At 34.1% G+C, this 115343-nt stretch carries 91 protein-coding genes and 1 other RNA gene (2 of these 92 running past the window's edge); 48 read left to right on the top strand and 44 right to left on the bottom strand.

Features of this window, described 5'->3' with window-relative positions; translation table 11 throughout:
- Both EKL96_RS07060 and EKL96_RS07055 read right to left on the bottom strand, forming a co-directional pair.
- Positions 1-11, bottom strand: the beginning of a protein-coding gene (locus tag EKL96_RS07060) for an MFS transporter (RefSeq protein WP_126460066.1). Its footprint begins 1264 nt before the window's first position; 11 of the gene's 1275 nt are visible here — the first part of the coding sequence; it begins with the start codon at positions 9-11; its stop codon lies beyond the left edge, outside the window.
- Positions 12-37: 26 nt separating this feature from the next.
- Complete coding sequence (locus EKL96_RS07055; RefSeq protein WP_126460063.1) at positions 38-1567, bottom strand: glycoside hydrolase family 10 protein; 1530 nt, start codon at positions 1565-1567, stop codon at positions 38-40.
- Positions 1568-1803: 236 nt separating this feature from the next.
- On the opposite strand from EKL96_RS07055, the gene EKL96_RS07050 reads away from it, so the two are divergent.
- From EKL96_RS07050 to EKL96_RS07040, 3 genes are all read left to right on the top strand, one after another.
- Entirely contained in the window at positions 1804-4719 is a 2916-nt protein-coding gene (locus EKL96_RS07050) for an FAD-binding and (Fe-S)-binding domain-containing protein (RefSeq protein WP_126460060.1), read from the top strand.
- A gap of 236 nt (positions 4720-4955) precedes the next feature.
- Complete coding sequence (locus EKL96_RS07045; RefSeq protein ID WP_126460057.1) at positions 4956-6875, top strand: amino acid permease; 1920 nt, start codon at positions 4956-4958, stop codon at positions 6873-6875.
- Between the two features lie 256 nt (positions 6876-7131).
- The gene (locus tag EKL96_RS07040; RefSeq protein WP_126460054.1) at positions 7132-7791 is read left to right on the top strand and encodes a M15 family metallopeptidase; all 660 of its coding nucleotides are present in this window, start codon (positions 7132-7134) and stop codon (positions 7789-7791) included.
- Positions 7792-7795: 4 nt separating this feature from the next.
- Here EKL96_RS07040 and EKL96_RS07035 read toward each other — a convergent pair whose 3' ends face one another.
- The 8 genes from EKL96_RS07035 to tsaD form a co-directional block, all read right to left on the bottom strand.
- Positions 7796-8362, bottom strand: coding sequence for a hypothetical protein (locus EKL96_RS07035; RefSeq protein WP_126460051.1), 567 nt, complete (start codon positions 8360-8362; stop codon positions 7796-7798).
- Between the two features lie 2 nt (positions 8363-8364).
- Positions 8365-9546, bottom strand: a complete 1182-nt coding sequence (locus EKL96_RS07030; protein ID WP_126460048.1) for a THUMP-like domain-containing protein — start codon at positions 9544-9546, stop codon at positions 8365-8367.
- A gap of 2 nt (positions 9547-9548) precedes the next feature.
- Positions 9549-10640: an AI-2E family transporter gene (locus tag EKL96_RS07025; RefSeq protein ID WP_126460045.1), complete on the bottom strand. Its 1092-nt coding sequence runs from the start codon at positions 10638-10640 to the stop codon at positions 9549-9551.
- Positions 10641-10715: 75 nt separating this feature from the next.
- Positions 10716-11660 (bottom strand): zinc metalloprotease, encoded by a 945-nt coding sequence (locus EKL96_RS07020; protein ID WP_126453317.1) that lies wholly within the window; start codon positions 11658-11660, stop codon positions 10716-10718.
- A gap of 260 nt (positions 11661-11920) precedes the next feature.
- Positions 11921-12868, bottom strand: coding sequence for a zinc metalloprotease (locus tag EKL96_RS07015; protein ID WP_126460042.1), 948 nt, complete (start codon positions 12866-12868; stop codon positions 11921-11923).
- A 509-nt stretch (positions 12869-13377) separates the two neighbouring features.
- The gene (locus EKL96_RS07010) at positions 13378-14016 is read right to left on the bottom strand and encodes a DUF4159 domain-containing protein (RefSeq protein ID WP_126460039.1); all 639 of its coding nucleotides are present in this window, start codon (positions 14014-14016) and stop codon (positions 13378-13380) included.
- Positions 14017-14092: 76 nt separating this feature from the next.
- Positions 14093-14797 (bottom strand): 16S rRNA (uracil(1498)-N(3))-methyltransferase, encoded by a 705-nt coding sequence (locus EKL96_RS07005; protein WP_126460036.1) that lies wholly within the window; start codon positions 14795-14797, stop codon positions 14093-14095.
- A 3-nt stretch (positions 14798-14800) separates the two neighbouring features.
- The gene (gene tsaD / locus EKL96_RS07000) at positions 14801-15823 is read right to left on the bottom strand and encodes a tRNA (adenosine(37)-N6)-threonylcarbamoyltransferase complex transferase subunit TsaD (RefSeq protein WP_126460033.1); all 1023 of its coding nucleotides are present in this window, start codon (positions 15821-15823) and stop codon (positions 14801-14803) included.
- Between the two features lie 193 nt (positions 15824-16016).
- On the opposite strand from tsaD, the gene EKL96_RS06995 reads away from it, so the two are divergent.
- The 4 genes from EKL96_RS06995 (at position 16017) to EKL96_RS06980 (ending at position 23902) form a co-directional block, all read left to right on the top strand.
- Positions 16017-20459 (top strand): translocation/assembly module TamB domain-containing protein, encoded by a 4443-nt coding sequence (locus EKL96_RS06995; RefSeq protein WP_126460030.1) that lies wholly within the window; start codon positions 16017-16019, stop codon positions 20457-20459.
- Between the two features lie 384 nt (positions 20460-20843).
- A complete protein-coding gene (gene pfkA, locus EKL96_RS06990; RefSeq protein ID WP_126460027.1) occupies positions 20844-21830 on the top strand; it encodes a 6-phosphofructokinase in 987 nt (328 codons plus the stop codon).
- Between the two features lie 75 nt (positions 21831-21905).
- A complete protein-coding gene (gene gap, locus EKL96_RS06985) occupies positions 21906-22910 on the top strand; it encodes a type I glyceraldehyde-3-phosphate dehydrogenase (RefSeq protein WP_126460023.1) in 1005 nt (334 codons plus the stop codon).
- Positions 22911-23050: 140 nt separating this feature from the next.
- Positions 23051-23902, top strand: a complete 852-nt coding sequence (locus EKL96_RS06980; protein WP_126460020.1) for an N-acetylglucosamine kinase — start codon at positions 23051-23053, stop codon at positions 23900-23902.
- Between the two features lie 155 nt (positions 23903-24057).
- Here EKL96_RS06980 and EKL96_RS06975 read toward each other — a convergent pair whose 3' ends face one another.
- Positions 24058-24438 (bottom strand): RidA family protein, encoded by a 381-nt coding sequence (locus tag EKL96_RS06975; RefSeq protein ID WP_126460017.1) that lies wholly within the window; start codon positions 24436-24438, stop codon positions 24058-24060.
- A 49-nt stretch (positions 24439-24487) separates the two neighbouring features.
- Positions 24488-27238 (bottom strand): putative LPS assembly protein LptD, encoded by a 2751-nt coding sequence (locus tag EKL96_RS06970; RefSeq protein ID WP_126460013.1) that lies wholly within the window; start codon positions 27236-27238, stop codon positions 24488-24490.
- An 83-nt stretch (positions 27239-27321) separates the two neighbouring features.
- Here EKL96_RS06970 and EKL96_RS06965 point away from each other — a divergent pair, with 83 nt between their 5' ends.
- The 11 genes from EKL96_RS06965 to EKL96_RS06915 all read left to right on the top strand — a co-directional run bounded on the left by EKL96_RS06965 (position 27322) and on the right by EKL96_RS06915 (position 41525).
- Positions 27322-28479, top strand: coding sequence for an N-acetylmuramoyl-L-alanine amidase (locus EKL96_RS06965; protein ID WP_126460009.1), 1158 nt, complete (start codon positions 27322-27324; stop codon positions 28477-28479).
- 561 nt (positions 28480-29040) lie between these two features.
- Positions 29041-30006: an MlaD family protein gene (locus EKL96_RS06960; RefSeq protein WP_126460005.1), complete on the top strand. Its 966-nt coding sequence runs from the start codon at positions 29041-29043 to the stop codon at positions 30004-30006.
- A gap of 5 nt (positions 30007-30011) precedes the next feature.
- Positions 30012-31343 (top strand): (Fe-S)-binding protein, encoded by a 1332-nt coding sequence (locus tag EKL96_RS06955; protein ID WP_126460002.1) that lies wholly within the window; start codon positions 30012-30014, stop codon positions 31341-31343.
- A gap of 111 nt (positions 31344-31454) precedes the next feature.
- Positions 31455-32246: a (Fe-S)-binding protein gene (locus EKL96_RS06950; RefSeq protein WP_126453357.1), complete on the top strand. Its 792-nt coding sequence runs from the start codon at positions 31455-31457 to the stop codon at positions 32244-32246.
- Between the two features lie 90 nt (positions 32247-32336).
- A complete protein-coding gene (locus EKL96_RS06945; RefSeq protein ID WP_126459999.1) occupies positions 32337-32819 on the top strand; it encodes an ABC transporter ATPase in 483 nt (160 codons plus the stop codon).
- A gap of 13 nt (positions 32820-32832) precedes the next feature.
- Complete coding sequence (locus tag EKL96_RS06940; RefSeq protein ID WP_126459996.1) at positions 32833-35829, top strand: glycoside hydrolase family 3 N-terminal domain-containing protein; 2997 nt, start codon at positions 32833-32835, stop codon at positions 35827-35829.
- A 144-nt stretch (positions 35830-35973) separates the two neighbouring features.
- On the top strand, positions 35974-36594 hold the full coding sequence (locus EKL96_RS06935; protein WP_126459993.1) for a phosphatase PAP2 family protein: 621 nt from the start codon (positions 35974-35976) through the stop codon (positions 36592-36594).
- 46 nt (positions 36595-36640) lie between these two features.
- Positions 36641-37822, top strand: a complete 1182-nt coding sequence (locus EKL96_RS06930) for an MFS transporter (protein ID WP_126459990.1) — start codon at positions 36641-36643, stop codon at positions 37820-37822.
- Position 37823: 1 nt separating this feature from the next.
- Positions 37824-39836: a heavy metal translocating P-type ATPase gene (locus EKL96_RS06925; protein ID WP_126459987.1), complete on the top strand. Its 2013-nt coding sequence runs from the start codon at positions 37824-37826 to the stop codon at positions 39834-39836.
- A 77-nt stretch (positions 39837-39913) separates the two neighbouring features.
- Positions 39914-41047: an N-acetyl-alpha-D-glucosaminyl L-malate synthase BshA gene (gene bshA / locus EKL96_RS06920; RefSeq protein ID WP_126459984.1), complete on the top strand. Its 1134-nt coding sequence runs from the start codon at positions 39914-39916 to the stop codon at positions 41045-41047.
- A gap of 46 nt (positions 41048-41093) precedes the next feature.
- Positions 41094-41525 carry a protease complex subunit PrcB family protein gene (locus EKL96_RS06915; RefSeq protein ID WP_126459981.1) on the top strand — a complete coding sequence of 144 codons (432 nt, stop codon included), beginning with the start codon at positions 41094-41096 and terminating at the stop codon, positions 41523-41525.
- A 46-nt stretch (positions 41526-41571) separates the two neighbouring features.
- On the opposite strand, the gene EKL96_RS06910 is transcribed toward EKL96_RS06915, so the two are convergent.
- A complete protein-coding gene (locus EKL96_RS06910; RefSeq protein ID WP_126459978.1) occupies positions 41572-42081 on the bottom strand; it encodes a hypothetical protein in 510 nt (169 codons plus the stop codon).
- 103 nt (positions 42082-42184) lie between these two features.
- A complete protein-coding gene (locus EKL96_RS06905) occupies positions 42185-43024 on the bottom strand; it encodes a UDP-2,3-diacylglucosamine diphosphatase (protein WP_126459977.1) in 840 nt (279 codons plus the stop codon).
- 183 nt (positions 43025-43207) lie between these two features.
- Here EKL96_RS06905 and aroC point away from each other — a divergent pair, with 183 nt between their 5' ends.
- The 3 genes from aroC (at position 43208) to EKL96_RS06890 (ending at position 47025) form a co-directional block, all read left to right on the top strand.
- Complete coding sequence (gene aroC / locus EKL96_RS06900; RefSeq protein WP_126453382.1) at positions 43208-44269, top strand: chorismate synthase; 1062 nt, start codon at positions 43208-43210, stop codon at positions 44267-44269.
- 109 nt (positions 44270-44378) lie between these two features.
- Positions 44379-45659: a dicarboxylate/amino acid:cation symporter gene (locus EKL96_RS06895; protein ID WP_197037191.1), complete on the top strand. Its 1281-nt coding sequence runs from the start codon at positions 44379-44381 to the stop codon at positions 45657-45659.
- A gap of 79 nt (positions 45660-45738) precedes the next feature.
- Positions 45739-47025 carry a dicarboxylate/amino acid:cation symporter gene (locus EKL96_RS06890; RefSeq protein ID WP_126459974.1) on the top strand — a complete coding sequence of 429 codons (1287 nt, stop codon included), beginning with the start codon at positions 45739-45741 and terminating at the stop codon, positions 47023-47025.
- A gap of 537 nt (positions 47026-47562) precedes the next feature.
- Here EKL96_RS06890 and EKL96_RS06885 read toward each other — a convergent pair.
- Both EKL96_RS06885 and EKL96_RS06880 read right to left on the bottom strand, forming a co-directional pair.
- Positions 47563-48816 carry a DEAD/DEAH box helicase gene (locus EKL96_RS06885; RefSeq protein WP_126459971.1) on the bottom strand — a complete coding sequence of 418 codons (1254 nt, stop codon included), beginning with the start codon at positions 48814-48816 and terminating at the stop codon, positions 47563-47565.
- A gap of 111 nt (positions 48817-48927) precedes the next feature.
- Positions 48928-49965: a formimidoylglutamase gene (locus EKL96_RS06880; protein ID WP_126459968.1), complete on the bottom strand. Its 1038-nt coding sequence runs from the start codon at positions 49963-49965 to the stop codon at positions 48928-48930.
- A 100-nt stretch (positions 49966-50065) separates the two neighbouring features.
- Here EKL96_RS06880 and EKL96_RS06875 point away from each other — a divergent pair, with 100 nt between their 5' ends.
- Positions 50066-50950, top strand: a complete 885-nt coding sequence (locus EKL96_RS06875) for a hypothetical protein (RefSeq protein ID WP_126453393.1) — start codon at positions 50066-50068, stop codon at positions 50948-50950.
- 48 nt (positions 50951-50998) lie between these two features.
- Here the strand turns inward: EKL96_RS06875 and hutI are convergent, their stop codons facing one another.
- Positions 50999-52237: an imidazolonepropionase gene (gene hutI / locus EKL96_RS06870; protein ID WP_126459965.1), complete on the bottom strand. Its 1239-nt coding sequence runs from the start codon at positions 52235-52237 to the stop codon at positions 50999-51001.
- Positions 52238-52248: 11 nt separating this feature from the next.
- Complete coding sequence (locus EKL96_RS06865) at positions 52249-53325, bottom strand: glutaminyl-peptide cyclotransferase (protein WP_126459962.1); 1077 nt, start codon at positions 53323-53325, stop codon at positions 52249-52251.
- A gap of 86 nt (positions 53326-53411) precedes the next feature.
- Here EKL96_RS06865 and ffs point away from each other — a divergent pair.
- The 9 genes from ffs to fsa all read left to right on the top strand — a co-directional run bounded on the left by ffs (position 53412) and on the right by fsa (position 65376).
- Positions 53412-53509, top strand: an RNA gene (gene ffs, locus EKL96_RS06860) — signal recognition particle sRNA small type.
- Positions 53510-53620: 111 nt separating this feature from the next.
- Positions 53621-54424, top strand: coding sequence for an SDR family oxidoreductase (locus tag EKL96_RS06855; protein WP_126459959.1), 804 nt, complete (start codon positions 53621-53623; stop codon positions 54422-54424).
- A gap of 332 nt (positions 54425-54756) precedes the next feature.
- The gene (locus EKL96_RS14625) at positions 54757-55074 is read left to right on the top strand and encodes a DUF6660 family protein (RefSeq protein WP_317125138.1); all 318 of its coding nucleotides are present in this window, start codon (positions 54757-54759) and stop codon (positions 55072-55074) included.
- Between the two features lie 107 nt (positions 55075-55181).
- Complete coding sequence (locus EKL96_RS06845) at positions 55182-59501, top strand: CusA/CzcA family heavy metal efflux RND transporter (protein WP_126459953.1); 4320 nt, start codon at positions 55182-55184, stop codon at positions 59499-59501.
- Between the two features lie 11 nt (positions 59502-59512).
- Positions 59513-60781: an efflux RND transporter periplasmic adaptor subunit gene (locus tag EKL96_RS06840; RefSeq protein ID WP_126459950.1), complete on the top strand. Its 1269-nt coding sequence runs from the start codon at positions 59513-59515 to the stop codon at positions 60779-60781.
- Positions 60782-60935: 154 nt separating this feature from the next.
- Positions 60936-61811: a bestrophin family protein gene (locus EKL96_RS06835; protein WP_126459946.1), complete on the top strand. Its 876-nt coding sequence runs from the start codon at positions 60936-60938 to the stop codon at positions 61809-61811.
- Between the two features lie 63 nt (positions 61812-61874).
- Entirely contained in the window at positions 61875-62132 is a 258-nt protein-coding gene (locus EKL96_RS06830) for an MgtC/SapB family protein (RefSeq protein WP_158615218.1), read from the top strand.
- 192 nt (positions 62133-62324) lie between these two features.
- On the top strand, positions 62325-64349 hold the full coding sequence (locus EKL96_RS06825; RefSeq protein WP_126459939.1) for a heavy metal translocating P-type ATPase: 2025 nt from the start codon (positions 62325-62327) through the stop codon (positions 64347-64349).
- Between the two features lie 370 nt (positions 64350-64719).
- Positions 64720-65376 carry a fructose-6-phosphate aldolase gene (fsa, locus tag EKL96_RS06820; protein WP_126459936.1) on the top strand — a complete coding sequence of 219 codons (657 nt, stop codon included), beginning with the start codon at positions 64720-64722 and terminating at the stop codon, positions 65374-65376.
- 119 nt (positions 65377-65495) lie between these two features.
- On the opposite strand, the gene EKL96_RS06815 is transcribed toward fsa, so the two are convergent.
- Positions 65496-67157, bottom strand: coding sequence for an MFS transporter (locus EKL96_RS06815; protein WP_126459933.1), 1662 nt, complete (start codon positions 67155-67157; stop codon positions 65496-65498).
- A 347-nt stretch (positions 67158-67504) separates the two neighbouring features.
- Here EKL96_RS06815 and nagB point away from each other — a divergent pair, with 347 nt between their 5' ends.
- The 3 genes from nagB (at position 67505) to EKL96_RS06800 (ending at position 73300) form a co-directional block, all read left to right on the top strand.
- Complete coding sequence (nagB, locus tag EKL96_RS06810) at positions 67505-69442, top strand: glucosamine-6-phosphate deaminase (RefSeq protein WP_126459930.1); 1938 nt, start codon at positions 67505-67507, stop codon at positions 69440-69442.
- Between the two features lie 24 nt (positions 69443-69466).
- Complete coding sequence (locus tag EKL96_RS06805) at positions 69467-71494, top strand: beta-N-acetylhexosaminidase (RefSeq protein ID WP_126459927.1); 2028 nt, start codon at positions 69467-69469, stop codon at positions 71492-71494.
- 186 nt (positions 71495-71680) lie between these two features.
- Entirely contained in the window at positions 71681-73300 is a 1620-nt protein-coding gene (locus tag EKL96_RS06800; RefSeq protein WP_126453416.1) for an ABC-F family ATP-binding cassette domain-containing protein, read from the top strand.
- A gap of 94 nt (positions 73301-73394) precedes the next feature.
- Here EKL96_RS06800 and EKL96_RS14285 read toward each other — a convergent pair whose 3' ends face one another.
- The gene (locus EKL96_RS14285) at positions 73395-73568 is read right to left on the bottom strand and encodes a hypothetical protein (protein WP_199739574.1); all 174 of its coding nucleotides are present in this window, start codon (positions 73566-73568) and stop codon (positions 73395-73397) included.
- A 210-nt stretch (positions 73569-73778) separates the two neighbouring features.
- On the opposite strand from EKL96_RS14285, the gene pyrR reads away from it, so the two are divergent.
- From pyrR to EKL96_RS06730, 14 genes are all read left to right on the top strand, one after another.
- A complete protein-coding gene (pyrR, locus tag EKL96_RS06795) occupies positions 73779-74318 on the top strand; it encodes a bifunctional pyr operon transcriptional regulator/uracil phosphoribosyltransferase PyrR (RefSeq protein WP_126459924.1) in 540 nt (179 codons plus the stop codon).
- A gap of 35 nt (positions 74319-74353) precedes the next feature.
- Complete coding sequence (locus EKL96_RS06790; RefSeq protein WP_126459921.1) at positions 74354-75280, top strand: aspartate carbamoyltransferase catalytic subunit; 927 nt, start codon at positions 74354-74356, stop codon at positions 75278-75280.
- Positions 75281-75353: 73 nt separating this feature from the next.
- Complete coding sequence (locus EKL96_RS06785) at positions 75354-75686, top strand: ribonuclease Z (protein ID WP_126459918.1); 333 nt, start codon at positions 75354-75356, stop codon at positions 75684-75686.
- 95 nt (positions 75687-75781) lie between these two features.
- The gene (locus tag EKL96_RS06780) at positions 75782-76687 is read left to right on the top strand and encodes a ribonuclease Z (RefSeq protein WP_126459916.1); all 906 of its coding nucleotides are present in this window, start codon (positions 75782-75784) and stop codon (positions 76685-76687) included.
- Positions 76688-76783: 96 nt separating this feature from the next.
- Entirely contained in the window at positions 76784-77428 is a 645-nt protein-coding gene (gene pdxH, locus EKL96_RS06775; protein WP_126459913.1) for a pyridoxamine 5'-phosphate oxidase, read from the top strand.
- A 165-nt stretch (positions 77429-77593) separates the two neighbouring features.
- The gene (locus EKL96_RS06770) at positions 77594-78097 is read left to right on the top strand and encodes a CAP domain-containing protein (RefSeq protein ID WP_126459911.1); all 504 of its coding nucleotides are present in this window, start codon (positions 77594-77596) and stop codon (positions 78095-78097) included.
- A 523-nt stretch (positions 78098-78620) separates the two neighbouring features.
- Complete coding sequence (locus EKL96_RS06765) at positions 78621-79475, top strand: S1 RNA-binding domain-containing protein (protein ID WP_126454843.1); 855 nt, start codon at positions 78621-78623, stop codon at positions 79473-79475.
- An 876-nt stretch (positions 79476-80351) separates the two neighbouring features.
- Complete coding sequence (locus EKL96_RS06760) at positions 80352-81182, top strand: 1,4-dihydroxy-2-naphthoyl-CoA synthase (protein WP_126459908.1); 831 nt, start codon at positions 80352-80354, stop codon at positions 81180-81182.
- Between the two features lie 198 nt (positions 81183-81380).
- The gene (locus EKL96_RS06755; protein ID WP_126459905.1) at positions 81381-81902 is read left to right on the top strand and encodes a PH domain-containing protein; all 522 of its coding nucleotides are present in this window, start codon (positions 81381-81383) and stop codon (positions 81900-81902) included.
- Positions 81902-83416, top strand: a complete 1515-nt coding sequence (locus EKL96_RS06750) for a PH domain-containing protein (protein ID WP_126459902.1) — start codon at positions 81902-81904, stop codon at positions 83414-83416. The genes EKL96_RS06755 and EKL96_RS06750 overlap by 1 nt, the downstream gene beginning before the upstream one ends.
- 85 nt (positions 83417-83501) lie before the next feature.
- Positions 83502-84464, top strand: a complete 963-nt coding sequence (menA, locus tag EKL96_RS06745) for a 1,4-dihydroxy-2-naphthoate octaprenyltransferase (protein WP_126459899.1) — start codon at positions 83502-83504, stop codon at positions 84462-84464.
- Between the two features lie 54 nt (positions 84465-84518).
- Positions 84519-85196 carry a metal-dependent hydrolase gene (locus EKL96_RS06740; RefSeq protein WP_126454851.1) on the top strand — a complete coding sequence of 226 codons (678 nt, stop codon included), beginning with the start codon at positions 84519-84521 and terminating at the stop codon, positions 85194-85196.
- A 185-nt stretch (positions 85197-85381) separates the two neighbouring features.
- The gene (locus tag EKL96_RS06735) at positions 85382-86590 is read left to right on the top strand and encodes a tetratricopeptide repeat protein (protein ID WP_126459896.1); all 1209 of its coding nucleotides are present in this window, start codon (positions 85382-85384) and stop codon (positions 86588-86590) included.
- Between the two features lie 137 nt (positions 86591-86727).
- A complete protein-coding gene (locus EKL96_RS06730; RefSeq protein WP_126459894.1) occupies positions 86728-87774 on the top strand; it encodes an o-succinylbenzoate synthase in 1047 nt (348 codons plus the stop codon).
- Between the two features lie 585 nt (positions 87775-88359).
- Here EKL96_RS06730 and EKL96_RS06725 read toward each other — a convergent pair.
- The 24 genes from EKL96_RS06725 to ggt form a co-directional block, all read right to left on the bottom strand.
- Positions 88360-88806, bottom strand: coding sequence for a DinB family protein (locus EKL96_RS06725; RefSeq protein ID WP_126459891.1), 447 nt, complete (start codon positions 88804-88806; stop codon positions 88360-88362).
- Entirely contained in the window at positions 88796-89275 is a 480-nt protein-coding gene (locus tag EKL96_RS06720; RefSeq protein WP_126459888.1) for a nuclear transport factor 2 family protein, read from the bottom strand. Before EKL96_RS06720 ends, EKL96_RS06725 begins: the two co-directional genes overlap by 11 nt.
- Positions 89276-89704: 429 nt before the next feature.
- Positions 89705-91738: an OmpA family protein gene (locus EKL96_RS06715; protein ID WP_126459885.1), complete on the bottom strand. Its 2034-nt coding sequence runs from the start codon at positions 91736-91738 to the stop codon at positions 89705-89707.
- A gap of 3 nt (positions 91739-91741) precedes the next feature.
- Positions 91742-93433, bottom strand: coding sequence for an Ig-like domain-containing protein (locus EKL96_RS06710; protein ID WP_126459882.1), 1692 nt, complete (start codon positions 93431-93433; stop codon positions 91742-91744).
- A 364-nt stretch (positions 93434-93797) separates the two neighbouring features.
- The gene (locus EKL96_RS06705) at positions 93798-94004 is read right to left on the bottom strand and encodes a histidine kinase dimerization/phospho-acceptor domain-containing protein (protein WP_126459879.1); all 207 of its coding nucleotides are present in this window, start codon (positions 94002-94004) and stop codon (positions 93798-93800) included.
- 150 nt (positions 94005-94154) lie between these two features.
- Complete coding sequence (locus tag EKL96_RS06700) at positions 94155-94424, bottom strand: YtxH domain-containing protein (RefSeq protein WP_126459876.1); 270 nt, start codon at positions 94422-94424, stop codon at positions 94155-94157.
- A gap of 26 nt (positions 94425-94450) precedes the next feature.
- Positions 94451-94603, bottom strand: a complete 153-nt coding sequence (locus tag EKL96_RS06695) for a lmo0937 family membrane protein (RefSeq protein WP_126459873.1) — start codon at positions 94601-94603, stop codon at positions 94451-94453.
- Positions 94604-94636: 33 nt separating this feature from the next.
- Positions 94637-95275, bottom strand: a complete 639-nt coding sequence (locus EKL96_RS06690; RefSeq protein ID WP_126459870.1) for a porin family protein — start codon at positions 95273-95275, stop codon at positions 94637-94639.
- A 343-nt stretch (positions 95276-95618) separates the two neighbouring features.
- Positions 95619-95837, bottom strand: a complete 219-nt coding sequence (locus tag EKL96_RS06685; RefSeq protein ID WP_126459867.1) for a hypothetical protein — start codon at positions 95835-95837, stop codon at positions 95619-95621.
- A gap of 275 nt (positions 95838-96112) precedes the next feature.
- Entirely contained in the window at positions 96113-96547 is a 435-nt protein-coding gene (locus EKL96_RS06680) for a hypothetical protein (protein WP_199739573.1), read from the bottom strand.
- Between the two features lie 122 nt (positions 96548-96669).
- Entirely contained in the window at positions 96670-96891 is a 222-nt protein-coding gene (locus tag EKL96_RS06675; protein WP_126459863.1) for a hypothetical protein, read from the bottom strand.
- 302 nt (positions 96892-97193) lie between these two features.
- The gene (locus tag EKL96_RS06670; RefSeq protein ID WP_126459858.1) at positions 97194-97385 is read right to left on the bottom strand and encodes a hypothetical protein; all 192 of its coding nucleotides are present in this window, start codon (positions 97383-97385) and stop codon (positions 97194-97196) included.
- A gap of 205 nt (positions 97386-97590) precedes the next feature.
- Entirely contained in the window at positions 97591-98025 is a 435-nt protein-coding gene (locus EKL96_RS06665) for a response regulator (RefSeq protein WP_126459855.1), read from the bottom strand.
- 2 nt (positions 98026-98027) lie between these two features.
- Positions 98028-100622 carry an ATP-binding protein gene (locus tag EKL96_RS06660; RefSeq protein WP_255416372.1) on the bottom strand — a complete coding sequence of 865 codons (2595 nt, stop codon included), beginning with the start codon at positions 100620-100622 and terminating at the stop codon, positions 98028-98030.
- Between the two features lie 47 nt (positions 100623-100669).
- Positions 100670-101221 carry a helix-turn-helix domain-containing protein gene (locus EKL96_RS06655; RefSeq protein WP_126460145.1) on the bottom strand — a complete coding sequence of 184 codons (552 nt, stop codon included), beginning with the start codon at positions 101219-101221 and terminating at the stop codon, positions 100670-100672.
- A 325-nt stretch (positions 101222-101546) separates the two neighbouring features.
- Positions 101547-102029 (bottom strand): hypothetical protein, encoded by a 483-nt coding sequence (locus tag EKL96_RS06650; RefSeq protein WP_126459849.1) that lies wholly within the window; start codon positions 102027-102029, stop codon positions 101547-101549.
- 3 nt (positions 102030-102032) lie between these two features.
- A complete protein-coding gene (locus EKL96_RS06645) occupies positions 102033-102710 on the bottom strand; it encodes a peptidoglycan DD-metalloendopeptidase family protein (protein ID WP_126459846.1) in 678 nt (225 codons plus the stop codon).
- A 340-nt stretch (positions 102711-103050) separates the two neighbouring features.
- Positions 103051-105459, bottom strand: a complete 2409-nt coding sequence (locus tag EKL96_RS06640; RefSeq protein WP_126459843.1) for a thiamine pyrophosphate-dependent enzyme — start codon at positions 105457-105459, stop codon at positions 103051-103053.
- A 186-nt stretch (positions 105460-105645) separates the two neighbouring features.
- The gene (locus EKL96_RS06635; protein WP_126460142.1) at positions 105646-108393 is read right to left on the bottom strand and encodes an aminopeptidase; all 2748 of its coding nucleotides are present in this window, start codon (positions 108391-108393) and stop codon (positions 105646-105648) included.
- Positions 108394-108591: 198 nt separating this feature from the next.
- On the bottom strand, positions 108592-109320 hold the full coding sequence (locus EKL96_RS06630) for a TIGR00730 family Rossman fold protein (protein ID WP_126459840.1): 729 nt from the start codon (positions 109318-109320) through the stop codon (positions 108592-108594).
- Positions 109321-109440: 120 nt separating this feature from the next.
- Entirely contained in the window at positions 109441-109800 is a 360-nt protein-coding gene (locus EKL96_RS06625) for a cupin domain-containing protein (protein WP_126459837.1), read from the bottom strand.
- Positions 109801-109836: 36 nt separating this feature from the next.
- Positions 109837-112668, bottom strand: coding sequence for an excinuclease ABC subunit UvrA (gene uvrA / locus EKL96_RS06620; RefSeq protein ID WP_126459834.1), 2832 nt, complete (start codon positions 112666-112668; stop codon positions 109837-109839).
- Between the two features lie 101 nt (positions 112669-112769).
- Positions 112770-114554 carry a chloride channel protein gene (locus EKL96_RS06615; RefSeq protein WP_126454883.1) on the bottom strand — a complete coding sequence of 595 codons (1785 nt, stop codon included), beginning with the start codon at positions 114552-114554 and terminating at the stop codon, positions 112770-112772.
- Between the two features lie 212 nt (positions 114555-114766).
- On the bottom strand, positions 114767-115343 hold the final stretch of the coding sequence (gene ggt, locus EKL96_RS06610; RefSeq protein ID WP_126459831.1) for a gamma-glutamyltransferase. 1109 nt of this gene lie beyond the right edge of the window; 577 of the gene's 1686 nt are visible here — the last part of the coding sequence; its start codon lies off the right edge, out of view; the stop codon is at positions 114767-114769.

Genomic DNA, 115343 nt, shown 5'->3' with positions numbered 1-115343 from the left:
TCTGTTTTCATTTAAGGCAAATTATATTCAATTAAAATTATAGCGTAAAATTGACAAAAGCAGCTTCACTTTCATTGCCATAAAAATCGATGAATGTAATGGCGCAGGAATTATTTTTATCTAATTTATAAGTAGGAATTACTATTTCAACTAGGTTTTTCTCATTGAAAGCAATTTTGTTGATGATTTGGCTCGGATCATTCACATCAATTTGTGTTTCAGATGTAGATCCATAAACCATCACATAACGCACTTGACTATTTTCAGGATAAGGAACATAAAAACTAGAAGAAATCGAATTTTTAACCAGTGAGTTTGCCCTTGGAACAGCGATTACTTTTTTGACAAAATTTGGAACAACGTGAGGAAGTGCAGGATATTTGTATTGGTTGTTTTCCAGTAATCGAGTCACACTTTGATTTTTGTTTAAAAATGATTTGGCACTAAAAAAAGCATTACCCTGAATATTTTTATATGATCTGGTAATGTCTATTTGGTTGGGGATTTCGTATGGATTATTCCATCTTTTGTCAGAGTCGGTATTGATTTTGTATGATCCGTTACCAATATAGATTGCCGTATTTGTTGAATTTTCAGACCACCAACGCAACAATTTCGAATAGGAAGCTTTAGGGTGATCCATACTCCAGTATAGCTGCGGAACAAGGTAATCAATCCACTTGTTTTCCATCCACGCTAACGGATCAGCAAATAAATCATCGTAATTAGTTTGCCCAGATTCCGTTTCGGAACCTCTTGGATCTACTGATTTATTTCTCCAGACACCAAATGGGCTGATGCCAAATTGCACCCACGGTTTGATTTTTTTGATCGATATTGAAACACTTTTTACAAAATCATTCACATTTTTACGTCTCCAATCCGCTAAATCCAATCCATCTCCATATTTTTTGAAAGAATCAGTGTCGTCAAATAATTCGCCTTTTATTTTATACGGATAAAAATAATCATCAAAATGAATGGCATCAATGTCATAATTTGTAACGACTTCTTCCACGACAGCTGTCAAATGATTTTGAACTTCAGGCAAAGCAGGATTGTAATAGTATTTACCACCATATTTTATCATCCATTCGGGATATTTAAAAAAATCGTGTTGAGGACTTAAAAGTGCAGTATTGTAATCCATTGTGGCTCGGTATGGATTCATCCAAGCATGAAATTCAAAACCTCTGGCATGCGTTTCAGCAATCATCCACGCTAAGGTGTCAAAATAAGGTTTTGGTGCCTGTCCTTCTTTCCCCGTCAAAAAACGAGACCAAGGCGCTAGTTCGGTTGGATAAAAAGCATCACCAACACTTCTGATTTGAACAATGACTGCATTATAATTTAATTTTTTATAAGCCTCTAAAATCTCAATATAATCTGCTTTTTGTTTGGCAACATTATCAGTACTCATTTTAGGCCAGTCAATATTCACCACTGTAGCAATCCAAACGGCTCTAAATTCATTTTTGGGATTTGTAGCGGATGTTTGTGCGTTACCAATCGAAAAAGATAGTAAAAAGAATAAAATAAGCAAAAGAGTGTGCTTGCGATTTTTCATTAGAGTATTGTTTATAAAGTATTCAAAAATAGTTTTTTTAGTGAAATTTACCCGATAAAATGGGTTTAAAATTCGACTTTTTTTATCAGCGCAATTTCTTTGCCGTTTTTTCAAAATAACATTAAAGAATACTTTACCTTAAATAATAAAAGGATTTGAATATTTCTTATTAGTTTTTAAAGTATACACCACTATATATTTATATTTGTGAAAATAACAGCAATTCACTTCACAATATGTCAATTACGCCTCCGTTACAAGAACTATCTCAATCATTAGAAGGCATTCTTTTATATGATGACCTTCATAAAACATTGTATGCCACTGACGCTTCGGCCTACAGGATCCTGCCGCTTGCTGTAGCGATTCCAAAAACAGAGGAAGATATTGTAAAAATTATTCGCTTTGCAGCAAAAAATAAAATTTCAATTACGCCTAGAACTGCCGGAACTTCATTGGCAGGTCAAACTGTAGGTAGTGGAATAATCGTGGATGTTTCGAAACATTTTACAAAGATTGTTGCTTTTGATTCTATTAAAAAAACCGTTACCGTGCAACCAGGAGTAATTCGGGATGAACTGAATTTATATTTAAAACCGCACGGATTGTTTTTTGGTCCCAATACTTCGACTTCCAATCGTTGTATGATAGGCGGAATGGTAGGCAATAATTCATCTGGAACTACATCAATTCGGTACGGAGTTACCCGAGATAAAATTGTGGAAATTAAAGCAGTTTTGAGTGATGGAAGTTCGGCAGTATTTAAAGAAATGACTTCTGCTGAATTCATTGAAAAAACAAAAGGGAAAACGCTTGAAAGTTCTATTTACAAGACTATTTATGAGGAACTTTCGAACACAGAAAACCAAAAAGAGATTACAAAAGAATTTCCGAAACCTGAAATTCACAGAAGAAACACCGGATATGCAGTTGATTTAGTATTGAAATCGGAACTTTTTGGAGGAACCGAAAGTACTATAAATCTAGGAAAACTCCTTTGTGGAAGCGAAGGAACTTTAGCATTTACCACTGAAATTACGCTGAAAGTAGATCCGCTACCGCCAACAAATAATGTGATGGTAGTGGCCCATTTTCATTCTATTCAGGAAAGTTTAGAAGCTGTGGTTACCGCAATGAAACACCATTTGTACACTTGTGAAATGATGGATGACACCATATTAGATTGTACCAAAACCAACCGGGAACAGGCTAAAAATAGATTTTTCATTCAAGGAGAACCAAAAGCGGTTATCATGCTTGAAGTAGCCTCGTATCACAGTATTGAAGATGCTGAATTACAGGCCAATGCTTTGATTTCCGATTTAGAACGAAATAATTTTGGGTATGCTTTGCCAAAAATTTACGGAGCAGATATAGATAAAGTAAATGAGCTGAGAAAAGCAGGTCTTGGACTTTTAGGCAGTATTGTTGGCGACAATAAAGCGGCAGATTCTATTGAAGATACCGCTGTTGAATTGAGTGATTTGCCTAATTATATTGCTGAATTCTCCGCAATGATGGAGCGTCATGGTCAAAGTGCTATTTATTATGCGCATGCCGGTGCAGGAGAATTGCATTTGCGTCCGGTTTTGAATTTGAAAACAAAAGAAGGGATACACCAATTTAGAAACATCGCAACCGAAGTGGCTGTTTTAGTCAAAAAATACAGAGGTTCCTTGAGCGGGGAACATGGGGACGGTATTGTTCGTGGAGAGTTTTTACCTTTTATGATTGGAGAACAGAATTATGAATTATTGAAAAGAATCAAACATGCTTTTGACCCCAACACCATTTTGAATGTGGGAAAAATTGTAAACGCTTTCAAAATGGATGAAAACCTTCGGATGGAAGCGGGGAGAGTAGAACCGGAAATACAAACTATTCAGGATTTCTCTGATAGTATGGGGATTTTGCGTGCTGCGGAAAAATGTAATGGTTCTGGTGATTGCAGAAAATTACCTTCGGCCGGAGGAACCTTGTGTCCTAGCTATCGCGCCACGCGGAATGAAAAAGATACGACGCGCGCCAGAGCCAATGCGCTGCGGGAATATTTGACGCATTCAGAAAAAGACAATAAGTTCGATCATGAAGAATTATATAAGGTATTTGAGTTGTGTGTGAGCTGCAAGGCTTGTGCCAGTGAATGTCCCAGTAATGTGGATGTGGCAGCAATGAAATCAGAGTTTCTGTACCACTATCAAAAAGCGAATGGATTTTCATGGCGCAATAAAGTATTTGCTTTTAATGCGAAATTGAATGGACTGGGGAGTATCACTCCAAAGTTTACGAATTTCATGCTGAACTTGCCTTTGGTAAAAAAAACCATGGGAATTGCCTCAAAAAGAGAAGTACCTCCTCTGGCTCAGCAAACCTTTAGAAAATGGTATGAGAAAAATTGGAATCAAGCACCAAGTGATTCTTTTGTAAACGGAAAAGTATGTTTGTTTTGTGATGAATTTACTAATTTTTATGATGTTTCAGTAGGCATTGATGCGTACGAGTTATTGACAGCATTAGGATATGAAGTAATTATGGTGGATCATGAGGAAAGCGGAAGGGCTTTTATCTCTAAAGGTTTTCTGGAAGAAGCCAAAGCAATCGCAAACATAAACGTAACTGTTTTTTCGGATTATGTTACTACTGATTTTCCGTTGATAGGAATAGAACCTTCAGCAATATTGACCTTTAGAGATGAATACATTCGATTGGCTGACGATAAGGAAGGTGCTGAAAAATTAGCACAACATGTATTTACGATTGAAGAGTTTTTTAAAAATGAGATTACAAAAGGCAAAATTAATCCCGATCAATTTTCTGATGTTGCAAAAACAATAAAAATTCACGGACATTGTCACCAGAAGTCATTGAGTACTATGGAAGCAACTTTTGTAATGTTGAATGTCCCTAAAAATAGTTCAGTTACGATTTATAATTCGGGATGTTGTGGTATGGCTGGCTCTTTTGGTTATGAAAAAGAACATTATGAAATCAGCATGCAAATGGGAGAAGACACCTTGTTCCCAAAAATAAGAGCTACTGATGCAACAGTGGCCATCGCAGCAGCAGGAACTAGTTGCCGCCATCAGATTTTTGATGGTACCAGTAGAAAAGCCTTGCATCCGGTCACGATTCTAAAAAGCTGGTTGAAATAATAATTGCAGCTGTTTTTTAAAATTATTTTTTAATTAGATGAATAGCAAAATTTGACTTATTTACTATAAAAAAAAATTGATTTAACTTTTATAAAAAATAAATAAAAAAATAGTTAGAGAAACTCCATTAATTAAAATTGTTTTATACTTTTGAATTTTGAAGATAATTTGAACTATTTTCATAATTATAGCATACAATTTACAGTTTATTAATTTTTAATGATAAAGTTTAGTTTATGGCATCTTCAAGTTTATTTAGAAAAAAAACAGTACAAGATATTTTAAAACAGGTTGAAAAAAGAGATGCCGATGGCCATAATGCATTAGGAAAACATTTAACGGCGCGTGATTTAACAGCTTTTGGTATCGCCGCAATTGTAGGAGCCGGAATTTTCAGTACGATTGGTAAAGCTAGTTCTGATGGAGGGCCTGCAGTTATCTTTTTGTTCTTGTTTACTGCTATAGCCTGTAGTTTTGCTGCTTTTGCGTATGCTGAATTTGCATCGATGGTTCCCGTTTCCGGAAGTGCTTATACGTATTCGTATGTGGCTTTTGGAGAAATAATAGCCTGGATTATTGGTTGGGCGCTGATAATGGAATATTCTGTGGGGAATATAACGGTCGCCATATCGTGGAGTGACTATTTTACGGGTTTACTTGAAAGTGGCGGGCTTCACTTACCACAATGGGTTCAAATGGATTTTTTGTCCGCTTCCAGAGGTTTTGACGATGCCATTGCGCTAATGCAAGGTGGCAAAGAATTTGCAAACTTAAGTCCTGCTTTACAGGATGCTTATACAGCCTGGACGACTTCGCCGGTTATTGGATCGTTTCATTTTGTGGCAGATCTTCCTGCACTACTGATTATTGTTTTGATTACGGCATTGATTTACCGCGGAATGAAAGAATCTCGAAATGCGAGTAATATCATGGTGGTTGTCAAATTATGTATTGTTCTTTTAGTCATAGCGGTTGGTGTTTTCTATGTGGATACTGCAAATTGGGACCCTTTTGCGCCTAATGGTGTTACAGGAGTTTTAAAAGGAGTTTCAGCAGTGTTTTTTGCTTACATTGGGTTTGATGCCATCTCGACAACGGCTGAGGAATGCAAAGATCCACAACGTGATTTGCCTAAAGGAATGATGTGGGCCATAATAATATGTACCGTTTTATATATTGCCATTGCTCTGGTACTTACCGGAATGGTGCGTTATGACCAGTTGAATGTAGGTGATCCCTTGGCTTTTGTATTTGAAAAATTAGACCTAAAATGGATGTCCGGAATCATTGCCGTCAGTGCGGTTGTGGCTATGGCAAGTGTTTTATTGGTTTTTCAAATGGGACAACCGCGTATCTGGATGAGTATGAGTCGTGATGGTTTGTTGCCAAAACGTTTCTCAAAAGTACATCCAAAATACAAAACACCATCGTATGCGACAATTGTTACCGGGTTTGTAGTAGCAGTTCCCGCTTTATTTTTGAATTTAACATTGGTTACGGATTTGTGCAGTATTGGAACGTTATTCGCTTTTGTATTGGTTTGTGCCGGAGTTTTAGTGTTACAAAACAGAACCGATATACCTCGTGGAAAATTTAAAACTCCTTATGTAAATTCAAAATTCATATTGCCAGTTTTGATTATTATGGGATTGGTGTTTGCTTTTGGTTACAATAAAAAAGGAACAATGGATTTTATTACCAATAAAACTCAAATCAACAGTTCATCCGCTATCATCACCTCGTTAAACAAAGAAGAAACCCAAAAAGTATACAATTATTTAGTCACTATTGATGCTGAAAACAGCACTGATGAAACGCCGGATTTAGAGCATTTATTGCGCCAATACCAACAAGATGATGCAAAATATGCTGCTGTTATAGCGGGTTTGCCAATTGCTGATGCAGTGAAATATGAAAGCGGTTTTAGTTTATTTAAACACAAAATTCCAATGTGGATTTTCTTGATTGTTTTAGCTGGATTATCCGTTTGGTCTTTTAAATCAAATTTGTCTTTGATACCGCTATTGGGATTGATTTGTTGTTTGTACATGATGGCTGAATTGAGTGTTTGGAACTGGATTTATTTTGGAATATGGCTTTTGATTGGATTGGTCATTTATTTTGGCTTTAGCCGAAAAAACAGCAAATTAAATTAAGAACACGAAAAAATTCTAAAACAGTCAGGGTCTTACTATGCATTTAGATCACTATTAGGAAAAACAAATAAGTCCGCTAAAAGTAATTTTAGAGGACTTATTTGTTTTAGAGGATATCTTAGTTGTCTTTTTTATACAATGAAATTGAAGGAAATGCAATTGCTTTTTCAAAATTGAAACGATTACTGAACGGATTAATTCATAGGGAATAATTGATACCACTATTTTTTACCTTATTTTTATAAAAAATAAACACATGATTTTCACTGTCAAAGCACTTGTATTCGTTAGTTTTCTTTTTTGTATTGTTAGCTGTCAAGCGCAAAACTTGATTTCTAAAACAGACGAAAAAAAGATTCCAATTAGCAATGATACGCTATTTGTAAATTTGAAAGAATACAGTCAAGATTTTGTGTATGATATGAAATACGCCACAACAGACAATTTCCTGAACGCAAAAGTATATGATTGCGCAGAATGTTTTTTGCGGTTAAAAACCATTCGTGCACTTGTTGAAGCCAATGAGAAGTTTATGGCAAAGGGCTATAAGATTAAAATTTTTGATTGCTATCGCCCTTTAGATATTCAGAAAAAAATGTGGAAAATTGTACCTAATCCTAAGTACGTGGCTAATCCTTCGAAGGGATCAATTCATAATAGAGGGGGAGCTGTAGACCTTACTTTAGTGAACAGCAGTGGAAAAGAATTAGATATGGGTACTGGTTTTGATTTTTTTGGAGTCGAAGCGAGTCATGATTATCCTACTGTTTCGCACACAGTAAAGGCAAATAGAAACCTGCTGAAAACAACAATGATTAGTAGTGGTTTTAATTCATTTGATTCGGAATGGTGGCATTATAATGTAAAATCAGGGTTGAATGACACTATTTCTAATACTAAATGGGAATGTAAATAAACTATTATTCGATACACTTTATCGTATTTATAAAGTAGGTTTCCGGATAGTAAATTTCGTTGTTTAATTCCGATTTAAATTCCTTTTTTATAATAAAATCCTCTGTATCAGTTAAATATTTGATGCGCATCATAGAAACTGGAGAACTTTTTAATTCTTCAAAACTATCCTTCATAAACATAAATGCTGCAGAATTGATCCGGTTATCATATCCATTGTCATCACGAATCAAAGTGCCACAATCTTCTTGATCAGTGTGTATCAACGTAATTATTTTTCCGTTGTTGAGTTGTAAAAACAATTTTGAATTTTTATCAAAACAATTCGCTTTTATAAATCCCTTGCTTTTTTGGATAAATTGTATGTTTAAGGTTGGTAATCCATCCGTTAAAGCCAGTGAATAGAAAATATAGCTGGAGTTTCCGGCAAATTTTTTTTCACTAATCATATATTCTTTAGTTGATTTATAGGTTCCTATTGAATCAGTAACGTTTTCACTGTAATCACATGGTTTTTGTGCAAAAAGACTCAAACTGAAGAAAAAGAAAGTTAATGTAATTATGAATTTCATTTTTATGATATTTTGGTGCAAATTAAAACTATTTTATGGTTATTTTCATCAGTTGTAAAAAAACTATATATATTTCCTCCGTCTTTTATTTTCCATTTTTTCCGAATACTTTCTACACTGTCCGGAAAATTCCGAGTTGTGATATTGGCTTTACTGTTTTCTAAAAAAAATTTCATCGCTGTTTTGTTATAGGAAAATGTATTTTGAATTTCAAAAACACGACCCGGAAAGGGAATTAAGTCCATGGAAGTGTATAAGTGGGAATGCTTGTGTAGTTTATTGACTTTGTAAAAGGATCCCACTTCATCAAATCCACCTGATTTCATAATAGCACTATTGGGTTCGTATAAATAGGTTTGAGGTAAGCTGAAATTTGAAAAACTAGCAACTTCATTCCAAATAAAATCAAAAGTTTCATTTTTATCCTTGAGGATATTGACAGTTTTAATGCGTATTGGTCCGGAATAAGCTGCATGAAGTTCCCATAACAATTCCTTAACTTCGTTCTCAACGGCTATAATATGAATTTGTTTCACGTGTTGTAATTCCGTTAGTCCGGCAGTAATATCAAGAATAGGAGCCGTTTTTATGAGAATAGCATTTGTATTTTTAAAATAAAGAGTTAGATTTTTAGGAACATTTGGCAAACAATCTTTAAGCATGAATACCTTTCCTTTGGTATCATTTCTTCTGGAAGGATCAATATAAATCCAGTCCCAGTTTGTTTTTAAAGCGGTTAAGGTTGCCAGACTATCTCCGGTATAACAAGTAATATTAGGAACACGTAATTGCTCAAAATTGTGTTTTACAAGTTGAGATAAATCGGGATTAATTTCGCAATGAACCACTTCTTTTATTTTTTGTGCAAAATAAAAATCATCCACACCAAAACCTCCAGTCAAATCGATTAAGTGATCACCAGTAACAATAGAAGCTTTATAAGAAGCTGTTTTTTCAGAAGACGTTTGTTCTACTGAAAGTTTGCTTGGATAAATGATGTTTTGGGACAAGAACCAATGTGGCAATTTATCTTTTGCTTTTGTCTTAGCGTCTATTTGGTTCAAAATGGTGATCCAATCCACATTGGGAAAGGGATTTTTTTGTAATGCTAATGTTGCTACGTGTGTACCAATGTTAGCATTGATAAATACTTGTACTTCAGGATTTAAAATCATTAAATCCAAAATTAAAGGTCTTTAGTTAATGATTGAATGATCTTATTTTCCGGAAAAAATTCTTTCCCTATCACCTTAATTATTGTATACAATGGAACGGCTACAATCATTCCCAATATTCCAAAAAGAAAACCGGCAATTAAGATAACCAGAAATATTTCTAAGGGATGTGAACTGACACTTTTTGAAAAGATAATAGGTTGGGATAAATTGTTATCAATAATCTGAACGATCCAAAAACCAATAAGAACGTAAATTGTCGTAGGTAAAATATCGGATTGGAAGTCACCACCTAAATTGCTGATCATAGTCAAAATTGCGGCTAACACCGATGCAATTAATGGACCTATGTAGGGGATAATATTCAATACAGCACATAAAAAAGCAATAACAATTGCATCGGGAATACCAAAAATGACTAAGACTATGAAGTATAAAAGAAACACAATAAATAATTGAAGCAATAATCCAATAAAATAACGCGATAGTAAATGGTTGATCTTTTCCAGTGAATTTAAAATTTGAAATTCGTGACTATTGGGAATTAATTTTTTTACTCCTAAAAGAAACATTAATCGGTCTTTTAAAAAGAAAAAAGTAATAAACAGTACCGAAGCCAGTCCCACAACAAAACTACTGATTGTTCCCAAAATAGCATTTAGAAAATTTGGAATGATATTAAAATTTATTTTAGAGGAAATGTTGGCTTCCTTAAGTATTTGTGAGGAATCAATTTGATGACTTTCCAAAAACACACTGATCTGATTGGCTAACTCAATTATATTTTTTTCAATTTCTGCTGTGTTGAGCAGTGATAAATTTTGTCCTTGGGATAAAATCAAAGGAATAAACATCATTATGAAACCAAATATAATCAGTATAAAAATAAACAAAGTGGTAATAGTAGCAAAGAGATGATTAAATTTTAATCTCCGTTTAAAAAAATCTAAAATAGGATTTCCAATCATTGTGAATATAAAGGATACTACAAGATAAATTATCACCGATTGAATTTGGTAGAAAAAGAACAGCACTAAAGCACCTAGCACTAAGGTAAGTAGCGCACGGATAATGCCGCTAGAAATGGTTTTTGACGTAATCATATCTTTATATTAAGGGCTAAAGATAAAAAAAACTCGCTAACAAGTAGCGAGTTTTAAATTCTAAAAAACTAAAAATTATATTCCGAAACTCGCTCTTGCTCCACCAGAAACAAAAATTGCATCCATTCTTGATTTTTGGCCGTTAGAGAACATGTACATACCTCTATCATCTGTATAATCCATGTAATTCATAGTCATTTCTACAGGAGTACCAGAGCATGTACTGTAATGAGGGTAGGTAGGAACACCATAATTAGCAGTATTGTGCGTAGGCGTGTCAGAAACTAAATCGCTTCCACAAGTAGCATCACCCCAAATGTGACGTAAATTCATCCAGTGTCCTACTTCGTGAGTTGCTGTTCTTCCTAGATTAAATGGCGCTGTTACTGTCCCGGTAGTACCGAATGCATTGTTATCCATTACTACTCCATCGGTAGACGATGCACCTCCAGGAAATTGTGCGTAGCCTAGAATACCGCCACCAAGATTACAAGACCACATGTTTAATACAGTTGTTGGTGTAGTTGGAACGATTCCATTTGTTGATTTTTTCATAGAATCATCTGTAGACCAAGATGTTATAGTAGTAGATCTTCTCTTTACACTTTGTAAGACGAATGTAATTCCAACATTTGCTTTTACTCCTGAAAATGCTGCGGGAACTGAATTATAATCAGAATTTGCAGCATTAAAATCTTTATTCAATACGTCAATTTGGGATTGGATTTGTGCCAGCGAAATATTTTCAGCTGTAGTTCTGTATAAAACGTTTACGACCACTGGGATTTCTACTTTACCGTTAACTAAGCGACCAGATAACATTGCTTTGTCAGTAAAAGCTTCAATTTTATTCATTCGCAAAACTAATGACGGATCAGCTTTCATTTGGGCAGCTAACACCTCTTGAGATGCGCAACCACGTTTTGTAACTGCATCAGCTGATGGAGTAATTTCTGTTGTGTCATTTTGACAAGAAAAAAGCATTAATAATGCTACAGCAGATAAAAGAATTTTTTTCATAATGAATTTGTTATAAATTAATAGATTTGGTTTATTATATCACAATTTTATAACAATTTTTATTTAAAAAAAAATTTTATGATTACTTATTTATAAAATAATTTAAATCTTGCTTTTTGGATAAGAACAGTAAAGACTATTTAAATAAAATTTATGCTGTTAATAGGTTACTTATCGTAATGAAGAAATATAAACACGTAATGCTTATAAATAAAAATAGCGACTTTTTAGGTCGCTTATTTTATAAATTTATTTAGGAATTATACTCCAAAACCTGCTCTTGCTCCGCCTGCAACAAAAATTGCAGCCATTCTTGATTTTTGGCCATTAGAGAACATATACATACCCCTATCATCTGTGTAATCCATGTAATTCATAGTCATTTCTACAGGAGTTCCAGAGCATGTGCTGTAATGAGGATAAGCAGGAACGCCATAATTAGCAGTATTGTGTGTAGGTGTGTCAGAAACTAAATCACTTCCACAAGTTGCATCACCCCAGATATGACGTAAATTCATCCAGTGTCCTACTTCGTGAGTTGCTGTTCTTCCTAAGTTATAAGGATAAGCCCCTGATCCAGATAATCCAAAATATTTTGAATCAACTACAACACCATCAGTAGCCGTTGATCCGCCAGGAAATTGCGCATAACCTAAGATACCGCCACCAATAGTACAAGCCCATATATTAAGTGATGTTGTTGGTGAAGTAGGGTCTAAACCGCCTTGTTTTGTTTTTTTCATAGCATCTCTTGTGCCCCATGAAGTTTTAGTAGTAGATTTTCTATTTATTGTTTCTAAAACGAAAGTAATACCAACATTTGCTGCAACTCCAGAGAATAAAGCGGGAGTACTGCTGAAATCTGAATTAGTAGCATTAAAATCTTCGTTTAATACATCTATTTGAGATTGAATTTGAGCATCAGTTATGTTTTCTGCCGCAGTTCTGTATAAAACGTTTACAACTACAGGAATTTCTACTTTACCGTTAACTAATCGACCGGCTAACATTGCTTTTTCAGTAAATGCTTCAATTTTATTCATTCTCAAGGCTAATGATGGATCAGCTTTCATTTGTGCAGCAAGAACTTCTTGAGTGGCACAACCGCGTTGAGATACAGCGCTTGCTTCCGAAGTTGTTTCTGCTGTATCATTTTGACAAGAGAAAAGCATTAAAAGAGCAGCAACGGGTAAAAAAAAATTTTTCATAATCGAGTTTGTTATAAATTAATAGATTTGGTTAATGATTTAACAATTTTATAACAATTATTTCATGAAAAAAAATAAATATCTATTTTTTCATGAAATAAATATCAATTATGACTTTTTAGTAGCCTCTTTCTGCTGTCGTGTTCTTGATTTACCTCTGGTCTTAATAAAATATATTTAGGGAGATTGTAATTAATATTATTCTTATTAAATGATTCTTTAATGCTAATTTTACCTCTGAAAAAAGAAAGTAATGGTGGATTTTTCAAACTATTTATTTTCACAATTAATACTAATCTGTATTTTTTATTTGATTGTTAGCGATGGCATCTTTCAAAGAAGGATATTAAGAATTATAGCGCTACAGAACTCGAAAGTTAAAAAGTCATAAAGTCAAAAAAAATGTAAAAATAGTATCTTAAAATCGATTTGTTACTTCTTGTTGTCTAATTGTAAAACACGACATTATACGATGATTGTTACTCAAAATAAATTATTGGTAAGCAGTGTTAATTATTAAAAATATAATTGATAATATTTGCCCCCATTTTTAATGCTTTTTCTCGAATCGCTGCTGGATCATTATTGACTTCTGGATCTTCCCATCCATCTCCTAAATCGCATTCATAGGTATAAAGCAGTATTAATTTATTTTTTATAAAAAGTCCAAAAGCTTGGGGTCGTTTACCGTCATGTTCGTGTATTTTGGGTAATCCGTTTGGGAACGAGAATGGTTTTTGAAAAATGGCATGACTCGCTGGAATTTCCACTAGACTATTATTTGGAAATATTTTTTTGATTTCTTTTCGGATGTATTGGTCCATTCCATAATTATCATCAATATGAAGAAATCCTCCAGCCAGCAAATAATTTTTAAGGTTGTTGCTATCAGCAGCACTAAAAACTACATTTCCATGGCCGGTCATATGCACATAAGGGTATGAAAATAAATCAGGACTAGCAGGCTCAACCGTGGCTGGCTTTGTTTTTATTTGGGTATTTATAGTTGCATTGCAGTATTTTATCAAATTGGGTAATGATGTTGGGTTTGCATACCAATCGCCACCACCACTGTATTTTAACAATGCAATTTCCTGCGAAAATGAAACGACCGAAAATAATAAGAGTAAATAAAATATTTTTTTCATAGCCAATTTCTATTATTTGCACCCATTTTGTGCATTGTTTTTTTTGATTGTTCAGCAATCCAAACACGTTTTATTATTATTCATTGACAAAGTGTATGCTGTGACAAGCCACTATTGCTGCCGTTTCTGTTCGTAGCCTTGTATTTCCTAATGAAACCGGAATGTACTTGTTGTCAATTGCCAATGCAATTTCTTTTTCTGAAAAATCACCTTCAGGGCCTATTAGTAGGGTCACATTTTCATTTGGTTTCAAAACGGATTTCAATGATTTTTTATCCGTTTCCTCACAATGGGCAATTAATTTAAGGCCTTCATAGTTGTGTTTTAAAAAATCTTTCATCAATATGGCCTGATTTAATTTCGGCAGGTATAATTCGTTAGATTGCTTCATGGCAGCTAATAAAATTTTATCAAATCGTTCATTATTGATAACTTTTCGCTCTGAGTGATCACAAATAATAGGTGTGATTTCGTGAATGCCTATTTCGGTTGCTTTTTCCAAAAACCATTCGTAACGGTCATTCATTTTAGTTGGCGCTACAGCCAGATGTATGTGAAATTTTGCAACTGGGGCTTTTTCGAACGAAAGGATTTTAACGGTGCATTTACTGTCGGATGCCAGTGTTATTTCTGTTTTAAATAAGTAGCCTGAGCCATTGGTTACAAATAATATATCGGTATCTTTCTTGCGTAATACTTTGATAATGTGTTTGCTTTCTTCTTTATCAAAAGAAAAAATTGTCGTGGATTCTGTAATAGTAGGGTTAAAGAATAATTGCATAATTTATAATTGTATTCTTGCTTTAGAAACAACAGATGAAGTTTCAAATGTTTGGGTTAAAAATTTTTGATATCCTACAATTCCTATCATTGCAGCATTATCAGTAGTGTATTCAAATTTAGGAATAAAGGTTTTCCAACCATATATGTTTTCTGTTTCCTTTAATGTATTTCGGATTCCGGAATTAGCAGAAACGCCTCCGCCGATGGCTATTTGTTTGATCCCGGTTTCTTTTACGGCTAATTTTAATTTGTCCATTAAAATTTCAATAATAGTATGTTGGATTGATGCGCAAATATCATTTAGATTCTCAGCAACAAAGTTTGGATTTTCTAATTTTTTCTTTTGAATAAAATATAAAATAGCCGTTTTCAAACCGGAGAAGCTAAAATTTAATCCTGGAACTTTAGGTTTTGTAAATGCAAATGCTTTTGGGTTTCCTAATTGCGCATATTTATCAATTAAGGGGCCACCAGGGTAGGGAAGTCCTAAAATTTTAGCGCTTTTGTCAAAAGCTTCTCCAACTGCGTCATCAGTGGTTTGACCAATTACGGTCATGTCAAAAAAATGATCTACTTTGATGATTTGTGTATGTCCACCGCTTATAGTTAAGGCCAAGAACGGGAAAGTGGGTTTTTCATAGCCCTCTTCCTCTATATAATGTGCCAGGACATGAGCTTGCATGTGATTTACAGCAATCAAAGGAATTTGTAAGGCCAGGGCAAGTGATTTTGCAAACGAACTCCCTACCAGTAGCGAACCCATGAGTCCCGGACCTTGTGTAAATGCAATTGCAGATAACTGTTCTTTTTGTATATTTGCCTTTCGAAGCGCCGCATCGACTACCGGAACTATGTTTTGTTGGTGTGCACGTGAGGCGAGCTCAGGAACTACGCCACCATATTGATTATGAATTAGCTGATTTGCAACAACATTTGACAATACTTTATCGTTGTGTAAAATGGCCGCTGCAGTATCATCACAAGAACTTTCAATGGCAAGAATAAAAACCTCGGGATTTTGCATAAAAAGGCATAAATTTGGAGTTACATTTGATGATTAGTTTACAAAAAACAACAATTTTGTAAAGGCCAAAATTAAAGAATTTTTATTTAAGGCACAGGAGTTTCCAGAGGTAAAATGAAATTTTAGAAAATTTAAATATATAGTAGGTATCAAAAAAATAAAAAAAATAGTATTTCGGTCTCTACTTGGACTAATCCTACTTTTACTTGTACTTGGTATTGCTCTTACCCTACCATTTGTTCAAACTAAAATAGCACAGTATTTCACCCGAAGTCTCAATAAAGACTTTGGAACTAATATTGCTATTGACGGAGTTGTTATATCTGTTTTTGGAGGTGTAAAATTCAAAAAAGTATTGATTCTGGATCACCACAAAGACACTTTAATTTATTCGGATAGAATTGCAACGACTATTTTAGAAGGTAAAAAATTGCTGGACGGTGATCTGATTTTTGGTGATTTGCGGTTGAGTGGTTTAGTATTTAATTTAAAAACGTACAAAAATGAAAAAGAGTCTAATCTCGATAAATTTATAGCCGCTTTTGAAACCGGAAGACCATCAACGAAAAAGTTTCTGCTCACCGTAAAGGAATTAAAAATTTACGATAGTCATTTTATTTTGACAGATCTAAATCGTGAAATTCCAAAAGACTTGGATTTTACTAAACTGAATGCTTCCGTAACGAATTTTAAAATTTACGGTCAGGATGTAACGACTATGATTGATAAAATGTCATTTTTAGATTTTCGGGGTTTGTATGTTAAAAATTTAAACTCAAAATTCAGTTATTCCAGAAAAAACTTAAAACTAGAAAATCTGAATTTGTTGACCAAAGAATCCACCTTAAAAGGGACTGTATTGTTAAATTATAAAATTGAATATTTTTCTAATTTTACCGATAAAGTACTCTTTGATATTAAACTGGATGCTGCCTCAATTGCTTCAAATGATATTCGTTACTTTTATAAAGAAATAGGGAAAAATCAACATTTTTATATCAAAGCATCTATTAAAGGAACGCTTAATGATTTGAAATTCAAAAATTTAAAATTAGTTGATGATCGGAAAACACAGATCAACGGTGCTATTAATTTTAAAAACTTGTTTGCTAAAAAAGGGCAGAAATTTTCGATGTATGCCAGATTTGACAAATTAACCTCTAGCTATGATAATTTGATAGTTATATTACCTAATATTCTTGGAAATAAATTACCCAGTTCTCTAAAAAAATTAGGACGATTTTCAGCTTCCGGAGTTTCAAATGTTTCTACAACTGTTGTCAAAGCTGATTTTTCTATGATAACGGCGTTAGGTAAAGTAATCTCTAATTTAGAAATAAAAAATATAAATGTTATTGATAAGGCTTCTTATATTGGGAACGTTATTTTAGAAAATTTTGATATTGGAACTTTATTGGATCAAAAAGAACTAGGAAAGGTAAGTTTGAATATGGATATCGATGGTAAAGGATTCAAAGAAAAATACCTGGACACAGCTATCAAAGGGAGCATTAGCCAAATAGAGTATAAAAAATACAATTACACGAATATTGATGTCAATGGAGTTCTTAAAAATCCGAATTACAGAGGACAAATTGCCATAAAAGATCCTAATTTAAGTATGAATTTTGAAGGTTTATTGGATTTAAGCAAAAAAGACAATAGATACGATTTTCACATTAATGTTGAAAACGCAGATTTGAATAAATTAAAGTTAATTAAGGATTCTATTGCTGTATTTAGAGGCGATGTGGTAGTTCAGGCATCAGGAAATACTGTAGAAAATTTTCAAGGAAATGTGTATATCAACGAAACCTCCTATCAAAATGCAAAAGACACGTATAATTTTGATGATTTTACCATAAATTCAACTTTTGATGAAAATAGAGTAAGAACCATGACTGTAAATTCACCAGATATTGTTCAGGGTGAAATTGTGGGTAAATATGAATTTAACCAATTGGAAAACCTGGTAAAGAATTCTTTGGGAAGCCTGTACACGAATTTTAAACCCAACAAGGTAAAGAAAGGACAGTTTCTTAAGTTTAATTTCTCTATATATAATAAAATAATTGAAATATTTTACCCTGATATTTCTATTGCACCCAACACCATTATTAAAGGAAATATAAACTCCGATAATCAGGAATTTAAACTCAATTTTAATTCGCCTCAAATTATAGCTTCAAACAATATACTTGATAATATAAGAGTTTCGGTAGACAATAAAAATCCGCTTTATAATGCCTACATAGAACTGGACAGTATAAAAACAAAATACTATAAAATACGTGATTTTAGTCTGATAAATGTCACAATGAAAGACACACTGTATTTTCGTTCGGAGTTTAAAGGGGGACCAAAAGCAGAAGATTATTTTAATCTGAATTTATACCATACTATTAATCAGGATAACAATAATGTAGTTGGAATTAGTAAATCAGAGGTGAAATTCAAAGATTATTTGTGGTTTTTGAACGAAAAAGAAGCAACTGATAATAAAGTTGTTTTTGATAAATCATTTCAAAATTTCAATATTGATAACATTGTGTTGTCACATGAAGAACAGGAAATTTCTTTAGTGGGCCTTTTTAAAGATACTACAATTAAGGATTTACAACTGAGTTTTAAAGATGTGGATCTAAACAAAATCACGCCTGCTAATGATAAATTTATTGCACATGGAAATATAAATGGAAAAGTAAATTTCAAGCAAAATAAAGATGTTTTTCAGCCTACATCTTCTATAGTTATTGATAATTTGAATTTAAATAAAATAGATTTAGGAACTTTAAATTTTGAAATTGAAGGTGATGAAAATCTTAGCAAGTTTACCATAAATTCTAATTTAGAGAACAAAAATTTTGAATCATTTAATGCGGATGGTAGTTTTGAAATTGTCAATAAAGAAACCATTCTTGATTTGAGGCTAAAATTTGATAAATTTAATATCGCAACCTTGAACTCTTTGGGTGGTGAAGTATTGTCTAATATACGAGGTTCAATAGCCGGTAATGCTACCATAGAAGGAAATCTTAAGAAACCTAGTATAAATGGCAGGCTGTACCTTGACCAAGCAGGAATAACCATACCCTACCTGAATGTGGATTACGGTTTAAGTGATAACACAATTATAGACCTGACCGATGACCGATTCTTGTTTAGAAACAATACCTTGACAGACACAAAATTTGGCACTGTAGGGAAGTTAAACGGAAGTATTGGGCATACTAATTTTTCGGATTGGAAATTAGATTTAACCGTTAATTCAAAAAGGCTTCTAGCATTAGATACTAAGGATACTGAAGATTCAGCTTATTATGGTACTGCATTTATAGATGGAGTTGCCACTATAAAAGGACCAACTAATTCATTGTTTATAAAAGTAGCTGCAAAATCAGAGAAAGGAACAGCCATAAAAATTCCTATTAATAATGCCGAAAGTGTAAGTGATAATATTTTTCTTCATTTCCTGACTGCAAAAGAAAAATACAATGTAAGGAACGGTATTGTAGAAAATACCCGGAATTATAATGGCCTTGAATTGGAGTTTGATTTTGATATTACACCGGATGCCGAAGTAGAGGTAATTCTAGACCGAAACACAGGTCACGGAATGAAGGGGAAAGGTTTTGGCTCTTTGTTGTTTAAAATAAACACGACGGGGAAATTCAATATGTGGGGTGATTTTCAAGCGTATGAAGGGACTTATAATTTTAAATATGGAGGACTGATAGACAAGAAGTTTGAGGTCAAAAAAGGAGGGTCAATTTCCTGGGAAGGGAATCCGATGCGCGCACAGTTAAATCTTGAAGCAGTATACAAAACTACTGCAAATCCTGCAATTTTGTTAGAAAATGCTTCTTTTAATACGAAAGTCCCCGTGGAAGTAGTTATAGGAATTAGAGGCGATTTGACTAGTCCGGAACCCGATTTTAATATTGAATTTCCAACAGTCAGCACGGTGTTAAAATCAGAAATCCAATATAAGTTAAATGATAAGGACGTGAGACAAACTCAAGCATTGTATTTATTATCTTCCGGTGGATTTTTAAGTCCGGAAGGAGTAAGTCAATCTGATTTTTCAGGAAGTTTGTTTGAGACCGCCTCTAGTCTTTTAGGAGGAATAATACAATCTGACGATGAAAAATTCAAAGTGGGTCTGAATTTCATTGGAGCCGACAGAAGAATAGGAAGAGAAACAGATGGACGGTTTGTTGCAACAATTTCATCCAAAATAAACGAAAGAATAACGATCAATGGAAAACTAGGAGTTCCTTTTGGTGGGATTAATGAATCCGCTATCGTAGGAGATGTTGAAGTGCTATATAGGGTTAATGAAGATGGAACACTTAATTTACGATTGTTTAATAAAGAAAATGATATCAATTATATTGGGCAAGGGATTGGTTATACCCAAGGTTTAGGAGTTTCTTACGAAGTAGATTTTGATACTTTCAAGGAGTTAGTCAATAAAATTTTTACGAATCTAAAAATAGACAGAGTGACAGTGCCCGCCGCTGAAGATCAAGATTCTGACTTATCTCCGGATTATATTAATTTTATGAAATCTAAAAAACCCAAAACAGAAAAAACCAAAAATAATCAAGAAGGTTTAGTCCCGGAGGAAAACTAATTTTTTTGTAAACAGGAGGAATCAGAACCAAGAATTCATACAAATGAGAATGAGAATCAGGATCAGGATAGGAGATTAACAATATCTGCTTCAGTACCAATTAAAAGAATTTCAGACTTACCACAAGGACGTTTTTTTTTAATTCCTCATTTGTAAATACGTAATGGATCATTGTCATAAAACAATCATAAAAACGCTTAAATTGTTAATTATCAAATAAAAATTCATTATTTTTTTATTTTGCTAAATAAAATTCGTTTTATTTTGATTTTTCGAAAACTTATTAACGAAAACGTTTGAATTTTGGTTGCTTAACTAATTTATAAAAAACACGGCTCTGTAAGTGCTGAATGTTTGCTAATTTTACACTTTAATACTTAAATAATGCCAAAAACAATAAAAAAAGTTGGTGTTCTTACTTCGGGAGGAGACTCACCAGGTATGAATGCAGCAATTCGATCCGTTGTTCGGACATGTGCGTATCATGCTATTGAATGTATAGGAATATACAGAGGATATCAGGGAATGATTGAAGGCGACTTCAAAGAAATGGGACCTCGTAGCGTAAACAACATTGTTAATAAAGGAGGGACAATTTTGAAGTCAGCACGTTCTTTAGAATTTAAAACTCCAGAAGGAAGAAAAAAAGCACACGATAACCTGATTAAAGCAGGAATAGATGCTCTAGTAGTAATAGGGGGCGACGGTACTTTTACCGGTGGTTTGTTGTTCAATAATGAATTTGATTTTCCAGTAATGGGAATTCCGGGAACTATTGATAACGATATTTTTGGGACCACCCATACGTTAGGATATGATACCGCTTTGAATACCGTTGTGGATGTCATTGATAAAATTAGAGATACCGCAAGTTCACACAATCGTTTATTCTTTGTAGAAGTGATGGGTAGAGATGCCGGTCACATCGCTTTGAATGCCGGTATTGGTGCCGGTGCCGAAGAAATTCTGATTCCCGAAGAAGATTTAGGATTAGAGCGATTATTAGAATCCCTGCAAAAAAGCAAGGCTTCTGGTAAATCATCCAGCATTGTTGTAATAGCAGAAGGAGATAAAATAGGGAAAAACGTATTTGAATTAAAAGATTACGTAGAAGCTAATTTGCCGGAATATGATGTTAGAGTTTCTGTTCTGGGCCACATGCAACGTGGCGGTTCCCCTTCTTGTTTTGATCGGGTTCTTGCCAGTAGATTGGGCGTAAAAGCAGTTGAATCTTTGCTGGAAGGCAAGTCAAAGTTCATGGTAGGGTTAAAGAACGATACAGTTTCATTGACACCTTTGGAACAAGCCATTAAAGGCAAAACAGAAATTGATAGAGAATTATTAAGAGTTTCAGACATAATGTCTACATAAAGGGATTAAAGTTTATAGTGAGGAAATTAGACTTTAGAGCAAGTTAATATTTAAATAAACAAAAATTAAAGTAAAATGTCAAAAGTTAAATTAGGAATAAACGGTTTTGGAAGAATAGGGAGAATAGTTTTTAGAGAATCGTACAACAGAGATAATGTAGAAGTAGTTGCAATTAACGATTTATTAGATGTAGATCATTTAGCTTACTTATTAAAATACGATTCAGTTCACGGACGTTTCGCCGGAAAAGTAGAAGTGAAAGACGGAAAACTTTTTGTAAACGATAAACACATCAGGATTACTGCAGAAAGAGATCCTGCAAATCTAAAATGGAATGAAGTAGATGTAGATGTTGTAGCGGAATGTACGGGTTTTTTCACTACTATTGAAACGGCAAAAGCACACATCACCGGTGGTGCTAAAAAAGTAATTATTTCTGCACCTTCTGCTGATGCGCCAATGTTTGTAATGGGTGTAAATCATGACAAAGCGTTAGCTTCAGATACAGTGGTTTCTAATGCTTCTTGTACTACAAATTGTTTGGCTCCTTTGGCCAAAGTAATCAATGATAATTTTGGAATTGTTGAAGGTTTGATGACTACTATTCATGCAACAACTTCAACTCAAATGACAAATGACGGACCATCAAGAAAAGATTTCCGTGGCGGTAGATCAGCATTAGTCAACATGATTCCATCTAGTACAGGTGCTGCAAAAGCAGTAGGAAAAGTGATTCCGGAATTGAACGGAAAACTAACAGGGATGTCTATGCGTGTTCCTACTGTAGATGTTTCAGTAGTAGATTTGACCGTTAAATTAGCAAAAGAAACAACCTATGAAGAAATCATGGCTGTTCTAAAAACAGCTTCTGAAACCACTATGAAAGGTGTTTTAGGATATACCGAAGATGCTGTAGTATCACAAGATTTCGTTTCGGATCCCCGTACTTCAATTGTGGATGCTAATGCAGGAATTGGTTTGAATTCTACTTTTTTCAAAATTGTATCTTGGTATGATAATGAATATGGTTATTCAAGCAAATTGATCGATTTATCAGTACATATTGCAGGTTTAAAATAATTAATTATATTTACAAAGTCCCGTTATCTTTATAGTAACGGGACTTTATTTTTTATTCCCTTTTTCATTTATATTTTGTTAATACCTTCCTTTATGAAAGTATTAGGAAATATAACAACAAAACCAAAAACCAGAAAAAAATGAGATTAATAGTTGATAGTGGTTCTACCAAAGCCGATTGGATTGCAATAGATACAAATGGTAAAATATTGTTTACAACTCAAACCTTAGGATTGAATCCTGAAGTACTTGAAGAAGATGAAATTATTGAACGCTTAAATGATCGTTTTGATATTTTGCAAAACAAGAAAAATGCAACCCATTTGTTTTTTTATGGAGCAGGTTGTGGTACTGAAAGAATGAAAATTGCACTGTCTCAGGTTTTTCAAAAGTATTTTCCTAATGCTATTATAGATGTCAAAGAAGATACCTATGCAGCCGTTTATGCAACGACTCCAAAGGGAGAAAAAGCAATTGTTTCTATACTGGGGACCGGATCAAACTGCAGTTATTTTGATGGCAAAGAACTCCATCAAAAAGTACAGTCATTGGGATATATCGCCATGGATGATTGCAGCGGAAATGTTTTTGGAAAAGAATTAATCAGAAAGTACTATTTTAATAAAATGCCAAAAGAACTGGCCGTTGAATTCGAGAAAGAATACAACCTTGATCCAGATGCTATAAAAAGCAAATTGTACAAAGAACCCAATCCAAATGCGTATTTAGCGACTTTTGCGAAGTTCCTGATTCAGCACAAAGAAACGGAGTTCTGCAGAAAAATTATTTTCAAAGGAATGAAATCTTTTGTGAAAAATTACATAAAACAATACGATAACTGCAAAGAAATTCCAGTTCATTTTGTGGGGTCCATAGCCTTTTATCTCAAAGAAGAGCTGCAAGAAATATTTGATAAATATGAGTTGCAATTAGGCAATGTATTGCGACGACCTATTGATGGTTTAATTGCATATCATATTGCAAATAAATAGTTTTTCAGAGTTTATTTTTATCAAAAACCACTGTTAATTTACTTTAGAGCAAGTAAATCAACAGTGGTTTTTAATTTATAACTAATTGATAACGGACATTCTGAAATCGTTTCAACCGTTTTTCTTGTTTTAATAATGAAAGCGGAAAAAAAGCACTAAAGAATAGCGATCATTGAGATTTCAATATTCACATTTTTTGGCAAACAGGCCACTTGAACTGTTTCCCGTGCCGGAGCAGTTTTCTCGTTAAAATAGGAACCATAAACCGTATTTATTTTCCCGAAATCGGTCATATCCATAATAAATATTGTGGTTTTTACTATGTTTTCAAATGTCATTCCGGCGGCTTCCAGAACTGCTTTCATATTTTGCATGACTTGTTCTGTTTCGGCTTCGATTGAATCAAGAACTAACGTTCCAGTTGCCGGATTTATTGCAATTTGACCTGATGCATACAATGTGTTTCCTTTTAGGACTGCTTGGTTGTACGGGCCAATTGGTGCAGGAGCATTTTCTGTAAAAATTATCTTTTTCATACGTTCTATTTTATGTAATTCAATTTAGTTTAAAAGTCTCCTGGCCTAATTACCGATTTATTGTACTTCGTTTGTCCCATTTGATATCGCTGAGCACGCCTGATTTTATTCCAATGAAGAATCCCCAGTTTGCATTATCACCAAATGGAGACCAGTTAAAATCCATTCTCCAGCTTAATAAATCCCTTTCAAAACGAAGCTGAGTAAAGGTAACTCCTTTTTGAACAAAATCGTACCCGGTTGATATTCCTGCTTTCCATTTTGGAGTGATATCAGCATTAGCTGAAATCATTATTGAGTTACCAATGATTTGATTCTCTCTATTATTGTTTCCATAGGTCAAAGAATAGGCAAAGGTCATATCCCACGGTAATTTTGAATTAAAAAATTCAGAAATTTTATCTTCTCTATCATCTTCCTCTTCTTCGTCAAACTGACTTCTCCTATTGTCTCCTAAGTCCGTATTGGTACCGAACAGATCATCTCCACGGCCCCCATTTCTTCGGCTTTGTTCATTTGTGTCTTTGTCTTTTTTATCATTTCCTTTACTGGAAATAGAGTAATTTAAAGTCATATTAGAACTTGTCATTCTAAAAAGGCTGCCGCCGTTGTTAATATTAAAGACATTAATTCGGTTTCCGGAGTTATCAATCGCATAGGGATCTAACGTTGCTCCAAAATTGACATTCATTTTATTTTGAAAAAGTTGGGTACCACCACTAACTCGTATCGGCGCAAAAGCTAATGAATTGACACCATCTGCATCTAAATTATAGCTGGTAGATAGGTTTAAGTTATTCAGCAGCATTATTTTTTTAGGTTCAACCTTGGTACTATCGCTATCAGTAACTTTTGCTTCAAAAGTGTTGCTCAAATCAAATCCTAACGAATTCGAATTATTCAATCCTGGGGCTCCAAAAATCCCGCTTTCAAATCTGGAATATTGTTTTGTCATTGTCCCGGTTGCATCGGATGCGTAGGTGTCATAATATTTTTCGAAACTTGGGGTATACCCATACGAAACAGATGGTCTCATGACGTGCCGAATTGATTTTATCTTTTTGTTTTCACCAAAGTTAAAAGTTCCATAAATAGTGGTTCCCAGACTTGAAGAGAAGGAATAGGTTCTAAAGGCATCAAAGCCATTAACCGTTTTATCGACTACGGTGCTTTGGTTTTGGTCAAAACTTCTTTCAATTGTTTTGGTATACCAAATTTCTTCATAATTTACGGATGTAGACGCACTGAAATATTTAAATAATTTAAAATTGGTGCTTAACGGAATACTGTGTTGGAAACCAATTTTTGCATCCCGGAACATTTGTGGCTTGAAGAATAAAGAATCGGTAGTAACAATGCTGTTTCGGCCATTCAGATTATATTGTAAATTGATGTTCTTGAAAAACCCTTTTTTTACGCCGTCTTTCCCCACAAAAGGATAAATCCGATCCACACTCAGTTGTAGTGTAGGTAGTGTCATATTGATTTCTGCGGTTTGTGTATTTTGCGAGTGAGTTGCAGTCAATGACATTCTAACTTGTGGAATTGAAGTGAATGTTTTTGAATACGACACAGAAGAACTTAAGGTATTATTTAGATTTGAACCAATATTTATCTGATTGATAGATTGTCGAAAATATTTACTACTTCCAAGATTCACAGAGGCCGAAAAACTAGAATTAGGATTCGATTTAGAGTCTTTGGAATGGGACCATTGTATGTTATAAATATTTTGTTTTAAGTAATCAGGGTAGCCTCTTTCGCTGGTAATTAAGTTTTCAAATCGAATGTTTAAGTTTCCTCTATAATTGTATCTTTTGGCATAACTGGATTCAAAACGCAACCCGTAACTGCCATTAGTATAATAATCGCCTAATACGGTTAAATCATAATTATCACTCAAGGCAAAATAATACCCTAAATTTTGCAACGAAAACCCTCGGTTGTTGGAGTCGTTATAGCTTGGTAAAATTAATCCTGAAATGCTGGTTTCTTGGCTCATTGGAAAAAAAGCAAAAGGCAATGCAATTGGAGTAGGAACATTTGCAATAACCATATTAGTCAATCCCGTAACTACTTTTTTGCCTGGGATGAATTTTACTTTGCTGGTTTGAAAATAATATTCTGGATTGTCTACATCTTTTGAAGTAGTAAAACGGGCTCCTTTTAGAAAATAAACAGAATCATTTTCTTTTTTGGTCTGCGTTGCTTTTATTTTAAATTCGCCTTGATCTGATCGTGAGTTCCAAATTAAAGCTTTTTTTGTTTTAAAATTAAATCGGATAGAATCAGGTTCAATAACATTAGTGCCCTGTTTGAAATTTGGAAACTGTGTATAAGCTCCTGTAGAATCTTTGATGCGACCGGCATATACCTCATTTTTTTCATAATTCATTACAATTATACCAGACTTCAATTCAATGTCTTGATAATACAATTCTGCGTTATTATACAAAGTAATGAGCTTTTTCTTTTGATCAATTTTAGCATATTGATCGGCTTTGTATTTTACCTTTCCGTCAAGGAATGCTTTGGTAGGCTTTATACTGTCTTTTTGTATTGAATCCTTCTCTTTTGTAGTAGTTGCAACAGTAGGAACCTTTTTGATAGTTCCTAAAGTAGTACTATCTATTTGTTTACTAACGGAAATCGCCGTCTTTTTTTTTGATATATTTTGAGAATATAATTTTCCAGACCCTAAGGATAGGAAGATTGATAATAAAACGATATTAAATAAGTTTGTATGCAAAGGTTTAAATGCTATTTTTGTAAAATTATGGCCTGTTTTTTGAGATGTCAAACTTACATATAAATTTTTGTCAAAAATAGTCAAATAAATAAATTTATACACTTAGTCTTCTAATTAAATTAACTTATAGCTTTATGCACAACACCTATAAAATTAAAATTACAATAACTTTTTTGATGACGATAATATCGCTATCAGCCTTTTGTCAATCTAATGTTTTTAAAGTAACACTTGATGCGGGGCATGGCGATCATGATTTTGGTGCTGTATATGAAGGACGAATAGAAAAAAACATAGCTTTGGCTGTCGTTCTAAAAGTTGGTAAGTTATTAGAAGCTACTCCACAAATTGATGTGAATTTTACACGAAAAACAGATGTTTTTATTGACTTAATTGAAAGAGCCAATATTGCTAACAGATTTAATGCTAATATTTTTGTGTCAATTCATTGTAATGCCAACAGAAATACCGCTGCCGATGGTACAGAAACCTACGTGATGGGTTTAAGTAAGATAGCCTCTAACCTAGAAGCGGCTAAAAAAGAGAATTCTGTAATCACTCTTGAAAAAGATTACAAACAAAAATATGAAGGATTTGATCCAAACTCTCCGGAAACTATGATTGGGATGACCTTGATGCAGGAAGAATATTTAGACAACAGTATTTCACTGGCCAGTAAGGTAGAAGATGCTTTTGCAGATTTAGGAAAAAAAATACGTGGAGGAGGAGTTAAACAAGCGCCATTTATGGTGCTTCATAAAGCCTACATGCCACGAGTATTGATAGAAATGGGGTTTATTTCTAATCCGACTGAAGGAAATAGATTAAATTCAGAAGAAGGCCAGAACGAAATTGCCAAAGCCATTGCAGGAGCTATAATCGATTATAAAAAAGAATATTTTGGAAGTGGAGAATCGGAAGCATTTGAAGTAAAGCCTTCGCAAAAAATTATTGAAAAACAAGTTAAGGATACTGCAACGCCTTTAAAATCAAAAACAAACCTTCAAGTTATTGAAACTAAAAAAGCAATCGATAATACTAAAACCTCATTCAAAGTGCAACTTTTGGCTAGTATCAAAAAAGTAGCGCTCCTGCCTAGAAATTTTAAAGGATTAAAAAATATCTCTGTTGCCTATGAAAATAGAGTCTACAAATATATGTATGGAGAAACAACGGATTACGATGAAGCAAGAAAGCAATTAACAGAGGCAAAAGAGAAAGGATATGATACTGCTTTTTTGATCGCTTTTAAAAATGGAGAAAAAATAAGCATTCAAGAAGCGATTAAATAACAAGTGCTACAGTAGTATTGATTAAAAAAATAAGTTTTATTTCGAAAATAATACGAGCGAATTCGCAATTCTAAAAGTATTTTTATTGGTCTTGTTGAACTTTTTTTCTCAGACCGATTTATTTTATTTTAATGCGGTCACGGCGGTAAAAACTCAGTAAATTTGCACAATAGTTTTGTTGAAAAGTAAATGCGCTTACGACAATATTAAAGTTAAAAAAACAGATCTAAAGATGCGTACGACGTTCAAGTAGTCTATCCCAAAACAACATATTTGTTAAACTATAACTGGTTTTATTAAATAAAAAGTTAAAAGCATCTAATTTCAAAGTGTCTGAAGAGCTTCTACTGATAGCGGATGACAGGATCATTAGTATTAGTTATAAATCTAAATATCAGATTATTATTTAGCAAAAAAAATCGATATGGTTAAACCTAAAAAGATACGTCCGGACACTTAATTGCATTTAATGTTGGAGAAAAAATAAGTGTAGAATAAGCTCTTAAATAATAACAACAACTTAAAATATTTTACATTAAATTTGTAAAAAATACTTGAATTTTGAAAATAACACGAGAAATTAAAACTGCTATCTTAGTAATTGCTTCTATTTTATTATTTATTTGGGGCTATAGTTTTTTGAAAGGAAGAGATCTTTTCACAAATTATAAAACATTTTATGTAGAATATAAAAGTGTTGAAGGTCTAGCCACATCCTCACCTGTTACCCTGAACGGTTTGGTGGTTGGTAAAGTAAATAGTATTACCATAAATGAAAACACAGGACTATTATTAGTTGAATTGCAATTGAAAACTGATTTTCCTATTTCTAAATCCAGTAGGGCTTCTATTTATGAGCCAGGATTTATTGGAGGAAAACAAATTGCAATTATCCCTAATTTTAAAGATAAAAGCTTGGCACTTGATGGTCAGAAATTGCAAGGCGGAGTGAAATTAGGACTTACTGATAAAGTAGGGGATCAATTAGCACCTCTTCAGGAAAAACTAGAAAAACTATTGTTAAGCACGGATAAATTAATTTCCGGTTTTAATAACGTTCTGGATCAAAAAGGGCAGCAGGATTTAAAACTCACTCTAGCTGAATTGAGCAAAACCATTGAACAATTTCATAAAGTGTCCTTAAATGTCAATACTTTATTAGAAACGAATAAAGCACAAATCAACGGAGTCGTTAGCAATTTTTCTAAAATATCGGGTAATTTTTCTAAAATATCAGATTCCTTGAATAAAGCCGATCTTGGAAAAACGGTAAAAAATCTCAATGCAACTCTAGGAAGAGTTGATGGTATTATGAGTGGTTTAGAATCTGGGAAAGGTTCTATGGGTAAATTGCTAAACGACGAGGCTTTCTACCAAAACATAAAAAACGCCACAAAAGAATTAGAATTATTATTGCAAGATATTAGACTTTATCCCACTCGATATGTCAATATTTCTTTATTTGGAAAGAAAAATAAACCGTATGTAGGTCCTGTAAATGATTCTATATCTAATGAAATAAAATAGCAATTATGAGCTACTTAGACAACATTTTATTTGCCGTTATATTGGTAATTGGTTTTGGTTATTTTTTCAACAGTGTTAAAAAAATCAGACGAAATATCAATCTTGGAACGGATGTAAATCGCTTTGATAATCCAAAAGCGCGCTGGATTAATATGGCCATGATAGCTCTTGGTCAATCAAAAATGGTCAAAAAACCTATCGCTGGAGCATTGCATATTATTGTCTATGTGGGTTTTATAATTATAAATATTGAATTGCTAGAAATTATTATCGACGGACTTTTTGGGACACATCGTGTTTTTGCTTTTTTAGGAACTACGTATGATGTGCTGATTGCTTCTTTCGAAATTTTAGCTTTTTTAGTTTTAGTAGCAGTTTTTGCTTTTTGGAGCAGAAGAAATGCCATCAAATTGAAAAGATTTGTAAGCTCTGATTTAAAAGGCTGGCCAAAAAATGATGCAAACTATATCTTGTATTTTGAGGTGGTTCTTATGACATTATTTTTATTGATGAACGCTTCTGATTTGCATTTACAAAATGTCCCCGGAGGTTTTTCTCATTTTATAAAAGCCGGTTGGTTTCCGATCAGTCAATTTATTGAACCTATCTTTAACGGAATGTCAAATGAATTGGTAATGTTGCTGTCAGAGATATTCTGGTGGGTGCATATTGTGGGTATCTTAATTTTTATGAATTATTTGTATTTTTCAAAACATTTACATATTCTCTTAGCATTCCCAAATACGTATTTTGCAAATCTAAATCCGCAAGGACAATTTGACAATTTAGAATCCGTTACTAAAGAAGTGAAGTTAATGATGGATCCTAATGCTGATCCTTTTGCGGCAGCACCAGTGGATGACAACGCAGTTCCAAGTAAATTTGGTGCCAGCGATATTCAGGACTTAAACTGGGTTCAATTATTGAATGCGTATACCTGTACAGAATGTGGTCGTTGTACGTCAGCTTGTCCAGCCAATATTACAGGAAAAAAATTGTCTCCACGTAAAATTATGATGGATACCAGAGATCGAATGGAAGAAGTAGGAAGAAATATTGATGCCAATAAAGGTGTTTTTATTCCGGACAACAAAACATTATTAAACGATTACATCACACCAGAAGAGCTTTGGGCATGCACTTCTTGTAATGCGTGCGTGGAAGAATGTCCTGTAAACATTAGCCCGCTTTCAATTATTATGGATATGCGTCGCTATTTAGTAATGGAACAAAGTGCGGCCCCACTGCCAATAAACGCCATGATGACTAATATAGAGAATAACGGTGCGCCATGGCAATACAATCAGCAAGACCGATTGAATTGGAAAAACGAATAGGCGTTAAATCGCGTCACTGTTTAATAGGCTATTTGTATTACGAATAACCGATTTACAAATGAAGATTTTGTCATTAACCAAATAAGCAAATAACCGAATCAACAAGATAGTATGTCAGAGAATTTAATAGTGCCTACCATGGCCGAAATGTTAGCTCAAGGGAAACAACCAGAAGTTTTATTTTGGGTGGGTTGTGCAGGAAGTTTTGACGATAGAGCGAAGAAAATAACGAAGGCTTTTGTTCGGATTTTAAATCGGGCTAATGTTCCTTTTGCCGTTTTAGGTACTGAAGAAAGCTGTACAGGTGATCCTGCCAAAAGAGCTGGTAATGAGTTTTTGTTTCAAATGCAGGCCATGATGAATATTGAGGTTTTGAATGCATACGAAGCAAAAAAAATTGTTACCGCTTGTCCACATTGTTTCAATACACTAAAAAATGAATATCCGGAATTAGGCGGAAAATACGAAGTGGTTCACCACACGGAGTTTTTGAAATCCTTGTTAGATGACGGAAGGCTGACCATTGAAGGTGGACAATTCAAGGGTAAACGAATTACTTTTCACGATCCTTGTTATTTAGGAAGAGCTAATAATGTGTATGAAGCACCAAGAGAATTGATTCTTAAATTGGATGCTGAATTAGTTGAAATGAAGCGTTCTAAAGCTAACGGTTTATGTTGCGGTGCAGGTGGAGCCCAAATGTTTAAAGATGCTGAACCTGGAAATAAGGAAGTCAATATAGAAAGAACCGAGGAGGCATTAGAAACAAAACCAGAAATTATTGCCGCAGGCTGTCCTTTTTGTAATACCATGATGACGGACGGTATTAAAAATAAAGAAAAAGAAGGCGAAGTAAAAGTGATGGATATTGCGGAACTAATTGCTAATGCGCAGGATCTTTAGTGTACAGTGTCTAAGTAATCAGCAATGCTCTATAATTTATTACACCTAACTTCATAAATCTACAATCTAAAATCACAAATCTAAAATCGTATGTACGTTCCATTTGAAAATTTACCCGAAGAATCTAAAATCTGGATTTATCAATCAAACAGAAAATTTTCGGATGCCGAATTTTCTGAAATAGAAAGCGCCTTGCAATCTTTTCTGGAAGGTTGGGCTGCGCATGGTACTAGTCTAGAATCCTCGTACCAATTAAAATACAACCGGTTTATCATTATTGCCGTAAATCAGGATGTACAAGCTGCAACAGGATGCTCTATAGATTCCTCTGTAGAATTTATTCAAAATTTAGAACAAAAATATACCGTAGATTTATTGGATAAAATGAACGTTACCTTCAAACTTGGAGAACATATAGCACACAAGCCGTTGATTGATTTCAAGAAAATGGTAAAAGATAAAGCGGTTACTGAAAATACCATCGTTTTCAATAATTTAGTTAATAATATAGAAGAATACAATGAATCCTGGGAAGTTCCTGCCATTGATAGCTGGCACAGTCGTTTTTTTTAAACAAAATAGTCAGATGAAAAAGATAAGCATCAGAAATAGTTTTTTTTATGTCTTATTTCTTTTTATTGCTGTTGGTTGTGTTGGTACAAAAACAAATAAGAATAAAGTAATTGTAACCAACATTCCGTCCAAAATTGAAAATTTAGACAGTATTGCTTTAAGTAATATGCCCACACTTTTTGAGTTGTCTCCTCAAGGCAACAAATGGGTTGATAGTGTTTACAGTGCAATGACTTTAGAGGAAAAATTTGGACAATTGTTTATGGTTGCCGCTTATTCCAATAAAGATTCGACGCATATTAAAGCTATTGATACACTCATAACAGATCATAAAATTGGAGGATTAATTTTCTTTCAAGGTGGACCTGTTCGTCAGGCAAAATTAACCAACCGTTTTCAATCCAAGTCAAAAACTCCATTGTTTATTGGTAGTGATGCGGAATGGGGTTTGGGCATGCGATTGGACTCTACCTACAGTTATCCCTGGAATATGACTCTTGGAGCCATCCAAGACATGAAATTATTGGAGAAAGTAGGTGTTCAAATAGGACAACAAAGCAAGCGATTGGGATTGCAATTTAACTTTGCTCCAATTCTTGATATCAACTCCAATCCTAAAAATCCTATCATAGGTTTTCGTTCTTTTGGTGAAGATAAATTCAAGGTTACAGCACATGCTATTGCTTTGATGAAAGGGGTGCAAAGTCAAGGCATATTTTCAACAGGAAAGCATTTTCCGGGACATGGCGATACGGATACGGATTCTCATAAAAAATTACCGACCATAAATTACTCAAAAGAACAATTACAAAACCTAGCGTTTTATCCTTACAAAAAAATGTTTCATGAAGGACTTTCGTCCGTTATGGTAGCCCATTTAAACGTTCCCAGCATAGAACCAAGACCTAATTTTCCTTCCTCAATTTCCTACAATGTGGTTACTGATATTCTTCAGAAAGAATTGGGTTTCAAAGGACTTATTTTTACAGATGCTTTGAATATGAAAAGTGTAAGCGAATTTAAATTACCCAGTGAAATCAATTTTGAAGCTTTTATAGCCGGTAATGACGTGCTGCTGTTTCCTGAAAATGTTCCTGCTGCTATTGAGAAATTTAAATTTGCGTATTCTATAAATTTATTTACGGAGGAACGATTGGCTTTTTCCGTAAAAAAAATTCTGAAATTCAAGTACAAAGCGAATTTGAATAATTTTAAACCAATTGCCACTGAAAATTTATACACCGATTTGAATTCAGTTGAAAATGAAGCTTTACACTATGAGTTGTATGAAAATGCAATTACCGTTCTAAAAAACACGGCTGCTGTTTTGCCGATTAAAAATTTGGACAAACAAAAAATCGCTTATGTAAAAATGGGAGATGACAACAATGATGTTTTTGTTTCAACTTTAAAAAAATACACTGAAGTAACTGTGATTTCAGATGTGAATTTGGATAGTCTTCAGGTGAAATTACACCCTTTTACAACCGTAATCATTGGTTATCACAAATCAGATGTTGCTTTTAGTAATCATGATCTAAGATTGGATGAGTTGGCAAAAATTAAATTTCTAGCCCAAAATAATACTGTAATTCTGGATGTTTTTGCAAAACCATACGCTTTATTACCAATTATAAATTTTGAAGATATTGAAGGTTTAGTTGTTTCTTATCAAAATAGTGCAGTTGCACAGGTCGTTTCGGCAGAACTAATTTTTGGGGCTATTGAAGCCAAAGGGAAACTACCGGTTTCTATTAATACTAGTTTTAATGTAAATGATGGTTTGCCAACAGAAAAATTGAATCGGCTGGGATTCACAACTCCAGAAAATGTTGGGATGAATTCAACGATTTTATCAAAAATTGACAGTATTGCTACTAAAGCAATTGACGCTAAAATGACCCCTGGAATTCAGGTATTGGTAGCCAGAAAAGGAAAAGTTATTTATCAAAAATCATTCGGTCATCATACGTATGATAGAACGATTAAAGTGCAAGACTCCGATATTTATGATGTTGCCTCATTAACGAAAATTATAGCTACATTGCCTAATGTGATGCAGCAATACGATCAGCAAAAAATAAATTTGGAAACAACATTAGGATCAATGTCTCCTATTTTTAAAGATTCCAATAAGGCAAATATTAATTTCAAGGATTTATTGTCGCATTATGCAGGTTTAGTAGCAGGAATACCATTTTACAAGGCTACAATGAATAAATCGCAATCTCCTTCTGATGTTTATTTTAGAAAAATTGCTGAAGAGCAGTTTTCGAAAAAACTAGGAGACAGTCTTTTTATACGAAATGATTTTAGTGACACAATTATGAAAATGATTGTTGAGAGTAAACTGTCATTAAAAAAAGAATACAAGTACAGTGATCTTACTTTTATGATTCTGAAGGATTATTTAGAAAAGACAACGGGTAAACCATTAGATGTTTTAATTCAAGAAAATTTCTATCGTTCACTCGGGATGAACAATTCAAGTTTCAATCCATTGACTAAATTTGATAAAAACAGAATTCCGCCAACGGAAACAGATACCTATTTCCGTCGTCAACTTTTACAAGGATATGTCAATGATTTGTCCGCTGCTTTAGAAGGTGGGGTTTCAGGTCACGCAGGTGTTTTTTCGAATGCTATGGATGTGGCTAAAATAATGGAACTTTATTTACAAAAAGGAAATTATGGAAACCGGCAATATTTTTCTGAAAAAACATTTGATGATTTCAATACGTGCTATTTTTGTGCCGCCGGAAATAGGAGAGGAGTGGGCTTTGATAAACCACAATTAGGTGCTGTAGGACCTACGTGCGGTTGTGCTTCAATGACGAGTTTTGGTCACACTGGTTATACAGGTACAATGGCTTGGGCTGATCCTGAAACGCAAATTGTTTATGTGTTTTTATCTAATAGAACTTTCCCAATTGCAAGTGAAAATAGATTATCGAAAGAAAATATTCGGGAAGATATCCAAAGGGTAATTTATGAAGCGATTATAAACTAAGCAAACGTTAACGTAATAATAAAATAGTTCAAATGAAATTATAGTCAATTTCATTTGAACTATTTTTTTTAAAATGATTTTGTTAGAAGTGTTTCGTTACAAAGTTCACCTGTATTATAGTATATTTGAGATAAAAACAATAGGATGAAAAATAAGAATACTGTAATTGCAAAAATCAATTTAATTGTATGGCTTTTTTGCATGACTTTTGTAAATGCTCAAAATAATGATATAAATATTCTACGAGATATCAATGTTGATCGAAATAAGAATTTAGATCCTACTTTTAAATTAATAACGAATAGTGCGGTTCCCATCGGTCTTGTTACTCCTATTATTATATATTCGGTTGGTTTATTAAAGAAAGATAATGCCGCCAAGAAACAGGCAATTTTTGTTGGAGAAGCATTCTTAGTAAATGCATTTATTACTACCGCTTTGAAACATACTATAAAAAGACAGCGACCATTTAAAACCTATCCTGATATTGATCAAGCAGCGTCGACCGTGGGTTATTCATTTCCTTCGGGACATACTTCGTCAGCTTTCGCAACGGCAACGTCACTTAGTTTAGCGTATCATAAATGGTATGTTATTGCACCGTCTTTTGTATGGGCAAGTGCCGTGGGATATTCTCGAATGCACTTAGGCGTTCATTATCCAAGCGATGTAGTGGCAGGAGCCGTTTTAGGAAGTGGGTCGGCCTACCTAACCTATAAGGCTAATAAATGGCTTAACAAGAAAAGATCAAGAATGGAAAAATAACGGTTTATACTGTTTACTGTTCTATGAAAACGTAAAATAATTCAAAATGAAAAGATTAAATTATATTTCAAAAACAGTCTGGATAGTATCACTGGTTAGTCTATTTACGGATACAGCGAGCGAAATGCTTTACCCAATAATGCCTATATACCTTAAATCGATTGGGTTCTCGATAGTATTAATTGGTGTTTTAGAAGGCTTTGCCGAGGCTTTAGCTGGATTAAGTAAAGGATATTTTGGTAAGTTATCTGATAGTTCAGGTAAACGTGTTCCATTTGTGCGTCTGGGCTACGGTTTAAGTGCTATTTCAAAACCCATGATGGCGGTATTCGTCTTCCCTCTTTGGATATTTTTTGCCAGAGCAATTGATCGTTTCGGAAAAGGAATTCGTACTGGTGCAAGAGATGCGATTTTATCTGATGAAGCAACTGCTGAAACGAAAGGAAAGATATTTGGATTTCATAGATCAATGGATACGTTTGGTGCCGTTCTAGGACCTGTTATGGCTTTGATTTATCTGCATTTTTATCCACAACAGTATAAAATGCTTTTTTATGTTGCTTTTATTCCAGGTTTACTAGCGGTATTTGCTTCTTTTTTGCTTAACGATAAACTTAAGGTACAGGCAAAGGAGGTAAAACAGATTTCGTTTTTCTCGTTTCTTAGCTATTGGAAAACAAGTCCTGCACAATATCGAAGAGTAGTAACAGGACTATTAGCTTTTGCCTTATTCAATAGTTCCGATGTTTTTTTACTTTTAAAAGCGAAGCAAGCAGGTTTAAATGATACTGTGGTAATAGAGATTTATATTTTTTACAATTTGGTTTATGCTCTTTGTGCATTTCCATTAGGAATTTTTGCTGATAAAATTGGATTGAAGAAAATGTTTACTTTTGGACTTTTTCTATTTGCAATTGTCTATTTTGGAATGGCATTTACTAAAAACAGTTATATTATTGGTGGATTATTTTTAATTTACGGTGTGTATGCTGCTGCAACCGAAGGGATTTCGAAAGCATGGATCAGTAATATTTCTGATAAAAAAGATACTGCGACTGCTATTGGAACTTATTCTGGATTTCAAAGTATTTGCGCCTTATTGGCCAGTTCTTTTGCCGGGGTCCTTTGGTATCAATTTGGTGCGAATACTACATTTTTTATTACTGGGATAACCACATTACTTATTATTATTTATTTTTCGTTTTTCATTAAATATAAAACAATTTAAAATGGCTTCCCAACACAAAACTTTACCTGACAACAAATGTTGCGCAGTAGAAGAAAAAAAAGTAAATAAAGCAGAGCAAGATGCAGGATGTTGTTCCTCTCACAGTGAGTCAGAAAATCACGATGAGGAAGATCACGATCATTCTAACGGAAATGAAAGCACCCTCAGAATGTTTTTACCATCTATAATTAGTTTTATAGGATTGCTGATTGCTTTATTATTTGATAATTACTTTCCTCAATCTTGGTTTAATGGTTGGTTTCGAATCGTTTGGTATGTTGCAGCTTACATTCCGGTAGGGCTTCCAGTTTTGAAAGAAGCTTACGCTAGTATTGGTAAAGGAGCTATTTTTTCTGAATTTTTTCTAATGGGAATAGCTACATTAGGTGCGTTTGGAATTGGTCAATATGCCGAAGGAGTGGCTGTCATGTTATTTTACTCCATTGGTGAATTATTCCAAATGCTCGCCGTTAAAAGAGCAAAATTAAATATAAAATTATTACTGGATCAAAGACCTGATGTTGCAAACGTTGTAATGGGACAAAATGTGATTGCAATTAAAGCTTCGGAAGTGGCTATTGGAGCTGTCATAGAATTAAAACCCGGAGAAAAATTAGCATTAGATGGAATGTTGCTTTCGGATTATGCCACTTTCAATACTGCTGCATTAACAGGCGAAAGCAAACCGGATTCTAAGTCAAAAGGAGATACAATTCTTGCCGGAATGATCAATGGCACTTCTATTGCTCAAGTAGAAGTGACTACTGCATTTACAGACAGCAAATTATCTAAAATCCTCCAGATGGTGCAGGATGCCACTGCTAAAAAAGCACCAACAGAATTATTTATTAGGAAGTTTGCTAAAATATACACGCCAATAATAGTGTATCTCGCTATTGCTATATGTGTAGTGCCAATCTTATTTGCAGAAACGTATATATTTAAGGAATGGCTGTACAGAGCCTTACTGTTCTTGGTGGTTTCCTGTCCGTGTGCCTTGGTGATTTCCATTCCGTTAGGGTATTTTGGCGGAATTGGCGCCGCAAGTAAAAACGGAATATTGTTTAAAGGATCTACATTTCTGGATACTATGGCAGCTATTCAGGTAGTGGTGATGGATAAAACAGGGACTTTAACCAAAGGCGTTTTTAAAGTTCAGAAAGTAGTGTCGATAGGAATTCTGGAGTCTGATTTAGTTAACTATACTGCAGCAATTGAAGCTAAATCGACGCATCCGGTTGGTTCCGCAATAGTAGAATTTGCCAAAAATCCTAAAAATGAAATTGTTGTTTCTAATTTCACTGAGATTCCAGGCCTTGGCTTGCAAGGTGTTGTAGATGGAAATGAAATCTTGGTGGGAAGTCCTAAACTGATGAAAAAATTCCATATTGATTATGACACGGATCTTGATGCTATTCCGTACACTATTGTTGTAGTTGCCATCAATCAAAAATATACAGGTTATTTTCTTGTTGCCGATGAAATAAAAGAAGATGCAAAAGTGGCTATTGAAAGTTTACATAAAATAAATATCAAAACAATATTACTTTCTGGGGACAATCAAGCGGTAGTTTTGGCTGTAGCCAAAGAATTAAATATTGATGAAGCTTACGGAAATTTGTTGCCAGAAGATAAAGTCAATAAAGTAACCGCACTTTTAAACCAAAAATTAAAAGTTGCATTTGTTGGAGACGGAGTAAATGATGCTCCAGTCATTGCTCTGGCAGATGCGGGAATTGCTATGGGTGGTTTAGGAAGCGATGCTACTATTGAAACGGCTGATATTGTCATTCAAAATGACCAGCCCACTAAGATTTTTACCGCTATCACCATTGGAAAAAAAACAAAACAAATCGTTTGGCAAAATATTGGATTGGCTTTTTCCGTAAAACTAATAGTTCTCATTCTGGGAGCTGCTGGACTTGCCTCTATGTGGGAGGCGGTTTTTGCAGATGTGGGGGTGGCCTTATTGGCGATTTTAAATGCCGTTCGAATTCAGCGAATGAAATTTTAAATTTGTATTGCATTTAACTTAAAATTCCATAAAACACATTCCTATTTTTCTTAATTTCGTTTCATTAAATTAAATACATGAAAATTGCAATAGTTTGTTATCCTACCTTTGGAGGTAGTGGTGTTGTCGCTACAGAATTAGGACTGGAATTGGCTCGTCGTGGGCATGAAATACATTTCATAACTTACAGTCAGCCCGTACGTTTGGCACTTTTAAGTCCAAATGTGCATTACCACGAAGTAAATGTGCCTGAATATCCATTGTTTCATTACCAACCGTATGAATTGGCCTTATCGAGCAAATTAGTCGATATGGTAAAATTATATAAAATAGAATTGCTTCATGTACATTATGCTATTCCTCATGCCTATGCGGGCTATATGGCAAAACAAATGCTGAAAGACGAAGGCATTGATATTCCAATGGTGACAACATTACACGGAACAGACATCACCTTGGTAGGGAATCACCCGTTTTATAAGCCAGCAGTCACTTTTAGTATCAATAAATCAGATTTTGTTACCTCAGTATCCCAAAGTTTAAAAGACGATACGCTTAAATTATTCAATATAAAAAATGAAATTGAGGTTATTCCTAATTTTATTGAATTGAATAAAAATACAAATAACCTGAACATTCCTTGTCAACGTTCAGTCATGGCCAAGGAAAATGAACGAATTATAACGCACATCAGTAATTTTAGAAAAGTAAAACGAATTCCGGATGTCATTAAAATTTTCTATAATATTCAAAAAGAGATTCCGGCTAAATTGATGATGGTTGGTGATGGCCCTGAAAAAGAAAAAGCAGAATATTTATGTCAGGAATTGGGTATACTAGACAAGGTAATCTTTTTTGGTAACAGCAACGAAATTGATAAGATTTTGTGCTTAACTGACTTGTTTTTACTCCCATCTGAAACAGAAAGTTTTGGTTTGGCAGCCCTTGAAGCTATGGCGTGTAAAGTTCCTGTTATCTCTAGTAATTCAGGCGGTTTACCCGAAGTTAATTTTGAAGGCATTTCCGGCTATTTAAGTGATGTAGGAAATACAGAGGAAATGGCTCAAAACGCATTGAAAATTCTAAAAGATGATTTGACGCTTGCTAAATTTAAAGAAAACGCATTAGCTGTTGCCAAACAATTTGACATAAAAAATATTTTGCCCCTTTACGAAGAGTTATATCAAAAAGCCATTAATAAATACTTATAGACACACAGGAATTATTTTTGAAATTATTAAATGTAAAAACATAAAAATGAAAAAAGTAATGCTGTCGTTCTTTGCTATAACTGTCGTTTCCTGCGGTAGCGTTTCTTTAAAAAGTACAGATGCCACTACAGCGCTATATGAAGTTTTGACTCAGCAAACTAATGGTGGAGCTAGTATCCGTTTTTTTGAGATTCTTTCTGAACCAAGCGAAATTAGAATGCTGCAGAATGATGCAAACTTAAAAAATAAGATTAATGCTAATGATATTCTGAATGCTAATTTTGTTGTTTTGAATATGGGAGAGAAAACCACTGGCGGATATGCCATAGGAATTGATAAGGTAATTGAAACGGATAAAAATATAATTATAACAGTTCAAGAAACAAATCCTGAGTCGGGTAGTATGGTGACACGAGCTTTTACGACTCCTTTTTGTGTTGTGAAAATAAATTCCAAGAAAGAGATTCTTATAAAATAAAAAATGCCACTATTTCTAGTGGCATTTTTTTTATTCTTTTTAAATATTAGAATTGGTATTTAAGAGCTAAAGCTACATCAGAACCGTAATTGTTTCTGTAATAGTCGCTACCACCAAACTCTGGTCTGAAATCTAAAGAGATTAACAATGGAATATCAAAATTATATTCGATACCTATATCTCCGGCAACAAATGCGAAAGTTCCATTATTATAATTTCTATTATCATAATAATCTCTATTGTAGTTTCCTACACCACCACCAATACCTGCATACCAGTTGAATCCACCATCAATGTTCCATACCCACTGATACAAACCAGTTAATTTGATGGCATTGTCATCATAATTATCATTGTTATAATTATTTCTGTTTCTCCAACCTAAGTCTAATTCTAAACGATTGTTATCGCCTAAACCTCTTTGATAGGTGATCTCAGTACCAAAACCACCACTGTCACCAAAACGAAGGCCTAGTGCATTTTTTGAAATCTCTTGTGCTTGTGAGGTGAATGCTAATCCAATTAGCATTATAACCGATAAAATAATTTTTTTCATAAGTAAATTTTTATAAATACAAAGATATTACTAACTTTGAGATTAAATTTACAAAATTAATTGTAAATGTTTCATAATTCACACTTTTGATATAAAACCACCATTAATCTAAAATAGTTTTTTTAAAGAAAATAGCAGGTGTAACATACTGAGTACTGATTAAATCCTCCATCTCAAAAAGATTTTCATCTTCAGCATAATTAGTTTCTGAGTAGTGAAATAATTTCCAACGTTTTTTATTGTATTCCAATGCGGTTAAATTCTCCACCCAATCCCCGGAATTCAAATACAAAGTAGCTCCGTTTTTATTCTCTTTTTTGATTATTTTTGGCTCGTGAATATGACCGCAAATTACATAATCGTAGTTGTTTTCGATGGCGAGTTCCGTGGCTGTTTTTTCAAAATCCGAAATGTGCTTTACTGCCTTTTTTACACCAGCCTTTATTTGTTTAGAAAAAGAGTAGGGTTCTTTCCCTATTTTTGATAAGCACCAATTTACAAATCGGTTCAAAAGTATCAGATAATCATATCCTAAACCGCCTAATTTTGCAATCCATTTTGAGTGTTGTACGGAAGCATCAAAGACATCACCGTGAAATATCCAGGCTTTTTTGTCATCAAGATCCAAGACTAACTTGTCCACCAATGCAAAATTACCCATACTCATATCGCTAAACTTTCGGAGCATTTCATCATGATTTCCAGTAATATAATAGACTTTTGTTCCCTTTGAAGCAAAACTGATGATTTTTTGGATAACCTTTAAATGCGCTTTGGGAAAATAGGATTTTCTAAATTGCCATACATCAATAATATCTCCATTTAAGACTAAAATTTTAGGTTTAATTGCAGATAAATAATTATAAAGTTCTTTAGCATGACTTCCATAAGTCCCCAGATGTACATCAGAAATCACCACTAACTCGACTTTTCTTTTTTTCAAGGTATTTGAATTTGAATTTTATCAAATTAATGGAATTCTACTGAATTGAAATGCGATTAAAGGTTAATAAATAGTTTTCAATATTAATTTAAAGTCAATAAATAGGTATTGCTATTCAAAAGTTTAGTGGTTAAAATTTTGAACTTTAAACTAAAATACTACTTTTGTTCAAAACTAATCAGTATGGCAGGAAATAGCTACGGAACACTATTTAGAATAACAACTTTTGGAGAATCTCACGGTGACGCTTTAGGAGGGATAATAGACGGTTGTCCTCCCGGAATAACAATAGATTTAGAAGCAATTCAATTTGAAATGTCCCGCAGAAAGCCAGGCCAATCAGCAATAGTTACTCAACGCAAAGAACCGGATGACGTTCAATTTCTTTCCGGAATCTTTGAAGGTAAAACCACCGGTACACCCATAGGTTTTATTATTCCTAATACCAATCAAAAATCAGATGATTATTCTCATATAAAAGACAATTACAGACCCAGTCATGCGGATTATGTGTATGAAAAAAAATATGGGGTTAGGGATTATCGTGGCGGTGGACGCAGTTCTGCGCGGGAAACTGCCAGTAGAGTTGTGGCGGGAGCTGTAGCAAAACAAATGTTGCCAGACATAAAAATTAATGCGTATGTTTCTTCTGTAGGACCTATTTTTTTAGACAAACCCTACCAAGATTTAGATTTTTCGAAAACCGAAAATAATCCGGTTCGTTGCCCAGATGAACAGGCAGCGGTAATCATGGAAGAATATATTCGTGATATCCGAAAACAAGGGGATACTGTGGGCGGAACCGTAACCTGTGTGATTCAAAATGTACCTATTGGTTTAGGAGAGCCCGTTTTTGATAAGCTTCACGCAGAACTTGGCAAAGCAATGCTTTCTATTAATGCCGTAAAAGGATTTGAATTTGGAAGTGGTTTTGAAGGCGCTAAGATGAAAGGAAGTGCGCATAATGATTTATACAATGCTGACGGAACGACAAAAACCAATCTTTCAGGTGGAATTCAAGGAGGAATCAGTAACGGAATGGATATTTATTTTCGCGTGGCTTTCAAACCTGTGGCCACCATTATGCAAAAACAAGAATCACTGGACAATAAAGGCAATATTACAGAAATGACTGGAAAAGGGCGTCATGATCCTTGTGTAGTACCGCGTGCTGTGCCTATTGTTGAGGCAATGGCAGCCATTGTATTAGCTGATTTTTATTTGATAAATAAAACATATCAGTAGTAATTGTTGATACTTTTTATGTTTTTTACAATACCATTTTTTACCTGACTGCGAGCAAAAAATTATTTTTTATAATCAAGGTTGATCCTACAATCTAATAACCAATTTAATGAATATGAATACAACTAAAAAGCCGTCCTTTTTTTCAGGATTAACAGGGCAAATATTAATAGCTATGGTTTTGGGTGCTATTTTAGGCATTATCATTCATAATTCTATTTCACCGGAAGCAGCTCAAAATTTTAGTAACAAAATTAAAATTCTGGCTACTATTTTTATTCGACTGGTTCAAATGATTATTTCGCCATTGGTATTTACGACGTTGGTGGTAGGAATTGCGAAACTTGGGGATATCAAAGCGGTGGGGAGAATTGGAGGAAAAGCGATGGGATGGTTTTTTACAGCTTCATTTATCTCTTTGTTATTGGGGATGTTTTTTGTAAACATACTAGAACCGGGAGTTGGCCTTAATTTATCAAATGTTGATATGGGATCAGTTTCAGAAGTCACAGCGAAAACACAAAACATATCTTTTGAAAACTTTATTGAGCATATAGTACCTAAAAGTATTTTTGAAGCAATGGCTACTAATGAAATTTTACAAATTGTAATATTTTCGATTTTCTTTGGTCTGGCAGCGGCTGCATTAGGTGATTATGTGAAGCCAGTGACAAATGCTTTGGATAAAATATCTCATATTGTTCTGAAAATGGTAAACTACGTTATGAAGTTTGCCCCAATAGGAGTATTTGGTGCTATAGCAGGAGTATTTGCGGTTAGAGATTTTCAGGAATTGGCAATTACCTATTTCAAGTTCTTTGGTTCTTTCTTAATTGGAATTTCCTCACTTTGGGTCGTGTTGATTGTTGTGGGGTATGTATTTCTAAAAAGCAGAATGACCGTTTTGCTAAAAAGAATTGTAAGTCCATTGATTATTGCTTTTGGAACAACCAGCAGTGAAGCTGTTTTTCCAAAATTGACCGAAGAATTAGAACGTTTTGGAGTCAAGGACAGAATTGTTTCTTTCATGTTGCCGCTCGGGTATTCTTTTAACTTGGATGGAAGTATGATGTACATGACTTTTGCCAGTATTTTTATTGCGCAAGCCTACGGAATTGATTTGGATTTGGGTACGCAAATGACCATGCTTTTAGTTTTGATGCTTACCAGTAAAGGAATTGCAGGAGTACCAAGAGCGAGTTTAGTGGTTGTTGCTGCAACTTGTGGTATGTTTGACATTCCAATCGAAGGAATTGCTTTAATTTTACCTATTGACCATTTTTGTGATATGTTTCGTAGCGCAACCAATGTGTTAGGAAATGCTTTAGCAACTTCGGTAGTTGGAAGCTGGGAAAAAGACGAGGATTCCGAACCGGTTTCATTAGACTAAATAATAAAAAACTCCTCAAATAATGAGGAGTTTTTTTTTGTAAAATATCAGTTTGTCTGATTCAAATGAATTTAAAATTATGAAAAAACTTGCTTTACATTGGAAAATTCTTTTAGGAATGATTCTAGGACTCCTTTTTGGATTAGTAATGAAAAACTTAGAACAAAAAGGAATCGTAATTGACTGGATAAAACCTTTTGGAACTATTTTTATAAACTTACTCAAAATGATTGCTGTTCCCTTAATTGTGGTTTCATTGATTGTTGGATTAGCAGATTTAAAAGATATTTCTAAACTTTCTAAATTAGGGGGAAGGACAGTCTTTTTTTACTTATGTTCCACAGTAATAGCAGTCATTATTGGTTTGTTGTTAGCCAATTTAATTAAGCCCGGAACTTACATTAACGAAGAATCCAGAATAAGCTTACTTGAAAATTTTTCGGTTGATGCTTCTCAAAAAATTGAATTGGCGGTAAAAGCTAAAAATAGTGGGCCACTGCAACCTTTGATAGATATTGTACCAGATAATTTTTTTAAAGCTTTAAGTGATAATGGAAGTATGTTGCAAGTCATTTTTTTTGTTATTTTAATTGGGATCGGTCTCATTTTAATTGAAGAAAAAAAATCAAAACCTGTCGTTGATTTCTTTAAGGGATTGAATGATGTAATTCTGAAAATTATTGACATTATCATGCTTTTTTCACCAGTTGGTGTTTTCGCACTGATGGCCGCACTGATGGTCGAAATTCCAGATTTTTCAACATTAGGAGCGCTGGGAATCTATGGATTAACGGTTTTGCTTGGCTTGTTTTTGATGATGTTTGTGTTTTATCCAAGCTTATTAATGATTTTTGCAAAAGTAAATCCAATACAGTTTTTTAACGCCATTGCGCCCGCCCAATTATTGGCTTTTTCAACAAGTTCAAGTGCAGCTGCACTGCCCGTTACCATGGAATGTGTTACCGAGCGTTTAGGAGTTGATGAAGAGGTTTCCAGTTTTGTTTTGCCTCTGGGAGCAACAGTAAACATGGATGGAACTAGCTTGTATCAAGCAGTAGCTGCGATATTTATAGCTCAAGCAATGCTTCCGGAAGCTTTAGACCTCAGTACACAATTGATGATAGTTGTTACTGCAACACTGGCTTCTATAGGATCAGCAGCGGTTCCTAGTGCCGGAATGGTGATGCTTGTTATTGTTCTTGGTCAAGCTGGAATTCCAGAAGCTGGGCTAGCGCTTATTTTTGCTATTGACAGACCTTTGGATATGTGCAGAACTGTAGTCAATGTAACAAGTGATGCAACTATTGCAACTATTGTCGCCAAATCTGTAGGGAAATTAAATAAACCAAAAGAAATTAATTTTTAACTAATAGTTCTTTGTACACCATGAAGTGGATTTAATATATTTGAAATTCATGAGACTTCAAAATAGTTCACTTTTGACACTTAATTGATTAAAATAAATTATTATTTATTGGTGCATAAATTCATATTTGATTAAACTTAATCACTTATGAATCAGGTGTGTATTGTGTTATTAATAGTGTTTGTATTTAACTTTTTCAGTGATGACGTACTTGCACAAACGTAAACGGCATGAAACAATGAGATCGTAAAATTAACGGATCATGCGTCACAATACCTGAAGAATGCTGATTTCGAAAAATCCTTGAAAATTTCGAAAATTGCCTTGTACAAAGCCATTACTCAAAAGAATAAATTTTCTATAGTAATTTCTTTAGTACATGACAAAAATAGATAGTATTGAAATTCAAGAAGATTAAGGTCATTTAATTCAAATAATATTTAATTAAAACGCTTAAAAACAACATGTTAACGATAAATCACTTTTTAACGACAGTTAAAAAGTGATTTATTACAGATGTAAGTCAGTATAACGAATTTAATACCAGCGTTTTTTATTTTGTTTGGAAACCTCTGATTTTCTTGATTTATGAGCTCCACCACTGCGGTTTGAGTTCTTTTGAGTTCCCGCGGGAGCGGTTTCAGGACTTCCTGAATGCCAACCGTATGGGTGATCACTTACGGTTTTTACATCTACTTTTATTAATTTCTGAATGTCTTTCCAATATTGGTGCTCATCTTTGCTACAAAAAGAAATTGCAACACCTTCATTTCCGGCACGACCGGTTCTGCCAATTCTGTGTACATACGTTTCGGGAATATTGGGTAAATCAAAATTAATGACAAATGGTAATTGATCAATATCAATTCCTCTGGCTGCAATATCAGTAGCCACTAAAACATTCACTTCTTTATTCTTGAATCCTTCTAAAACGCGTTGTCTGGCATTTTGAGACTTGTCACCATGAATCGCTTCGGCAGCAATATCGTGTTTGCGCAATGCTTTTACAACGTTGTCAGCTCCGTGTTTTGTTCTTGAAAAAACCAAAACATTAGACAGTTTTTCGTTTTTAATTAAATGATACAGCAAATTTCTTTTTTCTGCTTTTTCAACAAAATATACGCGTTGTTCTACGTTTTCAGCTGTAGAAGAAACAGGAGATACGGTAACTGTTGCAGGATCTTTCAGAAACATTTCGGCTAATTCTCTTATGGCCATTGGCATTGTAGCCGATAAAAATAAGGTTTGTCTGTTATTAGGGGTCAGTTTTACAATTTTTTTGACATCATTTACAAATCCCATATCCAGCATCTGGTCCGCTTCGTCAAGGACTAAAGTATGCAAATGGTCTAAATCGATGAAACCTTGTTTGACTAAGTCTAGCAAACGTCCTGGAGTAGCAATCAGGATATCAATTCCTTTTTTTAGCATTTCTACCTGTGGCACTTGAGAAACGCCGCCAAAAATAGTAAGTTGCACTAAGTTTGTATATTTTCCATATTGGTCAAAATTTTGTCCAATTTGAACGGCCAATTCTCGGGTTGGGGTGATGACTAAAGCACGGATTGGACTTGCTTTTTTAGAGGACCCTACTATTCTATGCAATTGATGAATAATAGGAATGGCAAATGCGGCCGTTTTTCCGGTACCGGTTTGGGCACAACCAATCATATCCCTACCTGATAATACGATTGGAATGGCTTGTTCTTGTATTGGAGTTGCTTCTAAATAGCCTTGTTCAAATACGGCTTTTTGTATACTTTTTGAAAGTGGTAAATCTTCGAATAACATATTTTAAATATTAAATATCATGTATTAAGTACATAGATAGTGCTGCAAAGGTAGTGTTATTTATCGATTAGGTTAATAGGTATTCGTTTAAGCAATTTATCATTTAACCAGTTAGACAATCTGCTGGTTCGATTTAATAAAATCAGTCACCAGATAGCCTATCAGTTTACCTATTAAATGATTGTTTTTTTCTTCGCCTAAATCCGGTGCGCCTTCACAAATGTGTAAATAGGCAGCATTTTTATTTTTGGCAAAATAGTATATAAATTGCCTAAGTTGCTCCACAGAGTATCCACTCATAGTCATGGCACTGCAGGCAATATTAGGAATCGCATCCAAGTCGATCTCTATTCCAAAAAAATCATCATTTATAAATTCCGAAGCGAGCGCCATTTCCTGATCAAAGTTTTTTTCTCTTCTAATACTTACACTATCATAGGTGTTAAAACGAACTCGATCCTCTATTTTCTTAATGATATCCAACACACTTTTTGAAGTGTAGTTTTCATGTAGTCCAAAAATAAAATATTTTTTCAAAAAACCTTCTTCATAAGCATACGAAAAACCATTGCCACTGTGACGTCCTTCTATAATCCTAAAATCAGAATGCGCATCAAAATTGATTGCATTAATAGGTTTGCCTTTGGCGAGTGCAGTTCCTTTTATATTTCCGTATGAATTATTGTGTCCGCCACCAATGATTATTGGAGTTTTACCTGATTTTATAATGTTAAAAATGATATGAGAGACATCTTTGTCTATTTTTTCAACTAATTGGCTTAACTTAAAACGATCATCAATATCATTAAAATCAAGGTGTTCTACTTCCTGCATTTTCTCACTTACGTCTAATTGCCCTAAAACAATTAACTGACTTCCTTTACAAAAACGATTGTGCTGAATATTAGCGATACTTTTTATGGCACTGTCCCAAGCTGAAGCCGCCCCGGGTCGGCCAAAATTAGCTCTTATTCCAATGTCTTCGGGAATACCAAATAATACATATTTAGCCTCACAGGTTGTTAGAAAATCAATTGAATCAACATCTTTTGGGATGGTTATCATTTTTTCTCCAAACTTTATCTCGCCACTTCTGTGGTTCGTAATTTTTGCAAGATCATGAATTGTAAAGCGTATAATTTTTTCCATTAAAAAAAATATTTTTTCCCAAAAATAATATAAATGTATCAACTTGCGTTATTCATTAGTTATATATTGTTAAATTTGTAAAAATTAAATTAATTAAAAGATGGAAAATCAAAAAAGCAGTTCAAGTCTTAAGGCGGTTATAGCAGTGTTGGCTATTTTATTAGTGGGGAGTTTGGTTTACATTTTTAAAATGACTTCCGACGCAGATACCGTTAAAACAGAATTGAAAACTACATTGACCGAAAAAGAATCGGTTATGAAAGATTTGCAGGAATTAAAATCAACGTATGATGCCGCAATTGCTGAAAACACATCCATGTCTGATGAGTTAATTCAAGAAAGAGATAAAGTAGTAAACTTGATGAATGATTTGAGTAAGTCCAAAGGGGATGTAGCTTCATTATCTAAATACAGAACTCAATTCAATGCTTTGCAGGGAAATATGAAAGTTTTAATGGCTGAAAATGAAGGGTTGAAAAAAGAAAACACAACCTTAACTACACAACGAGACAGTACTGTAGTGGTCTTGGGAGAATCTAAAAAATACAACGAAGTATTAGTTGGACAAAACGAAGAATTATCTAAAGCGGTTGAAAAAGGATCTAAATTAACGGTTTTAAATACTAGAGGAACAGCTTTTAAATTAAGAAGTTCTGGAAAACAAATTGAAACAGACAAAGCAAGTAGAGCCGATGTTTTAAGAGTTAATTTTACGATTGCTGAAAATCAAATTGCTATGTCCGGTGACAAAATGTATTACGTACAAGTAATTGACAGCAAAAATAATGTATTAGGAGACAAGAAAACGGAAAATTTTGGTGAAAATACGTTAACATACAGTTTTGCAACTAATGTGAAATATGAAAACAAAACCATTCTAGTTTCTGAGGATTTAAAAGGGAAAGATTTTGCTAAAGGAACGTATTTTATCAATATTTTTAATAAAGATGTTTTAGTTTCAAAAACAAGTTTTGTGTTGAGATAATCAAAAATTGAAATAATTAGGAAAGAGGAACGTGCTGTTCCTCTTTTTTTATGAAATAATTTCACCTTCAATCAGTACTGTTTCAATTAGAGTACTGCCAAAAGCGTATGGAAGCTGGTAATAGGATGTAATGGGTTTTGTAATAATTAGATTTGCTTTTTTGCCAATAGTAATGCTTCCATGAGTTTCAGAAATTCCCATGGCGTAAGCTCCATTTATTGTGGCAGCATTGATGGCTTCTTCGGGAGTCATTTTCATTTTGATGCATGCCGTTGCTACAACAAAATTCATATTTCCTGAAGGAGTAGAGCCCGGATTGTAATCCGTTGCAAGGGCAATAGGAAGTCCTGCTGCTATCATTGCTCGTGCGGGAGTGTAGGGAATGCTTAAAAAATATGAGCAAGAAGGCAATGCAACAGGCATTGTGTCGGTATTTTTCAACGCTTTGATATCTTCCGGTTTCATAACCTCTAAATGATCTACTGATAACGCGTTGTATTCAATTCCTGCTTGAATTCCGCCAATTGAGTTGAACTGATTAACGTGAATTTTTGGCTTTAAGCCAAATTTAATTCCGGCTTCCATAATTTTTCGGGTTTCTTCAACAGTAAAATAACCCGCTTCACAAAACACATCGATGAAATCTGCCAGTTTGTTTTTGGCAATTTCAGGAAGCATATTGTTGATAATTAAATCGATATAACCTTGATGGTTTGTTGCATATTCCAATGGAAAAGCGTGAGCACCCAGAAAAGTTGCTTTTATAGTAATGGGATAATTTTTTGATAGCCGCTGAACCACTCGAAGCATTTTCAATTCTCCATCCAGCGTCAAGCCATATCCTGATTTGATTTCTACAGCTCCGGTTCCCAGTTGCATGACTTCCTCCAGACGCACCTTTGATTGGTTATAAATTTCATCTTCGGGAGTTTCGTTGAGTTTTGTAGCTGAATTTAAAATTCCACCACCACAATTGGCGATTTCTTCATACGTCAAGCCATTAATCCGATCTACAAATTCCTGTTCTCTATTTCCCGCATACACAATGTGCGTGTGACTGTCACACCATGAAGGTAAAACTATTTTGCCAGTGGCATCAATTATTTTGTCAGCATGTAATTCCGGCAAATTAACCATTGATCCAAAATCAGCAATCAGGTTGTCTCTAATGACCAAAAAGGCATTTTTGATGGTGGGAAGAATTGCCATTTCAGCACCGGAAACTTTAGCAATAGCAGTTTCCCTAATCTGGAGTAATTCTTTGATATTGATAAGTAGCGTTGTCATTTTATATAAAATTATTCAGAAACTTTGATTTCAAACATTTTATCCCAGTTTTTTCCGGTCACAAAAATGGTTTTGGTTTTTGGGTTGTAGGCAATTCCGTTTAGGACATCTGTATCAGGTAATTGGGTAATTTTTTTCTTCAAATCAGCAAGATTGATAATTGCTTCAACGGCTCCATTTTTAGGATTGATGACTGCAATGGCATCTTTCTGGTACACATTTCCATAAATTTTACCATCAATCCATTCGAGTTCATTGATTGCTTTTATTTTTGTTTCAAAGGAATATACGTTCAAGTAATCTACTTCTTTGAATGTGATTGGATCAATGATCCAAATTTTTTCGGTTCCGTCTGATTGGTATAAATAAGTTCCGTCATTTGTCAATCCCCAACCTTCAATTGATTTGAAATAGGGGAACGTTTTTTCTTTTTTGAAAGTATCAGCATTATACACATATCCTTCATTGTTTTGCCAGGTCAGTTGGTATACTTTGTTGTTGAGAATCGTAATTCCTTCCCCAAAATAATTGTCAGCCAGTTCTACTTTTTTATATACTTCTCCAGTTTTATAGTTTGTTTTTCTTAAACTCGAAATTCCTTTTATTCCAGAACTGTTTCCAGAACCGTTTCCAGTTCCTTCATACAGCGTGTCACGGTAAAACTCTAATCCTTGCGTGTAGGCTTGAATGTCGTGCGGATAGGTATTTACAATGGTATATTTTAATAGTTTTGGTTGAATGCCCGAAACTAATTCTACTCTTCCAGTAGCCTCAGCGGTTTGTCCTTCATAATAAACAAGAGCTTTCAGGTCTTGGTTTCCTAATTTTTGATCTTTTAATTCCAATGATAGTTTATCAAGACCTTTCTTAGAAGCAATTTTTTTATCATTGACGTAGTAAATAATGCTATCTACTTTTTTTGAATTGGGATTCAAAACCGCTAAAGAAAGGACTTCTTGTGGGGTATATAATGCTGAAAATTTAGAATTATCAAAGGTAAATAAAGTGTTTTCGCCTTTTTTTTCCTCGTTGCAACTTGCTAAAGTGATTGCTAATAAAATGATAGATAGGAAGTTATAATTTTTCATTGTTTGAATTTTTGATACCCCAATATAACGTTATTTTTTAATGATTAAAGCTCTTGTAAAAATATAAAAAGATTGTATATTTGCACCGGCAAGTCCTACACGACCAGCTCCTGCAGACTCCCCCAGGATGGGAACATAGCAAGGGTACGTGGTTGAGCGGTGCGATGTAGGTCGCTTGCCATTTTTTTAATCTGAATTTATTTCAGATTCTTTTCTAAATTCACACAAATAAGTAGTCTTCCTTCGGGAGGATTTTTTTATTTTTGGACCTTTCGTACAATAAACATCAATAATCATGAATAAAGTAGTTTTAATAACAGGCGGTTCTTCAGGAATAGGGAAATCTATTGGCGAATTTTTACACCATAAAGGTTTTGTTGTGTACGGAACTAGCAGAAATCCGGAACGAATTTTAAATTCGGTTTTTCCTCTAATTGCTTTAGATGTTCGGGATTCGGATTCGATTCATGCGGCTGTAGCCAAAGTGATTGCGACCTCCGGAAGGCTTGATGTTGTCATTAACAATGCTGGTGTTGGGATTACGGGACCATTGGAAGAAATTCCGATGCATGAAATTAAGAATAATTTTGAGACTAATCTTTTTGGCCCAATTGAGGTAATGAAAGCAGTGTTGCCACAAATGCGTACACAACAATCAGGATTAATCATCAACGTGACTTCTATTGCGGGATATATGGGTTTGCCGTATCGAAGTGTTTATTCTGCTTCAAAGGGTGCCCTTGAACTCATCACTGAAGCGTTGCGAATGGAAGTGAAATCCTTTGGTATTCATATTACGAATGTGGCACCGGGAGATTTTGCGACAAATATTGCTTCGGGACGTTTTCATGCTCCGGTGCTAAAGGGTTCCGCTTACGAAACTCCGTACGGAAACACCTTGAAAACGATGGATGAACATGTGGACAGCGGCAGTAATCCAAATGAAATGGCCGAAGCGGTCTATCAGATTATCCAAACTCCAGAACCTAAAATTCATTATAAAGTGGGCGTTTTTATGCAAAAAATTTCAATTGTTTTGAAAAGAATTTTACCAGATAAAGTATATGAAAAAATGCTGATGAGCCATTATAATTTGTAAGTTCAATTTCCTACTTAAAAATCTAAAATAACACTAAACCCCAATAAAATTAATGCTTAACAAAGTATTGGTTTTATTGGGGTTTTTTAATTATAGCTCTGTCTAAACTTCATCATCAATATTTATATCTGTAAAAGTGGTTTGCATGATGCGAAAGTTATAAAAATAGCCAGACAATAATCTTATAAATGAAAGAAGCATTTTTAATTTATAAAAAATTACTTTTTAGCAAAGTTGAATAAATGTTTCAGATTAAGTTGAAATGCACCATTAAAACTAATTAATCATTAAATCATATTAATTTTATTACTACTTTTACAGGCGTGAAATGGATGAACCTCATACTATCAATATATCTAATAGCACTTTCATTTTTGCCTTGTGCTGATTTGGAAGTAAATAATCTTGCATATACAACAAAGGAACTTTCCTCCTTTAACCAAAGCCATTCTCACAATAAAGAAAAAGATTCATGTTCTCCTTTTTGCATTTGTAATTGTTGTGGAGCACAGATATCAAGTTATTTTCCAACCACCACTTTTAATTTACCTACAGTTTCAGCGATTATTAAATTACCATTACCAACCTACAAATCTATTTTAACTTCCAATTTCTTTGGAAGTATTTGGCAACCGCCGCAAATAGTATAATGAAGCCCGTCCCGACACTTCGGGATTTGGGATAGAGAGTTGTGGGTTTTCCACAGTATTCAAAGGACAATTTATTGTCCGCATTTCTCATTCATTATAATATAAAAATGTTAGATAAAATCATACAATTTAGTATAAAGAACAAGTTCATTATACTTTTACTTACCCTTGTACTCATAGCTTGGGGTAGTTATTCCCTTAAAAATTTACCACTAGATGCCTTACCTGATGTAACTAATAATCAGGTCCAAATCATTACTACCGCTCCTACATTAGCCAGTCAGGAAGTAGAACAATTAATTACCTATCCTTTAGAACAATCCGTAAAAACAATCCCAAAAGTAATCGAGCTTCGTAGTATTTCTCGTTTTGGACTTTCGGTAGTTACAGTTGTTTTTAAAGACGATGTAGATATTTATTGGGCAAGAGAACAAATTTTTCAACGCCTCCAAGAAGCCAAAGAAAATATTCCTGCTTATGCGGGAACACCAAGTTTAGCTCCTGTAACAACTGGTCTTGGCGAAATATATCAATACGATGTCTATGCCAAAAAAGGATATGAAGATAAATATGATGCCGTCCAATTAAGAACCATTCAGGACTGGATTATTATACCACAATTACAAGGAATTGAGGGTGTTGCAGAAATTAGTACTTGGGGAGGAAAACTAAAACAATACGAAGTTGCTGTTGATCCAAATAAACTCAATAGTTTAGGAGTAACCATAACCGATATATTTGATGCCTTAGAGAAAAATAATCAAAATACCGGAGGAGCCTACATAGAAAAAGACCAATATGCTTACTTTATTCGTGGTGTTGGGATGGCAAAAGGAATTAAAGATTTGGAAAATGTGGTGGTTGATAATAAAAATGGTTCGCCAATTTTAGTTCGAAATGTAGCCGAAGTCCGAGAGGGAATATCATTACGATACGGTGCTGCTACAAAAGACGGAAAAGGCGAAATCGTTTGTGGTCTAGCTTTAATGCTCAAAGGTGAAAACTCAAGTGCTGTTGTGAATCGGATTAATGAAAAAATGATCCAAATCAACAAAACATTACCTGAAGGGGTTGTCGCCGAAGCTTTTATCGACAGAGGAAAATTAGTCGATAGTGCCATAGGAACAGTCTCTAAAAATTTACTCGAAGGAGCCTTAATCGTTATTTTTGTACTGATTTTATTTCTTGGAAATCTTCGTGCCGGATTAATTGTTGCTTCGGTAATTCCGTTAGCAATGCTTTTTGCAGTGATACTGATGAATTATTTTGGCGTAAGCGGAAACCTGATGAGTTTGGGTGCCATCGATTTTGGAATTATTGTTGACGGTGCGGTAATCATTGTCGAAGCAACGATGCATCATTTACAAAAACTCAATAGGCAAAAGACGTTAACGCAATCAGAAATGGATAGCGAAGTTTTTAAATCGGCATCCAAGATTAGAAATAGTGCTGCTTTTGGGGAGATAATCATCTTAATTGTATACCTGCCCATTTTAGCATTAGTAGGAACCGAGGGAAAAATGTTCCGACCAATGGCAATGACAGTAGGATTTGCCGTCATTGGAGCATTTATTTTGTCATTGACTTATGTTCCTATGATGAGTGCATTGTTTTTATCAAAAAACACAGAACACAAGCCTAATTTTAGTGATCGAATGATGGCTTGGTTCGAAAAAATATACACTCCATTCTTAGAAAGTGCTTTGCGCTTTAAGAAAGCGGTATTGGCTTTTACCATAACAATTTTTGTTTTTGCCATCATCGTTTTTCAAAATATGGGAGGCGAATTTATTCCAACCATCGAAGAAGGCGATTTAGCCATTAATGCTACTATTATGACTGGAAGTTCGCTTTCGCAAATGGTAAAAACAACTACAGAATACGAAAAAATCCTAAAAGCAAAATTTCCGGAAATAAAAACTATAGTAACCAAAATTGGTTCTGGTGAAATCCCAACTGATCCGATGCCTATTGAAAGTGGCGATTTAATTATTGTACTTAAAGACAAAAGCGATTGGACTGGTGATTATGACAATTGGGAAGATTTAGCCAATGCTATGAAAGAAGAAATGGAAGCCATCCCAGGAGCTAATATCGAAATTTCGCAACCTATCCAAATGCGTTTCAACGAATTAATGACAGGAAGCAGAAGCGATATTGCTATCAAGATTTTTGGAGATGATTTAGATGTTTTAGATTCAAAAGCAACAGAATTAATTTCAAAAGTAAACAGCATAGAAGGCATTGGCGATTTAAAGGCCGATAAAGTAACGGGGCTACCTCAAATAACGATAAAATATGATTATAATAAAATTGCCTTGTATGGTTTAAATATAACAGAAATAAACCAAATTATTCGTTCCTCTTTTGCTGGTGAAAGTGCTGGTAAAATTTACGAAGACAGTAAGCGATTTGACGTCGTTGTTCGAATGGATGCTGCCAATAGATCAGACATTACTGATGTAAGCAATTTATTTATTCCATTACCAAACGGGCAACAAGTGCCACTTTCACAAGTTGCAAATGTGGCTTTCGAACAAGGCCCAGTGCAAGTTTCTCGTGAAAATGGAAAACGTAGAATTACTGTTGGTTTGAACGTTCGCGGTCGCGATATTAAAAGTGTAGTAGAAGAAATTCAAGCAAAACTGGATAAAGATTTTAAACTTCCCGCAGGTTATTATGTTACTTATGGTGGTCAATTTGAAAACTTGATTGAAGCAACAAAAAGACTATCAGTAGCTTTGCCTATTGCTCTGGGATTAATTTTAGTATTGTTATTTTTTACCTTCAATAGTATGAAACAAGCAGCATTGATTTTTACAGCTATTCCGTTATCAGCCATTGGAGGCGTATTTGCTTTGTGGTTGCGAGGCATGCCATTTAGTATTTCAGCAGGAATTGGCTTTATTGCTTTGTTTGGTATCGCAGTTTTAAACGGGATTGTATTGATTTCTTATTTCAATCAACTCAAAGCCGAAGGAATAACCAACCCATTACAACGGGTTCTAATAGGAACAAAAACAAGATTACGCCCCGTTTTAATGACTGCTGCTGTTGCATCATTAGGATTTTTGCCAATGGCATTATCAACCAGTGGTGGTGCCGAAGTCCAAAAACCATTAGCAACAGTTGTTATTGGTGGATTATTCTCGGCAACATTATTAACGCTAATCGTTTTGCCCATTTTATATTTACTCTTTGAAAAAGGAATTAGAAGAAGAAAAAAAATGACAACACCAATAGTTACAATGATTGCTTTATTGATAAGTAGTTTTACGTTTGGGCAAAATATTCAAACAATTTCGTTAGAAAAAGCAATAGAAATAGCAAAAACCAATAACATTGATTTGAAAATTGCTACTAAAGAAATTGAAAAACAAATTGTTCTCAAGAAGACCGCTTTTCAGATAGATCCATTGCAACTACAGTATCAAGGAGGGCAATTCAATAGTGTCGATTACGACCACAATGTTTCAGTGCAACAATACTTTCCCATCGGTAGAATTACAAAAGCCAACAGACAATTGCAAGAAGAATTGGTAAAACTTGCCGAAAAGCGAAAAGCACTATCTGAATATGAAATTGAAAAAGCAGTTACCATAGCGTATTATCAGTATTTGTATGGCATTTCTATTCAAAAACTAAATATGGATTTGTTAGGAATTTATTCCAAATTCCTTAAAAACGCGGAACTTCGTTTTGAAACTGGCGAAAGCGGAAATATCGAAGTCATTAGTGCCAAAGCAAAATCTAAAGAAATTGAAACGCAAAAAGTACAACTCGAATATGACTTGGCAATTTATCAAAAACAATTGCAATTTTTCATTCAAACCGAGGAGAATATTGTACCTGATACTGCTACAGCTATGAAGTTTGTAATGCTAACGAATGCTAACAAATCAAAAGTGGAAACGTTAGTAACCGATTATTACACGCAACAAATTTCGGTGTATCAAAAAGAAGCTAATACCTTCAAAGCATTGCGTACACCAAAGTTAGGATTGGGTTATTTTGCCCAAACAATTGATACAAAATCATTATTTCAAGGATTTACTGCTGGATTGCAAATTCCTTTATTTAGTGGGGTCAATACCGCTAGAGCAAAAGCATCGGAAATTAGTATTGCACAATCTCAATTGGAATTGGATAAAAATAAATTGACTTTAAAATTGCAAATGCAAGAATTAAAAAACGATTTCGATAAGCAAAATAAAGCTTTAGTATATTACCAAAATGAAGGATTGCAATATGCGGAACAAATCATTACAACGGTTCAAAAAAGTTATGCTAATGGTGATATGAGTTATTGGTCCTACATCAGTTTTTTAAACCAAGCCATTGATATTAAAAAGCAAAATGCCGAAGCCACAAATGCTTACAATCAAAGTGCTATTCAATTGCAATTCCCATCCATTTCTAACAAATAAAATTTCTAAAAATGAAAAATATATTTATAAAATCAAATCATAAACTAGGTTCTTTCTTCAACCTCTCTATTCTATTTTTTATCCTCTTTGTTCTATTTTCTTGTGGCGAAAAGAAAACCGAAGAAGCTGGTCACGAAGAAGAAAAATCAGAAAACGAAGTAGCATTAACCGCTGCACAATTTAAAACTGTTGGCGTTGAAACAGGGACAATAGAAAATCGAAACTTGAATTTAGTAATCAAAGCCAATGGGTACACTACAGTTCCACCACAAAACATGGCAAACATTTCTACCTTAATTGGGGGAACGGTTAAAGATATTTTTGTATTAGAAGGTACTTTTGTAAACAAAGGAAAAGTATTGGCAACCATTCAAAACTTGGATGTTGTCGAAATGCAGGAAGATTATAGCTCGGCTGTTGCCAATATTGAATATTTACAATTAGAATTCAATCGCCAAAAAAAACTAAGCGACGAAAATGTAAATCCGAGAAAAGTATTCCAAGAAGTAAAAGCAAAATTAGCGGTTGAAAGAGCCAGAGCACAAGCCGCCAAAAACAAATTGCAAGCATTAAATATGAGTACCAATGGTGCTAGTTTAGTACCAATTGTTTCTCCAATTTCAGGTTATGTTGGAAAAATCAGCATCGCAAAAGGCGCCTTTGCAGAAACGGGAGCACTTCTTTTTGAAGTGGTTGATAACAGCCAGATGCACTTGGACTTAAATGTGTATGAAAAAGATTTAGGTTCAATTTCAGTAGGTCAGGAAGTAGATTTTGTTTTAACCAACCAATCGAATAAATCGATTAAAGGAAAAATATTTGGTATTAATAAATCGTTTTCTAATGAAAGTAAAACGGTAGCGGTTCACGCCAAAATTAATACCGAAGATGCCAAAGGCTTAATTTCCGGAATGTATGTTTCTGCAAACATTAATATTACTAATGCTACCGTTCCAGCTTTGCCAAAAGACGCCGTTGTAAAAAACGGAGATACATATTTTGTTTATGTGCAACAAGTACATCAGGATAAAGTAACTGGTAAAAAAGCGGAAGCCCACTTACATAAAGAAGGCGAAGCACATTCTGAGGAGACCGGTGGAGAAGAAGAAGGACATAATGAAGTCCTTTTCAAAGCATTAGAAGTTATACCAGGAACAACAGATTTAGGGTACACTGAAGTTAAATTTGTTGAAAAAATTCCTGCTGATGCTAAAATTGTCGTAAAAGGAGCATTCTATCTGCTTTCTGCGATGAAAGGTGGCGGATCACACGATCATTAAAAAGTCAATTTTAAACTATAATACGATCAAAATAAAAAAACCTTACAGATAGACTGCCCCAAAAAAGTTATACACTATTTGGAGGCAGTTTATAAAAGGAAACACTTAAGCTATCGTAGTAATTATAAAGGCTAATTCATAATCAAAAAAAAATATGCTGTTAAATAGAAAAATATCAATTTTTACTTTTATTAGAGAAATTAAGTATGATATTATCACCATTGTGACCTATGCAGTTGTAGTAGGTATTGTAGATCAATACTCCTTTCTGTCTAAAATATCAATCCCTACTAATATGACAGCAATAATAGCAACTGTCTTAGCTGTATTATTAGCCTTCAGAACAGCGCAGGCTTATGAAAGGTGGTGGGAAGCAAGAATAGTTTGGGGTGCTATAGTTAATGATTCTAGAACATTGATAAGACAATTTATACAGTTTGTTCCAAAAAAGCATTCCAATAATAAAACAATTGAATTATTTGCACATCGGCAAATAATTTGGTGCTACGCCTTGGGTGAATCTTTACGAGGATTGCCTTTTTCAAATAAAGTGCAACAATATATTAATGAGCAAAACATTACAGACAAAAATGTTCCAAACGCAATTCTGAACAAACATAGTGTCGCATTGTCTCAACTTGATATAAGTGAATTTAAGCAAGTTCACATTGACAGTACTTTAAGCCGTTTGTGCGATGCTATGGGAAAATGCGAACGTATTAAAAATACAGTATTTCCAAAATCTTACAGCTTGTTAATCCATTTATTGATTTATGTATTTGCTACGTTACTGCCTTTTGGATTAGATGATAAGTACATAATTGAAGAAATTTTTTTAACTACATTGATACCCTTAATATTCATCACTATAGAGCGTACAGCTATAATATTGCAAGACCCTTTTGAAAATTCCCCTTCAGATACACCAATGACAAACCTTGCTATGACTATTGAGATTAATCTTAAAGAAATGATAAACGATACAAATTTACCAATACAAGAAAAGACAACCTCATTTTACTTAATGTAATACTAATATAAAATGATAGATGCAGATATAAAATTTGAACTGATAATGGTAGCCAAAATACTTATGGTTGCAATACTTGGTTGTATAATCGGTTACCAGCGAGAACGCAAGAACAAAAACACAGGGATACGTACTTTTGGCGCAGTAAGTGCCGGTGGTGCTCTGTTTGCCGTTGTCGGAATGCATTTTCAGAAACTGATGATTCATCAAGGATTATTGCTAATATCATTACAGGGGAAAGGTTTTCTGGGTGCAGGTATTATTTGTAATAAACAGCAAAGTAACGAATCCAATGGACTCACCACTGCTGCGAATGTATGAGCAGTTTCTGCAATTGGTGTAGCCGCTGCTTTGGGATTTTACGTAATATCCGTCGCCACTACGGCCTTGCTGTACTTCATGTTGTCGCTTAACCAATTCGGTTTTTACAGAAATTGGCAAAACAGGATTCAGAACGATAAAGACCCAAAGCAAGACTAATATTGATAATAATTGTAAAATAAAATTTCTATCATGAAACACAAACATAAATACGATGCAAACGGCAAACAGCTTTGTTGCACGCTGGAAGAAAAAATAAACAACAAAACCGACAAACAAACGGGATGTTGTACCGTTGACTATAAATCCGAACATGCTGATGATGACGGTCACGACCATGACTCTTCAGGCGGCCATGAAAGTACTTTTAAAATGTTTTTGCCCGCAATTATTTCTTTCATTTTACTCCTTGTGGCTATTGGTTTTGACAATTATTTTACGCAAACATGGTTTACAGGTTGGGTTCGGATAATTTGGTATGGAGTTGCCTATGTTCCTGTAGGCTTTCCCGTTTTAAAAGAAGCATTCGAAAGTATTCGCAAAGGAGAAGTGTTTTCGGAATTTTTATTGATGAGCATTGCTACCATTGGTGCATTTGCAATTCGTGAATATCCAGAAGGTGTTGCAGTAATGCTTTTCTATGCCGTTGGTGAAGTGTTTCAAACCTTGGCTGTTCAAAGAGCAAAAACAAACATTAAATTATTATTAGACCAAAGACCTGATGAAGCAACAGTAATGAATGGAGAAAATGCGACTATAAAAAAAGCATCCACAATCACCATTGGAGAAATCATTCAATTAAAACCAGGAGAAAAGCTAGCATTAGACGGAAAACTACTTTCTGATACGGCCTCGTTCAACACCGCAGCGCTAACAGGAGAAAGCAAACCAGACACTAAACAAAAAGACGATACCGTTCTTGCCGGAATGATTAATTTGAATACGGTAGTTCTGATTGTAGTAACAACTGCCTACACCGATAGTAAATTATCTAAAATTTTAGAAATGGTGCAGGAAGCAACAGCCAAAAAAGCCCCTACGGAATTATTTATCAGGAAATTTGCCAAAATATATACTCCAGCAGTAGTGTTTCTTGCCATCGGGATTTGTTTGCTTCCAATACTATTTGTAGAAAACTACATTTTCAGTGATTGGTTGTACAGAGCCTTAATTTTCTTGGTTATCTCCTGCCCATGCGCATTGGTTATTTCTATTCCATTAGGCTATTTCGGTGGCATTGGTGCAGCAAGCAAAAACGGAATTTTGTTTAAAGGATCTAATTTTCTAGATCTAATGGCATCCATTGAAGTAGTGGTTATGGACAAAACAGGGACACTGACCAAAGGGGTTTTCAAAGTACAAAAAGTGGTTGCTGTAGATATTTCCGAAGCCGACTTAGTAAAATTTACAGCCGCGCTCGAAACTAAATCGACCCATCCAGTTGGAACAGCTATAATCGAATACGCAAAAGGTTCAGAAAAAGATGCTATCGTTACTGACGTAGAAGAAATTGCAGGACATGGACTTAAAGGAAAAGTGGACGGAAAGGAAATCTTGGCAGGAAATGTAAAGCTGATGAAAAAATTTAACATCAGTTATGATGTCGAAATCGATACGATACCTTTCACGATTATCGTTATTGCAATCAATCAAAAATATACAGGGTATTTTTTAATTGCTGATGAAATTAAAGAAGATGCCATAGAAGCAATTCAGAGTTTACATAAAATAAACGTGAAAACCGTAATGCTTTCGGGCGATAAACAAGCCGTTGTAGATGCAGTGGCAAAAGAATTAAACATAGACCAAGCATATGGCGATTTATTACCGGAAAACAAGGTAGAAAAAGTAGAGGAATTAAAATTGCAAAACCTAAAAATTGCATTCGTTGGTGATGGTGTAAACGATGCGCCAGTAGTTGCCCTTGCCGATGCCGGTATTGCAATGGGCGGCTTAGGAAGTGATGCAACAATTGAGACTGCCGACATTGTTATTCAAAATGACCAGCCTTTAAAGATTTTCACAGCAATAAACATTGGCAAAAAAACAAAACAAATTGTTTATCAAAACATTGGTTTGGCATTTTCAGTAAAAGCTATTGTTTTAGTTTTGGGTGCGGGTGGTTTAGCTACAATGTGGGAAGCCGTTTTTGCAGATGTTGGGGTGGCTTTATTGGCAATTATAAATGCGGTTAGAATCCAAAGAATGAAGTTTTAGAGTGGGTTGGATGCTATATGGTCTTTAATACTAGGAGAAACTTGACAATATTTTTTTTTATTATTGGAACTTTTTTTGTAAATATTTAGTCTTATATTTGCATTTTATAACATTTTACACGTTAGAAGGTGTTATGTTTTAATGATTAAATGTCCACACCAAAATTATAAAAACGTGGTAATACTTGTTATCAAAAGGAAAATGACAAAATAGACAGATTATAAGTTGTAATTTTGCACCGAATTTATTAGCGTGAGGGATTACAGTGAAAATCCTTTTATTTTTTCTTTAAAAAATAAAAGATTGAAGCGGAAAGCCCGACCCTTGGGTCACGCCCAAAGAATTAAAACACACAATTAAATTATATAATATGAAATTTTTTATTGACACGGCTAATTTAGCTCAGATTAAGGAAGCACAGGCATTAGGCGTTTTGGATGGTGTTACCACTAATCCAACATTAATGGCAAAAGAAGGAATTGTAGGAAAAAACAGCATTTTAAAGCATTATGTTGACATTTGTAATCTTGTTGATGGTGATGTTAGTGCCGAAGTAAATGCGTTGGATTATGACGGGATGATTAAAGAAGGAGAAGAATTAGCGGATTTACACGAGCAAATCGTGGTGAAAGTTCCTATGACTAAAGAAGGGGTTATGGCTGCTAAATACTTTTCGGATAAAGGAATTAAAACGAATGTAACATTAGTATTCTCGGCTGGACAGGCTTTATTGGCTGCAAAAGCGGGAGCTACTTACGTTTCTCCTTTTATTGGTCGTTTAGACGATGTATCTACAGACGGTTTGGCTTTGATTGAAGAAATCAGATTGATTTATGATAATTATGGCTACGAAACTCAAATTCTGGCTGCTTCAGTACGTCACACGATGCACATTGTAAACTGTGCAAAAATTGGTGCTGATGTAATGACCGGACCATTATCTGCTATATACGGCTTATTGAAACACCCATTGACGGATATTGGATTGGCGCAGTTTGTGGCTGATTTCGAGAAAGGAAATAAATAAAAAATGCTCGGTGAGCCATTTTGAGTCTCAGCGAATTGAATAAAAAAATCCCATTTCATGTTTGAAATGGGATTTTTTTATTGGTTTGGTTTCAATATGGTTTGGTATTATATTTTTGATTAGTGTCCGCCACCAACTTCTACTTCTTTTCCGATTCCTTGTTTTTCCAAAATTCCAATTACTTTCCATCCGTAGAATGCGATGAATGCGAAACATAAAACAGGAATGAAGTAAGAAGCATGAATTCCTATAATATCTGCTAGTTTTCCTTGTAATGGCGGGATAATACCACCACCCAAAATCATCATCACCAAGAAGGCTGAACCTTGGGAGGTATATTTTCCTAAACCTGCAATTGCTAATGAGAAAATTGAAGGCCACATGATACTTAAGAATAATCCACCGCTCATGAAAGCAAAAATAGCGATTGTACCCGTAGTGAATAAACCAATAAGCATGGCTGTCATTCCCATTAAACCAAAAATCATTAAGGTTCTAGACGGTTGATCTTTTCCTAAAAAGAAACCAGCGATTTGGAACAAAATTACAAATGCATAAGCATATAAAGGTGTTACATCTTGTCCGGAAATAGCGTTAGCGGCTAATACGACTCCAAAAGCTATGTAAGGAACTACGATAAGTAAAATTTTCTTTAGTTGAGATGACGGGTTGAAAACTGTAATGGCTCCTGCCCAACGCCCAATCATTAAGCTTCCCCAATACATAGACATATAGGGCGCTAAAGCAGGTCCAGCTATTGAACCAAAATCAGTAGTCACCAATAATTCACCAAGGTTACTTCCTATAGTTACTTCGACACCTACGTAAGCGAAAAGGGCTAACATTCCCAAAACTAATTGTGGGTATTTCATGGCTCCCCATCCTTCAGGATTTTTTTGTGCTGTTGTATTGGCGAAAAATAATCCAATAACAACTACCAAAAGTGTAGAAACCGTTAAGGCTAATCCTAAGTAATCTTTTTCTTTGTTCTCGATAAAACGAGTAATAAATTCAGCATCTTCATAACGAGAAAAGATATAAGCAAAAATGGCAACCAAAATTACAGTGATTGCAATTAGCGTTTTCATTGCTTTATTCGCCGTTTCAAAAGTAGAATCACTTTTTCCAGCCGGTAACTTTTTAGAAAAATGGAATAAGGCTGCTGCCAATAAAAAGAGTCCTCCAACAAATACATAAAGGATTCTCATAGAATCTAATGAATCTGGTTTTTGAGCAAATTCTTCGATATTAACTCCTGCAATAACACCAAACAAGGCGATAGAAACCACTATCGGTCCTATTGTGGTACCCAATGAGTTAATCCCTCCGGCAAGATTTAGTCTGCTTGATGCTGAATGTGGTTCACCCAGTGAAGCAGCAAACGGCTGTGCCGATGTTTGTTGCAGTGAGAAACCAAGAGCTACAATGAATAATGCACCAAGAATAAACAAATAACTTCCTTGTGTTACCGCTAAAATCATAAGCAGAGCTCCAAACGTACTTATCAATAATCCGTAAATAATTCCTTTTTTGAATCCCCAACCGTTTAAAATATCTTTTTTGGCGATACTGCTAAAAATAAAAAGCAATAAAGCTCCGATATAATAAGCCCCATAAAAAGCAAAATCGATAAGTTGACTTTGAAATTGGTCTAAGCCAAATTTAGCTTTGCAAAATGGAATAAAAATTCCGTTTGATGCTCCAATAAAACCCCAAAAGAAAAATACGGTTATGAGCGTGTAAAGCGCGGAATTGTTAGACTTTGTTTGTTCTGAATTCATAAGTATACATTGGTTAATGATTAAAACTAAATACTTTTATAGCTGTAAGACCGTAAATATATTTGTTAAGTAAATTAAAAAAAAATAATTTAGACTAAATATTGTTATAATTATTGAATCACCACGTTTTATTAAAAAATGATGCTTTTTTTTTAACCTTTTTGCTAATTCTAAAACGACGGTAACTTTGAAATTGGGATTAAATGTACTTTATCTATAGAAATAGTTTAAGATTTTCATAATCTCCATTTTTTTGGATACTCGAAGCAATCTGATTTATGGTATTTTTTATTTTCCTTACTCTTTTAAAAAAAACTATCTTTATAATTCAGTATGAAAAACACGATATGAAAAGTGATTTAAGAAGAAAAAAAGATATCAGTTATAAAAGTGCCGGTAAATTCGAAGAAACTAGATTTGAAAAAATTCATAATGAAATTTTCAAAAACTCAACAGAAGCCTCTGTAATTGTAGCGCAGGAAATTGCTGAATTGATTAAATCAAAAGAAAAGCAAAATAAATCTTGTGTTCTTGGTTTGGCTACTGGCTCTTCACCTATTAAAGTGTATGAAGAACTAGTTAGAATGTATAGAGAAGAAGGACTTAGTTTTAGCAATGTAGTCACTTTTAATCTGGATGAATATTATCCGATGACAAAAGAAAATAACCAAAGCTATCATTATTTCATGCACCAGCATCTTTTTAATCATATCGATATTAAGCCTGAAAACATACATATCCCAGATGGAACGATAGCTATTGAAGAACTGAATCAATACTGTATTGATTATGAAATGAATATTAAAAATGCTGGCGGACTTGATTTTCAATTATTAGGAATTGGTCGTACGGGTCACGTTGGGTTCAATGAACCAGGATCCCATATCAACTCGGGCACTCGCATAATTACTTTGGATCACATTACAAGAGTCGATGCCTCATCTGATTTTAATGGGATTGACAATGTTCCTAAAAGAGCAATTACCATGGGAGTTTCTACGATTCTAAGATCTAAAAGAATTGTATTAATGGCCTGGGGCCAAAACAAAGCAGATATAATAAAAAGAACAATTCAAGGCGATATTAGCTCTGAAGTTCCTGCGACATTTTTGCAAAATCATGCTAATGCTACGTTCGTTTTAGATCAATTGGCAGCTTCAGAATTAACCCGTTTCAAAACACCGTGGTTAGTGGGCGAATGTATTTGGACTCAAGAGTTAAAAAGCAAAGCAATTGTTTGGCTGTGTCAAAGTACCAATCAATCTATTTTGAAATTGACCGACAGAGATTACAATAATAATGGAATGTCTGATCTTTTAGCATTAGAAGGTTCAGCTTACGACTTGAATATAAACATGTTCAATGTGTTGCAGCACACCATAACCGGATGGCCAGGAGGTAAACCTAATACTGATGATTCCCATAGACCGGAAAGGGCTAATCCTGATAAGAAAAGAGTGATTCTTTTTAGTCCGCATCCAGATGATGACGTGATTTCCATGGGAGGAACTTTTTCTAAATTAATAAAACAAGGACATGATGTTCATGTAGTGTATCAAACTTCAGGAAACATCGCTGTTACAGATGACGAAGCCTTAAAATTTGCTGAGGTTTGTACTGATTTCATTGGAGATGCTAAAACTAAAATTGATTTTCAATCCGTTATTGATTTCCTGAGGAACAAGTCAGAAAATCAAATAGATTCTCTTGAAGTTCGGAAACTTAAAGCACTTATCAGACGCAGAGAATCGTATGCAGCCGTTCGATACATTGGGTTAAATGAATCGAATATCCATTTTCTGGATATGCCTTTTTATGAGACGGGACTAATAAAGAAAAACCCAATCCACGCGGATGACATTGCTATTGTAAAAGCGATTATCGAAAAAATAAAACCGCATCAGGTTTTTGCCGCTGGTGATCTTGCGGATCCGCACGGAACGCATGAAGTTTGTCTTAATGCTGTTTTTACTGCTATGGCAGCGTTGAAACCACAATCGTTTATGAATGATTGCTGGCTGTGGTTATATCGTGGTGCTTGGCATGAATGGGAAATTCATGAAATAGACATGGCAGTACCATTAAGTCCAGAAGAAGTAATGCTAAAAAGACACGCAATTTTATACCATCAATCGCAAAAAGACCGCGTGATGTTTCAAGGTAATGATTCCAGAGAATTTTGGGTGCGTGCCGAAGACCGCAATAAACATACAGCAAAATTATATGATGATTTAGGACTGGCAGAATATGAAGCCATCGAAGCTTTTAAACGTTTTGACTATTAAAAACATATTGAATACCTATAAACTATGAAATACTTTTTGATCCTATTATTAGTAAGTTTTGTTTCGAATGCACAAATTACCACCGAGCAATTAAACCTGATGCCTTGGCCACAAAATATAAAGTTGACCGCTGGCACTTTTGCTTTAAGCAAAAAATTTAAAGTGAATATTACCGGGAATCCTAATCCCAGAATTTTTATAGGCGCAACCAATTTCCTGCGACGATTAGATGGCAGAACGGGATTGTTTCTCGAACAAAGTTTTTTGACAGAAGTCAACGAAAGTCCGGAAGCTGAATTGCAGATAAATTGTGTTCGCAACGGAAAAATAGAAATTAATGAAGATGAAAGTTACGAATTGAAAATTGCTTCTAATCAAATAACCATTAATGCCACAAGTGATTTAGGGGCTTTGCATGGTTTGGAGACGTTATTACAATTGCTTCAGAATAATAGTACGTCATTTTACTTTCCGGTTGTTGAAATCTCGGATTCGCCACGTTTTACCTGGAGAGGCCTGATGATTGATGCGGCAAGACATTTTCAACCGGTAGATGTTATCAAAAGAAATCTGGACGCTATGGCTTCGATGAAAATGAATGTTTTCCATTGGCATTTAGCCGATGATCAAGGTTGGAGAATTGAATTAAAAAATCATCCAAAATTGACAGAATTAGCCTCAGATGGAAATTTTTATACTCAGGAAGAAATTAAAAATATTGTAAAATATGCTGATGAAAGAGGGATTCTGGTTATTCCTGAAATAGATGTTCCTGGACATGCATCGGCATTGCTGACTGCCTATCCTGAAATAGGAAGTAAAGTAGGTGAGGGGGAAATCACGTATGAAGTACAAAGAAATTCAGGGATTTTCAATGCGACTTTAGACCCTATAAATCCAAAAACCTACGAAGTTTTAAGTTCGATTTTTGATGAAGTGTGCCCGTTATTTCCAAGTAGTTATTTTCATATTGGAGGTGACGAAAACAATGGGAAGGAGTGGAATGCAAATCCTGCTATTCAGCAATTTAAAAAGGATAATAATCTGGCCAGTAATCATGATTTGCAAACTTATTTTAATATGAAGTTGATTCCAATCTTGAAAAAATACAACAAAAAATTAATGGGTTGGGAAGAAATAATGACTGAAAACATGTCTAAAGACGCCATAATTCATGCTTGGCGAGGAACTAACGAAGGGCAAGAAGCCGGTGGAGCATTGATCAAAGCTGCAAAAAGCGGTTACAATACAGTGTTGTCAAATGGATATTATATTGATTTGATGCTTGGTATTGAAAGTCATTATTTGAATGATCCCATACCCAAAAAGATAATTCTTAGTCCAGAGGAAAAAGCAAGGGTTTTAGGAGGAGAAGCAGCGATGTGGAGTGAACTCGTAACGCCATTAAATATAGATTCCAGAATTTGGCCACGAACCGCTGCGATAGCTGAGCGATTATGGTCTGATGAATCTGTTACCGATATGAACAGCTTACGCAAAAGGTTGAAAACGATTTCTTTTCGATTAGAAGAACTCGGAATTACTCACATTAGAAACAAAGAAGTGATTTTAAGAAACATCAGCAACAATCAAGATACGCGTGCATTGAATGATTTTTCAAACCTTTGTGAACCACTGAAAAATTACAAACGTAATGGTGGCGGAAAGAAATACCGCATGCATTCTCCGTTGACCTTATTTGCGGATGCTTGTAATGCGGATGCTTCGGAAGCACTAGATTTTAATGTTGCAGTCAATACATATTTAGCAAATAAAAGCAAGGAGAATAAAGGGATAGTGACTGACTTTTTTAAGAAGTGGATCGTCCTAAATTCCGATTTAATTGCTTTAAGTGCCAATGCGCCGCTGGTGCAACCTCTTTTGCCCTTGTCTAAAAGTTTGAGTGATGTATCCCAGCAGCTATTGCTTTTAATAGATAAAAAACAAAAAGTAAGTCAAACTGTATTGGAAGATTTATTAGAGAAATGCAATACCAGAAGTCCCGCCGATGTAGAATTAGCAGTTTACGGCAGTTTAAAAAAATTGTTGTAAACAAGAAAAGTAACATTGGCTTTATGAAGTAAGAATTTTGAAATCCTGATAATTTGTGTCAGGATTTTTTTCTGTTAATTGTTGTTCTAATCCGTAAATTAAAACCGTTAAAAATGGATTTTTTTGGAATTCAGTAAATCGTTATTTTTTTCGTATTTTTGCAAAAATTTTATAAAATAAATATTCATGTTAACAGTAAATAATTTATCAGTTCAGTTTGGCAAACGAATTTTGTTTGACGAAGTAAATACTACCTTCACTCACGGTAATATCTACGGAGTTATCGGAGCCAATGGCGCTGGAAAATCTACTTTTCTTAAAATAATCGCCGGTGAAATGGACCCAACTTCGGGACATATTCATTTGGAACCAGGAAAACGTATGTCGGTTTTAAACCAAAACCACAATATGTTTGACGAAAGCACCGTATTGGAGACCGTTATGATGGGGAATAAAACCTTGTATGCGATCAAAAAAGAAATGGATGCTTTATATTTAGATTACAATGATTCAAATGCGGACAGGATAGGCGAGTTACAAGTGCAATTTGAAGAGATGAACGGTTGGAATGCTGATTCCGACGCGGCATCGATGTTATCAAATCTAGGCATTACAGAGGAACATCATTATACTTTAATGGGAGATCTTGAGGGAAAAATTAAAGTTCGTGTCCTTTTGGCACAAGCGCTTTTTGGAAATCCGGATTTACTTATTATGGATGAGCCTACTAATGATCTGGATTTTGAAACCATTGCCTGGTTAGAGAATTTCTTGGCCAATTATGAAAATACCGTAATTGTAGTTTCTCACGACAGACACTTTTTGGATTCTGTTTGTACGCATATTTCGGATATAGATTTCAGTAAAATAAATCATTATTCCGGAAACTATACATTCTGGTATGAATCAAGTCAATTAGCAGCAAAACAACGCGCGCAACAAAACAAAAAAGCAGAAGAAAAGAAACAGGAATTAGAAGAATTTATTCGTCGTTTTAGTGCGAATGTAGCCAAATCAAAACAAGCTACTTCTCGTAAAAAAATGATTAGCAAGCTGAATATTTCCGAAATAAAACCATCAAGTCGTCGTTATCCGGCAATTATTTTTGACCAAGAGCGTGAGGCAGGAGATCAAATTTTGAATGTGCAAAATTTAAGCGCTTCTGTAGATGGAGATATTTTATTTAAAGGCGTAGATTTGAATATGGCCAAAGGCGATAAAATCGTTCTTTTCTCAAAAGATTCACGTGCCACTACCGCTTTCTACGAAATTCTAAATGGAAATCAAAAAGCGGATTCCGGAACTTATGATTGGGGAGTTACAACAAACCAAGCGTATTTACCAGGAGATAATCATTCGTTTTTCGAAAACGATTATTCTCTTGTAGATTGGTTGCGTCAATGGGTAAAAACTGAAGAGGAGCGTGATGAAGTAAATATTCGTAGTTTTCTTGGAAAAATGATTTTTTCAGGAGAAGAAGCCTTAAAAACCTGCAGAGTATTATCCGGAGGAGAAAAAGTGCGTTGCATGTTGTCTCGAATGATGATGGAACGAGCGAATGTTTTAATGCTGGATGAACCTACCAATCACTTGGATTTAGAGTCCATTACAGCTTTTAATAATTCATTAAAAAACTACAAAGGTTCTGTGATTTTCACCACTCATGATCATGAATTCTCGCAAACGGTTGCTAATAGAGTAATTGAATTAACGCCTAATGGAGCGATTGACCGTTACATGACTTTTGATGATTACCTAGATGATGAAAAAGTTCAGGAATTGAGAGCTAAAATGTATATTGTATAAAAAGTAATTTATATTTAAGATTAAAAATATCCCGCAATTGCGGGATATTTTTATTAAAAGAAGTTTTTAATTGTCAATCTTAATTAAACGATCATTATTTCTTACCGAAAATCTTATTAATGATAAAAATGATAATAACGATAACGGCAACAACTATAAATATACCAACACCTACTCCAGCTTTGAATATTCCTCCTATTATTGAACAACTTGAAAATGATATTAGTACTATAAAAAGCATCAATAATCTGGTGAGTCCTTTTTGCATGATTTTGTGTTTTTTATGTTAAATGTTAAAATGTAAAATTAGGGTATCACTTCTGGTCGCTATTACATAATTTTCATTCTTTCTTGTAAAATTAAGTACTATAAATATACTGTTTTTTTTGAATTATTTGAATTAGCATTTTCTCTCTTTTTAATTATAAAATCATAAATTGGAATTTGTATATTTGCCAAACCAAACTACACAATTACTATGAGTCAAAAAGTATTACTTACTGCAAAAGAAGTTACTATCATATTACATCGTTTGGCTTGTCAATTAATAGAAAAACATTTAGATTTTTTAGATACAATATTAGTTGGAATCCAACCAAGAGGTGTTTTTTTGGCGGAGCGATTGAAACAAATTCTGGAAAAAGAATATCAAACTCCTGAAATTCAATTAGGTTATCTGGATATTACCTTTTTCAGAGATGATTTTAGAAGAACAGATAAGCCATTAGAAGCCAATAAAACCAAGATTAATTTTATTGTTGAAAATAAAAAAGTCATTTTCATAGATGATGTCCTGTTCACCGGACGAAGCATACGTTCAGCTTTGACTGCTATACAATCTTTTGGGCGACCTTCGGAAATTGAACTGCTGGTTTTGATAGACAGACGTTTCAGTCGCAATTTACCCATTCAACCGGATTATAGAGGCAGACAGGTAGACGCAATAAATGATGAAAAAGTAAAAGTGAGCTGGAAAGAAAATGAAGGAGAAGATGGCGTGTATTTAATTACAAGTTAGATTCCACCTATTAAAAACTATAATCGTAAATAAAAATGAAAGAATTAAGCGTAAATCATTTATTAGGGATAAAATACATCAACAAGAATGATATTGACCTGATTTTTGAAACTGCCGATCATTTTAAAGAAGTCATTAATCGACCAATTAAGAAAGTGCCTTCGTTACGAGATATTACCATTGCCAATATTTTCTTCGAAAACAGTACCAGAACAAAACTTTCTTTTGAATTAGCACAAAAACGGTTGTCTGCAGATGTTATTAGCTTTTCGGCAGCACAATCTTCTGTCAAAAAGGGAGAAACATTAATAGATACCGTAAACAATATCCTTTCGATGAAAGTAGATATGGTGGTGATGCGGCACGCGAATCCAGGCGCTGCTTATTTCTTGTCCAAAAACGTAAAAGCCAGCATCGTCAACGCAGGAGATGGTGCACACGAACATCCTACACAAGCGTTGTTAGACAGCTATTCCATTCGAGAAAAACTAGGTGAAGTAGCCGGAAAGAAAGTGGTCATTGTAGGTGATGTTTTGCATTCCAGAGTCGCTTTGTCCAACATCTATGCGTTGCAAATGCAAGGCGCTGAGGTCAAAGTTTGCGGGCCTAAAACGCTTATTCCAAGACATATTGAATCGCTTGGCGTTACTGTGGAACCTAATTTAAGAAAAGCATTAGAATGGTGTGATGTTGCCAATATGTTGCGTGTGCAAAATGAACGTATGGATGTCAATTATTTCCCATCCACAAGGGAATATGCGCAGCAATATGGAGTTGATAAACCGCTTTTGGATTCTCTTAATAAAGAAATTATAATTATGCATCCCGGACCTATTAATCGCGGTGTAGAGATTACAAGTGAAGTGGCTGATTCCCATCAATCCGTGATTTTGAACCAAGTAGAAAATGGTGTAGCAATTAGAATGGCGGTTATTTATCTTTTGGCTTCAAAAATTCAATAAACTAATTTAAAACTTTGTAAATTAGCTATTTATAATCCATACTGCTATTAAGCGGTCTCTGAAATTTAAAACAATGAAAGTAGATCAAAAAGGACATACGATAACGATTAGGGATACTCAGGGTGATTTTACTTCTTTTTTAATGAAGGTTACCCACCAATATAAAACATTCGAAAAACACAACATAATAATTGATCTTTTGTTGCATAACGATTTGTCAACAAATGATGTTAAATTATTTATGCCATTGTCAAAACAACATAAAAAAGCTAAAAAATCTTTTGTAATTGTCACTTCTGATTTTGATTACAATGCCATTCCTGAGAAATTAACTGTGGTGCCTTCACTATTAGAGTCTCATGATATTATTGAAATGGAGGAGATTGAAAGAGATTTAGGTTTTTAAGTTAGAACACTCGGTTACTTTTTAACCGCCAAATTTATTTAAACAAATATGAAATAACGATTAAACAGTTAACCAAATAACCGAATAAATTAAACTTGAAACTAACAATCCTCGGTTGCTATGCAGCCACTCCACGAACCTTTACCAATCCTACTTCCCAGATTTTAGACATAAAAAACAGACTTTTTTTGATTGATTGCGGAGAAGGAACCCAAGTGCAATTGCGGAAGAATAAAATACGATTTTCTAAAATAAACCATGTTTTTATTTCCCATTTGCACGGAGACCACTTCTTTGGATTAGTGGGTTTAGTATCCACATTTACTTTGCTCAACAGAACTACGGATTTGCATATTTATGGTCCAAAGGGCATCAAAGAAATTATCAAGTTGCAATTGCGATTGTCTAATTCTTGGACCAATTACGGTTTGTTCTTTCATGAATTGGAATCGCTGGAAAGCGAAATTATTTTTGAAGACGACAAGGTTTTGGTGAAAACCATTCCATTAAAACACCGCGTGTATACTAATGGTTTTTTGTTCCAAGAAAAATTAGGAGACCGAAAACTGAATTTGGATGCCGTTCAAAATTATGAAATAGAGAGTTGCTATTACCAAAAAATAAAAAATGGGAAAGACATCGCGTTGGAAGACGGAAGAATCATAGCAAACGACAAATTGACATTTGATCCTATTCCGGCAAAGAATTATGCATTTTGCTCAGATACTGCTTACAATGAGGAGATACTTCCTATAATTGAAAATATAGATGTGTTGTACCATGAATCTACTTTCCTTCAATCGGAGGAAAATCTGGCAAAAAAAACATTACATTCTACAGCTAAAGAAGCTGCAACCATAGCTTTGAAAGCAAATGCTAAACAATTAGTTTTAGGACATTATTCCACCCGATATGAAAATATCGGATTGTTTAAAGAAGAAGCCGAAACTATTTTCCCCTCAGTACTCTTAGCAGATGATGGAAAAAGCTTTGAGTTTTAAATACAGAAATCAATTTAGAGTATAAAATAGTATTTGGATTTTTTGATAATTTTTATCAAATCATTCAACAATCAAACATTTTTAAAACAATGAAATATGAACGACTTAAGTAATTACAGAAAATCATACGAAAAGAGTGAATTATTAGAATCGAATATTCCGGAAGACCCAATAAATTTGTTTAATCGCTGGTTTCATGAAGTAGAAGATTATGGTGGCGAAAGCGAAGTAAATGCTATGACGGTAGCTACAATAGGTTTAGATGGTTTTCCCAAGTCTAGAGTTGTTTTATTGAAAAAATTTACTGAAGAAGGTTTTATTTTTTATACCAATTACAATTCAGAAAAAGGTAAGGCTATTACTGAAAATCCTAATGTGTGCCTGTCTTTTTTTTGGCATACTATGGAGCGTCAGGTAATCATTAAAGGAATTGCAAAAAAAACATCGGAAATGACTTCTGATAGTTATTTTGAATCCAGACCTGATGGCAGTAAATTAGGCGCAATAGTTTCTAACCAAAGTGAAGTGATTCCTTCCAGAGGCTATTTAGAGGAAAACCTGAAGCAGTTAGAAAAAGATTTTGAGAGTGTTGTAATTCCGAGACCCAAACACTGGGGCGGATTTTTAGTAACTCCTTTAGAAGTAGAGTTTTGGCAAGGAAGGCCCAATCGATTACATGATAGAATTCGTTATACAAGTCAACACGATTATTCTTGGAAAATGGACAGACTCTCTCCTTAAAGTAGGAAATATACATATATAAATATCTTTATAATGTAGTTAGTCGATTATTTTTGGTAGTTTAACGATAAAAGATGTAATTTTAATTAATAATAAAAAGCATCTATTAATTATTCTTAAAGTTTTTTGTCCCACAATTTACTTTACACTTAAACTACTACTCTTATGAAGCTAAAATTACTTCGTGCGTTATTGCTCGTGACTGTAATATGCACTATGAATTCCTGTTCTTCAGACTCTTCTGATACTCAAACAGCTGATGCCGTAGCAAAGAAAGTAACTGTTTATTCATACAATTCGATCGAAATAGAAACGATGAATTTGATTAATGCTCACAGAGTTCGCAAGGGTTTAACACCTTTAGAAAAAATTAATCACATGTCTTACAAATCAGAAGAACATGATCATTATATGATTGCAAATAATGTAGTGAATCATAATGATTTTGTGGCTCGTTCCGAAAATATAATGAAAACATTAGGAGCCACATCCGTGAGCGAAAATATTGCTTATAATTACAATACACCACAAGCGGCTTTAAATGCTTGGTTAGTCAGTCCTAGTCATAAAGAAAATATAGAGGGTAATTTTACCCATTTTGGAATTGCAATAAAAACGGATCCTGCAACGGGTAAAAAATATTACACAAATATCTTCGCAAAAATTTAAGTTGAGTATTTTTTTATAATTAAAAGGCTGTCTTCCCCCAAAAGACGGCCTTTTATTTTTTATGAATAGCCAATTATTTTTAAAAAGGTTTAGTGCTATTTTTTTATTTACAAAAAGTCCAATGAATCTACTTTCATTGGACTTTTTGTATTTGTGTAATCTTACGGAATTTTTATTCGTTTATAAAAAAAACAACTAATTTTATTCTAAAGTAGCTCTTTCATTTTTGGTTTACGTACTCTTTATTTTCCGATTTTACTTCGGCAACCATTTTTTTTATTTCGGGATCATCGACTGTAGTTTGTGCGTAATTGGTATGAGAAATGATTAGTAGTAGGAACAGTATCGAACTGATGAGTAAAAGATACTAAATAGTCGGCAGTACAACTCATAATGAAACAACGGAAAGTGATGCTTCTGGAAAACCAAAAAACCTCGGATTCGGGCTTTGTTTTTTTGTGGACGGTTTCTTAATTTACTATTTTCAAACTTCGTACCTTTGCACTTTAGAAATTGAAAGAAAATGATTGAAATAGGAAAATACAATACGCTGACCATATTACGCGATACCAAAGTGGGTTTGTTTCTAGGTAATCCAGAAAAAGATCCCGAAGGAATTCACGACATTCTGTTGCCCAACAAATATGTACCAAACGAATTTGAAATAGGCGAGGAGTTGATTGTTTTTGTGTATTTAGACCACGAAGAAAGACCCGTTGCCACCACATTAGAACCGTATATATTATTGAATGAATTTGCGCTTTTGCGTGTGAATTATACCAATCAGATTGGTGCTTTTATGGATTGGGGAATGGAAAAAGATATTTTGGTTCCGTTCAAAGAGCAGGCGCGTCCTATGGAAAAAGGCAAACGCTACTTGGTTTATCTTTATATGGACGAAAAAACTAATCGTTTGGTGGCTTCCAGTAAAACCAACCAATTTCTAAAAAATGAGGAGCTAACGGTTGAAAAAGGAGAAGAAGTGGATTTGATTGTTTCGCACATTACTGAAATAGGAATTAACGTAATTATCAACGAGAAACATAAAGGTTTGTTGTACAAAGATGAAGTGTATGATGATGCAATTCGAACAGGAGACCGCATGCGCGGCTACATTAAGACGATTCGCCCTGATAATAAAATTGATGTGGCATTGCAGGTTCAGGGGTACCAAAGTATCGAGCCCAATGCAGATAAAATTCTAGATGAGTTAAGAGCCAGCAGAGGTTTTTTGCGTTTGACGGACAATTCACACCCGGAAGACATTAAAACAGTTTTGAAAATGAGCAAGAAAACCTTCAAGAAAGCCATTGGTGCTTTATACCGAGAGAAATTAATCGAAATCAAGGAAGACGGAATTTACTTAATTAAGGAGTAAAATAATACCAACACTATTTTTATGTTTTATCGTTTGCAACCATTAAAAAATTTAGGAAGTTTAGTCAAGGAGCATATTCTTACTGTAGATTAATTTCTAAATGATTTAGAAAAAATATAAAATGTTTAAACAATGTTCAATGTAAATTAAAAAAAGAAAGACTAATCGGTATGATTAGTCTTTCTCTTTTTAATATTGTTTTAGAATAATAAATTCTGACAACATTAAAATAAATTGGATGTTCAAAGTAACTTTATCCACCTCTAACACTATAGTATTCAGGATACTATTTTTAAAACAATAACGTAAGCATAAAGTACTTTAAAGAATAGTTTGTCTTTAAATGTCCAGTCAGTTGCGTAGCATTTTTGAAAATAATTTCACAATAAAGCCACTGGTTTTATATATATTGGAAGATAATTTTCTAAACAATTGTTTATTAATGTCTCACTTATGCAAGAACAAGAAAAATAGCTCTTTAGTTAACCGTGGGTGTTACTTTTATTTTTACTGCTGAAGCAAATGATTTTCTCATAAACTCGTTAATCAGGGCTTTTGAAATAGTGTTATAAGTTATTACCGTAGAAAAACGAGTGACAACATTTTTAATGATATTCAATACATTCTTTTTTTAGGTTAATAAATCAGTGAAAAATCAATAATTAAATGAGATAAATAATTCGTATTTATCTGATTAGCTGATTATAAAGTTAGAAATAATTTGGATTCCCAACTGTTAAAACGCTATTTTTTGGTCGTTTTTTAACATTACAAAGCCTTTAATGAGAGAAATATTACCATAAGCTTGTCTAAATAGAATAGATAAAATGTAAAAAATGATTTATTTTTACACTATAATAATTAAAATCAATTGTAATGGATTGGATTACTGCTAAAGAATACGAAGATATCACTTATAAGAAATGCAATGGCGTTGCCAGAATTGCTTTTAACAGGCCGGATGTGCGCAATGCATTTCGTCCAAAAACGACAGCTGAATTGTATAATGCCTTTTATGATGCGCAGGAAGATACTTCAATTGGAGTAGTTTTACTTTCTGCCGAAGGACCTTCTTCTAAGGATGGCGTATATTCTTTTTGTAGCGGAGGCGATCAAAACGCACGTGGTCATCAAGGATATGTAGGCGATGACGGACAGCATCGTTTGAACATCTTAGAAGTACAACGCTTAATCCGATTCATGCCAAAAGTAGTTATCGCCGTAGTTCCTGGATGGGCTGTAGGCGGCGGACATAGTTTACATGTGGTCTGCGATTTGACTTTGGCAAGTAAAGAACACGCTATTTTCAAACAAACTGATGCCGATGTAACCAGTTTTGATGGTGGATATGGTTCAGCTTATTTAGCTAAAATGGTGGGACAGAAAAAAGCACGTGAAATTTTCTTTTTGGGACGCAATTATTCGGCTCAGGATGCTATGGATATGGGAATGGTGAACGCTGTGATTCCTCACGCTGAATTAGAAAATACGGCTTACGAATGGGCGCAGGAAATCTTGCAAAAATCTCCAATGGCTATTAAAATGCTAAAATTTGCGATGAATCTTACGGATGATGGAATGGTGGGACAACAGGTTTTTGCCGGTGAGGCCACTAGACTTGCCTATATGACAGAAGAAGCTAAAGAAGGCAGGAATGCATTCTTGGAAAAAAGAAAGCCGAATTTTGAGAAAAAATGGTTGCCGTAATTGAGTATTCAGTTATTAGTGTTCAGTAGTCGGTCGCCATCAAGAACGCAGTCGTAATTTGTCATTTCGACGAAGAAGAAATCTCATTAACAGTTTCAGTAATCAGACTCAAAAGACTCAAATAAAAACGTCGCGCCTTAGTGGTCTTTGTGGCAAAAAAGAAAGCCTCTTTTTGGCAAAAAAAACTAAAATTTATAAATGGAAAATTTCACAAACGAAACAATTGATACGGGCCAACTTCCAAAATTTGAGAAAGTCACTTTTATGAATTTACATCCTAAATATATTAGGGTAGTATTGATTAATTTGGCGTTATTTATTTGCATACTTATTCTTGTTCCAATATTGATTTCAACATTTAAACCGGAACTGTTTTCAGGAAGAGTCTGGTTGATTATAGGAGCTGTTATTCCCGTATTCTCAGCTTTGTTGGTAGTGTTTTCTATTATTGGATTCCATAAAAAAGGATTTGCATTCAGGGAACACGATGTGCTTTTCAGACACGGAATAATTGCTACAAATACGATTGTAATTCCTTATAACAGAGTGCAACATGTGGCATTGCATGAAGGACTGATTTCACGTTATTTTGGTTTGGCCAAAATTGAAATTTTTACTGCTGGCGGAAATTCCAGTGATATTGAAATTCCCGGAATTGAAAAAGAACAAGCGGAAAATATCAAACAGTTGTTGATGGGTAAAATACAAAAGCAATTGTAATGGGAGCCGATTTTAGTCAGCCACAGAGGCAATCTTCAATAGGGATTTTAGTGATGTTTTTTTACACGCTTCAGTATTACGCCAGAGCGTTGTGGCCTATGATTGTGATTTGGATTTTCAAGTTTGATGAGGTTAATAAATTGTATTTTTTCTTTGGGATGCTTGCCCTCTTTGTGAGTGTTGGAGTTGTTTCTTATTTGAAATACCTGAATTTCACTTTCTTTTTGGATGCCGAAAATCAGGAATTTATAATTACAGATGGCGTTTTCAATAAAACCAAAACCGCGATTCAGCTGCGTAAAATCCAACAGGTAAATATCAATCAGTCTTTTATTCAAAAATTAATTGGAGTTTATGAATTGGATGTAGACACAGCCGGAAGCAATAAAAAAGAAGGTGCTATTCAAGCGATTTCGCAAGAACTGGCTTTGGAATTGAAATTTCGTTTGTTAGAAAATGAAGATATAAAGAATGAAATTGGCGCTGAAGAAACTGTATTGGAGGAAACCGAGCAAAAACTATTTGAAGCTGCGCATCCTTTTATTAAAATCAGTTTTTTGAGTTTGCTGAAAGTTGGAATTACATCTAATTATGGCAGAAGTATCGCTCTATTGGTAATTTTTTTTAGTACTATATATGAGAATTTTCAAAATTTTGGAGAAGAAAGCAATGCTTATAAGGATAAAGTAGGATTATACATTGATAAAAATGTAGTGTTGCAAACTATTTTAATATCAATACTGTTGTTGTTTGTTGTGGTTCTGGTTGTAAATGTGATCCGTACGGTTTTTAAATATTATGATTATAGAATAGCGAGACAAAAAGGATCTTTGTTGTTGTCTTTTGGCTTGTTGAATACGAAAAGCACTATAATCAAACCTGAAAAAGTTCAGATCACGTCCGTTACCAGAAATTATTTCCAAAAAAAAATGGGAATTTTAGAACTACAAATCAAACAAGCTACCGGGGGTGAAAAGGAAGAACGGAAATCAATAATAGAAATTCCTGGATGCAGTGAAGCCGAAAGAGATTCCATATTGACGTTATTATTTCATCAAATTCCTGAAAAGGGAGTAATGCTTCAGCCTAATTTTCGTAAACTTGTTTTTTCTGTTATTCTTTCAATAGGATTACCTTTGTTTGGTTTTATGGCAGTTGGTCATTGGATTGAACCTATAATTTTTGAATATAATTATGTGATGCCAATTTATGTGATTTTTATTGGAGCAATCCAGTATTTTAAATTCAAAAATGACCGATTGTTTGTCCACGAGAATTTTATAATAAAGCAAAGTGGCGCTTGGGATGTGAGCAATGATATTATTGAACCCAGTAAAATACAAGCGATTACAACGTCGCAGCTTTTTTGGCATAAAAAGTTGGATATTGGTTCCATAACATTGCATACCGCAGGAGGAAATATCGCTTTTCAATTAGGGAATTATTCAGTACTACAACAACAAGTTAATTTTTGGTTGTACGAAATAGAAACTTCCGATAGCAATTGGATGTAAATAAAATGGTTTAAAGTTTAAGGTTTAAAGTTGTTTTTTACAATAAAGCTTAAGTTTTAAACTTCAAACTTTTAAATAAAAAAATATGAAACATTGGATTGAAGCCGCACGTTTACGAACCTTACCCTTATCGGTTTCTGGAATAATAGTTGGAAGTATGTACGCTTTGGCAAACCCAACAGATAACATATTAACGCCTACGGAAGTCTTTAACTGGCGATTGTTTGGTTTTGCAATATTGACAACATTAGGATTGCAAATACTGTCCAATTTTGCCAATGATTACGGTGACGGAATGAAAGGAACGGACAATGAAGATCGGGTAGGACCAAAACGAGCCATACAAAGCGGTGTGATTACTCCGCAAGCCATGAAACGCGCCATGATCATAACATCAGCTTTGACGTTGCTTTCAGCGATGCTATTGATTTATTATGCGTTTAGAGATACAAATTTATGGTTTTCCTTGTTTTATTTGGTTTTGGGAATTCTTTCAATTGTCTCTGCGATTCGCTATACGGTTGGGAATACGGCATATGGTTACCGTGGATTTGGCGATGTATTTGTCTTTGTATTTTTTGGATTGGTGAGCACTTTAGGAGTGAATTTTTTATATTCTAAACAATTGGATGCGTTGTTGGTTTTACCTGCAATAGCCATTGGATTATTGAGTGTAGGTGTTTTAAATCTGAATAATATGCGAGACGAAGCATCAGATAAAAAATCAAATAAAAACACGATTGTCGTAAAAATTGGCGGTGCCAAAGCTAAAATATACCATTATATTCTGATTGTAACCGCGATGGTTTTAGTATTGATTTTTGCAATTACAGATGATTTTCACTTTGATCAATACTTGTTTTTATTGTCGTATATCCCTTTGACTAAACATTTAATTACCGTCTATAAAAACCAAAATCCTAAGGAATTAGATCCTGAATTAAAAAAACTGGCATTGAGTACTTTTGCACTTTCAATTTTATTGTCATTAGGTATGATTTATTTCTTTTCGGATATAATTGTAAACACTTTTTTAGGGGGGAGATAAAATAATAATCTAAATACGGAATCCTTTAATCATTCTATTTTTAAATTTAAAAAGATGAAAATAACATTTTACGGTCACGGGGCATTAGGGATAGAAGTTGGCGGCAAACATATTATTGTAGATCCGTACATTTCTGCAAATCCCAATGCAGCTCACATTGACATTGATACGTTAAAAGCCGATTATATTTTAGTGACACATGCTCACGGAGACCATATTCTGGATGTCGATGCGATAGCTAAAAGAACGAATGCGGTAATTGTTTCTAACGCTGAAATTGCCGGTTATTATGGTGCAAAAGGCTTTCAATCGCATCCTATGAATCACGGTGGAAGCTGGAATTTCGATTTTGGAAAACTGAAATATGTAAATGCCATTCATTCCAGTTCGTTTCCTGATGGCAGTTATGGAGGAAATCCTGGCGGTTTTGTCATTGAAGGGGAACATAAAAACATCTACATTGCTGGTGATACAGCGCTTACTATGGATATGAAACTCATTCCTATGCGGACCAAACTCGATTTAGCCATTCTGCCCATAGGTGATAATTTTACCATGGATGTTGAAGATGCTATTGTCGCTTCTGATTTCTTGGATTGCGATAAAATTCTGGGGTATCATTACGACACTTTCGGTTATATCGAAATTGATCATGAAGATGCTATTCGTAAATTTTTCAATAAAGGAAAAGATCTCATGTTGTTAGAGATAGGAAGTTCCATAGAGTTGTAATTTTTTTATTTGAAGCTAATCCAGCTATCCGTTGCAATCTTTTATCACCCTGTCAGGGTTTGAAACCCTGACAGGGTGATAAAAGGATTTTTACTTCTATCTGGGCTAGGGTTTGCCGGTACCAAACTTCGTAGTTAATTTTACTAAAACGTTGTTCACTCTGGTGTTTAAATTTTATATCAATCATGCAAAAAAAGAATTTCATTTTTTTATTTCTGTTTCTAATTTCAACAAATACTATTTTTTCTCAGAAAGATGGCTATTGGGATAAAACCCGTGCTACAACCGAAGAAATTACAGTTTCCGCCAGAGATAGAATCGTTATAAAAACTCAAGATTTCCCTGAAGGAACTACCGAGGTCGTATACAGAATAACGCTTTTGGATAAAAATCAGCAAATGGTAGGCAGTTTAGTTTCGGTTTTAAAAGCTATTCCAGACCCAACAGGAATCAGTCAAGGTTCAGCAGGAGCAGTTTTTATCTTGTCGAAAATATCAGGTGATGATAAATGCAAGTATGCTGTTTTCTCTAGCGATGAATTAGCCATGCAATATAAAGAAAGTGGCAAAACGGATGATGCTTGTTTGGTTCAAGACACGCCGGTGAGTAAAGATGCCAAACGACTTTCTACTGAGAAATCTACTTGTATGCGATCGAATTCGGGAAATTTATGGTTTGGTTTCGAAAGTAAAAACTGGATCATGAACCAAAAAATCATTCTCGAAGTCGTGCCGTGGGTCGATAATAAACTCAGTCGCGGATGGACTTTAGCAAACAGAAAAGCAATCATCGATCAATGCAAAACTTCTAATTTGGCTCAAAAAATGACCAATTCAGATGATTTTTGTGTTTGTATTCTCGATAAAATCCAAACCAAGTACAAGTTTAAGGAATTCCAGAAATTATTAGCTGTAGAGCGCACTAAGGCGTTCAGGGATTTTGGGAATAGTTGCTTTGGTGAAACAAGTCTTTCAAAAAGTGTGTATGACGATTTGCGTAAGCAAGCCGCTATGTTGGCTAAACAAGGAATGCAAGGTGAGGCAATCACGAAATTGACAACGATTATCAATGATGGAAAAGCAACTGCTTTGGATTATAATGCGATAGGTAGCAGTTATGTTTTGACGAAGCAATACGGCAAAGCAATTAAATTCCTGAAAGAAGGCGAAAAACTTGATAATACCGAGTTATTGATACAATTGAATTTAGCACACGCGTATTTATTGAATGATAATTTTTCGTCTGCAAAAGCCATTTATAAAGAGTATCAATCGCAAAACGTAACGGATAGTTTGAGTTGGACTCAAAAAGTAAAACAAGATTTCGCAGCTTTTAAGAAAGTTGGGATTAAAAATGATGATTTTGAAAGAGTTTTGAAGTTAATGGATAAATAAATCGAACTTTAAAGCTTATATGCCTTATATGTTTTAAAGAAGCAACAATTCTTTTTACCATGTAAGGCATCTAAATTTTAATAAAATAATTCAGATATAAGTTTACTAGATTGAAATAACTCATAATTCATAATTTCTTGAAAGCAACCTACCACAAATACATTCTTAATTTCAAACGTCCATCTGGAACTTCTCGTGGCGTTATGACGGAAAAAGAAACTTGGTTTATTGTTTTGGAACAAGACGGTAAAAAGGGAATAGGAGAGTGCGGAATCCTTCGCGGATTGAGTATTGATGACCGACCGGATTATGAAGAAAAATTGCAGTGGACTTGCGATAATATTCACTTAGGAAAAGATCAGCTTTGGGAAGCGTTATTAGAGTTTCCTTCGATACAATTTGGAGTGGAAATGGCGTTCCGATCTTTGGAGAGTGAAAACCCTTTTTTCCTCTTTCCATCTGAATTCACAAACGGTACAAAATCCATCCTGATAAACGGTTTAGTTTGGATGGGTGAAGAGGCGTTTATGAAGCAGCAAATCGAGGAAAAATTAGCGCAGGGTTTTAGATGCATCAAACTCAAAATTGGAGCAATAGATTTTGATAAAGAACTACAGTTATTACGGTTTATTCGGGAACATTTTACTCCGGAACAAGTCGAAATTCGGGTGGATGCGAACGGTGCTTTTGATGTAACTTTAGCTTTAAATAAATTAATTCAACTATCTGAATTTAAATTACATAGTATAGAGCAACCGATACAAAAAAACCATACTGACAGGATGGCAGATCTGTGTAAAAAAGCTCCTTTTCCTATTGCTTTGGATGAAGAGCTGATCGGTGTGTTTACTTTGGCAGATAAAAAGCAATTACTTACGAAAATCAAGCCGCAATACATCATTTTGAAGCCTAGTTTTGTAGGTGGTTTTCGAGGCACGCAAGAATGGATTTCATTGGCTGAAAAGCATAAAATCGGGTGGTGGATTACCTCTGCTTTGGAGAGTAATATTGGACTAAATGCGATTGCGCAATGGACTTTTTTGCAACACACTGCAATGCCTCAGGGATTAGGAACCGGATCGCTTTATACGAATAATTTTGACTGTCCGCTGGAAGTTTCACAAGGGCAATTGTGGTATAAAAAGGAGTTGGACTGGGCGTTTGATTTTGCTCTTTTGAAATAGATTATCTCGTCTTTTTTTGTTCGCCCTCTCCTAACAAAACGGATAATGTCTTCTAACTAGGAGTGCGGTCCGCTATCAATTTTATAATAAATAAATAACGGGACCTGCCAAAAGTGAGGTTCTAAAATACAAATAAAGATAGCTAATCCTTTTTGTATTCCTTTTTTTCAATCCACTTACAAACAGGATATAGAATAAAACTAATGAGTAAAGCAAAACATAACGGAATAAATAGTGTTTTTCTAAAATAGAATATTAATGCGGACAACGTTAAGTAAGTCGAAAGTTTAAAAGTCGTAAAGTCAAAAGAATTAACTTTAAGTAAAACATCCTTAAATCAGATTGTTACATAATTTTATCCTGATTTTAAAATACGACATTATACCATGGTTATTACTTATAAACTGAAGAATTTCTAAAACAGAATATTTTTTAGTGGACTGAACCGGGATGGGAGTTTTAGAGGATTGGATATCAATATTACATTATAGTCGTTATCTCTTATTCGTATTTTATATTTATTTGCGAGTAAGATGTTTGTTATAACTAATCGAATTACAGTAAATTGAATATTGTGGTAAATATTTAAGCGTCCAATAATCGCCTGTGGTAATTAATTTGTCCCAAATGATAGGCAAGGTGCGTGGTCAAATGGAGGAGTATGAACTCAGTTGAAGTTTTGTTCTTTAAAACTAAAAGTGGATATTCCATTTTCAAATCTTCTTCTGAGAGGGTATTAAGTGCATTGACAAGGATAACTATCGTTTCTTCGATTTTTGATAATAATTCTGCTCTTGAAATATCTTTAAGTGAAAATTCTAATGGTCTGTTTCTTATATAACCCGTCTTTCCATATTGGGCTCCAATATATGTGTTGAGATTTCCTATAATATGCAAGCATAGATTTCCGGCTGAATTAGCGATTCCTTTTTGTGTTTTACAAATATCACTTTCGTTTTCATACGATTCAATTTCGGATTTCAGAATGTTTAAATCTCTAATGAAAAGCATTTTCAGGGTGTCAATCAGCATGTTGAGTTTCTTTATATTTTTTTAATGATAAAAGGGCTTGCTCTTGAATTTTTTTATGAAAAAAACCAGTCCAGCCTAGTAGGTATCCGGTGATTCCAAAAGCTTGTTTGGACCATTTAAAAATATCAAAATCATCGGTGTGTTTTATAATTAATCCGTCTTTAAACTGAAATTGTGCCTGAATACGATTTACTACTTTTCTATTAGTCTTACTGAAATTGTAGGTAGCTATAAATTGTACGGAGCCAATATAGTCATCAGCCTTGACCGCAGAGAATTTAATTGTAATATTTCCTTTGCTTTTTTCGAGGAGCATTTTCCACATTAGGCAAACATTATTTCCCTTTAATAGACCAAAAACTGGATCACGAAATTGAATACTGGAATCATAACAGTTACACATTGTTGGTGAATCTGCATTTGCAATAGCACTATAGAATTTGGTAAGGATTTTCTCGTTTTCGGTCATGTTTTTAAATAAAGTGAAAAGTAAAAATACTAAAATTTTTACGAAAAGTAAGTGTTTAAAATCAAAATTGGAAAGGGACTACGTCTAATTTACCTTTACTTTGTAAAATTATAAGATTCAGAACTAATAAATTAATTCAAAAAAATTGGTATTAATTTGGGACTAAAATAGTAATAAAGATCTTCATTTCTTTCCATAGATTTCACAGATTTGCATAGATTAATGCGCTTCATAGCTTTAAAATATTTTTAATCAGCCCAATCTGTTGCAAAAATTTTCTTTAATAATTGCGAGAATATATCTTTCTTGCTACTTAATTATGAAAATGAATTTCTATTCATGATATCTGAAATAAATTTCAGCACAAAAAAAGAGGATAGAACTTTGCGTTTCTACCCTCTTTGTCAATTTATAATACGTGCATTTTACTTATTTAATAGCGGGCATTATATCAATTATGACGGTACGGTTGTAAAAACGTTCTTCAGGGGTTTTGTTTTCAAAAGGAGAATTATTTTCATTCTCGCCCTCTCCGGTTACTTCAAATTTTACGTCATTCCTACCGGCTTTAGATAACCCTTTTTCAAGGATCCCTTTCACATCGTTAGCACGGGCTAAAGACAAGTTTTGATTGTAGGTTTCTTCACCAATACTATCAGTATGACCGTGAATTAGTACTGTTGCGCCAACAGGTATTTGTGGGGTTACTACTTCGCTAAGGTATTTTTCATAGATACCAATTGCTTTAGATTTATTAAATTCATAAATAATACTATATCTGGTGCCTTCCTCCATTTTTGCAGGAGTCCAAAGTACCATGTGAACAGGAGTTTCTTTTTCTACAATTTTACCACTTTTAGTTTGACCAATCATTTTTACGGTGTAATCACCTTCTGGACGGCTCCCTAAAATTGCTTTCCCAGGAATTTTAACTTCGTCTTGAGTATATGGTCCAAAATTTTGAACCGTACCTTGCTCATCAGTAATTTGTAATGACCATGAAGATAAGGCTTCACCGGCTCCTTTATTGTTGAAGCTAACATAGCTTTCAATAGGAGCTTCTTGTAGTGCTATTATTTGTACAGGTTTTAATTGCGCATCAGGTCCACTTTGAAATTCCATTAGTAAATCCGGTGAATTACTTTCGATAGAAACTCTGCGATCGCCTTCACGAAGTAAGACTAGTTCTTGAGTTCCGCCTGGTTGTTCAGAAGGTATAGTTGGTTTGTCTTGACCTTTAGTCATGATTCTAGACGGATCAATAGCAAATATATATACTAGATAAGTTTTGATTGATGCTGCCATTACTAAACCCTCTTGGGATCCTTTTTCTGACGAACCTACCAAGATAATTGTAGCTGTAGGATTTTTTTGCATTCGATCACCCAGAATGTTCAATACATTATAATACACAGTCATTTGACGTTTAGAACGATCAGACAATTTTTTTGGAACAAAAACTTCCAGTTGGTCTTCTTTGAAGTCTTTTACTTGGTCTTTCGTTAATACAACATAACGACTTGGAATTTCAGTAGATCCTTGATTAAAAAACACATAGTTTCTAAGTGGGAAAATCTCTGTCATTCTTCTTTCTCCCGGAACATTACTAGGAGAATTTACGGAGAACTGTACTTCACGGTCCTTAGCCAGATCTGTTGCTTCCTGAATATTTTTCCCTTGTCCAAATTTGAGCGCAACACCAGCTCTGACAGTAGTATTGTTCCATGTTTCTGTAGCACGTGGATCTTGACCAAAATAGGGTTGGAAAGCGACAAAAGGCGACAATATAAATTGTGTTTTGTTGCTGTCTGAAGATAGCGGAATGTCATATCCAGCTCCAATTTGAAGAGATAAAATTGTTTTGTTAATGGCACTAAAATCACCTCTTATTTCAGGAGAAGGCTCTTGATCCGGAAATGCCGTATTAGTGCCCAATTGATAGGTAAATGATTTGTCTAAGTTGAAAGCTAAACGCGGGCCTCCATACACATAGAAATTAGATTTGAACGGAGCAAAACGTACGCTGGGTTCCACGGTGATGTAACTAAGATCAGTAGATAAATCTGCAGGACAGTCACATGCGGTAGTAACGGGGTCAAAAGAACCTTTACGGCTGTCATAACCTGCTTGAAACATGATGCCCCATCTGGAATCAGCAGGCCTGTATTCTACAAGCGGCGCAATGAAAAGTCCAATACCGTCTCCCTCATGGAAAGTAGCGGGTGGTGTGAAATTAGCATTCAACTGATTTGTTGAACCGCGATAAAAATTAAAATTGGCACCAGCTGCAGCTCCAAAAAGCCAAGTAGGTTTTGCATATTTTACTACTAGTGTTTCTTGTGCCTGAACTTGGGTTTGAATGCTCCACCATGTCAAAGCAACTATCGCAACACTTTTGAAATTCAGATTATTAGGGGACCATGCAGCGCATGATCCCATTTTGAAATTATTTTTAGTTTTCATTTTTTACGGTTTAGAGATTATATTTGTGTGCGTCATTACTACTGCTCCATTTCGAGCAAGCATTCTGCCATTTGCAGTTGAATATGCTCCCATTGTTATAGATTGCAAGGCTAATATATTCCCTTCAAATTTTGTGTAGTTTCCAATAGTTGCAGAACTTCCCGTTTGCCAATACACATTCTTAGCAAGTGCTCCACCACTAAGTTTTATATTTCCACCTGCACCACCAACAGTAGTAAAAGCAGATGCGACTTGGAAGATCCAAACGTCAGTTGCAGAACCGGTAAGAGTCAAATCTCCATTTTGTACTAAAAGTGTGGATGTTGATTTGTATATACCTGCAACAAGTGTTTTTCCGCCCTGATCACCGGATACAGTTATTGGCGCACTATAAGAAGCTCCTTCTGCAAAAAGATATGCATTAGTCAGGTCTAGTTTTGCTTGTGTTAGCAGGGCAGCAATCCCTACAGGGGCAGTATCATCAGAAGCATAAATAGCACCATTTATTATAACTGCGGGAGGAAAGCCTGTTATTGAAGAACGAACACCAGGACTGATACCCACATCCATATTATTAATTACACTGAAACCTGCATTATTACTTACTCCAACACCGGATAAAATTCCAAATCTTTCTGCTGATCCAAGATTTACTGTATTTCCAACCAAGTTTGAACTAGTACTAAAGTTCCAAACGTAATCGTTTGCCAGAGGAGTACCCGCTAAATTTTTAGCAGCTGTACTAATTGTTGCGGTATAAGTAGTCCCTGCTGTAAGTGGGCTTGTAGGAATAAAGGAAAGTGTAGTCCCTGAATAGGAAATAGCTCCTGCTACCGCTGTAGTACCATTTTTTAAAGTAAAGGTAGAATTACTAATAGTAGTAGGATCCATTTCTACACTAAAACCAGCAGTAATAGTTTTATTCAGAGCAACACCAGAAGAATTATTTTCAGGATCTGTAGTGACTACTGAAGGTCCACTAGTGGCGCCTGTGGTAAATGTCCAAACAAAGTTATTTGTAAGTGATGTTCCTTGTATATTTTTGACTCCAGTTGTGATCGTACTTGTATAGACGGTATTGACAGTTAAAGGAATACTAGGTACAAAATAAGCTTTTGTTCCGTTATAAGTAACCGTACCAGCAACGGAATTAGCGCCTTGTTTTAAGGTGAAATTGGTAGCGTTTACAGTCGCTTGATTCATTGGCATATTGAACTCTGCCGCAACCACTTTATTCAGAAATACATTGGTGGCATTGTTCAACGGATCTGTTTCTATTACCATTGGAGTAACTGTAGATCCGGTACTAAATGTCCAAACATAGTCTACTTGTAATGCATTTCCCATTACATCTTTAACGGATGTTTTAATTTTACCGGTATAGGTTGTGTTCGCAGATAATGGGGATGTAGGATCAAGTGTAGCAGTTGTTCCACTGAATGAAACAGTTCCTGTAACTAAAGTGGAGCCTTGTAAAGTAAAAGAGGATTGGTTAAAAGTTGATGCGTTCATCTCCTCATTGAAAATAACGGTAATCGATTTGTCTAGTGCTACATTAATAGCTCCATTTTCAGGGCTTGTCGAGACAACTTCTGGACAAACACCATCAATTTCTTGAAAGTCATCCTTAGCGCAACCAGAAATTAATGCAATAAATAGTATTGCAAAAGTTACTAATAAATTTTTAATTTTCATTTTTTGTTTATTTAGGGGATTAAGTTATATGCAGACAAAGGTGAGTTTATTAAAGTAGGAATATGTTATGGAATTAGCGAAATTACTTGCAAGATTTACTCTTGTAAATTGTCATCTTTACTTTTATGTATTAAAAATCAATTAGTTATATTTTGTGTTTGCTTAACGCAATATTAAAAGAGAATAGTGGCCTTTTACAGGATCTCTTTACAGTTTAAAAGCTTTTTTGTAGTTTTATATCGATGTTCAATTTTAAGTTCAAAAAAGTAAATAGCGTAAAATGCAAAAATTAATTTTAAAAAAAGACATAAAAAAAATCAAGAATTTTCATTCTTGATTTGTAAATAATACGAATATAATCTGTTTATGTCTTTTTTTTCTTTTTACCTTTTTTTTCTAATGCAAAAATAAATGTTGTCAATTCATTTGTAAAAATATCCAGCGCTATGGTAGATTGTTTTATGTACTCTGAAAATTCCTTTAATTCATTTGGGGAATTTATAGATTCCTCAAGTAAATTGGCTAACCCAATGATATTGGCAATAGGTTGCCTCACTCTATGCGAGGTCATGAAGATCATTTCTTCAAGACCTTTTATATATTCTTTATGGTTTCTTTTGCTTTTTTAAAAAGCATTTATACTGTAGTTACATTGTTTTCCACACTGAAAATTGGAACAAATTGATATTGAGAATCTTTTTGTAACTGTAATTTAAAAATTTTAAATTTTAAATTCCTTTTTAGCTTCTACAAATTTAGTTTCTCCCTTGCCAATTAAATTTTCGCCTTCGTTCCAAATTTTCTCATACTTTTGAGTTATTGTCCCTAATAAAGAGTCTAATTTGCCTTTTAGTTCATCAGCATAATCATTGCTTTTGTCCATGATTTTTCTTCTTGTTTTTTCTCCTTTTTCAGGCGCAAACAAGACTCCTAATAATGCTCCTACGGCAACTCCTCCTAATACTCCTAATATAATTTTATCTGCTTTCATAATGTTTATTTTTAATAACAATGAATTTAAATTCCTCGGCCTTTTATCAGTCTCAATATCACTGCTATTACAGCTATAACCAAAAGGATGTGAATAATTGATCCCGCGCTGTATGCGAAGAACCCAACCGCCCAAAAGATAATTAAAATTACGGCTATGGTATATAATAGATTGCTCATGATTTTAGTTTTTAATGATTAATATTTTAATTTCTAGTTAAGTCTAAGTCCCACATATACGCTCAATACGCTATTTTTTGCATCAGGATAAGTGTAATTAGTACCGGAATAATTTCTTTCTTTTCCTACTTTGGTTAAACCATAATTATATCGTACTCCAAAGTTTGCAACATCTAAATCGATACCAATACCTCCGGAGATACCGGCGTCAAACTTATTGAAATCATTGGTGTCTAATTCACTTTCGGAACTAAATAAGTTAGAATCATTGGTTGTTTTACCACTTACCATATAAGCGGCATAAGGCCCAACATGGACATTAAAATTATCGGTAAGATTCATTACCAATAAGACTGGTACTTCAATATAATTGACATTGAATTTAGCTGTTCCGTTAGCAAAAGAATTGTTGTACACCAGTTCTGCTCCTTTTGTGGTATAGTTAATCTCAGGCTGAATAGCAATAGCATTAGTAATGGGAAGCTTAGCATATAAACCGGCATTAAAACCTGTTAATACATTATTGTCATCTACATTATCCGTGTAAAGATTTGAGAAATTTAATCCTCCTTTAAAACCAAAAGAAGCTGTTTTTTCTTGTGCTTCAATAGTTGTAAAAGTGATAAGGCTTACAAATAGTGAAGCTAAAATAATTGATTTTGATTTTTTCATTTGTTTAATTTTTTAATTAAAAAATTGTTCTTTGCAAAGATGCAACTGTTTCAAAATAATTATGTTACAATACTTTTTGATAAGTTTATATTATTCACACTTTTTTCAATCTCCAAATTTTTCTTTTGATTTTTATTTTTGTCTTTCCAATTTCCTTTTAAATCTGATTCATTCCGCTTTATTGATAATTACCTGTGAAAGAATTGTCACTTTACAAAGTTCAGCTCTTTATACCTAAAAACGATTACATAACTTTTAGGATTAGTTACATTATTCACGGGTTACAGACTAAGGCTTAGAGCCACATGTATTTTGCCTCATTCATTTCATATACCGGAATTGATTAATTGGCAGTTCTAGGGTGATTAATAGTGTATTCTTTAAGGATATTTTCTAAAGACTTGTAGTAATTTGTTAATGTTTGGATATTTATTTCAGGATTTGAAATAATTGGAACAGTGATGGGAATCTCCGCTAGGTATTTAGATAACTCAGGATACTGGTCGTGTATTTTTATCGTAATTTCAAGAATAGATTCGCTAAGTTGTTTTTCTGTTTTCATACTAAAATAGTTTAAGGTAACCTTTATTTTTTTAAAAAAGATGCAATCAAATTCACGAATTTCATCTTTAATAATTAGAATAAATACTTGATAAAGTAGTGGTTATAAAGTAAATTTATTCAAAATACGGTTGTTTATTCCAGAGTAAGAATTGTTATTGCGGGTTTCATGTCCTAAGGTTTTTTTGGATTATTGCTATTCCAAAAAAAGAAAAGGTAACTTTTTAAAAATAAAACCTACCAGGTATGGATTCATATCAGGTAGGTTTTATAAATTTAAAATTTGTTGGTAGACAAAATCATCTGCATCCCCGGATATTGAATATCTCCGTCATCTTCAGCAGTTATAAATATTTTTGACGGCTTGTAGGCTGTAACTGTTTCAAAAGTTGCTCTAAGTTTTGAGGACAAAAATCCGCTATCGCTTTTTATTTGACCAATATTTCTCACAATATCCCCGTCTGTTTCCATCCAGACAACGTAAACATTTTTTGAAGGCTGTAATCTGTTTACTTCGGCTAAATCTGATATTTTTATTTTTATCAAATAATTTTTGTTACTGTCTTTTGTGACATTTACCGAGCCATTTGCTACGGGGACCACAATAGAATTTTGAAAAGCAATGTTTTTACCACATGAAGAAATCGAAAGCAGCATCAGCATTGCTAAACCACCCATAAATATTTTTTTTAAATCAGCACTTATTTTCATTTTAGTTTTATTTTAAGAGTATATATAATACAAATTTAAGTTTTTTTATTAAATTAGTTGTTGAATAACTTTTATTTAAACTTGTAATATTCACAGATTAATAAAAAATTTATTCTTTGTAATTAATTACTTTGTTTCTTGTCTTTCATAATTAAAACAACTCCTCCAATAGCAAGTACAGCCCCTATAATGGGGAACCATTTTATTGGATGGTTTACTTTTTTATTTATTTGTATTGGGCCTATATCAACAATTTTTTCAGTGGTTACATAGTTAAAGCTGTTGTAAAGTAACAGAATTACTCCTAAAAAAATCATCGCGATTCCAATGGTTCTTGTTTTCATTTTTTTTTATTTAAAAGTGATTGTATGGAGATGCGTTTATGCTTTTGAAAAATATTCTTTTACAAAGGTATGTTGCTGATTTGGTGTCATCTGATTGGGATGTTTGATTTCGAATTTTATTTTAAAAAATGTTCATTCTCACTCAAGAAATCAAACAGTTCCAGTGGGTGTGCTTGAGCAAATGGCTTTTAAAGTACAGCTATAGAGTTGTCAATTTGGCATAAAACAATTTAAATTATAAGATAATTCCGTTCTATTTATGGAGTGTTGTTTTGACAGTTGTGCAGAGTGAAGATATTTTATTATTCATCTTTTGTTGTACGAATCAGACTAATACCTGAAGCGAAAAATACGGCACCTAATATGCCATAAATAAAGAGGGATTTAATGTCACTAATATCGTCTGAGGCACTAGAAAATAATACCGCAGTATAGATTAGACCGCTAATTCCAAGAAAAGTAAGTACAGTTCCAAAGATTCTTTTAAGATTCATATTTCTTTTTTTTAAATGGATTGCTATAGTTTTAGTAATTTCTCGTGAAAGTCTAATTAGAAACAAATACACAAAATAAAAATATCTTCAAACAGCTGTAAATAATGGCATTACAATACAAATGTATTCCGATTAGACTTTACGAGTGTTATATAATTGTCTATAAAAGTTACATCATTCACACTTAAAAAAAAGGGATTTAGTATTACATTCTATCCATGAACCAATTCAATTCCTTTGTCATTTTTTGATATTTAAAAATAGTTTTGATATTTTTATTTAACCGAATAAAGGCAGTTTCACTTTTTACTACATAATCAAATGCTTTGTGATGCATACAGTTTACTGCAATTTCAATCTTATCCTGTGAGGACAACATGATCACTGGAATATCTGGATTGAAAGCTTTAATTTGATCTAAAGTTTTAATTCCGTTTATGGCATTTTTCTCAATACCATCAAGTTGGTAATCTAAAATGATCACATCTGGATTATTGGATATATTTGCCAAGCAGTGTTCACCGGTAGAGAAGGTTTCAACGATAAAATCAGTATTTGTGGTAAATTCAATTTCTAAAGATTTTAAAAATAATGCATCATCATCTACTAAGAAGATTTTTATTTTATTTTCGTTTTTCACTATTATGTGTTTTTAATTATATTAAGTTCTTCCTCTAGTTCAATACAGGCTTGCAGACAAATTTTTTCTAGTTGTAATACTAAATCATATATTCCCTCTGATTGATCTTGTGTAATTGCAAAGTTCTGAATTTTTTTTGCCATATTTTCAAAATCACTGTTAATACCCATTATGGCAAATGAAGGGATCATTTTATGAGCAGCAGCGCCTAATAATTTCCAGTTTTTGTCCTCTAAACTTTGCTTTATAGTATTCATTAAAGGAGGTGTTTGTACTAAATACAGGGATATCATTTCCATCATTAAGGTTGGATTTGATTTTGTTTTTTGATTCAAATAAATCAAATCAATACATTTTATTTTTTTCTCTTTACTATTGTTTTCCTTTAAACCGTTATTAAGTTTTTCACTCAGTTTTTCCAGTTTTGGTTTTTTTAATATTCCAACAATTTTGCTGTACAGCAGTCTTTCGTCAACTGGTTTTGCAAGGTGGTCATTCATTCCTACCGATTTGCATTTAGCTAAATCAACTGTGGTGACATCAGCAGTTAAAGCAATAATTGGGACTTTTGAATTCATTTTCTTACGGATATACTCTGTAGCTTCAAATCCGTTCATCTCTGGCATTTGTAAATCCATTAGAATAATATCGTACTCTTTCGCTTTTAGTTTTTCGATAGCTATTTTCCCGTTTTCGGCAATATCGCACTCAAATCCAAAATCGTCTAATAATGTCTTCATTAGCAATTGATTGAGCGGAATATCTTCAACTACTAAGACTTTAATATTCTTGATTTCGGTATCTAATTCGATTAACTCATTTTCTAATTCAACATCGGCATTTGTTTTCTGAAAACTTAAAGTAAAACTAAATGTAGAACCTTCATTTAGGGTACTTCTTACCCTTATAGTCCCGCCTTGTGGCTCTATCAGCTGTTTGACAATTGCCAGACCTAGTCCCGTTCCTCCGTACAATCGTGAAGTTCCACTGGAAGCTTGTTGAAAATTTTCAAATATTTTGTCTATTTTTTCTTCTGGGATACCAATTCCGGTATCAGTAACGGCAAATTCAATAATGACTCGATCTTCGTCTTCATGTATCAAATGTACGCTTACTGTAATGTTTCCTTTTGATGTAAACTTTACGGCATTGCTCACGAGGTTTAAAATAATCTGATGCAAACGCACCGGGTCTCCCACAAGTACATTTGGTATTTTACTGTCGTATTGCTTTATTAATCGTAAGTTTTTTTCTTGAATTTTTGTTTCAAATAAATGCAGCATAGCTGATATGGATGATTTCATTTTGAAAGGTTTTTTTTCAAATGTCATCTTTCCTGCGTCAACTTTTGCTAGATCGAGTATGTCGTTGATCAGCACAATTAGGGCATCACCACTCATCTTAATCGCACTGATGTATTCTTTTTGTTTGGGTGTCAATTCTGTTTTCAAAACCACTTTTGTAAATCCAATGATGGCATTCATTGGGGTACGTATTTCGTGACTCATATTTGATAAGAATTGTTGTTTTGCTTTTACGGCATTCTCTGCTATAATAGTGGCGCTTTCAGCATTTTTTTTAGCTTCTTCAGCAATTTCTGTAGTTAACTCAGCAAAAACTCTGGCCTCAATCAACTCTGTCGCAATTCTTTTTTGCTCAGTAACATCTCTGGCAACAATTACTACACCAAGGATGTTTCCTTTGTCATCTTTGTATACGGATCCGTTGAATAATACATCTGTTAGTTTGCCGTCTTTATGCCGTAGTGTAAGTGGTGAATCTGCAACAGATCCTTTCTCAAATACTTCCTGATATACTTCTCTTGCGTTTTGTTGTTCCGTAAAATAATCAAAAAAATCAGAATCAGTAAGTTCCTCTCGAGGGATTCCTGTGATATTTACTAAGGCTTCATTCATGTCAGTAATTTTTCCTTTGGTATTAATTGTAACCAATGGATCACGACTCGCTTCAATTAAACTGAGTGAATACTGATACGCTAATTTTGCGTTGTACGTAAGTTCCTCTAGTTTTTTATTTACAATTTCTCGTTTTTCTTTTTCTTTACTTTGAAATAAAAGCTCCTTATTGGCAATAACTAATTCATCCGCGCGTTTTTCTTTTTCATTGTTTTGAAAAGCCAATTCTTCATTGGCAATAACTAATTCAGCAGCTCGTTTTTCTTTGATCTTGTTTTGAAAAGCAAGTTCATTGTTTGCAATTTTTAAATCTAGCGCCCATTTTTGTTTTGCACTATCTCTAGCAACAATTAGTACGCCTATTATAGTTCCTAAATTATCTTTGTATACAAAGGCATTAAACAATACATCCGTAAAACTGCCATTCTTATTTTGAATTGTAAGCGGAAAATCAGACACAGCCCCTTTCTGGAGAACTTCATGATAGATGTCTTGTATTTTTTGTTTTTCTGTAAAATAATCAAAAAAGTCAGAATCAATTAAAAAATCGCGAGTAAATCCCGTTATATGTATTGTCGCTTGATTTATATCCGTAATTTTCCCTTCCGTATTTATTGCAATTATGGGATCCAGACTGGCTTCTATTAAACTTCTTGCGTATTGTGATTCTTGATTTTTAATGATTTCTGTTTTATTTATGAAGGTAGATAAATAAGGTGTTGATTGTTCTAATTTAAATTCCCGATTTCTTCAATTGGGCTTCGTCTTTTATCTTTTAATTTTTTAAAGTGAGAAGGGGAAAGTCCGGTTACTTTTTTGAACTGACTTGATAAATGGGCAACACTGCTGTAATTCATTTTCCAAGCGATCTCAGTTATATTTAATTCGCCGTAAATAATTAATTCTTTGATCCGTTCTGTTTTATGTGAAATTATAAATTGTTCAATTGTGGTTCCCTGCACTTCTGAAAACAAGTTAGATAAATAGGTGTAGTCGTGATTTAAGAGTTGGCTCAAATAATCGGAAAAATTGATCTTAATATTTTCAGTTGAATGGTGCACCATTTCGATAATTATATTTTTAATTTTTTCAATAAGCATTGACTTTTTGTCATCCATCAATTCAAGTCCAGAATCTAAAAGTGCAATTTTTAATTGTTGTCGTTGCTCCAAAGTAATATTTTCCATAATTTCAACTTCTCCTAAATCGACAACCATAAAGTGAAGGTTTAGTTTTTTTAGCTCTTCTTTCACTGCAATTTTACAGCGATTGCTTACCATGTATTTTATATATAGTTTCAAAAATATTTCTTTTACAGTTTAGACAAAAATAGCTTCTAGTAATAAAGGTACATTATATAATTTAACTTATAAGTTATATAATTAAAGGTATTCTATTTTTAATAGGATATTAATCCGAAATATTCAATTGAATTATAGTAATTAATTTTTTACAATTAGTAAATTTCGTTAAATATTTTTCACCAGTAATATTCTAGCAATTTTAAAATAATTGGCATTAAAACTATTTTTGGAATTTAGTATTTCTATTCTGTTTTGCAACAACTATTCCTGAAGAAAAAATGCAGTGCTATTTTTTAAAAAATTATTTCATCAAAAATGAATTTACCCAATCTAATGATTTAATAGAGGAAACTTTATTTTCTTCATTCATTGTAACTCGAAGTTCCTTGTTGGCTACTTTTTTAGTATATGATGCCTTGTATCTGAAAAGAGTACTTCCGTTAAAATTGTTTTTATATACCTCAACTAACTGAAGATCAATAAAAGTTCCATAATATTGGCGAAAACGCGTACAGGTCTTTGTCAGTCTTTCTTCGGTGGTGTTTTTTATTACTGACGTTGTGGCTTCATTGAGGTTAAAAGGCTTGAATTTTGAAGTATTACAGGTCATCAAAACTCGCTTTCCTAATTCATACGCTTTGGCTTTTTGATCCGCATCGATTGCTGTTAAGTCTAGCTTCACAATTTTAGCGTTCTCAAATTCGGGTTCTGGGGCAATTACAATAGTTTTTGATTTGCATCCAATAAGTAAAAGAATGCTAAATACAATAATTATTTTTTTCATGATTTATTTAATTTTTAATAGGATATTAGGATCCGGACAATTTTTCAAATAGTAGCTCAAATCATTTTTGCTGCAGACACCCGGATAATCACCAAGGATTTTTGCTATTTTTTTTATAATCTGAAAATGCAAATGTGGGGCATAATCACCATTGACAGCAGAATCGCCTAATGTAGCCAGCTGACTTCCTTTTTCGTACACATCACCAATATTAATGTTACTAATGCTTTCAAGGGACAAATGACCGTATAAAGTATAGAATTTTTGATTTTCTATTTTATGTTCCAGAATAATAGTGGGGCCATAATCACCCACACCAGTATTGTAATTGAAGCTGTGGATAAATCCGTCTAATGCTGCCAGAACTGGCGTTCCTGCCTTGATCCATAAGTCTAGACCAATGTGAATGTTTCTTTCATCGGTTTTCGTGTCATTAAAAATTTCACTCCGTTTGTATAAATTTCTAATTTCATTATATCCTCCAAACGCAACTTTTGCATTATTTTGAGCTAAATAATCCTCAATATATTCTTCAAAGGCAACTGCGGTATGTATATTTCGTTTTGATAAGATTTCATTTGTATTGGATAAATCTAATGGCAGGTAGCTGTTGTAATCAATTGTTTGATCTATAACTTTAACATTTTGAATGTTGTGTAAGATAGTTTCTAGTTTTGTCATTTATTGGGTTTTAAAAAGCTTAAATTTAAATAAAAAAAGGCTGTATAAAAATTTTACGCCCGCTTTATAACTTTTAATTAGCAGATAGAACCTTTTAATTTGAGTGTACAAGTATAATTTTTAATTCCTAATTTTAAGATTTATTTATAAATAGGTACCGAGTTTAGCAGCTGAATTTTTCTTTTAAAACGTCATCAACTTTTCATGCTTATCCGTTAAATGGGATATACAATCTAATAATGGATTATCTAATGACTGTTTAGAAATGAGTTTGTGTATTTTTTCTATCAAAAAAAATCCCAATCGTTTCCAATTGGGATTCTAATTTATGAATTGGATCTTAGTATAAATTTGGATATTTTGATGGATTTACTTCATTCATCATACCATACACTTTTTCAAAAATATCTTCTATTGAAGGTTTAGAGAAATAATCACCATCTGTTCCGTAAGCAGGTCGATGTGCTTTTGCTGTTAGCGTTTGAGGTTTGCTGTCTAAATAATTATAACCATCTTGATGCTCAATAATTTGTTGTAAAACATAAGCTGAAGCACCACCAGGAACATCCTCATCAATTACTAAAAGACGATTTGTTTTAGCAATACTTTTTACAACATCTTGATTAATGTCAAACGGAAGCAAAGATTGTAGGTCGATAATCTCGCAATCTATACCTATTTCAAGGAGTTCCTTGGCAGCTTGCTGTACTAATCGCAAAGTAGAACCATAGGAAACGAGTGTAATGTCTGTTCCTTGTTTTAAGGTTTCAACTACTCCAATTGGTGTTTTAAATTCGCCATAGTTTAAAGGCATTTTTTCTTTCAATCGATAACCGTTCAGGCACTCAATGACTAAAGCAGGTTCGTCACATTCTAATAAACTATTATAAAAACCGGCTGCTTGAGTCATGTTTCTAGGAACTAAAACGTGAATTCCTCTAATGGCATTTATAATCATTCCCATAGGAGAACCAGAATGCCAGATGCCTTCTAAACGATGACCACGAGTACGGATAATTAATGGTGCTTTTTGTTTTCCTACGGTTCTATAGCGCAACGTAGCTAAATCATCACTCATGATTTGAATTGCATACAATAAATAATCTAAATATTGAATTTCGGCAATAGGGCGAAGACCTCTTAAAGCCATTCCAATCCCTTGACCTAAAATGGTTGCTTCACGAATTCCTACATCGGCAACGCGGAGTTCTCCGTATTTTTCTTGCATTCCTTCTAAACCTTGATTGACATCACCAATAGCTCCAGCATCCTCACCAAAAATTAATGTTTCAGGATATTTAGTAAAAATTGCATCAAAATTATCCCGCAAAATCATACGTCCATCTGTATCTTCCTTGGCATCTTCAGCATAAATAGGCAGAACTTTTTTGACAGAGAACACATTTAAATCCGTTTCCGAAAATAAGTTGCTGCTAAAATTCTTTTGTGTTTTAGCAGTGTAGGTTTTTATCCAAAGTGACAGTTCAGTTTTGCTATTTTCATTTAGGATTAAACGCAATACTTTTCGGGCTGTCACCAGAATTTCCTTTTTCAAAGGAGATTTGATACTGCTTAAATCAACGATATGTTTTAATATCGCTTCTTTGTTTTTGCTGCTTTCGGCTATTTTTTGTAATAGAGCGACTATTTCTTTTTGCTCTTCAATTATGGGTTCTAAAAATGCATTCCAGGCCGCTTTCTTGCCTTCTAAAACATCTTTTTTGGCTTGTGTATCAATGGCTTCAATTTCTTCAGGAGAAGCAATATTGATAGCAATCATCCATAATCTCATTTGACGGATGCAATCATAGTCTTTTTCCCAGGCCAATCGGTCCGTATTTTTGTAGCGCTCATGAGAACCAGAACTGGAATGTCCTTGCGGTTGTGTCAATTCATTTACGTGTATCAAAACAGGAGTATGATTTTCTCGGGCTATAGTGGCAGCTTTTTCATACGTGGCAATCAGGTCTGCATAATCCCACCCTTTTACTCTTAAAATTTCAAAGCCATTTGTGTTTTTGTCTTTTTGGTATCCTTTTAAAATTTCAGAAATATTTTCTTTTGTGGTTTGATGTCTTGCATGAACAGAAATTCCATATTCATCATCCCAAATACTCATTACCATTGGTACTTGTAAAACACCCGCTGCATTGATAGTTTCAAAAAATAAGCCTTCTGAAGTACTTGCGTTTCCTATGGTGCCCCAGGCAATCTCATTTCCTTGATTAGAAAAATTAGCTGCATTTGGTATTCCGGAGACTTGTCTGTAAATTTTTGATGCTTGAGCCAGTCCTAATAAACGTGGCATTTGTCCGGCAGTTGGGGAAATGTCAGCGCTAGAGTTTTTTTGTTTTGTTAAGTTTTTCCAACTTCCATCTTCATTTAGGCTATGGGTAGCAAAGTGACCGCCCATTTGCCTTCCTGCTGACATTGGTTCTTGTTCGATATCATTATGACCATATAATCCGGCAAAAAATTGTTGGATACTAAGTTCACCAATAGCCATCATAAACGTTTGATCCCGATAGTAGCCAGAACGGAAATCTCCATTTTGGAATGCTTTCGCCATTGCCAGTTGTGGTACTTCTTTTCCATCTCCAAAAATCCCAAATTTAGCTTTTCCAGTTAATACTTCCTTACGTCCTAAAAGACTGCATTCTCTGCTTAATATGGCTATTTTATAGTCATTTAATACTTCGATTTTGAAATCTTCAAATGTCAATGTAGTATTGGTTTTTTCTTTTATCATAATTGAAAAGTATAACTTTGAGGTGCAAATTTACTTAAAAAGTAGCTAGATTCATAATTCATTGAAATAAATATAATTAAATTATTGTAATTTATTCTAATAAAAAGCATCTTATTTTTTTAGTATATGTAATTTTAAAATCAATTCACTAAGAATAGTTTAATAATTAATGAGAATCTTATTGGATTAGAACCATTTTCGATTAAAAAGATTGATTAATGTTTTAGGTGAAAAAGTTACGATGAAGCGTATTTTTTCATTGTAATTGTTTTGGGCAATTTCCCATCCATTAGTAGAATAGACCGGAAAATATAATTCAAAATAGTCTGTGACTAAATTTAGGCGTATACCACTGTCATAGACAAATCTTTCTTTTACATTTTTATTTTTGATTAAACCAATGTCACCATATACTTCAATCCAGTTCCAGATACTATAACTGGCATTAAAGCTGGTAAGCCATCGATTGGCATAAGGCGTAGCAATTTTTGATTTAAAACCGCCTTCGGCTAATACATATTGTTGACTAAAAATCCCTGTACTTTCAGACCTTCCAAAATAATTGTAATCAAAAAGGTAATCCGTTGGCCGGTCTAATGCGAAGCTGAAAAAATCGGATTGCGTTTTATTATACAAAAAACTTCCCGCATACAACCGTAAATTAATTTGCCGGTTGTTTTCAAAGAGTTTTCGGTATTCAATTTCACCTGTAATTTTTCCGAATTTACCAGAAATTTGTAGATCCGTAGTAAAATTAAAATGGTTGGTAACTTCTGTTTTGGTATTAATATATCTCGCATCAAAAACAGAATAATTTTCGGGGGAGTTGTCAAGTACCAGGATGCTTTTTTCTTTATTGACAATTACTTGTCGGAATAAGAAAAGCTGTTTCCTATTGTCTCTGAAGTTGGGCTCTCGGATACGCAATTGCACCGTTGGATTTAGTCTAAGATACGCTGCATCCTGTGCATAATGAAAATAGGATCCACTTACTGAATATCGGGCATTATACAGCGTTGTGTTTCTAAAATTTTGGTTGACCACAAAAAATGCTGAACCAGATACGTTATTTGATTTAGTAGAATAAGATGGATTGACATCAAAAACAAAAGGCTTTTCCAGAATGGTTTTGTTATGCAATCTGATGCCGGGAGTTAAACCATCGTATAAATTGTAATATATTGACGGAACATACAGTACTTGATTGTAATAAGGATCCTCTAAGTCTTTCATGAAAACAAACTTTACAGGACGATTATTAGGGAAAAAACCTTCTAATTTCTTCCAGTTATTTCTTAAGTTATATTCTGGAACTTCATTTTTTAGATTTAAAATAATTTTGTCAGCATTATTTCTGGGTATCGTGAAAGTAGTATCGGTTTCATTAATATCCAGCCATTGCTTAAAAACAATTTGACCTTTTTTAGTACCATAAACTGGAATGGGAATAAGAGTTCCAGTTCTGTTTTTAATTGAAAAAGTGATACTGTCTTGGGTTTTTAAGACGCTTGAAAATTTATAATCAATGATGTCTCTTGAATTAATGATTGTATTAAAAAACCAACTGATATCTTTAGTTGTATTTGATTTTAATAAAATTTCAAAATCGGATCTCGATACTTGTTCCAACTGATTTTTTTTATAAAATTGTTGAATACTGGTCTTTACAGCATCATTTAACAAATAATCATCCAGAAACCGAATGCTTAATCCCGCACGGTATTTACTGGCAATTTGTTCATTGAATTTTATTAAAGTGTTCTTTGGATCGCCTAATGGCTGATCCAGATTTTTGCGAGCCATCAACATATAGAAATAACTGTATTGTCCATTAAAGTCAATATTGGTCAGATTGAAACTTTTTAGCAATCGGATGTTTGATGCACTGCCCATCATTTTAGCTTTGGGATGATTTTCATCCATATATTTCATCATCGCATAAACTTGAATACCATCATAAATCCAATTGTCTTTTCTAGGATCCAGATGTAAACTCTTTTTTAAATATTCATTTAAATAGGCTTTTAGAAATTTGATTTCGAAAATAAATTCATCAGAAAAAGGACTTATAAATGAGGGAAGCTGATTCAATCCATAAAACGGATTTTTCTCATAATCCGTTTGGGAAACTACAATTCTTTCGTAAGGATATTTTCCAATCAAATCACTTGCGAAATTCACAATTCGGTCAATTGCAATTGCTTTTTGAATGTTGTCTAATTTGTTGCTTTTCATATCCGTCAGTACTTCAACTGAACTGTTTTTGTAACTCTCAAAATTCAATTTAGGCTCAATGATCAGACTGAAATCAGTTCTGTTATTCCCCCACAATTTGTAGTTTGAAAAGCCATTATTATCAGTTGTTTTCTCACTGTTTAAATCGGATGTTGCTTCTAAAGTAGTGGGTATTTTAAGATCAATTTCAAAGTTAGAAATAGCATTGGCAATATCATCCAGATTATTATTACTGTTTTTGATAAAAGCATGGTTTTCATAACGCGCAGGAGTAAGGTACCAGTTTTTAAGGTTTACAGTTCCATTGTTGTGGTAACCAAATTTTGTAAATTTTTCGCTGGGGATTTTAGTAATGTACGAGAGATTTAAATTGATTTTCTGGTTTGGAAGTAGCGGATTTTTTAATTGGACAACTACATAATCAGGATTTTTCTCTGTCCTTTGCCAAGACAAAAACTGCTGAGTGGCAGCTGTAATAATTAAATTTATTGTGCTACCACGCTCTTCTTCTTTGGCTAAATGAAATCCTCTATAAAATTCATCCGAAAATCGTTTGGCTAAAGGCGTATTTTTATTGGAAAAGGCATTATTCCAGTCATTCAAAACAATAGATGTCAACGTATCATCGGACTGATTATTAAAAATGATTTCCTGCTTAATATCCAATGTCTTTTTTTCAATATTTAACACTACAGAGATGGTAGAGTGCTGCTGTGCATATTGATTCAATGTAGCTAATAAAAAAAGAATGTAACAGAATATTTTAAGGTATGATTTCAAATTCAGATATTGATTTATTAAAAAAATAAATGTACTTATAATTAGATAGTATTCTTACTAGGGATCTTAAAATAAAACAAAAAAAAGAAGCTGTTTTGAAGCAACTTCTTTTTTTGTTTAAAAATTTGGAGATAAATCGTATTTCTTGTAAAAGGCATTCAGGACGTCAACCACTTCATCTTCTGTGTCTACAATTTTAAATAAATTCAAATCTTCGGCATGAACTGTACCTTCTTTTTCCACTAAAACCGTTTTTATCCATTCAATTAATCCTGCCCAAAAGCTGGAACCAACAAGTATAATTGGGAATCGAGCAATTTTTTTGGTTTGTATTAAAGTCATCGCTTCAAATAATTCATCCATCGTTCCAAAACCTCCTGGCATCACTACAAAACCTTGAGAATATTTGACAAACATCACTTTGCGAACAAAGAAATAATCAAAATTAAGGTTTTTATCACTGTCAATATATGGGTTGAAATGTTGCTCAAAAGGCAGTTCAATATTCAATCCTACTGATGTTCCACCACCCAAATGTGCACCTTTGTTTCCTGCCTCCATAATTCCTGGACCACCGCCAGTGATTACACCATAACCGGCCTTACTGATTTTATAGGCAATCTTTTCAGCAAGCAAATAGTAGGGGTCTTCAGGCTTTGTTCTGGCAGAACCAAAAATGGTTACGCACGGACCTATGCGTCCCATGCTCTCATAACCATTAACAAATTCGGCCATGATTTTAAAAATCGCCCAACTATCATTGGTCCTAATTTCGTTCCAAGTCTTTCTTTTCAGTCGGTCTTGGATTACTCTATCTTCGTCGTTATCAAAATCTTCTAATCTCATTTTCAAAAATATATTTTAATTTCTCTTTTTTTTGGAGCTATTTCCTGCTATCCATTTCAATCTTTATTGTTTTAAAGAAAAACAATAAAGGATTTTCATTGCTATCAGGGCTAAGCAAATTTAATACGTTTGCTCTTCAATGGATTTTGTTATTTTAGATATAACTTTACCAGTATGTTCAGTAGTTTTTGATTCTATCAGCATTATTAAACAGTCGTCAGTTGACGAAACTCTGTGGTTTATACCTTTTTTTACCACAAATAAATCTCCTTTTTTCATAGTGAATTTAGGTTCGTTTTCAATTTCCATTAAAAGTTCTCCTTCTACAATGTAAAATAATTCATCTTCATTTTCATGATTATGCCATGGTAAATCTTGGCCTTTGATTTTTGCCACTTTAATAAATTGATCATTAACTTCACCAATTATTTTAGGTGAAAAATAGTTTTCGACACTACTGAACGCTTCTTTTAAATTCATAATTTCCAAAAATTATTTTTTTATTTTTTATGTATACTAAAGTAATTCTTTTTTCAAGAATTGCGCCGTATAGCTTTTCTTATTTTTAATAATTTCTTCCGGAGTTCCTTTGGCAATGAGTTGTCCGCCGCCTTTTCCGCCTTCAGGACCAATATCTATAATATAATCCGCAAGTTTAATCACGTCCATATTGTGTTCGATAATCAAAATCGTATTTCCTTTGTCAACCAGTTTATTGATCACTTCCATCAACACTCGAATGTCTTCAAAATGCAAACCAGTTGTGGGTTCATCCAGAATATAAAACGTGTTCCCAGTATCTTTTTTAGATAATTCTCCCGCCAGCTTAATGCGCTGTGCCTCACCGCCGGAGAGTGTAGTGCTTTGTTGTCCAAGGGTAATATATCCTAATCCAACATCCTGAATAGTTTTTACTTTTCTATAAATCTTCGGAATCATTTCAAAGAACGGAACCGCTTCATCTACTGTCATATTCAACACATCCGAAATGGATTTTCCTTTGTATCGAATCTCCAAAGTTTCTCTGTTAAAACGCTTTCCTTGGCAGGTTTCACATTCTACATATACATCAGGTAAAAAATTCATTTCAATCGTTCGCACTCCAGAACCTTGGCAGGTTTCACAACGTCCGCCTTTGACATTAAAACTAAAACGTCCGGCTTTATATCCCCGAATCAGACTTTCAGAAGTCATCGTAAACAGATTTCTGATTTCGGTAAAAACTTCGGTATAAGTTGCAGGATTAGAGCGGGGCGTTCTGCCAATCGGACTTTGGTCAATATCAATCACTTTATCAATATGTTCCAGTCCTTCAATTTTTTTATACGGTTTTGGTTTTTTGACACCATTAAAATAATACGCGTTCAAAATAGGGTAGAGCGTTTCATTAATTAACGTAGATTTACCACTTCCGGAAACTCCAGTCACGCAAATCATTTTGCCCAAAGGCAATTCTATCGAAACATTTTTCAAGTTATTTCCGGTTGCTCCGGTCAGTTTTAGGAATTTCCCATTTCCCTCCCGACGTTTTGCTGGAACCTCAATTTTCATCTTCCCATTGAGATATTGTGCCGTAATGGTATTTGAGGCCATTGTTTCTGCAGGAGTTCCAATGCTAATGATTTCTCCTCCGTATTTTCCTGCTTTTGGTCCAATATCAATTACATAATCTGCACGTTCAATCATATCTTTATCGTGTTCTACCACAATTACAGAGTTTCCAATATCGCGTAATTGTTCCAGGGAATGAATCAATTTATCATTATCTCTTTGGTGTAAACCAATACTTGGCTCATCCAAGATATATAAAACACCTACAAGTTGCGAACCAATTTGAGTCGCTAATCGAATGCGTTGTGCTTCACCACCCGAAAGTGATTTAGAGCTTCGGCTTAAAGCCAAATAATCCAAGCCTACATTCATTAAGAAGTTCAATCGATCCTTAATCTCTTTGATGACTTCGGTAGCGATGCGTTTTTGTTTGTCGGATAAATGATTTTCTAAGTCATTAAACCAAACCGTTAGATCCGAAATATCCATATCGCACAATTCGGTACTATTCTTTTCATTGATTTTAAAGAACATCGCTTCTTTTTTCAAACGGGAACCGTCACAAACCGGACATTTTATTTCATCCATAAATTCCTTTGCCCAGCGCTTGATTGATGTAGAGCCGCTTTCATCATGTTGGTTTTTTATGAAATGTGAAATCCCTTCAAAATCAATTTTGTATTCTCGGGCAACGCCTAAATCTTTTGAGTTGATGGTGAATTTTTCTTTTCCGCCATTCAAAATCATTTCCATCGCTTCCTGCGGAATGGTTTCTATGGCATCCGTCAATTTGAAACTATATTTTTCGCCTATGATTTCAAGTTGCTTAAAAATCCAAGATGACTTGTATTCGCCCAAAGGCGCAAAACCGCCATTTTTTATGGATAATTTTGGATTTGGAATAATCTTTTTTTGGTTAATTTCATTGACTGTTCCTAAGCCATTGCAATGATCACAAGCGCCTTTTGGGGAATTGAAAGAAAATAAATTGGGTTCGGGATTCTGATAGGAAACTCCAGTAGTAGGACACATCAAATTCCGGCTGAAAAATCGTACTTCATTGGAATCTTGATCCAAAACCATCAAGACGTTCTCCCCATGATGCATGGCTGTATTGATGCTTTCCGACAAACGTTTCTCGTTATCTGGGTTGGCTTCAATCACCATTCGATCCACAACAATTTCGATGTCGTGTGTTTTATAACGGTCTAATTTCATTCCCAAAGTAATATCCAATACATCGCCGTTTACGCGAACTTTAAGAAAACCTTGCTTGGCAATTTGTTGAAAAAGCTCCGCATAATGTCCTTTGCGAGACCGAATAACTGGCGCTAAAATATTGATTCGCTTTCCGGTAAAATCTTGAATAATCAAATCTTTGATTTGCTCATCAGAATAGGAAACCATTTTCTCGCCGGTGTTGTAACTGTATGCATCAGCTGCACGAGCATAAAGCAAACGTAGGAAATCATAAATTTCAGTGATAGTTCCCACGGTGGAACGCGGACTTTTACTGGTCGTTTTTTGTTCAATAGCAATTACAGGAGAAAGTCCGTCAATTTTATCCACATCGGGACGTTCCAAGCCACCAAGAAACTGGCGTGCATAAGCCGAAAAAGTTTCTACATAACGGCGTTGCCCTTCGGCATAAATAGTATCAAAAGCTAAGGAGGATTTTCCAGAACCTGAGAGACCGGTAATTACAACCAGTTTTTCCCGAGGAATAGAAACATCTATATTTTTTAAGTTGTGAACGCGAGCGCCTTGAACTTCGATGGTATTGTCTTTGTCTAACATAATTTTTCGCAGATTCCGAATTTTTCGGAAACAAAGTTACTATTTTGATTTATTCTTTCGATAGAACACTTTAGAAGTTTGTGTTAAAAGTAATTACGAAATTATTCTATCGTCATCGATTTTAGTTTAGTTCTGTATGCCTCAAGCGCAATAGATTTAGAAATAAAACCATAATATTTGTCGTTTTTGAGTACTGGCAAAAAGGCTACTTTAGATTTTTCAAATTTATTCATGACGGTTTCCATACTGTCATCCGGAGTGACTGTTTCCAAAGGTTTTATCATAATATCTTTGACCAAAGTATATTTAACTCTATAGGTATTGAATATTATTTCCCGAATAGTATTAAAATGAACCATTCCTAGAAGTTGATTTTCTGGATCTACTACAGCAAAAATTACTTGATTGGAATGTGATATCAAATCTACTAATTTTTCTAAATTTTCATTTGGCGTGACCGTTAAAAAATCCGTTTGAATAATAGAATTTGTTTCTAATGTGGAAAGAACATTGGTATCTTTATTGCTGGTAAATGCATGTCCTTTTTGAATAAGATTTTTTACATCCATAGAATGTTTTTCAAAACGCTTTGAAATAGCAAAACTGATAGAAGAAACAATCATAAGTGGAATCATTAAATTATAACCTCCTGTAATTTCAGCAATTAAGAAAATCGCAGTCAATGGCGCATGAAACAAGCCACTCAATATTCCGGCCATGCCAACCAAAGTGAAATTGCTGATAGGAAGTTTCGTTAATCCGGTTAAATTTAAAAATTTAGCAAAGAAAAAACCAACATAAGACCCCAGAAATAGGGAAGGTGCAAAATTACCTCCATTACCACCACTACTCAAGGTTATTCCTGTAGCAAAAACCTTTATCATCATGGTGCAACCTACAAACAATAAAAGCGCCCAACTATTATTTCTAAAACTACTGAATAAAGTGTTCTCCAATAATTTTCCGGGATCATTTTCGGATAATGTTTTGATACTTTCATATCCTTCTCCAAAAAGTGTTGGAAAAATAAAAATAAGAATGGCCAAAATAGAAGAACCAAATAAGGCTTTTTTATAAGGCGATAATTTAAGTCTGGCAAAAAAATGTTCTACCCTTTGAAAGTTACGGGAATAATAAACGGAAACAAACCCGGTAAACAAGCCTAAAAGTACGTAAAAAAAAAGGTTGTGATAATCAAAACTTTGCTGTTGCTTAAAGGACAGTAAGATGGCTTCATCCAAGGCAATAACGGATACTAATGCGCCTGTTGCTGCTGCAATCATAATGGGTGTAAATGCCGCAATACTCACATCAACTAATAACACTTCAATAGCAAATAATACACCCGCAATTGGCGCATTAAAAGCAGCGGCAATACCTGCGGCAACACCACAACCGATTAGAAGCGTTCGGTCTTTATAACTCAGTTTATATTTTTGGGCATAATTAGACCCAAAAGCAGCTCCTGTAATAACAATAGGGCTCTCCAGACCTGCAGACCCTCCTAATCCAACTGTTAGTGAGCTAGTAACAATTTGGGAATACATTTGTTTTTTTGGAATAATACTTGCTTTTTTGGCAACAGCATATAAAATTTGCGAAGTTCCTTTTTGTATGGTTCCTCCCAAAACTCTTTTGACTACAAAAACAGTAAGCAGAATACCAATTATAGGCAAGATACTATTAAGAAAACCTAATTTTAATATTCCACTGACATACGTGGCAAAAGAAAAAACCCAATGAGCAAAAGTTTTTAAAACGATCACGGCAAATGCAGAAGAGATACCAACTAAAACAGCAGATAAAAATATAAACTGTTTTGGAGTCAATAAAGACTGTGCTATGGCAATTATTACTTCTAATTTGGTGATCAACTTTTTGAACATTATATTTTTTTTAAAGGGGATGCAAAACTACTATTATTTTAATCCTAACAAATGTTTTTTAAAGCTTCTTTTGTGCTTAAGGGGTTTAAATTACAATTTGCGACAAACTGCTGCACAGCTTTTGGATCTATTTTGTGTAAAAGCGTTTTCTAAGGCGTGTGTAAATTTCATAAAAAAGTAAATTTGTCATCATTCCGAGCACAATCGACGGACTAAAATCCAACCGCTGTATCGTCACCTCTAAAATCAGCACCACCCTCTAATTTTTTAGTTGGTAAAACCAAAATCGCATCTACTTTTCCTATTACAGGTGTTGTTTTTTCATTGATGATGTATCCTCGGGACTTTAAGGTTTCAAAAGTTTTAGCATCGAAAGTATTAGGCTCAAAAGTGATTAAATCCGGTAACCATTGATGATGAAAACGAGGTGCGTTTACTGCTTGTTGCATGCTGAAATTATACTCAGAAACATTTAAAATCGTTTGCAATACGGATGTAATAATTGTCGAGCCTCCGGGAGAACCCACAACCATGAATAATTTGCCGTTTCTCTCCACAATTGTTGGCGTCATGGAACTCAGCATTCGTTTTTGTGGCGCAATACTATTAGCTTCATTTCCTACCAATCCAAACATATTAGGCACACCTGGTTTAGCACTGAAATCATCCATTTCGTTGTTGAGGAAAAATCCCAATTCATCACAATAGTATTTAGACCCGTAACCGTCGTTTAATGTTGTTGTTGCCGAAACAGCATTCCCAAACTGATCTACAATAGAATAATGAGTA

The sequence above is a fragment of the Flavobacterium sp. LS1R10 genome (assembly GCF_003968825.1).
Taxonomy (GTDB): domain Bacteria; phylum Bacteroidota; class Bacteroidia; order Flavobacteriales; family Flavobacteriaceae; genus Flavobacterium.
The sequence above is the reverse complement of the archived record's forward strand: the minus strand, read 5'-3'. Positions and strand labels throughout refer to the sequence as shown.

Coding starts and splice junctions, on each gene's coding strand:
- EKL96_RS07055 (WP_126460063.1), bottom strand. CDS start 1,567: ATGAAAAATCGCAAGCACACTCTTTTGCTTATTTTATTCTTTTTACTA.
- EKL96_RS07050 (WP_126460060.1), top strand. CDS start 1,804: ATGTCAATTACGCCTCCGTTACAAGAACTATCTCAATCATTAGAAGGC.
- EKL96_RS07045 (WP_126460057.1), top strand. CDS start 4,956: ATGGCATCTTCAAGTTTATTTAGAAAAAAAACAGTACAAGATATTTTA.
- EKL96_RS07040 (WP_126460054.1), top strand. CDS start 7,132: ATGATTTTCACTGTCAAAGCACTTGTATTCGTTAGTTTTCTTTTTTGT.
- EKL96_RS07035 (WP_126460051.1), bottom strand. CDS start 8,362: ATGAAATTCATAATTACATTAACTTTCTTTTTCTTCAGTTTGAGTCTT.
- EKL96_RS07025 (WP_126460045.1), bottom strand. CDS start 10,640: ATGATTACGTCAAAAACCATTTCTAGCGGCATTATCCGTGCGCTACTT.
- EKL96_RS07020 (WP_126453317.1), bottom strand. CDS start 11,660: ATGAAAAAAATTCTTTTATCTGCTGTAGCATTATTAATGCTTTTTTCT.
- EKL96_RS07015 (WP_126460042.1), bottom strand. CDS start 12,868: ATGAAAAATTTTTTTTTACCCGTTGCTGCTCTTTTAATGCTTTTCTCT.
- EKL96_RS07010 (WP_126460039.1), bottom strand. CDS start 14,016: ATGAAAAAAATATTTTATTTACTCTTATTATTTTCGGTCGTTTCATTT.
- EKL96_RS07005 (WP_126460036.1), bottom strand. CDS start 14,797: ATGCAATTATTCTTTAACCCTACTATTACAGAATCCACGACAATTTTT.
- tsaD (WP_126460033.1), bottom strand. CDS start 15,823: ATGCAAAATCCCGAGGTTTTTATTCTTGCCATTGAAAGTTCTTGTGAT.
- pfkA (WP_126460027.1), top strand. CDS start 20,844: ATGCCAAAAACAATAAAAAAAGTTGGTGTTCTTACTTCGGGAGGAGAC.
- gap (WP_126460023.1), top strand. CDS start 21,906: ATGTCAAAAGTTAAATTAGGAATAAACGGTTTTGGAAGAATAGGGAGA.
- EKL96_RS06980 (WP_126460020.1), top strand. CDS start 23,051: ATGAGATTAATAGTTGATAGTGGTTCTACCAAAGCCGATTGGATTGCA.
- EKL96_RS06975 (WP_126460017.1), bottom strand. CDS start 24,438: ATGAAAAAGATAATTTTTACAGAAAATGCTCCTGCACCAATTGGCCCG.
- EKL96_RS06965 (WP_126460009.1), top strand. CDS start 27,322: ATGCACAACACCTATAAAATTAAAATTACAATAACTTTTTTGATGACG.
- EKL96_RS06955 (WP_126460002.1), top strand. CDS start 30,012: ATGAGCTACTTAGACAACATTTTATTTGCCGTTATATTGGTAATTGGT.
- EKL96_RS06950 (WP_126453357.1), top strand. CDS start 31,455: ATGTCAGAGAATTTAATAGTGCCTACCATGGCCGAAATGTTAGCTCAA.
- EKL96_RS06945 (WP_126459999.1), top strand. CDS start 32,337: ATGTACGTTCCATTTGAAAATTTACCCGAAGAATCTAAAATCTGGATT.
- EKL96_RS06940 (WP_126459996.1), top strand. CDS start 32,833: ATGAAAAAGATAAGCATCAGAAATAGTTTTTTTTATGTCTTATTTCTT.
- EKL96_RS06935 (WP_126459993.1), top strand. CDS start 35,974: ATGAAAAATAAGAATACTGTAATTGCAAAAATCAATTTAATTGTATGG.
- EKL96_RS06930 (WP_126459990.1), top strand. CDS start 36,641: ATGAAAAGATTAAATTATATTTCAAAAACAGTCTGGATAGTATCACTG.
- EKL96_RS06925 (WP_126459987.1), top strand. CDS start 37,824: ATGGCTTCCCAACACAAAACTTTACCTGACAACAAATGTTGCGCAGTA.
- bshA (WP_126459984.1), top strand. CDS start 39,914: ATGAAAATTGCAATAGTTTGTTATCCTACCTTTGGAGGTAGTGGTGTT.
- EKL96_RS06915 (WP_126459981.1), top strand. CDS start 41,094: ATGAAAAAAGTAATGCTGTCGTTCTTTGCTATAACTGTCGTTTCCTGC.
- EKL96_RS06910 (WP_126459978.1), bottom strand. CDS start 42,081: ATGAAAAAAATTATTTTATCGGTTATAATGCTAATTGGATTAGCATTC.
- aroC (WP_126453382.1), top strand. CDS start 43,208: ATGGCAGGAAATAGCTACGGAACACTATTTAGAATAACAACTTTTGGA.
- EKL96_RS06895 (WP_197037191.1), top strand. CDS start 44,379: ATGAATATGAATACAACTAAAAAGCCGTCCTTTTTTTCAGGATTAACA.
- EKL96_RS06890 (WP_126459974.1), top strand. CDS start 45,739: ATGAAAAAACTTGCTTTACATTGGAAAATTCTTTTAGGAATGATTCTA.
- EKL96_RS06885 (WP_126459971.1), bottom strand. CDS start 48,816: ATGTTATTCGAAGATTTACCACTTTCAAAAAGTATACAAAAAGCCGTA.
- EKL96_RS06880 (WP_126459968.1), bottom strand. CDS start 49,965: ATGGAAAAAATTATACGCTTTACAATTCATGATCTTGCAAAAATTACG.
- EKL96_RS06875 (WP_126453393.1), top strand. CDS start 50,066: ATGGAAAATCAAAAAAGCAGTTCAAGTCTTAAGGCGGTTATAGCAGTG.
- hutI (WP_126459965.1), bottom strand. CDS start 52,237: ATGACAACGCTACTTATCAATATCAAAGAATTACTCCAGATTAGGGAA.
- EKL96_RS06865 (WP_126459962.1), bottom strand. CDS start 53,325: ATGAAAAATTATAACTTCCTATCTATCATTTTATTAGCAATCACTTTA.
- EKL96_RS06855 (WP_126459959.1), top strand. CDS start 53,621: ATGAATAAAGTAGTTTTAATAACAGGCGGTTCTTCAGGAATAGGGAAA.
- EKL96_RS14625 (WP_317125138.1), top strand. CDS start 54,757: ATGAACCTCATACTATCAATATATCTAATAGCACTTTCATTTTTGCCT.
- EKL96_RS06845 (WP_126459953.1), top strand. CDS start 55,182: ATGTTAGATAAAATCATACAATTTAGTATAAAGAACAAGTTCATTATA.
- EKL96_RS06840 (WP_126459950.1), top strand. CDS start 59,513: ATGAAAAATATATTTATAAAATCAAATCATAAACTAGGTTCTTTCTTC.
- EKL96_RS06835 (WP_126459946.1), top strand. CDS start 60,936: ATGCTGTTAAATAGAAAAATATCAATTTTTACTTTTATTAGAGAAATT.
- EKL96_RS06830 (WP_158615218.1), top strand. CDS start 61,875: ATGGTTGCAATACTTGGTTGTATAATCGGTTACCAGCGAGAACGCAAG.
- EKL96_RS06825 (WP_126459939.1), top strand. CDS start 62,325: ATGAAACACAAACATAAATACGATGCAAACGGCAAACAGCTTTGTTGC.
- fsa (WP_126459936.1), top strand. CDS start 64,720: ATGAAATTTTTTATTGACACGGCTAATTTAGCTCAGATTAAGGAAGCA.
- EKL96_RS06815 (WP_126459933.1), bottom strand. CDS start 67,157: ATGAATTCAGAACAAACAAAGTCTAACAATTCCGCGCTTTACACGCTC.
- nagB (WP_126459930.1), top strand. CDS start 67,505: ATGAAAAGTGATTTAAGAAGAAAAAAAGATATCAGTTATAAAAGTGCC.
- EKL96_RS06805 (WP_126459927.1), top strand. CDS start 69,467: ATGAAATACTTTTTGATCCTATTATTAGTAAGTTTTGTTTCGAATGCA.
- EKL96_RS06800 (WP_126453416.1), top strand. CDS start 71,681: ATGTTAACAGTAAATAATTTATCAGTTCAGTTTGGCAAACGAATTTTG.
- EKL96_RS14285 (WP_199739574.1), bottom strand. CDS start 73,568: ATGCAAAAAGGACTCACCAGATTATTGATGCTTTTTATAGTACTAATA.
- pyrR (WP_126459924.1), top strand. CDS start 73,779: ATGAGTCAAAAAGTATTACTTACTGCAAAAGAAGTTACTATCATATTA.
- EKL96_RS06790 (WP_126459921.1), top strand. CDS start 74,354: ATGAAAGAATTAAGCGTAAATCATTTATTAGGGATAAAATACATCAAC.
- EKL96_RS06785 (WP_126459918.1), top strand. CDS start 75,354: ATGAAAGTAGATCAAAAAGGACATACGATAACGATTAGGGATACTCAG.
- pdxH (WP_126459913.1), top strand. CDS start 76,784: ATGAACGACTTAAGTAATTACAGAAAATCATACGAAAAGAGTGAATTA.
- EKL96_RS06770 (WP_126459911.1), top strand. CDS start 77,594: ATGAAGCTAAAATTACTTCGTGCGTTATTGCTCGTGACTGTAATATGC.
- EKL96_RS06765 (WP_126454843.1), top strand. CDS start 78,621: ATGATTGAAATAGGAAAATACAATACGCTGACCATATTACGCGATACC.
- EKL96_RS06760 (WP_126459908.1), top strand. CDS start 80,352: ATGGATTGGATTACTGCTAAAGAATACGAAGATATCACTTATAAGAAA.
- EKL96_RS06755 (WP_126459905.1), top strand. CDS start 81,381: ATGGAAAATTTCACAAACGAAACAATTGATACGGGCCAACTTCCAAAA.
- EKL96_RS06750 (WP_126459902.1), top strand. CDS start 81,902: ATGGGAGCCGATTTTAGTCAGCCACAGAGGCAATCTTCAATAGGGATT.
- menA (WP_126459899.1), top strand. CDS start 83,502: ATGAAACATTGGATTGAAGCCGCACGTTTACGAACCTTACCCTTATCG.
- EKL96_RS06740 (WP_126454851.1), top strand. CDS start 84,519: ATGAAAATAACATTTTACGGTCACGGGGCATTAGGGATAGAAGTTGGC.
- EKL96_RS06735 (WP_126459896.1), top strand. CDS start 85,382: ATGCAAAAAAAGAATTTCATTTTTTTATTTCTGTTTCTAATTTCAACA.
- EKL96_RS06725 (WP_126459891.1), bottom strand. CDS start 88,806: ATGCTGATTGACACCCTGAAAATGCTTTTCATTAGAGATTTAAACATT.
- EKL96_RS06720 (WP_126459888.1), bottom strand. CDS start 89,275: ATGACCGAAAACGAGAAAATCCTTACCAAATTCTATAGTGCTATTGCA.
- EKL96_RS06715 (WP_126459885.1), bottom strand. CDS start 91,738: ATGAAAACTAAAAATAATTTCAAAATGGGATCATGCGCTGCATGGTCC.
- EKL96_RS06710 (WP_126459882.1), bottom strand. CDS start 93,433: ATGAAAATTAAAAATTTATTAGTAACTTTTGCAATACTATTTATTGCA.
- EKL96_RS06705 (WP_126459879.1), bottom strand. CDS start 94,004: ATGACCTCGCATAGAGTGAGGCAACCTATTGCCAATATCATTGGGTTA.
- EKL96_RS06700 (WP_126459876.1), bottom strand. CDS start 94,424: ATGAAAGCAGATAAAATTATATTAGGAGTATTAGGAGGAGTTGCCGTA.
- EKL96_RS06695 (WP_126459873.1), bottom strand. CDS start 94,603: ATGAGCAATCTATTATATACCATAGCCGTAATTTTAATTATCTTTTGG.
- EKL96_RS06690 (WP_126459870.1), bottom strand. CDS start 95,275: ATGAAAAAATCAAAATCAATTATTTTAGCTTCACTATTTGTAAGCCTT.
- EKL96_RS06685 (WP_126459867.1), bottom strand. CDS start 95,837: ATGAAAACAGAAAAACAACTTAGCGAATCTATTCTTGAAATTACGATA.
- EKL96_RS06680 (WP_199739573.1), bottom strand. CDS start 96,547: ATGAAAATAAGTGCTGATTTAAAAAAAATATTTATGGGTGGTTTAGCA.
- EKL96_RS06675 (WP_126459863.1), bottom strand. CDS start 96,891: ATGAAAACAAGAACCATTGGAATCGCGATGATTTTTTTAGGAGTAATT.
- EKL96_RS06670 (WP_126459858.1), bottom strand. CDS start 97,385: ATGAATCTTAAAAGAATCTTTGGAACTGTACTTACTTTTCTTGGAATT.
- EKL96_RS06655 (WP_126460145.1), bottom strand. CDS start 101,221: ATGGTAAGCAATCGCTGTAAAATTGCAGTGAAAGAAGAGCTAAAAAAA.
- EKL96_RS06650 (WP_126459849.1), bottom strand. CDS start 102,029: ATGAAAAAAATAATTATTGTATTTAGCATTCTTTTACTTATTGGATGC.
- EKL96_RS06645 (WP_126459846.1), bottom strand. CDS start 102,710: ATGACAAAACTAGAAACTATCTTACACAACATTCAAAATGTTAAAGTT.
- EKL96_RS06640 (WP_126459843.1), bottom strand. CDS start 105,459: ATGATAAAAGAAAAAACCAATACTACATTGACATTTGAAGATTTCAAA.
- EKL96_RS06630 (WP_126459840.1), bottom strand. CDS start 109,320: ATGAGATTAGAAGATTTTGATAACGACGAAGATAGAGTAATCCAAGAC.
- EKL96_RS06625 (WP_126459837.1), bottom strand. CDS start 109,800: ATGAATTTAAAAGAAGCGTTCAGTAGTGTCGAAAACTATTTTTCACCT.
- uvrA (WP_126459834.1), bottom strand. CDS start 112,668: ATGTTAGACAAAGACAATACCATCGAAGTTCAAGGCGCTCGCGTTCAC.
- EKL96_RS06615 (WP_126454883.1), bottom strand. CDS start 114,554: ATGTTCAAAAAGTTGATCACCAAATTAGAAGTAATAATTGCCATAGCA.